Origin of the sequence: Streptomyces sp. 3N207, from assembly GCF_052246355.1 — a bacterium.
GTDB lineage: Bacteria > Actinomycetota > Actinomycetes > Streptomycetales > Streptomycetaceae > Streptomyces.
In genome coordinates this window covers 287,777-400,699 of sequence record NZ_JBQQBV010000003.1, presented here as the reverse complement: position 1 = coordinate 400,699, position 112,923 = coordinate 287,777, and the positions used below count along the sequence as shown (strand labels likewise).

Genomic DNA, 112,923 nt, shown 5'->3' with positions numbered 1-112,923 from the left:
GACCAAGCTGATCGAGCGCAACACCACGATTCCGACGAAGCGTTCGGAGACCTTCACCACGGCCGAGGACAACCAGTCCTCCGTGCAGATCCAGGTCTTCCAGGGCGAGCGGGAGATCGCGGCGTACAACAAGAAGCTGGGCATGTTCGAGCTGACGGGTCTGCCGCCGGCTCCGCGCAATGTGCCGCAGATCGAGGTCACCTTCGACATCGACGCCAACGGGATCATGCACGTCTCCGCCAAGGACCTGGGCACCGGCAAGGAACAGAAGATGCAGGTCACCGGCGGCTCCAGCCTGCCCAAGGACGACATCGAGCGCATGGTGCGCGAGGCGGAGCAGCACGCAGAGGAGGACGCGCGGCGCCGCGAGGCCGCCGAGACCCACAACCAGGCCGAGCAGCTCGCCTACCAGACCGAACGTCTGCTGGCCGACACCGCCGAGGGCACGGTGCCCGCCGAAACCCGCGCCGAGGTCGAAGCGGCGCTCGCCGACCTCAAGGCGCGGCTGGCCGAGACCCCCGACGATCCCGCCCGGGCCGCCGAACACACCGCGACCCTGCGCGAGGCGGTCGACCGTACGACAGCCGCGGCCCAGAAGATCGGCACAGCAATGTACGCGCAGGCCAGGGAGGGGCAGCAGGCCGGCACGGAGGGGGCACAGCCGACCGGCGAGGGCACGGAGCAGGGCGGCACCGCGCCGCCGGACGAGGACGTGGTCGACGCGGAGATCGTCGACGACGAGCAAGCCGACGGCTCCACCGGCCCTGGCACTCCCGGCGGTTCACCTGGGACCGGGGGCCGAGGGGACCGGGAAGGGGAGAGCTAGGTAGGCGGGGCCGCTCGTCAGTCCCCGAACCACCCCGCGGCATCCAGCCGGAACGGCGCCGGACCCACCACGGTCTCCAACGCGTCCTCGAGCTCCGTCAGCCGCTTCCGGCCCAACTGGTCGGCCCACCTGCCGCGGAGCTCCTCGAAGACCGCACCGGAGAGCACCAGCGCGTCCTGACCACGCGGAGTGAGCCGGACGAGCTTGCGCCGCGCGTCGGCGGGGTCGGCGACCCGTTCCGCGTAGCCCAGTGCGGCGAGCCGGTCGACGGTCTTGCCCGCCGCCTGCTTGGAGACGCCCAGCCGCCGCCCCAGCTCGCTCGCCGTCACCCCGTCCCGCCCGATGGCCTGCATCGCGAAGCCGTGTGCCGGGCGCAGCTCCGGATGGCCGTGGTCGGCCAGTTCCGTGTGCAGCTGGTCGATCAGCGAACGGAACCCGGCGAACAGCAGCAAAGGCAGCTCGAACCCCCACCTCTCGCGCTCAGCCATGACGACCCTCGACAAGTTCGACAACCTGGTTTACCTTATTTTCGACAACCACGTTGACCACTGTACGAGAGGGGCCGACTGTGCCCGGAACAACCTTTGCCGAACTCACCCCGCAGTCCGCCCCTGCCGCCTCCCGGCGCATCATGGAGGCCACCCGGCAGCGCCTCGGATTTCTCCCCTCGGCGACGGCCCGGCTTGCCGTCTCGCCGCACACTCTTGAGGCGTTCACCAGGATGAGCGCCGCCTTCGAGGCCACCAGCCTCGACGTGCTGGCACGCGAGACCGTCATCCTTGCTGTCGCGACCCGCAACGGATGCCATCTGTGCGTCGCCATGCACACCCGCAAGCTGCGTGCCCTCGAGGCCGACGAGGAGTTGATCGCAGCCCTGCGCGAGGCCCGTCCGCTTCCCGACGAACGCCTGGAGGCCGTCCGCGTCTTCACCACGGAAGTGCTCGACCGGGCGGGCGAGGTGAGCCCCGGGGCGCTCGACGCCTTCGCCGCCCACGGCTACACCCCGGAGCAGGCCCTCGAAGTCGTCCTCGGCATCGGTGCGTACACCCTCTCCACGCTGGCCAACAGGCTCACCGGTGCGCCTGTCGACGCCGAACTGGAGCCGTACGCCTGATGTTTCCGCGCCCCCCGGCTCAGCGTGCGAGCCGTCGCACAGGGAGCAGGCAGTGCGCCGATGTGGAGAGCACCTCTTCGCTCAGGAACTCCCGGAGTGCGTCCTGCTGGATCTCGTTGCCGAGGCGCACCTGCGGCCAGGGCTGCGTCGCGAGCAGGAAGTAGACGTGTCCGCGGTCATGCGCCGCGGCAACCCACTCGGGCGGTGTCGAGTACTGCACCGACATCTTCGGCATCGTCAGCGCCACTTGACCGCCCTCGACGAGCGCGGTCACCGGAAACTGCCGCCCGGCCGAGGTGGCGTCCAGGATGTCGCCGCCGACCGTCAGTCCCGTCGACTCGGCGAGCTGCCGCATTGCGGCGACAGTCTCCTCCCGGGTGCCGGCGCCGTCGCCGAGTGAGAAGACGAGCAGGAAGGCCATGTCCCGTCCGTCTCCGTATTCACCGGCCCAGCCGACCACGCTGAGGGTGCCGAGCTGCTGCTGAATGCCGCCCTGGGCGGCCTGGAGGGAGGTCATGGAGGGGCACCTTAGTCGCGCCGAGGGCCGTACCTGATACCAGAATCACCCTGAATGACCACGTTTGGTGCCCGAGCACGCCACCGAGGGTACGGTCGTTCAGCTGTGCGTGGTCCGTGGGCTGACGACTGTCGCTCACGAACTACTTGTGCAACCAGGAACCCCCGCCGGGCGCCGGGAGGTTGGCGCGTCACCCCGATCAGGCGACTACGATATGGAGCTGACTGGTCACAAAACGTTGCTCATGGTCCGAGCAACTCGTACTCGGTGGTGAACATGCTCAAGTCCGGAACCGCCCGTCACAAAGCACCTGCCCCACGCGTTTTCGCCCGGGCCGGGGTACTCGCCGCGGCCGTCGGCGCGGCCCTCGGTTCGGCCGTGCCGACCGCTGCGGCGGCCGAGCAGGGCGGCGCGGGGAAAACCGGCGGTGATTTCGCGATGGAGGGTCTGGTGCACGGACTCACGACGCCTGTCCGGGGGACGGTACGCGGCACCGGTGTAGCGCTCGGCAGCGCGTTGAAGGCGGTCAACGATCTCCAGCTCGATCCGCTGGCCAACACCGGTACGGATCCGCTGGACAATTCCGTCGGCACCAAGATCGCCGACTTCCCCCCGCTGAGCACCGCAGCCGTCACCGGCCCGCTCGCCCGCGGTGCCTCCCTCGGTGACCTCCCCCTCGTCGGCCCGCTGGCCACCAAGGCGACCGACACGCTGCGCGGCTGAGGGCGGGAGCACGAGCCGACGAGGCGCGAGCGCCACTCGTCGAAGCGGAAGACGCGACGAAGCGGAAGACGCCAAGAAGCGGAAGGCACGAAAAGGGGGAACACCCGAAGAACCGGAACACACGAAGAGGCCACCGGCTGAATGCCGGTGGCCTCTTCTGTGAAGTCCCCGCTTCGACCTGGGGTCCGGTTGCTCAGCGGTTGCGCTCGCCGTTGGCGGAGAGGGCCGCGATGTCGTCCAGGATGTGCGACAGCGGCTCGTCGCCCTTGGCCTGGGACGAGTTGTCCGAGCACTTCTGGGACTGGTAGGCGGACAGGATGTTGATGTCCTGAACGGTGATCGGAGCGACGGCGCCGATGAGCGAGCCGATGTTGATCTTCTCGAACGGCAGGGCGCAGATCCTGTTCAGGGAGCCCTGGATGAGCTGGTTCTGCGGGCTCAGGTTGCCGTAGGTGGCGGCGTTGCCTTCATTGTGGTCGGCGCCGTTGCCGTTCACCGTGGTGGTGCCGGTGTCGTTGCCGGTGGCCAGCGCCTGCGGGGCGGCCATCGCCGAGATACCGACGAGCGAAAGGGCCACCGTAGCGGTGGACAGGGCCTTCTTCATCATGGGTTCTACCGTTCTTCCTGGAATGGTGCGGAAGTCTGGGACGTCGGGTCTAACTGTCTTCCGCTTCCTGAGTTTTTCCTTTTCACCTGAATGGTGTGTACGCCGTGACCCGTAAATCCCCTATCGGCGCGCGGGCGTCACTCGGCCGGCGGAAGTCCGCCCAAGAGATTCTGATTGCCGATCAGCTTCCCGTTCTTCAAAGGACGCTTCACCGCATTCACCAAGGCATCGAACTGCGGACCGGCCACGCCCACCGGGGGAGAGGAGGAAAGCAGTTCACCGCTTCCGAGGGCATAGTCGAGACCGCCGTTCAGACTCGCGCGCGGACCGACAGGGGCTTCGCTCGCGAGGGCGGGCGGCGCGGCGCCCAGAGCCATCACCGATCCTGCGATGACGGCGGCGGTCTTCCTGTACTTCATAGGGTGCTTCTTCTCCCGGAAACTGTGCGATTTTCCGACGGCGCTTCCCGGTGACGGCTCGCGGCAGGCGGGAAACCGCGCCTTTTCGCCGTTTCGCCGCGCAGCGCCCGTCACGAGCGCATCGCGGAAAAGCGTGCGAAGGAGTTCCGCGTTGCGCGGGTGCCTTGAATGTCGGTCAGATATGGCGAGTACGGGTCAGCTCCGACGCGGGGTGGCGCGCCGGTAGAGCACCACGCCGCCGAGCAGCATGCCCGCACCGAGCGCCGCCGTGCCCCAGGCGCCGCCCGTACCGGACTGCGCCAGCGACTCGGAAGCCGCGACCTGGTGCTCGGCCGCTCGCGGAGCGCGCGGAGCGGCTTCGTGGGCCTGACGTTCGGGTGTCGCCGCCTTCCCGGCCTGCGGAGCCCGGTGCTCGACGGGCCGGTCCGCGGGCTTCTCGCTGCGGCTCTCCACCTGGTCGGCGGGCCTCCTCGGGCCGGCGGGCTGCTGCGGGGCGCGGGCGGGCGGGTGCTGCTCGGCCCTTTCCTGCGGCGGCTCCTCGGCCCGCTGCGGAGGCTTCTTCGGGCCCGGCCCCGGCGCCGGCGGCTGCTGGTGCGGAGGCGTCCTCCTGGCGTGCCCGGCGCCGCAGTTGTTGCCGAAGGACGGGTTCAGCGCGCCGACAACGTCGATGGTGTTCCCGCAGACGCTGGTCGGCACGTGCACCGGAGCCTTGACCACGTTGCCCGACCCGAAGCCGGGGGAGCCGGCGGCGCCACCACCGGCTCCCGCGTCGGCCTGTGCGTACCCGGCAGCGCCCGCGAGCGCGCCCGTCGTGGCGGCAGCCGTCAGGAGGCTCTTGCTCAAGACCTTTCGCATGGTCTCTTCCTGCTCTCAGTCTGGTGCGGAAGGCGCGGAATTCTCGCAATTCCATATCCGCGTCTCAGGAGACCGGACGGCTCCGGTGCGTGAGCTCCACGCCCCACGCACCGGAGCCGGTCCGAGCTGGTTCCCGCTCACGAGGGCGGGGGGTGTCAGTCGGCGACGCAGGTGTTGCCGAACGCCGGGTTGAGCAGGGCGATGATGTCCACGGTGTTGCCGCAGAGCTGGATCGGGATGTGCACCGGAACCTGGACGACGTTGCCCGAGATGACACCAGGGGAGTTGGCGGCGCCGCCCTGGGCACCCGAGTCTGCGAGGGCCGGAGCGGCGGCGGTGCCCAGGGCCATCAGCGTGCCTGCGGCGACGGTCGCGACCTTCGTGTACTTCACGTGGGAGTCCTTTCTCAAGCGGGTTTCCCTGGACCACGGATTTCGTATGTCCACGAGTGCTGGCTGATCGCCCGCAACTCCGCTGTCGCCATTCGTAACGATGTCGAGTTCCGTACGACACGAGTTATGCCGAATTACCTGCCTCGTCCCTCTGGTGGCGTAATGGATCGGGCCGGTTACGTCACTCGATGTGATGTCGGGGTAGCTGGGCAATCCGCCACTCGGGTGATGATCGTCAACCGCAACGGGAAAGCGTGATCGTCAACCGCGACAGGAAAGCGCGGAAGAGCCGTTTGCGAAACAGTCGAAGACACCCGGAACGGAAAGAGTGAAATCCTGGAGGAAATCGGGGAGTTGGAACAAGCGAAAGGCCCGGGGCGTAGCGCCCCGGGCCCCATGCCCGCGTTCCGCTCTGGCCGCAGCCGGAGTCTCCTCAGCGGTTTCGGGTGCCGTTTCCGGAGAGGAGAGGGATGTCCTGAAGAATGTGCGAGAGCGGCTCATCTCCCTTGACCTGGGAGGAGTTCTCGACACACTTCTGGGTCTGCGGGCTGGACAGGATGTTGATGTCCTGAACCGAGATCGGAATGAGCCCGATGAGCGAGCCCACATTGATCTTGTCCGGAATCGCGATGCAGGGCTTGTTCAACGAGCCCTGGATCAGCGCGAATTGGGGGCTCCAGTTCCCATAGGTGGCGGAGTTGCCGTACATCTGGGCCGCTCCGTTGCCGTTCACCGTGGTGGTGCCGTGGTCGTTGCCGATGGCCGCGGCCGGGGGAGCGGCCACGCCGACGACCGCTGTGGCAGCGGCGGCAGTGGCCAGCGCGTTCTTGATCATTCTTGTCCTCCTGACGTGGAGCTCGGACGCGGAGCGCACTGGACAACTGGGCCGCACGGGGTTGGTTGCGCATGTTCACCCGGACGACAACGCTCTCACCAGGGGTGATGTGATCCTCGGCTCATCGGCTCGGTCTCCTCGCTCGCCTCGCACGCGGCCCTGCGATGCGCCGCACCGGCTTCATACGGGCCCGCCCGTTCGGGCCATCCCTCCCTGCCGTTCCGGCCGGTGGGCGGTATGCCTGGAGGGATGGAAGAGCGACGTGCGGAAGCAGGGAGCGCGGCGGCAGGCGGGTCCCGGAAGGGAGTGCCGTCGTGAGTGGGACGGTTGTGGTGGGTGTCGACGGTTCGCCGTCGAGCCTGGAGGCGGTGGACGTCGCCGCCCGGGAGGCGAAGCTACGCGGCGGCTCGCTGCGCGTCGTGCACGCGTTCGTCTGGCCGATGATGAAGGTGCCGCTCGGCCCGTCCGCCATGGGGCCGCCCGAGGGCGGGCTGCGCAGCCTCGCGCACCGTACGGTCGAGGAGGCCGCCGCCCGCGCGAAGAGCGCCCAGCCGACCGTCGAGGTCACCCACGCGGTCATCCCGGGGGAGCCGCTCTCCGTCCTCACCATCGAGTCGCAGAGCGCCGATCTCGTGGTCGTCGGGACCCGCGGCCTCGGCGGCTTCACCGGCCTGCTCGTCGGCTCCGTCGCCGTCTACCTCACCGCACACGCCGAGTGCCCGGTGCTGGTCACCCGCGGCAGGAAGCATCCCACCGGCCCGGTGCTGCTCGGGGTGGACGGCTCCGAAGTGGGTGACGCGGCTGTCGGGTGGGCCTTCAAGGAGGCGTCGCTGCGCGGTGCCGAACTCGTCGCACTGCACAACTGGAACGCCTGGACGGGCCCGATCGCGGCGGGCCCGAGCATCCAGGTGCCCACGTACTACGACGTGGACCTCTACAGGGCGGAGGAAGAGCGCGTGTTGACGACGGCGATCGCAGGGTGGCGCGAGAAGTACCCGGACGTGAACGTGACGCCCCGGCTCGTCCAGGAGTACACCAGGCAGGCGCTCATCGCGGCCAGCGAGGAGTCCCAGCTGCTCGTCGTCGGCGCCCGTGGCCGGGGTGGGTTCACCGGGCTGCTGCTCGGGTCGGTCAGCCAGGCGGTGCTCCACCACGCGGACTGCCCGGTGGCGGTCGTACGGGCGGATCGCGGTCACCGGCACGGCCACGAGCACGGCCCCGAGCACCGGCACGGGCACCGCCCCTGGCATCGGCACGAGCACGGTGAAGGGGACGGTGAAGGGGACGGGCGTGCGGAGGGGTGACGCAGTGCCGCACTGGTGCGGTGACGCACTGCCGGAGTGATGACGAGATGCAGCCGGAAAGGCCGCTGGCCGAGGTCGAATTCTGCGCGGTCGAATTCTGCTCGACCTGCTGATCATTCGGGGGAGTTGAGGCATCCTGCCTGGACGTGGACCGGAAGGAAGGTCGGGGCCCCGAACACTGTTCGTCTCGCCCGGTGGCACCCGGCCGCGACCACCCTTCCGGCCTTGCACCCAGGAGCCCCCCACCATGAGTGCCTGCTGTCGCCCGCACTTCCGCCGCCCATCTCTCCGCGCTCGCCGCGTTTGGGCCGGCCGTGCCCGGATTGCCGTCGGCGTCGCGCTTGCGGTCGTGGCTGTCCTTGTCGCCGGTACGACGGCAGGCTGCGGCGGGCACGTACTGGGCAGCGGTGGCGTCGGTGGAGCCGGTGACGCTCGTGGTGCTCGCGACGGTGACGGACGTACGAGCACGCCGCCGGGCCCGCACGGTGCGGTGACCGTCGTCCAGGCGCGCCGCGTCCTCCACCGCTACGAGAAGATCGCCACCAGGGCCGACCGGACAAGGGACGCCGCCCTGCTCGCCAGGGTCGCGGCGGGCAATGTGCTGGAACGGTCCAAGGCGGGCTACGAGCAGTACGACGCCCTCCCACGGCACGATCGCGCCCCGTTCGCCCACCCCACCCGCTACCGGAAGCCCGAGTTCCATATCCCCGCGGGCGCCTCCTGGTTCATGGTGACCGCCACCCGCACCACGCCCTCCCCGCAGCGCACCGTGCTGGTCTTCGCCAGGGAACACCGAGCCGGCGCACGGCACGGGAAGCGCGTGACCCCCTGGCGTCTGCACGCCGCGCTCCCGCTCCAGGCCGGGCGGCTGCCCCGCGTCGCCACGAGTCGGGCGGGCCTCGCGACGGCGGTCAGCGCGGCCACCAGGAGCGGTGTGCTACGTCCGGACGACGTCCCCGGGACGTACGAGGATCTGTGGCAGACGGGCGGCACCGACGAGGCGGCGGCGCTCGCGCCCAACGCCGTGACGAAGGAGGCACGTTCCACCCACCGCCATCGCAACGACGCACTCGGCGCGGAGGGTGCCCGCAGACGTTTCGTACCGGCGCAGCCGCGCCACCGCGACAGCTACGCGCTTCGCACCGCCGACGGGGGAGTGCTGGCCGTCGTTCCGCTGGCGCACGAACAGCGGCTGCACGTCGCCCGCTCCGGCTTCCAGCTCACCCCGTCCGACGAAGAGGCCGTCTACGACCCCGCACCCCGCTCCACCGTCATCAGCACCTTCCACGGCCAGGCCCTCGCCCACCTGCCGCGCCAGGGGCGGCCGACGGTGCTCTCGGCGAAATACGCCCTGGTGGACTCGCGGTAAGAGCGCTCGCCCCTGTGGGCGGCAGCGGCAGTACGGCACCGGTCCGCGCAGCGGCGGTACGGCACCGGTCCGTGCACCCGCCCGCCCGCGCCCAGCACCGGGCTGCACCTCGCTTCCGCAGCCGCTAGCAGACGCGGTGCAGCCAGCCGTGTGGGTCCTTGGCACGGCCGTACTGGATGTCCAGTACATGCTCACGCAGCGCGACCGTCCTTCTGCCCGGTGAACCGTTACCGACGGTCACCTCGTAGCCCTCGCCGTCGGGGCCCACACCCTTGAACCCGGTGATCGGCGTGACCACAGCTGCCGTGCCCGCGGCGAACGTCTCGACGATGGTGCCGTCGGCGATCCCCGAGCGCAGCTCCTCAATGCTGACCGAGCGCTCCACCGGCGTCAGCCCGTGCTCGCCGGCCAGCGCCAGCAGGGTGTCGCGGGTGACGCCCGCCAGAATGGTGCCCAGCTCCGGCGTGACGAGGTGGCCGTCCGAGGTGACCAGGAGCAGGTTCATCGTGCCGGACTCCTCGACGTTGCCCTTGCCGGCACTGTCGAGGTACAGCACCTGGTCGCAGCCGTGCTCCGCGGCCTCGCGCTGCGCGGCCAGGCTCCCCGCGTAGTTGCCCCCGCACTTGGCCGCGCCCGTACCGCCCTCGGCCGCACGGGTGTACGTGCCACTCACCCACAGGGTGACCCCGGTGACCCCGGACTCGAAGTAGGGCCCCGCGGGGCTCGCGATCACGGCGTACTCGACCCGGGCGGCGGGCCGTACCCCGAGGAACGCCTCGGAAGCGAACATGAACGGCCGCAGATACAGGCTCTCCTCCCCGGCAGGCGCAGGAACCCACGGCTCGTCGACCTCCACCAGCGTGGCCACACCGGCGACGAAGTCCTCCTCCGGCAGCACGGGCAGCGCCAGCCGGCGCGCGGACCGTGCGAAGCGCCGGGCGTTGGCGTCCGGCCGGAACAGCCACACGCTGCCGTCCCCGTGCCGGTACGCCTTCAGGCCCTCGAAGATCTCCTGTGCGTAATGCAGCACCGCAGCGCTGGGATGCAGCTGGAACGGCTCCAGCGGCCCCACCTTGTGCCCCGCCCAGCCGCCGTCGGCCGTCCAGGTGGCCGAGGCCATGTGATCGGTGAAGTACCGCCCGAATCCCGGCGCCGCCAGGATCGCTGCCCGCTCCTCCGCGCCCACGGGCCGCCCACTCCGCACCACGGCGAACTCAGCGCTCACACCGACTCCTCCCGCCACCCGTCACCGCCACGACCGCCCGGGCATCGTAAGTCGCCGGACCCCACCAGGACACGGGTCGAGCGCGATACGGCGAGGCGGCCGGATACGCGGTCACGGGCGGTGGGGCCACGGGCACCCGGTCGTGACGGGCAGTCACCGGCAGCAGGAGCAGGAGCAGGAGCAGGAGCAGGGGCGGGGGCACGGGCGGGGCCGCGAGCGTCGAGCGCCCGGCCAGACACCCGTCCCCCTTCGTCCCGCGATGTCTCCCTACGTCAAGCAGTCGTACGCGTGCTCGGCCGTCCCGCTTCCCTCCCAGCGCACGGTGCCGGTGCCGTGCGCGGCGATCGTCACGCACTGAGGGTTCTGCCCGGAACTCAGCTCCACCGAGCCGCTGATCTCCACACCGCAGTCGTTGCGCAGCGAGGCCCAGCCCGGCCCCTGATCGGTCAGCTCGGCACAGGCCCCCAGAACATTCGGCGCAGCCGCGTCACGCTCGGCAGCGCCGGCACCATGAGCGGGTACGACAACCAATGCGGCGCCGGCCGCCAGCACTCCCAGAACACGCGGAAGTCGGAACACGAACGGTCCTCCCCGTCGGCGGTACGGAAAACAGGCGTCACCGCCCGACCCGCACCCCCGGACGTGCCCTGACCGACGGCCGAAGCCCACCGCGTAACGCTCCTACGGCTGGTCTCGACCACCTGAGCCAGATCCTGACCCACCTCTCACTCCACCGCAAGCCCACACCAAGTGCCCCTCCGCACACCAACCGGCCCCGCAGCAGCGCCAGTTGGCCTGCGGGGCCGGTCGCTCGTCAAGGGTCAGAGGTGGGCGGACCAGGGGGTCAGTAGTCCCACTGCTTCGTCATCTCCGCCGACCACTGCTTCGGGAAGCTCTGGTCGATACGGAAGGCCATGCCCAGCCCCTTGGCGAGCTGCACCTTGCGATCCAGGGTCTTCTCGTACGGGTGGTTGTTGTCGTCCCACCAGATCTCGTGCTGGGTGATGCACGAGCGGTCCTTGAAGGTGGCGTTGGAGCAGGGGGCCGGCGGTGACCACACCTGCCGGTGACGGAAGTTGATGGTCTTCCCGCCCTTCTCCTCCTGGATGGTGCCCTTGGCATCCAGGCAGTAGCCCTCGGCGGGAATGTTCCAGCGCACATAGTGCTGGCGGTCGCCCTCGGACGGGAGTGCCTTCATGTTCGTACAGTCGGCGTCACCGATCTTCTCCGAGGTGACGCGCTGCTCGTAGTAGGTGTGGCCCTTCTTCCCCCAGCCGTCCAGCAGCAGCCACTCCCCGTCCTTGGAGCGGCGGAACCGCTCCCGGTTCTCCGGCTCCTTCTGCTCCCAGTTGATCGTGTACTCCCCGGACGGCTCCGTACGCCAGGACCACTGCCCCGCAACAGAATCCCCCGACCCGAACTGCCCCGCCGAGCGCTGATCGAGCCGCGAGAACTCGTTGTACGTACCGACTGCCGCCGACCCGCCCTTGGTCGAGACCCCGGCCCCGGCCGAAGCGGCCTTGGTCTTGGCCTCGGCCTTGCCCGTTCCGCTGTCCTCGGCCCCCATCGCCGTGACGGTCCCCGCCGTGGCCAGGGCGCCTGCCGCCACCGCACCGAGCAGAATGCGTGAACGCTTGATCATTTCTCCCCCATCGGCCCGGGCCCGCCCCACCGCGCTCCCTCCACGCCGGGCGAACCTCAGCTCGTGCTCACGCCTTGGCACTCTAGGTCCCCGACATCGAGGGGCAACTCCCCCCACGTCATAACCCGGCAACAGCCCGTACCCGCTGGCTCCCGCCTCCCGCCTCCCGCCTGCCGCCTCCCGCCTGTCGTCTGCTGCCGCACGATCTGGAAGCCGGCCCGCTCGTACGCCCCCTCACGGCTGAGGTGGCCGTTCCGGTCGCGCCACCGTCCGCGGCCCGGCTGGGGACTTCGGGGCAACGTGCTCGTCCACGAACGGGAGGAACTGTTTGTCGGAGACCGACGGCTTGCCCTCCGGCCACCCGTTCCGAAGTAGAGGCACATGCTGATGTACGGCTAATCTCTGGCGGCAGTTGCGGACTTGGCCTGGTGGCTCGGGGCCTGTTGCGTTCATACGGGTCGCGTGAACCTGGCGGCCGTCGATGGCCGGTTGCGGGCTGGCGGTGAGCCGCAAGGCGGCACCGACAGTCGTCTCCGGGCTCGTCGGCAACGGTGCGTCTCCGCCTCAAGTTCATGTGCCTCGCCGTGGGCTCATACGGCCGACGCGGGGCGGCTTCGGGTCCCTCGTCAGGCTTCTGCCGGGACAGATGCCGGAGGACTTCATCAAGAGGTCGTCTTCGATTGGCGATCAGCGAAGTGCGTCGATAGTCAAGGAGACCTGCGTGCGCGGATTGGTCAGCCCGGGGACACTGCGCGCATGAGCTTCGACGCCCTCCAGACACCGCAGGAACGGGCTCTTGGTCATGTGGCCGGGCTGTCGTCCGGTCCGCCGCTGGATCCGATGCTGCGGGTGACCCTCAACTTCCATCCGGACTGTCTGACACACGGCAAACCGATCCTTGACTCCCTGGCTGAGTGCGGCGTTTATGTCTCACAGTTCGTCACCGGAACGAGCAACGGCGGCCTGACTGCCTACCCCGGCGGGGACCGGTGGCGGTGGGAGAGCCGGATCTTCAACGGCGCCTACGACAACGCCGCCGCCAGCGAGCGGCCCGTCTATGGGGCACTGAACTTCGGCCACAATCCGGTCGGCGCGGCGCCGCGCTTCGGTTCCTCCCACTTCCGGCTCACCGCCGGGGCGCTGGAGCGGACGACGTTCTGCTATCCGGACAGCTGCCTGGAGCCCTCAGACTTCGGTACCGCAGAGCGCATGGGGCTTATCGAGCTCGCCCTGGCCGACCATCGGGACGCCCTCGACGACTGCATCGAAGCGCAGGTGCACGGACCGGTCCGCCTCGATCGCGACGTCGAGGCCCTGGTCCTGGACCACTGCTACCGAGGCACGGCCGTCGAGGACGCTGCTGGCCGCCTTCCGTGCCCCGTGGAATGGCACCCTGGATTCCGACTTACGGTCGAGGAGCTCCGTCGGCATCCCGCCTATCGGGGCCAGGAGTTCATCGACCTAGGCGCACAGATCGCCGTCGGTGACGTGCTCAATCCGCGCCTCGTTGGAGACGCCGCCAATACCGGACGCTATGACCCGCAGGCGGTCAAGAAGGTATGGCACTACCTGGCGCGTTTCGGAGCGCCTTGGCAGGCGGCAGACAAGGCGGAGCACCGGGAGCAGGAGGAGGAGGCCGCGCCCGATGGCGTTCGCTGACCGCTTGGTGCCGGAGCGGCTGTGGGAGTTGTTCCGAGCCGTCAGGCCGACTGCCCCGACGCCGCCGCAAGGGGGCGGCCGTCGGCGCCTAGACGATCGAGCGATCCTTGCCGCGATCGTCTTCGTCGTCACCTGGGGATGCACCTGGCGGCAGCTGCCGCCGGTCTTCGGCGCCTCATGGCAGACCGTCCACCGACGGTTCACCGAGTGGAGCCAGGCCGGGGTGTGGGCCAAGCTGCACCGCCTGGTCATTGACGAACTCGGGTCCGGTGGCGAGTTGGACTGGACCCGCTGCGCGATCGACTCGGTGAATATGCGGGTCTTGAAAAGGGGGACCTGACAGCTCCGAATCCTGTCGACCGGGGCAAGTACGGCTCAAAGATCCACTTGTCACTGAGCGAACTGGTCTGCCCCTGTCCATCGGAATCTCGGGGGCGAACCTGCACGACAGCCAGGCCCTGATCCCTCTGGTGAAGGGCATCTACGGAGCCCCGGAGAAATCCGGGGCTCTCGTGTGTTCGCAGCGGGCTAGAAGTCGGCCCGCTCGTGGTCGTCAGTCCGGAGAACAGCCTCTTGGCCGTAGATGCGCTTGTACGCGCTGCGGATCTTCTCGATGTCGGCGTCGTGGTCGCGGGCCTCCGAGACGGGGTAGAGCACGCTGAGTTCGTACGACCCCTCGCGGCTGATGTGGCCGTTCTGGTCGCGCCACTGTCCGCGGCCCCGCTGGATGGTCAGTCCCGCGGGGAACTTCGGGGTCACATGCTTGTCCACGAACGCGAGGAATTGCTTGTCGGAGACGGGTGGCTTGCCGTCCGGCCGGCCGGTCCCGAAGTAGAGACGCGTGTTGATGTACGGCTTGCCCCTGGCGACAGTCGCGGACTCGGTCTGGTGGCTTGGTGTCTGCTTTCCGCCTAAAGCTGCGTATGCCTGCGGGGTTCCCGTGACGACCGCGAGAACGGCCGCCGAGGCGACGATGCGTGAGCGCGTCTTCCTGGTGAGCACGATGGCAACGGTCCCTTCGGTCTGCTCGGCAGTGGGCGGTGGAGCCTCTGTCGAGCAAGATCCTTCTGTGACCGCGCCGGTTTGTCAGCCGCTTTCAGGAACCGGCCCGGGATGAGTACTGCTACGTTCGCCGTTGGAGGTGCGGGGCCTGAGACTGCTGCTGACCTGCGAAAAGCCGCCCAAGATCATTAAGTCGTCATTAGGTGATCAGCGACATCGGCCTGCATCCGGCCGCATGAGGCTGCACAACGCAATAACGCCCCGCGCCAGCGAAAGGACTGGTCACAGGGCGTTTCGGCACTTGAATCAAAGTACCCCCGGCAGGATTCGAACCTGCGCACACGGCTCCGGAGGTCACGGAAGCGGCGAGCGGTGGACGGCCGCTGATCTGCGGGGGAGGGCTTCGTTGGAGCGGGGTGACCAAGATCATTACGCCATTACTACGTGAACGGCCTGCCGGGCTCGTGGCGGGGCCGGTAGCGTCGCTCTCATGGTCTCGGATGGTGGCGAGTCGGGTGCACGGGTAGCGGAGTTCACCGAGGAGAGCGCGGGTGCAGTCCTCCGGGAGGCGTGCGCCTCGGCCGGCCTCGACCTTGCGGGCGCGGAGCTACTGCGGCTCGGCTCCAACGCGGTATACCGGTTGTCGACGGCTCCGGTCATCGTCCGCATCGCGCGGGACACTGGCGCTCTGGAGGAGATGCAGCGGGCCGTCGGGGTCGCTCGCTGGCTGGAGACGGAGGACTTCCCGGCTACGCGGGTGCTGGGCGACGTGGAACAGCCGGTCGTAATCGGTGGTCGGGTCGTCACGTACTGGGTGAACCTTCAGGACGAAGTCGAGTACGCCCGGCTGGATGAGCTGGCGGACCTGCTGAAGTGGCTGCACTGGCTGGAAGAGCCGAAGTCGCTGGGGATGCCGTACTTCGACCCCTTTGCCAAGGTGTGGGGCTCGCTGCGCACACTGGACGGTGTCTCGGATGCAGACCGGACGTTCCTGGAGGAGCGGGCCGGAGAGCTGAACAAGGCGTACAGCCGCCTGGACTTCGTGCTTCCCTTCGGCTTGATCCACGGTGACGCGAGCATCGGCAACATCCTGCGCAGTCGCACGGGCCAAGCGGTGCTGATCGACCTCGATGGCTTCGCGCTCGCTCCCCGCGAATGGGACCTGGTGCAGACCGCGCTCTTCTACGAGCGGTTCGGCTGGCACACACGGACGGAGTATGAATCCTTCGTCCACCACTACGGATTCGATCTCATGAACTGGCCGGGATACCCGGCCTTGGCCGACGTACGCGAACTGATGATGACGCTGTGGCTCGGACAGCAGGCATCCGCAAAAGCTAAATCGGCAGAAGAGTTTTCGCGCCGAGTCGGCGATATTCGTCAAGGCGGGAGCCGTCGCAACTGGCAACCGTTCTAGAGTGTCGATGGATCTCATATGGGATAACTACGGGGAGATTGCAGAAAGTGGCAGCGTCAATCGCGTCCGAACTGCTAACCGATCACCAATCTGAGTTCACTGCCGCCCTCATAGGGGCTGTAGCGACATTGCTGGCCTCGTACCTCGCCTTTCGTCTCCAGTCTGCCAGAGAGCCTCGCAAGAGATTGGTCTGGAACGCGAAGACGCAGGGGGCTGGTATTGATATCGACTCGGATATTCGTCAAAGAATTCAACTACTCTATCGCGGCTCTCCGGTCGACGAGTTGACGCTGATCGAGTTTCATGTAGAGAACGCCGGGAATCAGGTAATTCGCGATCACCAGATCCGCTTCGAATTTCCCCCAACGGCGGCTCTGGTAGATGCTCACTGCTCACCGGAGCCTGACCGTGAACTCGGGGTTGAGCGACGCACAAGCCTGGAGCAGAGTAGAAGCGAAGTTATCTATGGGCTTGGTCAGCTTGAGAGTGGGCAAGGCGTTACTTTCAAGATCCTCGCCAGTGGGCAAGGCGGGGAACGTTGGCGCCCTATTTCCTATAGCCCCGAGGGCGGGGTTCAATTCATCGAAGGTTCCGTCATTAGAACTGCGAATGACAGTGAGCATGTCGTGCCATTCTGTTTCTCCGCGTTCCTGCTCATGGCGCTGGCGGGTCTAGGGGCTAGTGGGCTAGTGCGAAATCTCTCAGTGATGCCAAAGATCGCCATTGGCGTGATCGCTCTCATTGTCGTTGGTTTTGCTCTACGGCATCTTGCTCCCGCAGTAAGATTCGTGCGAGATGTAATGCTCAAATGGTACGAAACTCGAAGTGCTAACGAAATCACGGTTCAGGGCAGTGTTAGCGCGTTGAGTGTTGGAGATCATTCGTCTGCCACTCAGATGGGGGAGAGCGGATCACGGGGCGGCTGAGATTCCCCAGGGGGGGTAGCTGGCCGTTATCCAAACCTTTTACCAGATTCCTTCCATAGGCGGTGATTTGACGCCTCGGCGGTGAAGTCGCGTACACAAGAGGCGGACGCTAATTCCCCTGAAAGGGTCTTCCTAAACTCCGCTAGGTAGCTGACACATCGCGCTGACTTAAGCTGTTCGCCGAGATCCAGCGCATCCAACGCAACTCGGCATGCCTCCTCGGGATCTCCGGCCCGAAGGTGGGCGTCCGCAAGAACCATCGTCGCGAAGAAGTCGCTCCTCACATGGCTGCCGCTCATGGCGTTCTCGGCATGGGCCACGGCTCGGCGCGCGCTGTTCACGTCGCGGAAGCAGTGGGCGGCCTCGGCTGCCAGCTCGGCCTCGTCGAAGTAGGTGATCCACTCGGGCTCGTCGCTGCTGTTGCGGCTCTCCAGCGCCTTGGTGGCCTCGCTCAGCGCCAGCTCGCATGCGCGGATATCGCCCGTACGGGCAAGGGCGCGAGCCTCCATCGCGTGAAACTGGGCCATCAGGGTCGGTGTCGCCACGCCCGAGATGCCCATACGTGCGGCTCGGGCGAGTGTCGCGGCCTCGGTGAAGTTGCCCAGGAACGTGGCCTGATGGCTCATCGCGGACAGTATGCTCCCCGCCAACCGGCGGTCGTCGCCGTCCTGGGCGAGACGGAGCGCCTGGAGGAAGTACCGCTGAGCCAGGCCGTGGTGACACGCGTCGTACGACATCCAACCGGCCAGCAGCGTGGACTCCGCGACCGTGGAGAAGAGCGCACGGCCGACGGCTTCCGTGTACTGACCCGTGAGCAGGGGTGTCACATCCTGGCTGAGGTACTGGACCACAGACTGTCGCGCATGCTCGCCGCCGAACCGGTCGTCCATCTCGGCGAACATGTCACTGGTCGTCTTGATCATCGCTACGTCGGCCAGTCCCACCCGTGCGCTATCCGTCCGGACAGTGGAGGGGAACGACGGATCGGGCGCGACCAACCATCGCAAGGACGCTTCGCTCCACGCGTGCTGTGACGCCTCGGAGAGCAACAGTGGCTCGTATCCGTGCAAGTCAGCTCGCCACAACTGGCTGACGGTCTGAAACGCCTCCTCCGGGGTCGGGGGATAGCGCGTCTCCAGCAAGCGGGAGTCCTGGCCGGCGGCGGCACTCAGACCCAACTCGGCCGGAGCGATGTCCAGCGCCTCGCAGATGAGCGCCCCGTAGAACTCATCGGGCACGCTGTGCCCGTTCTCCCAGGTTGCGATGCGGCGTTTCACGCTGGCATCGGACGGGAGCGCCTTCCCGTGGCGCTTCGCGCACCGTCGCAGCTCGCTGACGAGCCTGAGCTGGCCCCAGCCGCGGGCCTTGCGAGCCGCGCGGAGAAGTTCCCCGAAGGGTCGGTTCGCTTCCGTTCTGATCGCCTCCCCCGCCCGTATGGCCACGTGCGCTGTCCTGCTCGCCCCTCCGATAATTTACGGAATGTAAGCCCATGCTGTCTGCCCGTAATTCGGAGGTTGGTGCGTTTGTCGGCAGGTGATCCGGGGTGACGCGGGACCGGAGGGCACGTCATCCCCCGTCACCTCTCGTCATCTGCCCAGCTCAGGGCTGTGCGACCCAAGGTGGTTCCAACGCGGCCAAACGGCTGGGGCTTGGACCAACTGAGGTGACTCGACGTGCAGATGATGACAAGAAGGGGAGTTCAGTGGATCTCCTGCGCATCCGATGACCCGGACGAGTGCCGGGAGTACTGGGCGGTTGCCCCTCGACGCCCCTGCGCGCTTCCGGCTGGGCGTTTCTTCGACGTCGTGGTGGTCGGGCAGCGGGTCGGGCTGGAGACGTTCGACCAACTCCAGCGCCACGGAATGCCGCTGGGACCCGTGATGGCGGACCGGGCATCCGAACAGGTCGGCTTCTTCGTCCCCACCTGGGCACGTGATCCGTTCGATCGAATGATCCGGCAGGAGTCGGCGGATGAAGCGCCTGAGTACCGCTACCTGGGCGAGGGCTCGGTAGTGGTCGTTCCCGGGCCGATGCCGCTGACGGGGGATCGCTACATCTGGCTGCGGGCTCCGATGCGTCGACCGGAGGCTTCCCCTTCGCGGATTGCGGCACTGGCCGCGATGTTTGTCGCCGCGTCGTCTGTGGTGGCTCGGGCTGACCGGTACGGCCGTGAGCAGTCGGCCGCCTCCGTGGTAGGTGAGGGCACCCATGCCGGCTGACCACGAACACAGCGGTGACAGCGCGAGCTGGTCCCCGCTCGACAGCGAGGAGTGGTACGCAGCGCGGGACGCGGTCGCTGGGCTCCGGGACGTACTGATCGCTGCCGGGATGGAACGCGACTTCCCGTACCTGCGTGCCGACCTGAACGCCTTCGGACACGGGCTGATCGAACTCGGCCGGATCTCGCCGGAGACGTCCGAGCGGCTGACGGAGCTGCTGCGGCGGGCGCTGGAGAGCACGTACGACGTGCCTGGCACGGGCACGAACGGCCGTCAGCAGCGGAACGACTGAGCAGAGCGGATGAGGTGGACGACGTGACGGACCCCAAGGGCGTGTGCGCGACCTGCGGATTGCCTCACTCCAGGTGTGGCCTACGTACGCGGCTGGGCGGAAGGCAAGCGCGCTGCTGACGGCCTCGCAGAGATGCTGCGCGCGGTCGGCCTGGATGTGGACCTGCCGGGGCTCAAGGCGGACGTGAACGTCTTCGGGTACGGTGTCGTCACCCTCGGCGCGGTACGCCCGGACGCGGCGCGGCTGCTGGCCGACTTGCTGACGACTGGGCTTACGGCGGAGATGGCGTGGCAGGAAGACGGCCAGCCGGGGCTCGGAGGCGCCGCAGACAGTTCAGCGGCATAGCACCGCTCGGCGAACAAGTCTGCCAAGCAGTACAGGTGGCTCGTCGTCGGCCGGGAACGGCGCCCCAGCGCCGCAGCCCGAGCCGAACGACGAGCCACCTACGTGTCGGCTGAGCTATGAGCTTGGGAATCACGGGTGATTGGGGGCAGTTGGAGCTCTGAGCTGGGCGGATGGCGGTTCGTCGCCTGGTGCTGGGCACTGGGGGGGGATGACCGGTGTTGACCGTGGTTCACCCGTCGATCTGGTGCGCATCTGGTGCGATGTGGTGCGCCACCGGCCATGGGCGGACCTTCTGTTTACAAGCTCTACCCAGGCCGGTCGTCTGCGGTCATTCAGGACGGACAACGGGCTGCGCCGTCCGACTGTGGGCGTTGGCGGTTGGTGTGGTTGCTGTGCTTCGCTGCTGTACAGCACCGAGTCGATGCTGACCGTCTTCATCGCCTCGCAGACGTAGAGGTGCGGGCCGGTGGCTCCACCTGTCCCCACGGTGAAGGGGGCGACGTGCCGTAGTGGGGCCATTCAGGGCCGCCCCAGTCCAGGCAGAGCACCGTGGCGTCATCTCTCGGGTCGTGCTCGCTGGCCCGCATTACGGATTGGGTGAGGGCGCGCGTCGCTTCGCGAGCATGCAAAGCGCCGGTTTCTTTGATGAGGCGGCGCAGCTCTCGATCTTGGCCGTGCGGTTCCATCATTCCGTCGGTGAGCAGGAAGAGGCGGTCGCCGGGGCGCAGATCGAGACTCTGGACGTGATATTCGGCGCGGGGTGCGATACCGAACGGCAGATCGACGCCCGGGGCGATCTCCTCGACTTGCCCGTCGCGAAGCAGCAGCGGCCAGACGTGGCCTGCGTTGATGAACTCGGTGCGCCCGGTCTCGAACGCGACCCACAGCAGTTGCCCCGTGACCATCGCCTGGGCGCCGTGTTCGGCCAGCGCATGGGTCACCTGAGCGGACTGGTCGAGAACCGCGCGGTGCTCGCGCACGGCGTGTTCGAGCACCGCCTTGTTAGCGGCTTCTGCCTGTGCTGCGAGTCCCGCACCCGCGCGGCGGGCGTTGCGCAGGGCACTGACGATGACCGTCGCCAGCAACGCTGCCCGCACGTCGTGACCCATGGCATCGGTCAGGGACATGTTGAGGCCGTGACCGTTGAGGGTGTAGTCGAAGGTGTCACCGCCGACATCGGTTGCCGGCTCCAGAGACCCGGCGATGATGAAAGGTCCGGCATCGCAGGTGAAGGACTCGGGCAGCAGGCGGTGCTGGATCTCCGCGGCCAGGGACAGTCGAGTGGTCCGTCTCCCCCACTCGTACAGATCGGTGAAGCGTCTGTCGGCGACCACGGCATACGCCAGCACGCGGGTGGCCTCGGTGATCCGTTCCAGCTTCTCCCGGTCGGGGGGAACAGGGAGGGACAATTCCAGGACCCCGATCGCGTCCCCCCGGTGGGTCACCGGCGCGACCACCCGGGAACTACGCCGCCCGGTGTCGTCTTCCGCATGCCCCTCCGTACTCACCCACAACTGCTGCGAGTGGATCACCCGCTCATAGGCCGTGCCGGACAGGGCAAGCGGCTCGGGTGCGACGGTGCCGCCCTGCTCTCTCGATCCCGTCAACCGGACCACGGCATTGCCCCCGCGATCGGTGATGAGGAACGAGACCTCCTCAGCGGCGAACTGCTCCTGCAGAACCGTTGCCAGGACCACGACAGACTTCACCGGTTGCGCAGACTGCACCGCCGCGAGCAGGTCACTCACCCAGCCCATGCTGTCCACCACGCGCTGCGCCCTTCTCTACGACGGCAAGGCGTCGGCCTGCCCATGTGCACCTGTCCGGCGCACGGCCCAGCAGGGCTAGGAACGCTTCCGCTCCTGACAAGGATGTACCGCTCCCGGCTCTTGCCGCCAAGCTGGATGACCTGTCGGAGTGAGTCGCGGCTGATAGGCCGTTGTCGCCCACGGTCGGTGGAGCCTCGATGCGCGTGTCAAGCCCACCAACGATCTTGCGGCGAGGCAGGCGCGAAGTGCCGCGCAAGATCGACAGACCGCAAATCGGAAACACAGCCCTGACGCTGCCTGTACGCCCGAGCGTGCGGGTAGCGAGTCCCCTCCTGTCCGGAGCAGGGGCGGATGGCCGGTTCGTAGCGCCTCTCGGTGGCGCCGACCAGCCCTTCTGGAAGTGATCCCGCAAATATGTCACCTGCGGGGCCTTCGCCGTACGGCTTCCTGATCTGCGCTGATCCCTCGGGCAGTTTCCATCGGCCGTCACCGTCGACCCCGTTGCACGGCCCGGGAACGGCCCGAGGACGACCGTCCCAGCCACGACCGTCAGGCCAAGGTCGCCGCCGAGCTGGCTGCTACCTCAAGCGGGGAAAGTCAGCCACGACGACGGGACAGACATCCGAGCATCCGCATGTGTATCCCCCAACCGGCCACCGGCATCAGCCACGTTTCCATGCTTCTGATCTTTGACCCGCAGACGCCTCCGCGCAGCCCCAGCCGACCACCTGGCGATGGCGGGACCGGCCCGCAGACCGCGACGAGATCTGGGCGCCGCGCCACGGACCTTCTCGGCGTACTTGGTCCGGGGGTACAGGGCCGGTCGACTTCTGTGCCTGGTCTGCGCCTGGTCGTGCGTGCTGGCGTCCGCTGGTCGGCTGAGTCGTGCGGGCCGACGCCACCTGGAGCCCTGGCGGGGCAAGCGGATCGCTGTTGTGGCTGCGCGCTGAGCGGTCCGGGGTCGGCGCGGAGCGGGGCGGAGACAGGAGCGGGCGGCGGCCACGGGCCGCCAGCGCGCGCGGCCCGCGTCAGCGGGCCGCCTTGAAGTCGTAGAGAAAGTTGTTACGCACGCGCCTGGTGAGCTGGCGGGCAGGCTATCGGGCTGACTGTCCAAGTCGCTGCTGTGGTGCGTTGCTTGAGGGTGAGCGTATGACGCTTGCCCTCTTCGAGTTCGCGGGTCGCTGCTGGCTGGCCGTGGTCGAGCCAGGCACGGGCCTCTCGGTAGGGCTCTTCGTCCAAGGAACGACGGGACGAGATGGTCACGCAGCTCATCCGGCTCGCCCAGCTCGGCCGTGCCACATGAAGCCGGGAAAGACGAGGAACCGCTTGCCTGCCTCGGACTTGGTCTCACCGGGAGCACGGTGACCGGTGCACAGCTCGGGCTCGGCGGTCCGAATCCAGACGCCGACGCGGTCGAGGTCCACATCCTGAGCGTTGTTGGCCCTAGCTTGAGTTTTCAGCTGTAGCCAGGTGAAGAATGATCCGAGGGCACGGCCGAAGACGGCCGACTGTTCTTCAACGAGCGGGGCGGCGTCATCGGCTCGTCGTCGTACTCCCGTACCTGGGAGGAAGCGCGCGCCCTGGCCCTTACCCCGGAACAGGTTGCCTCACCGCTCGCCGGTACGCCGTACGACCTGCGGCACGCGGCCCTGTCCTCCTGGCTGAACGCGGGAGTCGATCCGGCCGAGGTGGCGGAGCGCGCGGGCAACCGCGTGGACGTGTTGCTGACCCGCTACGCGAAGTGCCTCGACGGTCGGCAGCAAGTAGCCAACCAACGGATCGACGCCCTCTGGGACGACGGTTCCGACACCGAAGACGAGAGCGAGACCGACTGAGAACTGAGAGCTGAACGACTACAGTCAGGCCCCTGGGAGTCATCCCGGGGGCCTTCTCATGCAATGGCCCTGACCTGCGGAAACGGGACCGAATCCATCCCGCGAATACGCCGCGACCACCGACAAACAGCGGCTCGCAGCCGCATCCGGCTGCACACACGACAAACGCCCTGCACCAGCATCCAACCTGGTCACAGGGCGTTTCGGCACTTGAATCAAAGTACCCCCGGCAGGATTCGAACCTGCGCACACGGCTCCGGAGGCCGTTGCTCTATCCCCTGAGCTACGGGGGCGCGGCCGTTTGGGCGGCGACAGGTAGAACACTACCAGGTCACTGGGGGTGGGCAGGAACGGGTTTGGGGGGAGGGCGGGGTGTGGGGTGGAAATGGGCAAAACCCGGACGCAGGTGGAGGGGCGCGCCTACGCTTCTTGATGTGCCAGGTATGTCCGGCCGGGTGCTTGTTGTGGACGACAGCAGCGTCATCCGGCAGTTGATCAGGGTCAACCTCGAGCTTGAGGGCTTCGAGGTGGTGACCGCCGTCGACGGTGCCGAGTGCCTGGACGTGGTGCATCGCGTGCGGCCCGACGTCGTGACGCTCGATGCGGTGATGCCGCGTCTGGACGGGGTGCGTACGGCGGAGCGGCTGCGGGCCGATCCCCGTACGCGGCACCTGCCGCTCGCGCTCGTGAGTGCGTGCACCGAGCTGGAGGGCGGGGGTGTGGTCGGGGAGAGAGGCGTGGATGCGTTTCTCGGGAAACCGTTCGAGCCCGTTGACCTGGTGCGGATGGTGCGCCGTCTGATGCATGGGAGACCTGGAACGGCCGGCGCGGAGGGGGGTGGTCCCGTCGTCTCCGAGGTCGTCGAACCCTGAGCGCCTGAGGGGCTGAGACGGCTGAGAGGGGGAGGGCGAGAGTAGAGGGACGCGTAGAGAGGGACGCGTAGAGGGAGAGGGTAAGCCTTCGGGCATCTGCCCTGTGTTGTCGGCCCGCCGCAGTGTGTGACCAGCGCGGCCCTTCCAATTACGTCGCCGTCCCAGCTGCCGAAACCGGCTCGCGCAGACCCACCCTGCCTCCCATACGCTTGCTCTGTGACCCCCGCCCAGCTCTCGCGCACCATCAGGCACACGCTGCCCCGTGTGCTCTCGGACGATGGCGGCGGGGGCGCGGAGGAACGCTTGGCCGGTGTACGTGTCGTCGTGGAGTCCCCGCCGCGGCGGGGTGGCGGGGATTACGCGACGGGGGTCGCGTTCCAGGCCGCCGCGGCCTGCGGGCGTCCCGCACAGGAGGTCGCGGAGGAGCTGTGCGCGCGGCTGGTACGGGACGAGGACGCGGTGGCGGAGGCCGTCGTTGTCGCCGGAGGGTTCGTGAACGTCACGCTGGGGCCCGCCGGCCGGATAGCGCTGGTGCGCACCCTCGCGGAGAGCGGGAGCGGGACCGGCGCGGAGAGCAGCAGCAGCAGCGCGGAGAGCGGACCGACGGACGGGTCCGACAGCACCGTGCCCCCTCACCGGCCGACCGACATCCCGGCTCAGGACATCCCACGCTGGGCGGCGTCGACCGGCGAGGACCCGGCGGCGCTCGCGGTCCGTATCGAGCGCTCCAGTTCGCTCTTCCGGGTGCAGTACGCGCATGCGCGGGTCTGCTCGCTGCTGCGTAATGGCCGGCGGCTCGGGCTGCGGCCGGAGCCGGAGAGTGCCGTGCCGCTCTGCGCTGCCGGTGCCCGGTTGCTGGCTCTGCTCGCCGACCGGGAGCGGATCACCGCGCCCGGCGCGCTGGCCCGGCATCTGGATGCCGTCGCGGGGGCGTTCGCCGTATTCCATGACACATGTCCGCCGCTGCCCCGGGGCGAGGAAAAACCCGGGGCCGCCCATCGCGGCCGGCTGGCCCTCGCCGAGGCCACCGGAGCGGTGCTGGCAGGCGGCCTGTCCCAGCTCGGCGTCACCGCACCCGCACAGCTCTAGCGGCTGTGAACCCACAGACTCCGAAACTCAGCAACAGGGACACAGGGACACGATCATGAGCCGTTCCGCACACCCGGCAGGACCCCGGTACGCCGACGTTCTCCCCGAGGGCCACTACACGGCGCCCCCGGCGGACCTCAACTCGCTCGACCCGCGCGTGTGGTCGCAGACCGTCGAGCGCACGCAGGACGGAGCCGTCGCCGTCGGCGGGCTGGACGTACGGAAGATCGCCGAGGAGTTCGGTACTCCGGCGTATGTGCTGGACGAGACGGATTTCCGCGCCCGTTGCCGCGCATGGCGGGACGCCTTCGGTCGGGACGCCGATGTGTTCTACGCCGGGAAGGCGTTCCTCTCCCGTGCTGTCGTGCGCTGGCTGTACGAGGAGGGGCTGAACCTCGACGTGTGCTCCGGCGGCGAGCTGGCGACCGCGCTGGCCGCCGGGATGCCCGCCGAGCGGATCGCGCTGCACGGCAACAACAAGTCGAACGAGGAGATCCACCGGGCCGTCGAGGCGGGCGTGGGCCGGATCGTGCTGGACTCCTTCCAGGAGATCGCCCGGGTCGCGCACGCCGCGGAGCGGCTCGGGCGGCGCCAGCCGGTACAGATCCGGGTCACGGTCGGTGTCGAGGCGCACACGCACGAGTTCATCGCGACCGCGCACGAGGACCAGAAGTTCGGGCTGGCATTGGCCGACGGAGGGGCCGCCGAGGCCGTGCGCCGGGTGCTGAGGCTGGACAGCCTGGAGCTGATCGGCATCCACTCGCACATCGGCTCGCAGATCTTCGACATGGCCGGCTTCGAGGTCTCGGCCCGCCGCGTGGTGGGGCTGCTGACCCAGATCCGGGACGAGCACGGGATCGAGCTGCCCGAGATCGACCTGGGCGGGGGACTAGGGATCGCCTACACGCCCGAGGACGACCCCCGGGAGCCGCACGAGATCGCCAAGTCGCTGGGTGACATCGTCACGCGCGAGTGCGAGGTGGCGGGGCTGGCGGTGCCGCGGCTGTCGGTGGAGCCGGGGCGGGCCATCGTCGGGCCGACTGCGTTCACGCTCTACGAGGTCGGCACGCTCAAGGAGCTGGAGGGGCTGCGTACGTATGTGAGCGTGGACGGCGGGATGTCGGACAACATCCGCACGGCGCTGTACGACGCGGAGTACAGCGTGGCGCTGGTCTCCCGGGCCTCCGTCGCGGAGCCGATGCTCAGCCGGGTCGTCGGCAAGCACTGCGAGAGCGGTGACATCGTCGTACGGGACGCGTTCCTGCCCGCGGACCTGGCGCCCGGCGATCTGCTGGCCGTGCCCGCGACCGGCGCGTACTGCCGGTCGATGGCGAGCAACTACAACCACGCGCTGCGTCCGCCGGTCATCGCCGTGCGGGACGGGGAGGCGCGGACGATCCTGCGGCGCGAGACGGAGGAAGATCTCCTGCGACTCGATGTCGGTTAGCGAGATATAGATCCCACATACTGGACCAGGCGTGGAATCTCCGTTTCGGTAAGTGAGACTTGACGCGACGGAGCGCCGGGTCCGACGGGCCGGACGTCGGCTCGGAAGAGAAGAAGTCGAGAAAAAGAGGTCAGATGATGCGTACGCGTCCGCTGAAGGTGGCGCTGCTGGGCTGTGGGGTCGTCGGCTCAGAGGTGGCACGCATCATGACGACGCACGCGGAGGACCTCGCCCAGCGCATCGGTGCCCCGGTCGAGCTGGCCGGGGTCGCCGTACGCCGGCCCGACCGGGTCCGTGCGGGTATCGACCCCGCGCTGATCACCACCGACGCGGCGGCGCTCGCCGCGCGCGAGGACATCGACGTGGCTGTGGAGGTCATCGGCGGCCTGGAGCCTGCGCGGGCCCTGATCACCTCGGCGTTCGAGCACGGTTCCAGCGTCGTGACCGCGAACAAGGCACTGCTGGCCGAGGACGGCTCCACCCTCCACGAGTCCGCCGAGAAGTACGGCGTCGACCTCTTCTACGAGGCGGCGGTGGCCGCCGCCATCCCGCTGGTGCGGCCGCTGCGCGAGTCCCTGGCGGGCGACAAGGTCAACCGGGTGCTGGGCATCGTCAACGGCACCACCAACTTCATCCTCGACCGGATGGAGTCCACCGGCGCCGGCTACAGCGAGGCGCTGGACGAGGCCACCGCGCTCGGTTATGCCGAGGCCGACCCGACGGCGGACGTGGAGGGCTTCGACGCGGCGGCGAAGGCGGCCATCCTGGCGGGCATCGCCTTCCACACCCGCGTACGGCTGGACGACGTGCACCGCGAGGGCCTCGCCGATGTGACGGCGGCCGACATCGCCTCCGCGAAACGCATGGGGTGCACCGTCAAGCTGCTGGCCATCTGCGAGCGGGCCGAGGACGGCCGCTCGGTGACCGCCCGGGTGCACCCCGCGATGATCCCGCTCAGCCACCCGCTGGCCTCGGTGCGCGAGGCGTACAACGCGGTGTTCGTCGAGTCCGAGGCGGCCGGGCAGCTGATGTTCTACGGCCCCGGCGCCGGCGGCTCGCCCACCGCCTCCGCCGTGCTCGGCGACCTGGTGGCCGCCTGCCGCAACAAGCTCAGCGGCGGCAAGGGCCCGGGCGAGTCCGCGTACGCGCAGCTGCCCGTCTCGCCGATGGGCGAGGTGGTCACCCGCTACCACATCAGCCTGGACGTGGCCGACAAACCCGGCGTACTGGCCCAGGTGGCCACGGTCTTCGCCGAGCACGGCGTCTCCATCGACACGGTGCGGCAGAAGGGCAAGGAAGGCGCACACGACGGAGCCTGGCTCGTCGTCGTCACCCACCGGGCCCCGGACGCGGCGCTCAGCGCGACGGTCGAGGCCCTGCGCGGCCTCGACACGGTGCGCGGGGTGGCCAGCATCATGCGGGTCGAGGGGGAGTGAACGTGCCGAGCGCCGACCCCGGCGAGCGGCGCGCAGCGCGAGCAGTACGGCGCGATGGGCAGCGCCGGACAATGGTCAGTAAGGGAGCCAAGGAACAGTGACCGTCATGGAGCCTCCGATGTCACAGATGCGCGCCGCGGGGCGCCCGCAGTGGCGCGGCATCATCGAGGAGTACCGCGACCGCCTCCCGGTCGCCCCCGGGACCAGCCCCGTCACGCTTCGTGAAGGCGGCACTCCGCTGGTGCCCGCCCAGCAGCTCTCCGAGCTGACCGGCTGCGACGTCCACCTCAAGGTCGAGGGCGCCAACCCCACCGGCTCCTTCAAGGACCGCGGGATGACGATGGCCATCACCCGCGCCAAGGAGGAGGGGGCCCAGGCCGTCATCTGCGCCTCCACCGGCAACACCTCGGCGTCGGCCGCCGCGTACGCCGTACGGGCCGGGATGGTCTGCGCCGTGCTGGTGCCGCAGGGCAAGATCGCGCTGGGCAAGATGGGGCAGGCGCTGGTGCACGGCGCCAAGATCCTTCAGGTCGACGGCAACTTCGACGACTGCCTGGAGCTGGCCCGTGGGCTGTCGGACAAGTACCCGGTGGCGCTGGTCAATTCGGTCAACCCGGTGCGGATCGAGGGGCAGAAGACCGCAGCCTTCGAGATCGTCGACATGCTCGGGGACGCGCCCGACATCCACGTTCTCCCGGTGGGCAACGCGGGCAACATCACGGCCTACTGGAAGGGCTACCGCGAGTATCACGCGGACGGTCCGGCCACCCGCACGCCGCGGATGTGGGGTTACCAGGCGTCCGGTGCCGCGCCGATCGTGCGCGGCGAGGCCGTCAAGGAGCCGAGCACCATCGCCACCGCCATCCGGATCGGCAACCCGGCGTCCTGGACGCTGGCCGAGCAGGCGCGGGACGAGTCGGGCGGCTTCATCGACGCCGTGACAGACCGTCAGATCCTGCGTGCCTACCGGCTGTTGGCCGCGCAGGAGGGCGTCTTCGTCGAGCCGGCCTCGGCCGCGTCGGTTGCGGGCCTGATCCAGGCGACCGAGCAGGGCAAGGTCGAGTCGGGACAGCGCATCGTCTGCACCGTCACCGGCAACGGCCTCAAGGACCCGGACTGGGCCGTGGCGGGCGCGCCGCAGCCCATCGTCGTCCCCGTCGACGCGGACGCCGCCGCCGAGCGCCTCGGTCTGGCCTGAGCCGACTCACGGCCGGGCCGGGCCCGGCCGCAGAACCGACCGGCCCGGCTCCGGGCCCGCTCCGGGTCGGCTCCGCCATTGGTCCGACCTGGCTGGCCGCCACTGGTCTGAACCGGTTCCGCCCGAGCTGGTTTCCCCGGGCCCGTTCCCTGGGCAGATCCTCTGTGGGCTTCATCCGGGCCGATTCCGGTTCCGATTCCGGTTCCGGTTCCGGCTTCGATTCCGGTTCCGCTTCCGGGGGCGGCAACGGTTCGGCTCGGCGCGCTGTACGCTCGCGTACTGCGCGGAAGCACGGCGAGGCTCACGACACGCATCGTGCGCCTCCTGTGCGCCCTATGTCGCCAGTGAACCCACCTTCGATAGGCTGAGTTTCACCCCGACTCCCGTACGTCCCCACCGCGGGTGAGCGCGGAGCCGTGACCGGTCCGGCGCAGCCGCGGTCGAGGGGATGCTCCGCAAACCCAAACCAAGGAGAGTCATCGAGAGATGGCCGGTCCCGCGTTCCGCGCCGCCGCCGTCCGGGTGCGCGTCCCCGCCACCAGCGCCAACCTCGGCCCCGGCTTCGACGCCCTGGGCCTCGCCCTGGGGCTCTACGACGACGTGGTGGTCCGCGTCGCCGACTCCGGTCTGCACATCGACATCGCGGGCGAGGGCGCCGAGACCCTGCCCCGCGACGAGAACCACCTGCTCGTCCGCTCCCTGCGCACCACCTTCGACCTGCTGGGCGGGCAGCCGCGCGGCCTGGAGGTCGTATGTGCCAACCGGATTCCGCACGGCCGTGGTCTCGGTTCCTCCTCCGCAGCGATCTGCGCCGGTGTGATGGCGGCCCGCGCCGTGACCACCGGCGGTGAGGCCCGGCTGGACGACACCGCGCTGCTGGAGCTCGCCACCGAGATCGAGGGCCACCCCGACAACGTCGCCGCCTGCCTGCTCGGCGGCTTCACCCTGGCCTGGACCGACGGCGGAGCGGCCCGCGCCTTGCGGATGGAGCCCGCGGCATCCCTCGTCCCGGTGGTCTTCGTTCCGGCGAAACCCCTGCTCACACAGACCGCGCGAGGGCTGCTCCCGCGCACCGTGCCGCACGTGGACGCGGCGTTCAACGCGGGGCGCGCTGCGCTGCTCGTCGAGGCTCTGACGCGCCGCCCCGAGCTGCTGCTGGCCGCCACCGAGGACCGGCTGCACCAGGAGTACCGGGCCCCGGCCATGACGGAGAGCGCGGACCTGGTCGGCAGGCTGCGCGCCGAGGGCGTCCCCGCCGTCATCTCGGGGGCCGGACCGACGGTGCTGGCGCTGGCCGCGGACGAGGGCGAAGCCGACAAGGTCTCCCGGCTGGCGGGGGAGGGCTGGACGGCGAACCGGCTGGCCCCGGACCTGGCAGGAGCCAGCGTCCTGCCGCTCTCCGCATCTGCCCGGACCAGCGAAAACGCGGGAATCGAGGCCGGAGACGGAACCGGGAACGGAACCGGAATCGCACCGGGAGGCACGGACAGCGGACCCCGGTGACAGCGGGTTGCGGATCTTTGAGAGGGGGAATGTTTGTTGGATCCGGTAGTGTTAACCTCAAGTCTGCACTCGCAGTCACTTGGGCCCCGCGCAGGAAAGTGCGATGGTTCGAAGAGTGCGGTGCTTGTGTGTTCCCCTGGCAGCGCCAGCAGGGACCACCTCTTCTCCCAGGAGCCTCCCACACTGCTCGGCCTGTTGCCGGGTAGGGGCGAACACGCTCCGGAGCCGACGTGAAGGACATCCATGTCGAGGCTTCACGCCGAACCCACGTACTGATCTCCCCGCCGTACATCCAGGCGGGACCACCGCCCCGGCCAGGTCCGCGAACACAGGACCCCAGCCGGACAGCACAACCGGTCGCCGAGCCAGACAGGCCGACGTCCGCTCCAGGGAAGGACCCTTCGTGAGCGACACCACCGATCTGATGGGCGTGAACGCCGATACCGCAGCCGACGGTGCCGCGGCGCCCGCTACGGACGCATCCGCCACGCCTGCCTCCGGTGCCGCACCCAGGCGTCGGCGCTCCGGCACGGGGCTCGAGGGCATGGTTCTGGCCGAGCTCCAGCAGGTCGCCTCCAGCCTCGGCATCAGGGGCACCGCTCGGATGCGCAAGAGCCAGCTGATCGAGGTCATCAAGGAGCGCCAGGCGGGCGGCAGTTCGCAGCCCGCGTCCGCGACTTCGGGCAAGGGCGCCAAGGCAGCCGAGACCAAGGCAGCCGAGACCAAGCAGAGCAAGGCCCCCGACAGCAAGCAAGGCAAGGCCGCCGAGGACGCCAAGTCCGGCGGCGAGGGCGCCGAGGAGGCGAAGCCGAAGCGCCGCGCCACCTCCCGGGCCCGGACCGGCGAGTCCGAGGCCGCGCAGCCGGAGGCGCAGGGCAGCCAGCAGCAGATCGACATCCCCGGCCAGACCGAGGGTGACGCCAAGGCGGCCCAGGAGGGCGGCGGCCGTGCCCGCCGTACCAAGGCCGAGGCCGCAGCCGACACCGCCGAGGGCCGTACGGACGCCAAGTCCGGTGGCGACGGCGGCAAGCAGGCCGCGCAGGACGGCAAGTCCGAGCGCGCCGAGAAGGACGGCAAGGGCGGCGGCCCCTCCGGCGAGGGCAAGCAGCAGCAGGACCGTCCCTCGAAGCGCGAGCGCCAGCGCGACCGTGACCGCGACCGCGACCGCAGCCGTGGCAAGAGCGACGGCGGCGGTGGCGGCCAGCAGCAGAGCCAGGCCGGCGGCGGCGGTCGCCGGGACGAAGGCTTCGACGACGAGGGCGGCGGCCGTCGCGGGCGGCGTGGCCGCTACCGCGACCGCCGGGGCCGGCGCGGCGGCCGGGAGGACTTCGAGCCGCAGATCGCCGAGGACGACGTCCTGATCCCCGTCGCGGGCATCCTCGACATCCTCGACAACTACGCGTTCGTGCGCACCTCCGGCTACCTGCCGGGGCCGAACGACGTGTACGTCTCGCTGGCCCAGGTCCGCAAGAACGGCCTGCGCAAGGGAGACCACGTCACCGGCGCGGTGCGCCAGCCGCGGGAGGGCGAGCGGCGCGAGAAGTTCAACGCGCTGGTCCGCCTGGACTCGGTCAACGGCATGTCGCCCGACGACGGCAAGGGCCGTTCCGAGTTCAACAAGCTCACCCCGCTCTACCCGCAGGACCGACTGCGGCTGGAGACCGAGCCGAACCATCTGACCTCGCGGATCATCGACCTGGTCTCGCCGGTCGGCAAGGGGCAGCGCGGTCTGATCGTGGCCCCGCCGAAGGCGGGCAAGACCACGGTGCTCCAGTCGATCGCGAACTCGATCACGCGGAACAACCCCGAGTGCCACCTGATGGTCGTCCTCGTCGACGAGCGTCCGGAAGAGGTCACCGACATGCAGCGGTCGGTGAAGGGCGAGGTCATCTCCTCGACCTTCGACCGCCCTGCCGAGGACCACACCACCATCGCCGAGCTGGCCATCGAGCGGGCGAAGCGGCTGGTGGAGCTGGGGCACGACGTGGTGATCCTGCTGGACAACATCACCCGGCTCGCCCGCGCCTACAACCTGGCGGCGCCGGCCTCGGGCCGCATCCTCTCCGGTGGTGTCGACTCGACGGCGCTGTACCCGCCGAAGAAGTTCTTCGGTGCCGCGCGGAACATCGAGGACGGCGGCTCCCTGACGATCCTCGCCGCGGCGCTGGTGGAGACCGGCTCCCGGATGGAGGAGGTCATCTTCGAGGAGTTCAAGGGCACCGGCAACATGGAGCTCAAGCTCGACCGGAAGCTCGCCGAGAAGCGGATCTTCCCCGCGGTGGACGTGGACGCGTCCGGTACCCGTAAGGAAGAGATCCTCATGGCGAACGAGGAGCTCCAGATCGTCTGGAAGCTGCGGCGCGTGCTGCACGCCCTGGACCAGCAGCAGGCCATCGAGCTGCTGCTGGACAAGATGAAGCAGACGAAGTCCAACGCGGAGTTCCTGCTCCAGATCCAGAAGAACACCCCGACGCCCGGCAACGGGGACTGAGGCCCGCGGGCCCGGGCCTTCGCCCGGACGGATGACGCGAGGGCCGCTCCACCACACACGGTGGGGCGGCCCTCGCGGTCTGTTTTGGCTGCTGAGAGCTTGCCCACAACCCCTCCCCGCCGGTAACCGGTGTGGGCTCGGCAGGCGAGGGTACGTCGTCGCAGGTAAAACGGGAGCAGTGCCGCGTTGCGGCCCGGTCCGTGCGTCGCTGTCACGTAACGCGCTCCTGGCGCGTGCGGTGACCTGTTGTGCAACCCTTCGGGCGAGACACAGCGTCCCCACGGGACAACGTCTCCATCGGACGACGTCCAGGCGGGACAACGGCGCCACGAGGCAGGACTGAGGGAAGTGACCATGGCGGGCGACAGCTACGAGGGCGACACGGCGGCAGCACGCCGCTCCGGGGGCATAGGTGCCTCCGGCCGTCGTCGCAAGCCGCTCAGCGGACGCCGGCGTGCCGTGCGGGCCGCAGCCTGGACCGTCGCGGGGGCGGTCGTGCTCGGCGGGACAAGTCTCGGCTTCGTCTACTTCAAGCTGGACGGCAACATATCCGGCGTCGACATCAACGCGGCGCTGGGCACCGACCGTCCGCAGGACGTACCGAACGGCTCGATGGACATACTCGTGCTCGGCTCTGACAGCCGCGCCGGGGCGAACGCGAAGTTCGGCAAGAACGAGGGCGGCGCCCGCTCGGACACCGCGATGGTGCTGCACATCAACGAGAAGCACGACAAGGCCAGCGTCGTCTCGATCCCCCGGGACACCATCGTGCAGCGGCCGAGCTGCAAGGGCGACGGATCCGCGGCCGGCAAGACCGTTCCGGCCCAGCAGGCGATGTTCAACTCCGCCTACAAGGTCGGCGGCCCCGCATGCGCCGTCAAGACCGTGGAATCCCTCTCCGGGGTCCGGATGGACCACTACCTCGAGGTCGATTTCGCCGGCTTCCAGCGGCTGATCAACACCCTCGGTGGCGTCGAGATGACCACCCACAAGGCGATCAACGACAAGGACAGCCACCTGAACCTCAAGGCGGGCACCCACCGCCTGAACGGTGAGCAGTCCCTGGGCCTGGTCCGTACCCGGCACGGGGTGGGCGACGGCAGCGACCTGGGCCGTATCCAGCTCCAGCAGGCGTTCCTCAAGGCGCTCATCGACCAGGTAAACAGCGTCGGCGTCTTCAGCAGCCCCAAGAAGCTCTACGACCTCGCCGACACCGCGACCTCGGCGATCACCACCGACTCCGACCTGGACTCGGTCGGCAAGCTGACCGGCATGGCGAAGATGCTCAAGGGCATCAAGTCCGACGACATCCAGATGACGACGCTGCCGGTCCAGTACGACCCCCAGGACCCGAACCGCGTCGTGCAGATCGACTCCAAGACCGGGAAGGTCTGGTCCGCGATCAAGCACGACAAGCCGGTGCCGAAGTCCGCCACCAAGGGCTCGGCGGGGGACAAGACCGACATAGGCGGTGTGGTGCGCGACAAGGCCCAGGCGGCGCCCCGGGCGAGCGCCGAGAAGGCGACCGGTCGCTGACGGCGCCGGCAGGCGGTACGGGGCGGACACCGGCGGTGGGGAATACCGGGTGCATCCCCCCGGTTTTGGGGGGTGCGGGAACCAGTGGCAAACTGGACCGTCGGCCCCGGTTCACGGGAAACAACCCGTATCCCGACCCGGTGCCCTCCCGAACCTAGGAGTGACCTTGAAGCGCGACATCCACCCCGAGTACCGCGAGACCCAGGTGAGCTGCACCTGTGGCAACTCGTTCACCACGCGTAGCACCATGCCGGAAGGCATGATCCGCGCCGACATCTGCTCGGCCTGCCACCCGTTCTACACCGGCAAGCAGAAGATCCTCGACACCGGTGGCCGCGTGGCCCGCTTCGAGGCCCGCTTCGGCAAGAGCGCCGGCAGCGCCAAGAAGTAGCGACACCACAGCGCCGGTCCGCGGCTGCCCCCTTGCCGGGCAGCGCGGCCCGGCGCTCTTTTGGTGCTCAGCGCCCCGGTGCCCGCCCGCCCCTCCCGGCGGGGCGGCGCCCCCACTCATCAGTAAGGGATGGCCACGATGTTCGAGGCGGTCGAGGAACTCGTCGGCGAGCACGCCGACCTGGAGCGGCGGCTCGCCGATCCGGCGATCCATGCCGACCAGGCGGGTGCCCGCCGGCTCAACAAGCGCTACGCCGAACTCACCCCGATCATCACCGCCTACAGCGACTGGAAGCGGACCGGGGACGACATCGGCACCGCGCGGGAACTGGCCGCGGAGGACCCGGACTTCGCCGACGAGGTCAAGGAGCTGGAGCGGCGCCGCGAGGAGCTGACCGAGCGGCTGCGGCTGCTGCTGGTCCCGCGCGACCCCAGCGACGACAAGGACGTCATCCTGGAGATCAAGGCGGGCGAGGGCGGCGACGAGTCCGCACTGTTCGCCGGCGATCTGCTGCGGATGTATCTGCGCTACGCCGAGCGCAACGGCTGGAAGACCGAGCTGATCGAGTCCAACGAGTCCGATCTGGGCGGCTACAAGGACGTCCAGGTCGCGGTGAAGTCCAAGGGCTCGGCCGAGCCGGGACAGGGCGTGTGGGCGCGCCTGAAGTACGAGGGCGGAGTGCACCGCGTACAGCGGGTGCCCGCCACCGAGTCGCAGGGCCGTATCCACACCTCGGCCGCCGGTGTCCTGGTGCTGCCGGAGGCGGAGGACGTGGATGTGGAGATCAACCCGAACGATCTGCGTATCGACGTCTACCGCTCCTCCGGGCCCGGCGGACAGTCGGTGAACACCACCGACTCGGCTGTGCGCATCACCCACGAGCCGACCGGCATCGTCGTCTCCTGCCAGAACGAGAAGAGCCAGCTCCAGAACAAGGAGCAGGCCCTGCGCATCCTGCGTGCCCGGCTGCTGGCCGCGGCGCAGGAGGAGGCCGAGAAGGAGGCGTCGGACGCCCGCCGCAGCCAGGTCCGGACGGTCGACAGGTCGGAGCGGGTGCGCACCTACAACTTCCCGGAGAACCGCATCTCGGACCACCGCGTCGGCTTCAAGGCCTACAACCTGGACCAGGTGCTGGACGGCGAGCTCGACCCCGTGATCCAGGCGTGCGTGGACGCGGATTCCGCGGCCAAGCTGGCCGCCGCTCAGTGACACCCGGGAGGGGGACGGAGTGAACGTGCTGCTCGCCGAGGTGGCGCAGGCCACACAACGGCTGGCCGACGCCGGCGTGCCCTCGCCGCGCTTCGATGCCGAGGAGCTGGCCGCCTGGGTGCACGGCGTCGGACGGGGGGAGCTGCACCGCGTCGCCGACGCCGACTTCGACGCGCGCTACTGGGAGGCCGTGGCCCGCCGCGAGGCCCGCGAACCGCTTCAGCACATCACCGGGCGCGCCTTCTTCCGCTATCTGGAGCTGCACGTCGGAGCGGGGGTCTTCGTACCCCGGCCGGAGACCGAGTCCGTGGTCGGCTGGGCGATAGACGCGGTACGGGCCATGGATGTGGCCGAGCCGCTGATCGTGGACCTGTGCACCGGTTCCGGGGCCATCGCGCTGGCCCTCGCCCAGGAGGTGCCCCGCTCCCGGGTGCACGCCGTGGAGCTGGACGAGGCGGCCCTGGTGTGGGCGCGCAAGAACGTCGAGGGCTCCCGGGTGACGCTGCACCAGGGGGACGCGCGTACCGCGCTGGCCGAGCTCGACGGCCAGGTGGACCTCGTGATCTCCAATCCGCCCTACATTCCGCTCACCGAGTGGGAGCATGTGGCGCCGGAAGCCCGCGATCACGATCCGCAGATCGCGCTGTTCTCCGGCGAGGACGGCCTGGACGTCATCCGCGGCCTGGAGCGCACCGCCCACCGGCTGCTGCGTCCGGGCGGCGTCGTGGTCATCGAGCACGCCGACACCCAGGGCGGGCAGGTGCCCTGGATCTTCACCGAGGACCGTGGCTGGGCTGACGCCGCGGACCACCCCGACCTCAACAACCGGCCCCGTTTTGCCACCGCACGCAGGGAGGTGCCGTAATGGCACGGCGATACGACTGCTCCGACGCGACCGACCGGGCGACGGGTCTGCGCGAGGCCGCCTCGGCCGTCAGGCGCGGAGAACTCGTCGTGCTGCCGACGGACACCGTCTACGGTGTCGGCGCCGACGCCTTCAGCGCCGATGCGGTCGGTGATCTGCTGGAGGCCAAGGGCCGCGGGCGCGGTATGCCCTCGCCGGTGCTGGTGGGCTCGCCGAACACGCTGCACGGCCTGGTCACGGACTTCTCCGAGACAGCCTGGGAGCTGGTCGACGCCTTCTGGCCCGGAGCGCTCACTCTGGTGGCGCGGCACCAGCCGTCGCTGACCTGGGACCTGGGGGAGACGCACGGCACGGTGGCGGTCCGGATGCCGCTGCACCCGGTCGCCATCGAGCTGCTGAACGAGTTCGGCCCGATGGCCGTCTCCTCGGCGAACCTGACCGGGCACCCGGCGCCGATGGACTGTGACGCGGCCCAGGAGATGCTGGGCGAGTCGGTCGCCGTCTACCTGGACGGCGGGCCCACGCAGGACAACGTGCCCTCGTCCATCGTGGACGTCACCGGCTCGGTGCCCGTCCTGCTGCGCGCGGGTGCCATCGACGCCGACGAGCTCCGCAAGGTCGTACCGGGCCTGGAGGTGGCCCCGTAGTGACCGCCCCACCCGGGCGTGGGCCGGCCGAGACCGGCGGCATAAGCGGCGCCGACGGCGCGTTCCGTATCCTCCACGTCTCCACAGGCAACGTGTGCCGCTCGCCGATCACCGAGCGGCTCACCCGCCATGCCCTGGCCGAACGGCTCGGGGAGCGCCGCATGGGCGGCCTCGTGGTCGAGAGCGCGGGGACATGGGGCCACGAGGGCGCGCCCATGGAGGAGAACGCGGTGGCCGTGCTGCTCGAACACGGCGCGGACGCCTCGGGGTTCACCGGCCGGGAGCTGCTCGACGAGCATGTGATCCGCGCCGATCTGGTGCTGACGGCCACCCGCGACCACCGGGCCCAGGTCATCTCCATGGGCCACTCAGCAGGTCTGCGCACCTTCACGCTCAAGGAGTTCACCCGGCTGGTGCGGGCCATAGACCCCGCGACCCTGCCGGCCGCAGGCAGCCCTGAGGGCGTGGTGGAGCGCGCGCACGCACTGGTCCAGGCGGCGGCCGCCCTGCGCGGCTGGCTGCTGGCGCCCAGCCCGGAGGCGGACGAGATCTACGACCCGTACGGGGCGCCGATCCCGTACTTCCGCAGCGTCGGCGAGGAGATCAGCGGAGCACTGGACCCGGTGGTCACCGCCTTGACGGGTGTTCCCGCGCACACGTAGAAGCACCACCGAGAACCGGCAGGCAGGAGTGAGCGTGTCCTATGGTGTGGGCCTGAGCAGCCCGCGAGACTTTTGGGGAGCCCGTGCGTGAATATCTGCTGACGCTGTGCGTCACGGCTGCGGTCACCTATCTGCTGACCGGGCCGGTGCGGAAGTTCGCCATCGCGGCGGGCGCGATGCCGCCGGTGCGGGCGCGCGACGTGCACCGGGAGCCGACGCCGCGGCTCGGCGGCATCGCGATGTTCGGCGGGCTGTGCGCCGGGCTGCTGGTGGCCTCGCAACTGACCAACATCGGCGAGCTGTTCACCCTTTCCGACGAACCCCGCGCGCTGCTCTCGGGCGCCGGTCTGATCTGGCTGATCGGCGTGCTGGACGACAAGTGGGGCGTCGACGCGCTGGTGAAGCTGGGCGGCCAGATGATCGCCGCCGGTGTGATGGTGCTCCAGGGCCTGACGATCCTGTGGCTGCCGGTGCCGGGTGTGGGAAATGTCGCGCTCACCCCGTTCCAGGGCACGCTGCTGACCGTCGCGCTGGTGGTCATCACCATCAACGCGGTGAACTTCGTGGACGGGCTGGACGGCCTCGCGGCGGGCATGGTGTGCATCGCCGGGGTGGCGTTCTTCATGTACGCCTACCGCATCTGGTACGGCTACGGCATCGAGGCCGCGGCTCCGGCCACACTCTTCGCAGCCGTGCTGATGGGCATGTGCCTGGGCTTCCTGCCGCACAACATGCACCCGGCGCGGATCTTCATGGGCGACTCGGGCTCCATGCTGATCGGCCTCGTGCTGGCGGCGGGCGCGGTCTCCGTCACCGGCCAGGTCGACCCGGACGTGATGGTCGAGCACACCGGTTCGGTGAAGTCCGCTGTGCACACGATGGTGCCCCTGTACATGCCGCTCCTGCTGCCGCTGAGCATCATCGCGATCCCGGTCGCCGACCTTGTCATGGCGATCGTGCGGCGCACCTGGAACGGGCGCTCGCCGTTCGCGGCCGACCGGGGCCATCTGCACCACCGGCTGCTGGAGATCGGGCACTCGCACAGCCGCGCGGTGCTGATCATGTACTTCTGGGCCGCGTTGATCGCCTTCGGCGCCGTGGCCTTCTCGGTGCGTTCTTCCAGCCTGGCCATCGTGCTGGCGATCGTGCTGCTGAGCGCCGTGGGCCTGGTGGTGCTGCTGATGCCGCGCTACACCCCGCGGGTGCCTGCCTGGGCGCAGCGCGCACTGCCGCCGCGGTACCGGCGTTCCGGGGAAGAGCCGGCGGTCGCCGAGGTCACCCCGACTCCGCCGGGGCCCGGCGAGGACCCGGTTCCCGCGGCGGAGACGGCCGAAGAGCCGGAGCGCGAGCCCGTGATGGCCGGACTGAACGGTGCAACAGCCATCGGGGAGCGTCGGCAGTTCACCCGGCCGAAGAAGATCAACACCCATGACTGAGCGGCCCGGTAACCGGCAAAAGCCCAATACCAGACATAGCGGCTGCCGTCACCGGGAGACGCGTACTGTCACACCTGCGTGTGACAGGGGGCACACCAAGTAGGTAAAGACCTCATCAAATAGTTTGTGATACCGTTCACGAAACCCGGTGGCCAGCCGAAGTGCCGCACTCTCGCGGGCTCTTCTGCCAGGGGGTCAGTCCTCCACGCCGGGCTACGCTCGTCATCGACGACCCACGTTCCCCGATTTCCCCGGAGCCACCACATGCAGTCGAACGACGCACGCATGCTCCTGCACTGCGCCGTCCCGACCGCCGTAGCCGGTGTCGTGGCCGCAGTGATCAGCGCCGTATTCGCAGGAGGTAAGGGCGCAGTCGGAGCCGCGGCCGGAGCACTCGTCGTGATCCTTTTCATGGGTCTCGGCCTTTACGTCCTCCAGCGGACAGCGCGCTCCTTTCCGCACCTCTTTCAGGCGATGGGCCTGCTGCTGTACACGACACAGATTCTGTTGCTGTTCGTTGTGCTGGTGGTCTTCCGGGATACGACCCTTTTCGACACCAAGACCTTCGCGTTCACACTGCTCGGCGGCACCATCGTGTGGGTCGCGGCACAGGGCAGGGCGCACCTGAAGGCGAAGATCATGTACGTCGAACCCTCCTCCGGCTCCGGCGAGAAGGCCAGTGCCACGTAGGGGCGGGATAAGCGCTCGTTCGAGCAACTGCTATCGTCCGTTGCCAACTGCGGCGCAGCAGACGGGGTCGGCGGAGTTTCCTCCACTTCCGGATTCCACGGGACGGAACGGACACTCTCGCCTCCTGATCCGCCGCCGCCCCCGATTCGTAAGACCAAGACCAGTGCCGTTCCGTGGCCGCACGCCGCGCCGACACAACGAGGTAGCCGTTTTCATGCGCCATGCAGAAGGAGCCCGCGGTGAGTGCTGACCAGATGCTCGCCTTTGAGACCGACTGCCACCTTTTCAGTGGCTGCGGCTTCGAGGCTCCAGGGCTCCACTCGTTCGTCTTCGAGCCGATGTTCAGCATCGGCGGATTCGACTTCAACAAGCCGATCCTGCTCGCCCTCGTGGGCACGATCGCCATCGTGGGGTTCTTCTGGGCCGCCTTCAGCAAGCCCAAGGTCGTTCCCGGAAAACTCCAGATGATCGGTGAGGCCGGCTACGACTTCATCCGCCGAGGCGTGGTCTACGAGACGATCGGCAAGAAGGAAGGCGAGAAGTACGTCCCCATGGTGGTGGCGCTCTTCTTCTTCGTGTGGGTGATGAACCTGTGGTCGGTCATCCCGCTCGCACAGTTCCCGGTGACCTCGATCTTCTCGATCCCGCTCGGCCTGGCGCTGCTCGTCTACCTCATCTGGGTCCCGCTGACCTTCAAGCGGCACGGCTTCGTGGGCGCGTTCAAGAACTTCACGGGCTACGACCCCTCGCTCCCCGGTGCGGTTCGGCCGCTGGTCATGGTCATCGAGTTCTTCTCGAACCTGCTGGTGCGCCCCTTCACGCACGCCGTCCGGCTCTTCGCGAACATGTTCGCCGGGCACATGCTGCTGGTGCTCTTCACCATCGCGACCTGGTACATGCTCAACGGCATCGGGATCGCCTACTCGGCCGTCTCCTTCGTGATGACGATCGTGATGGTCGCCTTCGAGCTGTTCATCCAGGTCATCCAGGCGTACGTCTTCGTCCTTCTGACCTGCACCTACATCCAGGGCGCGCTCGTCGAGGAGCACTGAGCAAGCCCTTTACCGCTACCGCACAATCCCCCAGCTGTCCGGCGGCCAACCCCCGCCGGTCCGTACAGAGAAGGAAGTAACGGCATGTCCGCTGCTCTCGACATGGTCAACCTCGCCGCCGAAGGTGGCGTCACCGGCAACCTCGGTTCCGTCGGCTACGGCCTCGCGGCCATCGGCCCCGGCATCGGCGTCGGCATCGTTTTCGGTAACGGCACCCAGGCGCTGGCCCGCCAGCCCGAGGCCGCCGGTCTGATCCGCCAGAACCAGATCCTCGGCTTCGCCTTCTGTGAGGCGCTGGCCCTCATCGGCATCGTCATGGGCTTCATCTTCCGCTCCTGACGTACCGAGCGAACGAACCCATTTCCGACGGAAGGCACTGACGTGAACGCCCTGGTAAACATGGCGGAGACCGAGGTTCCGCAGAACCCGCTCATTCCGCCGATCCCAGAGCTGGTCATCGGCCTGATCGCATTCGCCATCGTCTTCTTCTTCCTCTGGAAGAAGCTCCTTCCGAGCATCAACAAGGTGCTGGAAGAGCGTCGTGAAGCCATTGAGGGCGGCATCGAGAAAGCTGATGAGCTCCAGCAGGAGGCCGCCGAGGTACTCCAGCAGTACAAGGAGCAGCTCGCCGAGGCCCGCCACGAGGCCGCCCGGCTGCGTGCCGAGGCACAGGAACAGGGCGCCGCGCTCATCGCCGAGATGCGCGCCGAGGGCCAGCGGCAGCGTGAGGAGATCATCGCCGCCGGCCACGCCCAGATCGAGGCCGATCGCAAGCAGGCCGCGCACACACTCCGCCAGGACGTGGGCAAGCTCGCCACCGACCTGGCCGGCAAGCTCGTCGGCGAGTCCCTCGATGACCACGCCCGGCAGAGCCGCGTCATCGACCGCTTCCTCGACGGGCTCGAAGAGGCTGCCGAGGCCGACGCCAGCGGAGCCGCCCGATGAACGGTGCGAGCCGCCAGGCGCTTGCCGCCGCGCGCGAGAGCCTGACCGCGCTGACCGACTCCACGTCGGTCGACGCGGCGAGCCTCGCCGACGAGCTCGCCGCCGTCACCGCGCTGCTGGAGCGCGAGGTCTCGCTGCGCCGGGTCCTCACCGACCCGGCGCAGGACGGCGAGGCCAAGGCATCGCTGGTGCAGCGGGTGCTCGGCGGTCAGCTCAGCGGCCCGGCCACCGACCTGGTCTCCGGCATGGTCCGCTCCCGCTGGTCCGCGCAGCGTGACCTGGTCGACGCCGTCGAGGTGCTGGCGGACCTCGCCGACCTGGTGGCGGCCGAGCGGGACGGCTCGCTGGACGACGTCGAGGACGAACTGTTCCGCTTCGGCCGGACCGCGGCCTCGACGCCGGACCTGCGCGCGGCGCTCGCCAGCCGTACGGCCGGGTCCGAGGCGAAGCGCGCCCTGGTGCACCAGCTGCTGGGGGGCCGGGTCAGGCCGGCCACCGAGCGTCTGGTGACCCGGCTGGTCACTCAGCCGCGAGGACGTAGCCTGGACAGTGGGCTCGAAGCACTGTCCCGGCTGGCTGCCGAGCGCCGTAACCGTTCGGTCGCCGTCGTGACCTCCGCGGTGCCGCTGAGCGACGAGCAGAAGCGCCGCCTGGGCGCGGCGCTGGCCAAGCTGTACGGCCGCAAGGTGCACCTGAACCTGGATGTGGACCCGGAGGTCCTCGGCGGGATCGCGGTGCGGGTGGGCGACGAGGTCATCAACGGCTCGATCGCCGACCGGCTGGACGAGGCCAAGCGGCGGATGGCGGGCTGAGGCAGTACCCGGCGCCGAGCGCCAACCAACTCAACAAGCACGAAAGCGGCCCGAGTTGGGCCGTACAAGGGAGTCGGGGGAATTCACACCCCCCGGAGCCCGAAGGAACTTACGGGCCCAACAAGGAGAGCAGGGAACCCAGATGGCGGAGCTCACGATCCGGCCGGATGAGATCCGGGACGCGCTGGAGACCTTTGTCCAGTCGTACACGCCGGACGCGGCCTCGCGCGAAGAGGTCGGTACGGTCAGCGCTGCCAGCGATGGCATCGCGAAGGTCGAGGGGCTGCCCTCGGCCATGGCGAACGAGCTGCTGAAGTTCGAGGACGGCACCCTCGGCCTCGCCCTCAACCTCGAGGAGCGCGAGATCGGTGCGGTCGTCCTCGGTGAGTTCAGCGGCATCGAAGAGGGCCAGTCGGTGCAGCGGACCGGCGAGGTCCTGTCGGTCGCGGTCGGCGACGGCTACCTCGGCCGTGTCGTCGACCCGCTGGGTGCCCCGATCGACGGTCTCGGCGAGATCGAGGCGGAGGGCCGCCGCGCCCTGGAGCTCCAGGCTCCCACGGTCATGCAGCGCAAGTCCGTGCACGAGCCCATGGAGACCGGCTACAAGGCCGTCGACACCATGACCCCGATCGGCCGCGGCCAGCGCCAGCTCGTCATCGGCGACCGCCAGACCGGCAAGACCGCGCTGTGCGTCGACACGATCATCAACCAGCGTGACAACTGGCGCTCGGGCGACCCGGACAAGCAGGTCCGCTGCATCTACGTCGCCATCGGCCAGAAGGGCTCCACCATCGCGTCCGTGCGTGGCGCGCTGGAAGAGGCCGGCGCGCTGGAGTACACGACGATCGTCGCGGCCCCGGCCTCCGACCCGGCCGGCTTCAAGTACATCGCCCCCTACACCGGCTCGGCCATCGGCCAGCACTGGATGTACCAGGGCAAGCACGTGCTGGTGGTCTTCGACGACCTGTCCAAGCAGGCCGACGCCTACCGTGCCGTCTCCCTGCTGCTGCGCCGCCCGCCGGGCCGTGAGGCGTACCCGGGCGACGTCTTCTACCTGCACTCCCGGCTGCTGGAGCGCTGCGCCAAGCTCTCCGACGACATGGGCAAGGGCTCGATGACCGGTCTGCCGATCGTCGAGACGAAGGCCAACGACGTCTCGGCGTTCATTCCGACCAACGTCATCTCCATCACCGACGGGCAGTGCTTCCTGGAGTCCGACCTGTTCAACGCGGGCCAGCGCCCGGCGCTGAACGTCGGTATCTCGGTCTCCCGTGTCGGTGGCTCGGCCCAGCACCGTGCCATCCGTCAGGTCACCGGTTCGCTCCGGGTCGACCTGGCGCAGTACCGCGAGCTGGAGGCGTTCGCCGCCTTCGGTTCCGACCTGGACGACGCCTCCAAGGGGGCGCTGGAGCGCGGTAAGCGCATGGTCGAGCTGCTCAAGCAGCCGCAGTACCAGCCGTTCGCCACCGAGGACCAGGTCGTCTCCATCTGGTCCGGCACCAACGGCAAGATGGACGATGTCCCGGTCGAGGACATCCGGCGCTTCGAGCGCGAGCTGCTGGACTACATGCACCGCGACGAGCAGGCCCTGATGACCGGCATCCGCGAGGGCGGCAAGATGTCGGACGACACGGTCCAGGCGCTGAGCGACGCGGTCGACAAGTTCAAGACGCAGTTCGAGACCTCGGACGGCAAGCTGCTGGGCGAGGGCTGAGCATGGGTGCCCAGCTCAGGGTCTACAAGAGGCGGATCAAGTCCGTCTCCGCGACCAAGAAGATCACCCGGGCGATGGAGATGATCGCCGCCTCGCGCATCATCAAGGCGCAGCGCAGGGTGGCCGCCTCCGAGCCGTACGCGAAGGAGCTGACCCGCGCGGTCACCGCCGTCGCGCAGGGCTCCGACGCCAGGCACCCGCTGCTGACCGAGGCGGAGCAGCCGAAGCGGGCCGCGGTGCTGCTCATCACGAGCGACCGCGGGCTGGCGGGCGGCTACAACTCCAACGCCATCAAGGCGGCCGAGGTGCTGAACGCACGGCTGGCCGCCGAGGGCAAGGAGATCGTCAGCTACATCGTCGGCTCCAAGGGTGTGGCCTACTACGGCTTCCGCAACCGTCCCGTCAAGGAGTCGTTCACCGGCTTCACCGACAACCCAACCTACGCCGACGCGAAGGCCGTGGCAGCGCCGCTGATCGAGGCGGTGCAGACGGAGACCGCCGAGGGCGGCGTGGACGAACTGCACATCGTCTACACCGAGTTCATCTCGATGATGACGCAGACCGCGGTGGACGCCCGGATGCTGCCGCTCGCCCTCGACGAGGGCGGTAAGGCTCTGGAGGCGGGCGGCGGCAAGGGAGTCCTGCCGCTGTACGACTTCGAGCCCTCGGCCGAGGACGTACTGGACGCGCTGCTGCCGCGGTACGTCGAGTCGCGCGTCTACAACGCCCTGCTCCAGGCGGCAGCCTCCAAGCACGCCGCCACCCGCCGGGCGATGAAGTCCGCGACCGACAACGCCGAAGACCTCATCAAGTCGCTGACGCGGCTTGCCAACGCGGCCCGCCAGGCCGACATCACCCAGGAAATCAGCGAGATCGTCGGTGGGGCGAGCGCGCTGGCTGACGCTAACGCGGGGAGTGACCGCTAACCATGACCACCACAGTTGAGACGGCCGCTGCGACGGGCCGCGTCGCCCGGGTCATCGGCCCGGTCGTCGACGTGGAGTTCCCCGTCGACGCCATGCCGGACATCTACCAGGCGCTGACGGTCGAGGTCCTCGACCCGGCCGAAGAGGGCAAGAAGAAGACGCTGACCCTGGAGGTCGCCCAGCACCTCGGCGAGGGGCTGGTCCGCGCCATCTCCATGCAGCCCACCGACGGCCTGGTCCGCCAGGCCCCGGTGACCGACACCGGCGCAGGCATCACCGTGCCCGTCGGTGACGTCACCAAGGGCCGGGTCTTCAACACCCTCGGCAAGATCCTGAACGAGCCGGAGGCCGAGTCCGAGGTGACCGAGCGGTGGTCCATCCACCGCAAGGCCCCCGCCTTCGACCAGCTCGAGTCCAAGACCGAGATGTTCGAGACCGGTCTGAAGGTCGTCGACCTGCTGACCCCGTACGTCAAGGGCGGCAAGATCGGCCTGTTCGGCGGCGCGGGCGTCGGCAAGACCGTTCTCATCCAGGAAATGATCATGCGTGTGGCCAAGCTGCACGAGGGCGTTTCCGTGTTCGCCGGCGTCGGCGAGCGCACGCGTGAGGGCAACGACCTCATCGCGGAGATGGAAGAGTCGGGCGTGCTCCCGCAGACCGCGCTGGTCTACGGCCAGATGGACGAGCCCCCGGGGACGCGTCTGAGGGTCGCGCTGGCCGGTCTGACCATGGCGGAGTACTTCCGCGATGTGCAGAAGCAGGACGTGCTGTTCTTCATCGACAACATCTTCCGCTTCACCCAGGCCGGTTCCGAGGTCTCCACCCTGCTGGGCCGGATGCCCTCCGCTGTGGGCTACCAGCCGAACCTGGCGGACGAGATGGGTGTGCTCCAGGAGCGCATCACCTCGACCCGCGGTCACTCCATCACCTCGATGCAGGCGATCTACGTGCCCGCGGACGACCTCACCGACCCGGCCCCGGCGACGACCTTCGCGCACCTGGACGCCACCACGGTGCTCTCGCGTCCGATCTCGGAGAAGGGCATCTACCCGGCGGTGGACCCGCTGGACTCCACCTCCCGGATCCTGGACCCGCGGTTCGTCTCGCAGGAGCACTACGACTGCGCCGAGCGCGTCAAGGGGATCCTGCAGAAGTACAAGGACCTCCAGGACATCATCTCCATCCTCGGCATCGACGAGCTGTCCGAGGAGGACAAGCTCACGGTGTCCCGTGCCCGCCGTATCGAGCGCTTCCTGTCGCAGAACACCCACGCGGCGAAGCAGTTCACCGGTCTCGACGGATCGGACGTGCCGCTGGACGAGTCGATCGCGGCCTTCAACGCGATCGCCGAAGGCGAGTACGACCACTTCCCCGAGCAGGCGTTCTTCATGTGCGGTGGCCTTGACGACCTCAAGGCCAAGGCGAAGGAGCTCGGCGTCTCCTGACACCGGGCCCCGTGGCGGGGGCAGGGTGCGAGTGCACGCGCCCCCGCCGCACCCCTTATCCTTTCCCCATCCCAGTCTGAGGAGCCACAGTGGCTGAGCTGCACGTCGAGTTGGTCGCCGCCGACCGCAAGGTCTGGTCCGGCGAGGCCAGCCTGGTCGTCGCGCGCACCTCCTCGGGTGATATCGGTGTCATGCCCGGCCACCAGCCGCTGCTCGGCGTGCTGGAGTCCGGCCCGGTCACCATCCGTACGACCGGCGAGAGCGGCAGCGGCACCGTCGTCGCCGCGGTGCACGGCGGGTTCATCTCCTTCGCCGACAACCAGCTCTCGCTGCTCGCCGAGATCGCGGAGCTGACCGACGAGATCGATGTCGAGCGGGCGGAGCGCGCGCTGGAGGAGGCAAAGTCCAAGGCCGACGAGGACGCCGAGAAGCGCGCCGACGTCCGGCTGCGAGCGGTGACAGCCGCACGCTGACGTTTGTCGCGTCACGCCTGGCGCACGACGACCCTCAGCCGCGGGTGGTCCCGGAATTATCCGGGTCCGTCCGCGGCTGAAGCCATACAGCAGGGTTTGAGAGACTTGCCCCGCGGCAGGTCCCGGAGAGAGCGAGGAGGTCGGTGAAGATGGTCCTCGCTCTGCTGCTGTGCGGCGTGGTCGTCCTGCTGGTGATGGCGGGGCTTTTCGCCTTCGGGGTACGCCGGCGGCTCATCCAGCGGTCAGGCGGAACGTTCGACTGCAATCTGCGCTGGGCGGTCACCGAGTCCGAGGCCACCGACCCCAAAGGGAAAGGCTGGGCGTACGGCATCGCCCGCTACAACGGTGACCGCATCGAATGGTTCCGTGTCTTCTCCTATGCCCCCAGGCCCCGCCGCCATCTGGTGCGCGGGGCCATTGACGTTCTGGAGCGGCGCTCCCCGCTCGGCGAGGAGGAGCAGGCGCTGCTCTCCGACGCCGTGGTGCTGGCGTGTGCGGTGGGCCCGGAACACACCCGCGTCGAGCTCGCCCTGAGCGAGGACGCCCTCACCGGCTTCCTCGCCTGGCTGGAGGCGGCACCACCCGGGCAGCGCGTCAACGTGGCCTAGCCGACGGGACCGCCGCGTCCCGGCGTGCGGTCGCCAGCCGGAGGGGGGATTACGGCGCGGTGATCCCCAACTCCTGGGCCAGTACGGCGGCCTGGGTGCGGCTGCGCAGGTCCAGTTTGGCGAGCAGCCGGCTGACGTGGGTCTTCACGGTGGCCTCCGCCATGGTGAGGCGGCGGGCGATGTCCGCGTTGGAGAGCCCCTCACCGAGGCACCCCAGCACCTCCCGCTCGCGCCGCGTCAGTGCGTCCAGCCCGGGCGGCGGGTCCCCGGCCGGGACCGGGCGTACGCCCGCGAACTCGGCGATCAGCCGCCGCGTCACGCCGGGCGCGATCATGCCCTCGCCGCGTGCGACGGTGCGTACCGCGTCCACCACCGCTGCCGCCTCGCTGTCCTTGAGCAGAAAGCCGGCGGCGCCCGCGCGGAGCGCACCGAAGACGTACTCGTCGTGATCGAACGTCGTCAGCACGAGCACGTCGGCGAGGCGTTCCGCGGTGATGCGGCGGGTGGCGGTGACCCCGTCCAGGCGGGGCATCTGGACGTCCATCAGCACCACGTCGGGGGCGAGTTCGCGGGCGAGCCGTACGGCCTCCTCGCCGTCGCCCGCCTCGCCGGCCACGGTGATGCCCGGGGCGTTGCGGAGGATGAGTACCAGCCCCGCGCGTACGGCCTGCTGATCCTCGGCGACCAGCACCCGGACGGTCCGGTCAGCTGTCACGGCTCTGTCTCCCTCGGCTCGGATCGGCACTCGGCACCGGTCGGCGCGGCGCACCCGTGCCGGCGATGACCGCGCTCGTCTCGTGCGGTGCGGGCAGCACCGCGTGAATCAGCCAGACCGGCTCGCCACCCGTACCGGTCGCAGGCCCCGCCGCCAGCTCGCCCTCCAGCAGCTCCACCCGCTCCCGCATCCCGACGAGGCCCGCGCCGGCGCCGGGCGCGCGCGGGGCACCGTCGTCGGCCGGAGCGCCGTCCAGCGGACTGCTGACGCGTATGCCGAGCGTGTCCGGGCGGGCGCCGTCCCGGTCGAGTTCCACGGTGACGTTACCGGGCCCCGCGTGCTTGAGCGCGTTGGTGACGGCCTCCTGGACGATGCGGTAGGCGGTCAACTCCACGGGGGTGGGCAGCGGTTCGCCCCGGGGCCGGTGGTCCGCCAGCGTGAATGTGCGACCGTCGCCGGCCATGGCCTGGGCGCGGGTCAGCAGAGCGTCGAGTCCGTCGAGGGAGGGTGTGGCCGCGGGTGCCTCGGAGCCACCTGTATTGCGCAGCAGCCCGATGAGGCGGCGCATCTCGGCCAGTCCCTGCACGCTGTTCTCCCGGATGACGCCCAGCGCTTCGCGGGTGGCCTTGCCGCTGTCTTCCGAGGCGGGGAAGGAGAGCGCGGCCGAGGAGTGGATGGCGATGGCCGAGAGGTGGTTGGCGACGACGTCGTGCAGCTCGCGCGCCATCCGGGCCCGCTCGGCGATGACTGCCTGGTTGCGGTCCAGCTCTGCGAGCCGCGCGGTCTGCTCGGCCCGCAGCCGCTCGGCTGCCGCCTTGTCGCGGTGGCTGCGGACTATCTCGCCCGTGGTGGTGGGGACGAGCAGCACACCGGCGCAGGCTGCGCCGAGCAGCAGCATCTCGGCCCGCTGGAACGCGATCAGCAGCCCGGCCGTGACGAGCACGGTGACCACCGCAGAGGCCCGCAGCACCACACGGGCCAGCCGCGCCGAGCCGTACAGCACGGAGGCGTAGAGCACGTCCGTGAACAGCACCAGCGTCGCCAGCAGCGAACCCATCGCGATATCGGCCGCCTCGGCGGCGATGCCCACCAGCAGGGCGTACGGCTGTCCGGAATGCCGCAGCAGCGCGGCCACACACATCACACCGAGCGGCACCAGCGCCGGCCAGCGCGAGCCGGAGGCCCACAGCGGATCGCTGCCGAGGTCGAGCCCCCACAGCAGCAACCCGCAGGCGAGTCCGGTGAGCGCGATCAGCACATCGTCCTGGTGCGGGCGCAGATGACGCAGCGTCCGGGGCGGTGTGGTGGCTGCGGCGGTCATGGCTCCATTCTGCGGGGGCGGCACGGTACGGGGGTCCACCGCCGGGGCGAGCGTCCGCGCAGCGCCACTGCATCTTTCGATGCAGTCCGCAGCGCCCTGAATCGTCACGGACGACGACGCGCCGGTCCGTCCCGGTACGCGAAGGTGGAAGGGCGCGTCCGGACGCCGCGTCCGCCAGGGGGAGGGCGGGGCGACCGGGAGCAGTTCGCCGTCATCCCCGCCGGGGACATACGCCAGGAGGGCGTTCATTCATGATCGTGACGCTGATCGTCGTCTGCGAGGTCGGCTTCTGGGTGCTGCTCGCAGTGGGCCTCGCGCTGCGCTACCTCGCGCGGATGCCCCGTACAAGCGCGGCGGTGCTGCTGTGCGAGCCGATGCTGGAGGTGGTGCTGCTGGTCGTCACCGCGATCGATCTGCGGAACGGTGCGGAGCCCGACTGGAAGCACGGACTGGCCGCCGTCTACATCGGCTTCACCGCGACCTACGGGCACTACATGGTCCAGTGGGCGGACGGCCATGCCGCGCACCTGCTCGGCAGAGGCCCGCGCCCGGCAAAGCCGCCTCGTTACGGGAGGGCGCGCACGGTGCACGAGTGGAAGATGGGGATCCGTTCCATTGGTGCCGCCGCCATCGCCACCGGGCTGCTCCAGGTCGCGATCTGGTACGTCGGCGGAGGCGAGCAGACCGAGTCGTTGCGCCAGTGGCAGGTCCGGATGGGCTTCGTGGTCGGGATCAGCCTGATCATCGCGCTGAGCTACACGATATGGCCCAAGCAGCCCAAGAACGGCGCGGATCCGTCGGCACCGGGACCGGAGGAGGAGCGCCCCGCGGTGCAGCGCGACCCGGTGGACACCGGTGCCCGGAAGTAACCGGCCGCCGGGGCACCAAGGCAACTGGCAGCCGGTGTCCGGAAAAAACCGGACGCCGAGCTGCCGTTGATCCTCGTACGCTCGCCGGATGGATGAACGCGCACTGCTGGCTCGCTCCGACGGACCCGTCACCCGCAGCAGACTGGTCCGGGAGCTGACCGCGCTGGGCTTGCGACCCGGTGACACCGTCATGTTCCACACCGCGCTCTCCGCCCTCGGCTATGTGCCAGGCGGCCCCCTCACCGTCATCGCGGCACTGCGCGAAGTGCTGGGGGAGAAGGGCACGTTGCTCGTCTACAGCGGCTGGAACGATGCGCCGCCGCAGGACTTCACCGACTGGCCCGCACCGTGGCAGGACGCCGTGCGGGCCGAACACCCCGCGTACGACCCCGAGCTGAGCGAGGGCACGCACGACAACGGCCGCCTTCCCGAGGCCCTGCGCCGCCAGCCCGGGGCCCTGCGCACCCGGCATCCCGACAGCTTCGCCGCGCTCGGCGCGCGGGCCGAGGCGCTGGTGCTGGACGTGCCCTGGGACGACCCGTACGGCGCGCGGGGACCGCTCGGCAGGCTCGTCGACGCCGGGGGCCGTGTGCTGCTGCTGGGCGCCCCGCTCGACACGCTCACGATCCTGCATCACGCCGAGGCGCTGGCCCAGGCGCCCGGCAAGCGTCATCTCACCTACGAGGTCCCGGTCCTGGACTCCGACGGCAGGCGCGTCTGGCAGCGCTACCGGGACATCGACACCGAGGACGAGGCGTTCGACTACGGGCAGGCCGTACCGGAGGGCGTCTGGCCGTTCACCGTCATCGCGCAGGAGGCACTGGCAGCCGGCATCGGCGTTCGTGGCCGGGTCGGGGCGGCTGAAAGTCATCTGTTCGAGGCGGCGGAGCTGGTGCGCTTCGGAGTGGAGTGGATCGAGCGGAACATCACCGCGTAAGGGGAGAGGAGGGCTCCGCTACGCGCCCGGGTCGCGGCCGGGGGCCTCTTTGGAGTCCGGCTGCTTGAGCGCCTTCAGGGTGGCGCGGGTGTCCTTCTTCATCCAGCCGGTCACGGCTGACTCGGACGGTGGCTCGAAATCCTCGTCGATGCCGCCGCCGAACCAGCTCCAGCTCATCTCGTACGTCATCCACCCGGCGCGCACCTCCAGCTTGAGGCTGCCCAGGCTGTCGCCGCGCTTCTCCTTGATCATGTACGCCTCGTCACCGAAGCCGTCGACGCGGGAGACCGAGTACTGGTACGTACCGGACTTCTGGTCCTTCCACGTCCGCTGCTCGGAGGCGAACTCGCCCGCGGGATCGGTCTTCTTGTGCCACTTCACGGTGGTGGACACATAGGTGGTCGGGGGCGTCTTCGACGTCTCGCCCTGCTCGACCATCGTGCGGCTGCAGTTGCTGACGTCGAGGCCCTTCTGCCGCGAGGAGTAGCCGTCGGGATCGTCCGAGGACGACTCCTTGATCTCGTACTCCTGCCGGAACGAGGCGAGCTTCGCCGTCTCGCACATGTCGTGGTGGAAGCGGTAGCCCTGGAAGTCGGCCTTGGCCGATTCGGAAGCGTCCTTGTCCAGCGCGCCGGTGGCCATCAGTGTCGCGGCCCAGGTGACGGACGCGATCACCACGCCGCCCAGCGCCCATAGCCAGCGCGGACCGCCGCCGCGCCCCGGCCCGCCCGGTGGCTGCCCGGGCGGACCGGGCGGCGGAGTCTGCGGCTGTGCGTACGGATTGAACTGATAAGCGGGCGTCGCGGTGGATGTGGGTTGCTGTGAATACGGCTGCTGCGGCTGCTGTGGCTGCGCCCCCGGTATGGACATGCGGGCACAGTACCCGCATGTTTTCGGTCAGTCTCCCCCCGCCCGGGACAGCCGGGCGGCGAACGTCTCGAGAACGGCACGGGTGCCCGCGGAGTCCGTATGGAGATGTCCCGCCATGCCCAGGGTGCGGGCGGCCGCGACGTTCTCCGGTACGTCGTCCACGAACAGCGAATCCTCGGCTGCCGCGCCCAGCAGTTGAAGCGTGTGCGTGTAGATACGAGGGTCGGGCTTGGCGTAGCCCACCTCGCAGGAGAGCACGGCCTCGTCGGCGACCGACAGCAACGGGGCGAGGTTGGGGCGGGCGTCCGGCCAGGCATTGCTGACGAACGCCGTACGCGCCCGGCCGCGCAACCCGGCCACGACATCGAGCAGCGCCTGGTCCCACACCGGGTTGCCCGCCAGATCCTCGCGCAGTTCGGCGACGCCGTCCTCGTCCAACGCAAGCCGTTCGCGGACGACGGACCACCATGCGGGGCCGCTCATCCGGCCGACGAGCACCTCAGTGTCGTTGCCCGCGTAGACCGCCGTGACGAAGTCCCGCTCCGTGATGCCCAGCCGCGCCGACCACTTGGCTGCGGCGGCCGGGAGTATGTCCTCGACCAGCACCCCGCCCAGGTCCATCAGCAGCGCGGGCCGGCGGTCCCGCCCCCGCGCCGCGATGCTCACCGCTCGCCCCCGGGCACCCACAGCACGTCGCCGACCGCCTTGTTGGCCGTACGGGCGAGGATGAACAGCAGGTCGGAGAGGCGGTTGAGGTAGGTCGCGGTCAGCGGATTCATCGTCTCGCCGTGCTCCTCCAGCGCCGCCCATGTGGAGCGCTCGGCCCGGCGCACCACGGTGCACGCCTGGTGCAGCAGCGCCGCGCCCGGTGTACCGCCCGGAAGGATGAAGGAGCGCAGCTTCTCCAGGCCCTCCAGGAAACGGTCGCAGTCGGCCTCCAGCTTGTCGATGTAGGACTGTTCCACTCGCAGCGGCGGGAACTCGGGGCTCTCCACGACCGGCGTCGAGAGGTCGGCCCCTACGTCGAACAGGTCGTTCTGCACCCGCAGCAGCACGGCGCGGATTTCCTCGTCCAGCTCGCCCATGGCCAGCGCCACCCCGATCGCGGCGTTCGCCTCGTTGGCGTCGGCGTACGCCGCGATACGGGAGTCGGTTTTGGCGGTGCGGCTCATGTCGCCGAGCGCGGTGGTGCCCTTGTCGCCGGTCCGGGTGTAGATCCGCGTGAGGTTAACCATGGGCTGAGGGTAACGGGGGCGCGCCCCGAAGGGGCGCGGGGAACTGCGCGCTCGGCCACGACGTACCCGCAGTCCGCAAGCCACCAGCAGGGGCAACGCGTTACGCGCTCACCTTGCGGAAGACCCGCGTGCCCAACCCCAACGACACCACGGCCAAGGCGGCAGCCACCGCAGCGCCGAGCAGGACGGAGCCATCCGCGTAGTTCCCGGTGAAGGCGTCGCGTACGGCGTCGACGATGTACCGGAAGGGCACCAAATGGGAGAGGGCGTCCAACCAGCCGGGCGCCAAACTCATCGGCAGCAGGATGCCGGACAGCAGCACGGCGGGCATGTTGAGAGAGCTGATGACAGGAGCGAACTCCTGCGGCGAGTTGACGCGCATGGCCAGCGTGTACGACAGCGAGGCGAGCGACGCGGCGAGCAGACCGACCAGGACGAAACCGATCAGCACTCCCGCCACCGGGGCGCGCAGCCCCATCGCGACGCCGACCAGCACGAGCAACAGCGACTGTGCGAACAGCTGGAGCGCGTCGCGCAGCAGGCGCCCCAGCAGCAGCGCAAGCCGACTGACGGGGGTCACCCGCACCCGCTCGACCACGCCGTTGGGTTTCTCCATCAGGATCGTGAACCCGGCGAAGGCGGAGGAGAACAGGGTGAGCTGGACGAGGAGCCCTGGCACCAGCGTCTGCCAGGAGTCACCGCCCCCGCCCAGGTGGAGGTCTTCGAGGAGAGGGCCGAAGAGGACGAGGAAAAGCAGCGGCTGAAGCGCCCCGAACAGCAGCCCGATCTTGGAGGACGCCGTCTGCCGGATGTAGCGCCCGGCGATGATGCCGGTGTCGGTCAACAGGTGGGACACAGGAAGGTTGTCCGTTCTCTCTGAGGTCGGTGAGGCGGTCAGACGGCGACGGGTGCCGGTTCCTCCTCGCGCCGGGTGCGGCGCCCGGTGATGGCGATGAAGGCGTCCTGGAGTCCGGCGTCGGCCGCACCCGCGTAGGTCTGCTTGAGCTCGGCCGAGGTGCCGTGCGCGACGACCCGGCCGTCGTCCACGATCACCAGCCGGTCGGCGAGTGCGTCGGCCTCGTCCAGATAGTGCGTGGTCAGGAAGACCGTCATGCCCCGCTCGTCGCGCAGCCGCTGGACCAGCTGCCACAGGTCGGCCCGGCTGCCGGGATCGAGGCCGGTCGTCGGCTCGTCGAGGAAGAGCAGCGCCGGACTGTGGGTGAGCGCCATGGCGATGTCCAGCCGCCGCCGCTGTCCCCCGGAGAGGGAGCCGCAGGGGCGGTCGAGCAGCGCCCTCAGATCGAGCTCCCGGGCCAGCTCCTCGGTGCGCTGGGCGGCACCGGACTTGCTGAGCCGGTAGAGCCTGCCCTGGGTCGTCAGCTCCTCGCGGACGCTCACGGTGGGGTCGACGCCGCCGGACTGTGCGACGTAGCCGATCCGCTCCCGTACGCCCCCAGGGTCCGCGACCAGATCGTGCCCGGCCACGGTCGCGGTGCCCGAGGTGGGGGGCAGCAGGGTCGTGAGCATCCGGAGCGTCGTTGTCTTGCCCGCTCCGTTGGGACCGAGGAAGCCAAGTATCTCGCCCTGCTCGACGGTCAGGTCGACGCCGCGTACGGCCTCGACGGTGCGGGATTTGGTGCGGAAGGTCCGGGTCAGCCCGGTGGTGTGGATGGCTGCTGGCATGGCCCCAGAAAAACAGAGTCACTTAAAATTTGCAACCACTCTAAAATTTGTCGGACCCCACCCTGGCCTACGATGGAGCCATGACCAGCACTGCCCCTCAGGAGGGCCGCAGGGAGCGGAAGAAGCGGGAGACCCGGCTGCGGATCTCCGACATCGCCACGGGTCTCTTCCTCGACCGCGGCTTCGACGCGGTCACCATCGCCGAGATCGCGGAGGCCGCCGATGTCTCGGTGAACACGGTCTACAACTATTTCCCGACCAAGGAGGACCTCTTCTTCGACCGCGCGGAGGAGGTGATCGACCGCCCCTCCCGCTTCGTACGGGAGCGGCTGCCGGGCCAGTCGGCGGCCGAGGCCGTGCTGGGCAGGCTGCGCGAGGAGATCGAGGACCGCAGCGTCTACGCCGGCGTGACGGAGGGCTACGACAAGTTCGTGCGCTGCATCAATGAGGCGCCCTCGCTGCTGGCCCGGATGATGCTCATGCAGTACGAGACCGCAGAACGGCTCACCGCGACGCTTGCCGAAGAGACCGGCGCGGAGCCCGACGACCCGATGCCCCAGCTGGTCGCCGGGGAACTGGTGCACATCAGCAACCAGCTCTTCCGGGGTGCGACCCGTGCCATTGGCGCGGGGATGTCACCCGAACGGACGGCGATCGACGCGCTCCGGAAGCTGAACACCTACGAGAAGCTCGTCTCGGAACGCTTCCTCAAGTACGCGGTGAAACCCGGCTGATGGTCCCGGCGCCCACATGCCGACCGGACGGTGTGACGTCCGCCATGTGAGACGTGATACGTGTCTCTTCGTCTCCCACGCCTTGCCGATAGACGCTAATGTCCGCCCAACGGACGGTCATTCACAAGGCGCTGAGGCACACCGCAGCAGCGGGCGCGCGGCCCGGCGCGACGAAGTGAGGGTGAAGAACGTGGCGAAGAGGCTCGCCGTCATCGGAGCCGGACTCATGGGCTCCGGAATCGCACAGGTCTCCGCTCAGGCGGGCTGGGACGTGACGCTCCGCGATGTGACGGACGAGGCGCTCGCCCGCGGCAGGGACGGCATCGAGGCGTCGTACGACAAGTTCGTCTCCAAGGGCAAGCTCGACGCTGCCGAAGCGGAGGCCGCTCTCGGCCGTATCACCACCACCACGGATCTGGACGCGGCGGCCGAGGCGGATATCGTCGTCGAGGCCGTCTTCGAGAAGATCGAGGTCAAGCGGGAGATCTTCGCCGCCCTCGACAAGTTGGCCGGCGACCGGACCGTTCTCGCCTCCAACACCTCCGCCATCCCCATCACCAAGATCGCGGCGGCCACCGGCCGGCCCGAGCGGGTCGTCGGCACGCACTTCTTCTCGCCGGTACCCATGATGGCCCTGTGCGAGCTGGTGCGGGGTCTGAAGACCAGCGACGAAACCCTCGCCATCGCACGGGAGTTCGCCGAATCGGTCGGCAAGACCTGCGTCGTCGTCAACCGGGACGTCGCGGGCTTCGTCACCACCCGCCTCATCTCGGCGCTCGTGGTGGAGGCCGCCAAGCTCTACGAGTCCGGCGTCGCCTCCGCCGAGGACATCGACACCGCCTGCCGGCTGGGCTTCGGTCATGCCATGGGCCCGCTCGCCACCGCCGACCTGACCGGCGTCGACATCCTGCTGCACGCCACCGAGAACATCCACACCGAATCCCAGGACGCCAAGTTTGCCCCGCCGGAGCTGATGCGGCGCATGGTCGACGCCGGTGACCTGGGCCGCAAGACCGGTCAGGGCTTCTACCCGCACTGAGCCGCTCCGCGGGGTGCCCGAACGTCCTGGCTGCGCAGACCGCTCTGTCCTCCCTCGGCCGAAGGCTGGGGGAAGGCTGGGGGAGGGTGAGCCGATCTCCGCGACGACCGCGTTCGGCTCCCTCGCAGGGGTGAAACTCGGTATCAGTCAGGACACGGACGGCAACTCCACCGTTGCGGTGCCTGTCATCTGTGGTGGGGGCACCGTGGGCCGCAACGGCACAACCGATGGGCCGTAACGGCCGTAAGAGAGCACGCCACAAGGAAGCACGCCAGGGACAGCACTCCGCGAATTTAGGAGCATATATGCACATCAGGGGCGACCACGCCGAGCTGGTCGTCGGAGGTCGTCTTGACGTCCGCAGCGCGGCGGACGCCCGTACGGTCCTGCACGCAGCCGTCGACTCGGGTGACGGCGACCTCGTGCTGGACCTCGCCGAGCTCGACTCGTGGGACGCCACGGGGCTCGGTGTCATCATGGGCGCCCACCGCCGCGCGGGACGGTGTGGCCGCAGACTCGTCCTGCGTGAGGTGCCTCCGCAGATGCAGCGCCTGCTGGTGGCCACCCGGCTGCACCGGATCCTCGCCATCGAGACCCCCGCGCCGGGCGGCTCACCGGCCGCCAGGTCCAGGTCCGGACAGTCCGGAATTCTGGCGAAGCCATGACAACTGGCCCGGTACCGTCACCGCGCGCCGCCGCTTCCTGGACAATGGAGGCCGCGCACCGGCCCGGCCCCTCCCGGTCAGCCGGCCGCGCCACCTGCTCTTGGGAGACATGACGATGGAACGGCACGGCAGCGACCGCAACGCTCACGGGGACGAGTACGCGCCCACCGGCGACGTGACCAGCAGCGAACCGGACAGCGCGACCGGCGGCGAACCGGCCCGGGCCGTCCGGCTGGTCGCCGATCAGTACCTGGTGACGGTCAACCCGGTAGACGGCAGCGAGATCGAACCCTGCCCGCCGGGGCAGCAGCGCGACACCCCGCCCAAGCTCGCCCCGCGGGACCGCCCCGTCCCGGAAACGGCCACCGCGGCGGCGGCGCTGCCGCCGGGCAGCCTGCTGGAGCGTGACGAGGAGCGCGAGCGGCTCTCCCGGCTGCTCTCCCGCGGTCGCTCGGTCCGGCTCACCGGACCCGCCGGATCAGGCCGCAGCGCCCTCCTCGACGCCGTCGCCGCCGACGTCGCCTCCCTCGCGCCCGACGGGGTGGTCCGCCTCAGCGGCTACCGCCGCACTCCGAGCGACCTGATGTACGACCTGTTCGCCACCGTGCACCGCGCCCCGCTGCACCGCCCCGGGAAGGCCGAGCTGGTCAGCGCGCTGAGCGGGATCGGCGCCGTCGTCCTCGTCGACGACCTGGAGTTCGGCGGCGCAGCCCTCGACGAGCTGCTGCAGGCCACGCCCGAGTGCGCCTTCCTGTTCACCGCCACCCCCGAGGTGACCGCGCCCGCCTCCCGCTCGCACGTGGAAGAGGTGTTCCTGCCAGGGCTGAGCCGCACCGCCTGCATAGAACTGCTGGAGCGTGCGGTCCACCGGCAGCTCATCGACGACGAGGCCGACTGGGCGGCCGACCTGTGGTTCGACTCGGAGGGGCTGCCGCTGCGCTTCGTCCAAGCCGGCGCGCTGCTGCGGCTGCAGGGCAGCGGCGGCGTCGTCCCCGGTCTGCCGGCCGATGTGGCACTGGCACCGCTGCTGGCCGCAGCGCTCCCCGAGGCCGGACGTGGCGCCCTGCGGCTGGCTCTCGCGCTCGACGGAGAGCTCCCGCACCCCGCCCACCTGCCCGCCCTCGTCGGCGACCCGCAGGCCGACGACAGCCTCGCCGAACTGCTGGCCTCCGGGCTGATCAGCCCGGCAGGCGGCCATTTCAAGCTCGCCGCAGGCGTCGCAGCCCAGCTCACCGACGCCGGTTACGCGGAGGGCGGCACCGCGTACGCCCTCGCCGCCGCACAGCACTACAGCTGGTGGGCCGGTGAGCCCTCGGTCGCCCCCGACAGCGTCGCGCTGGAGGCCGACGCGCTGCTCGCCGCCGTACGGGGCGCCCAGCGCGGCGGCAACTCCAGCGCCGCGGTGCTGCTGGCCCGTACGGCAGCGCCCGTGCTGGCGGCGGGGATGCGCTGGAGCGCCTGGGAGCGGGTGCTGCGCTGCGGCCAGGAGGCGGCACGGGCCTCGGGCGAGCTCGCCGAGGAAGCCTATTTCCACCACGAACTGGGCATTCTCGCGCTCTCCGCGGGCAACCCCGAGCGCGCCCGCTCCGAGCTGGAGACGGCGCTCGGACTGCGCGGCACCCTGGCCGAGCAGCGCGGCATGGTCGCGGGCCGCAGGGCGCTGGCGCTGGTGACCGACCGGCTCGCCGCGACCGGCACCCCGGGCCCGCCGCCCGGCCCGACTGCCCACCCGGCCCCGGGCGTCTCCGCACCGGAGCGGGACACCCCTGTCACCACGCCCATGGCGGCCTTCCCTGAACCGTCCGCCCATACGTTCACCGATACGCCGGCCCTGGGCGCCAGGGCCGTCGGCGCAGCGTCCACGGACGCCGATGCCGCCACCACATCCGTCATGTCGGCCGCCGCCGCACAGTCGCAGCCGGGGGAGACGCTGGTCTCGGCGACGGGCGGTGCGGGGGACCCGACCGGCTCCGCGTCGTCCGGCGCGGGCGGCGGCCGGCACGGCGCACCGCGCGGCTGGCGCGCCTTCACCAGCAGCAAGCGGAACATGGCGGTGGCCGGCGCGGGCGCGCTGCTCGCCGCGGTGGTCGGCACCGTCGTCACCCTCGGCTCCGCCACCGACGAAGGCCCCCCGGACTCCGTACGGCCGGACTCCTCCACCTCGCAGGACGACCAGGACAACGCCCCCGGCGACGAGTCGCCCGACGACGGCAGCCCGAGCAGGCAGCCGGAAGAGCAGCAGCCCGCAGCGGGCAAGCCGGCGCCCGGCGCGGACCTTCCGGCCCCCTCGCAGAACGCCGGGACACCCGCGGGCCGGCCGAGCTCCTCCCAGGGCTCCTCCAGCGCTCCCGACGACCCCAGCAGCCCGGAGAAGCCACCGTCCTCGCCGGACGACCCGCCCTCCTCGTCGCAACGTCCCCCGTCCTCCTCGCCGGACGATCCACCCTCGTCCCACGACCCGTCGCCCACGCCCAGCGACGACCCGACGTCGGAGGACCCCCCGAAGTCCCCCTCGGGCAGCACGGATACGAGCACGTCGACCGACCGCTCCCCGAGCGACGATCCGTCCTCGGCGTCGGCGGACCCGTCGGCGTCATAGCTCCGGAATCCGGTTCACGGGCTCAGCGGGCCCCGTCCTGCCTGTCGGCGGGACGGGGCCGTCGGCGTCAGAAGAGGCGGAGTTTGTCGTCCTCGATGCCGCGCAGTGCGTCGTAGTCGAGAGTGACGCAGTCGATGCCGCGGTCGGTGGCCAGGACGCGGGCCTGGGGCTTGATCTCCTGGGCCGCGAAGACGCCCTTGACCGGGGCGAGATGAGGGTCGCGGTTGAGGAGTTCCAGATAGCGGGTGAGCTGTTCGACGCCGTCGATCTCGCCGCGGCGCTTGATCTCGATGGCGACGGTCGTCCCGTCGCCGTCGCGGCACAGGATGTCGACGGGGCCGATCGCGGTGGGGAACTCGCGGCGGATCAGGGACCAGCCGTCGCCCAGCGTCTCCATGCGGTCGGCGAGGAGTTCCTGGAGGTGCGCTTCCACGCCATCCTTGATCAGCCCCGGGTCAGCGCCCAGTTCATGGGAGGAGTCGTGCAGTATCTCCTCCATCGTGATGATCAATTTCTCGCCTGTCTTGTTCTCCACCGTCCAGCGCCGGTCGTCTCCCTCTTTGAGAGTGCACGGAGGAGACATCCAGTTGAGGGGCTTGTACGCACGGTCGTCGGCATGGACGGACACCGATCCGTCGGCCTTGACCAGGATGAGTCTGGGCGCGGAGGGCAGGTGTGCGGTGAGCCTGCCGGCATAGTCCACGGAGCAGCGGGCGATGACGAGACGCATGGTCGGTCACGCTACTTGACCACCCGTGCAGTGCGCGATTCGCCCCCGGATGGGGTGTTCGACAGTGGCGCGAGTATTCCCATTCTCGTGCTCCTCTCACCCCGGTGGCCGTACGGTAAAGCTGGGCGTCGCCGTCCGAGGTGGGGGCCCCTCCCGGCCGGAGGCTGGGGGAGCGACTACACGGCGATTGCCCTTCACCCCCAAGAGACCCGGCTTCCCGGCCCGGGTCGCGAGAGGAGAAACCCATGTCGCTCGACGTCCCACCTGCGCTGTTGGAACAGGCAGAACGTGGCGAGGTGGATGAGGCGGCGTTCGTCGACTGCGTCCGTACCTCCCTCCCGTACGCCTGGGAGATGGTCAGTTCGCTCGTCGCGCAGTTGAAGGTGGACGGCGGGGAGTTCGCCGACAACCAGACACCGCCACAGGATGAGCAGCACCGAGGGCAATTGCTCCGTGCAATGGCCAGCGATGCGATCCGGGGTGCGCTGGAGCGCCACTTCGGCGTGCGGCTCGCGTTCCAGAACTGTCACCGGGTCGCCGTCTTCCCGCTGGATGCGTCGGCGGACGACCGGCTCGCGCGGTTCACTTCGATACGCGGGCAGCTCCTCAACCAGTCCCCGGAGTTGCGCGACTGTTGAGTACGTGCTGAGCGGGCCCGGAAGGTGGAGGGCCCGCGTCTGTTGCGGCAGTGGCGGTGGAGGAGCCACTGCCGCAATGCTTTTCACGCTCCGGTTGCGGGCCCGTCGGGTCGCAACCGGGTGCCGTCTGCGGCGTTTTTCGGCCTTTGCAGTGGAGCGCCCCGCAGTCCGGCCGCTGCCCGGCTCAGCCGAGCAGCGGCAGCACCTCGTCAGCCAGCCGGTGGACGTTCCGTACCGTGCCGTCCCGGTCTCCGCAGCCCTCGACCAGCAGCGCGAAACGGCCGATACCGGTGCGTTCGGCCGTCGCCGCGAGCCGGTCGGCGCACAGCCGGGGCGTTCCCACCGCGTGCAGCTCGCACAGCAGCTCCGTATAGCCGAGCGGATCCCGCATCGGGCGCGGCCGGCCGTCGACGGTCACATGCTGGCCCAGCCCTTCGCGCAGCCAGCCGGGCATGGCCTTGGTGAGCAGTTGCCGGGCCTCGTCACGGGAGTCGGCGACCTGCGCCACACCGGCCGACACATGCCGCGCGGCGACCGTCTCGACCGCGTCCGGAGTGTGCCCCGCCTCCAGCGCCGTACGCCGCCACAGGCGGGTCATATCGGCCTTGTCCTCGTCACCGCAGTGCATGCCCAGCAGCATGGGCAGCAGCCGCTCGGCCGCCAGCCGTACCGTCCCGGGAGAGGTGCAGGCCACGACCACGCCGGGGGCGGCCGCCGCCCCTCCGGAGAGGCTCTCGGTGTCCGGGCGCGGCACCACCGATACCTCGCGGAAGCGGTAGCGCTCGCCGTCCGCGCCCACCCTCGGCTCGCGCAGCCAGCGCAGCAGCAGGTCCAGCGCCTCCGGGAAACCTTCCTCGTACGCGCGCAGGCCGCCGCCGAAGACCTCCAGGTCCACCCAGGGCCCGCCGCGTCCGACGCCGAGCGTGAAGCGGCCCTCGGAGAGCAGATGCAGCAGCGCGGTCTGCTCGCCGAGGGCGACGGGATGCGCGTTGGGCAGCACGGTGACGGCGGTGCCGACGCCGATCCGCCGGGTACGCCCCAGCAGCAGCGCCGCGAGCGTCACCGCTGAGGGGCACACGCCGTACGACACGAAATGGTGCTCGGCGAGCCAGACATCAGCCAGCCCCGCCTCCTCCGCGGCCTCGGCCGTGCACACCGCACGGTCCAGCACCTCGTCCTGCCCCTGGCCCGGAAACTGTGCGCCCAGGACAAATGCTCCAACTCGCATTCCTCACCGCCCTCGTGACTGCCCGCGGCCTCCCGGCCCGGGCTGGGCGCTCCGGAAGATCGGACACCCCACCCAGCAATAACGGCACACGGGTGCCGAGGGCACGGGCTGACATGCCATTCATCAGATGAACGCCAATCTGCCCCTGCCTGTGGACAGCCGCGGACGGTCGCCACCCACCTGCGTACGCTTGACTGCACACGGCCGCCGCGCCGCACGCACCGTACGCCTCATGCGCGGACCATGCGGTGCCGCGAGCGGCCGTCAGCCGTCCATCGCCGTCGACCCCCGAGGTGCCCACGTGTCCCCGCGTCGTAACCGCTCCCGCAGCGGCGTCGTCAAGTCAGCCAAGGCCGCCCGCACCGGCTCCGGGGTGCGGCGCGGTGGCGAGGAACGGAGCGAGCGGGAGCGCTACGGCCTGGAGCGCACCGAGGACTGGCGGGGCGAGGAGTGGGCGGTCCGCCAGATAAGCGGGGGAGCGGCGGTCAAGCACTACCGCTGCCCCGGCTGCGACCAGGAGATCCCGCCCGGCGTCCCGCACGTCGTCGCCTGGCCGGTTCAGGGCGATGTGGCCGACCGCCGGCACTGGCACCGCGCCTGCTGGAACGCGCGGGACCGCCGGAGTGCCAGACTCCAGCGGTCCCGTAACGCGCCGCGCTATTGAGGCAACCCGCGTTGTCGAGCGGGCAGCCCCCGTATTCGGTTACACGTCTCGCTTGTTCAGCAGCGCGTAGGCCACTGCGAAGACGACCAGGGTGACGACCGCCAGGCCGCCGAGCAGCGGCCAGCCGGTGGCGTCCTGGTCCTCGCTCATGGGGATGCGGTAGAGGGAGGCCAGCCCGTTGAGCGGGGAGTACTCCATCAGCTTCTCGCGGATGTCCTGGAGGGCCTCGCCCGCCATGAACAGCGCCATCACCAGCGGCAGCAGCACGACGCCCATCATCGTGGTGATCGCGCCCGCCGAGTGCCGCAGCAGTGCGCCCACCGCCAGCGACAGCAGCCCCAGCAGCGCCACATACAGCCCCGCGCCGACCGTGGCACCCAGCCACTCGCCGCTGGAGGCGACCAGCTTCCCCCCTTCGAAGGACCCGCCGAAGTTGCTGTCGCCCACGTACGAGGGACGCGTCTGGTCGCTCAGCATCGCGGAGTTGATGAGCGCGGTGAGGGTGCAGGCCAGCGTCGTCATCACGAAGGCCAGTACGAAGAAGACCAGCGCCTTGGCCAGCAGCACCCGGCCGCGCTGCGGGCAGGCGGTGAGGGTGGTGCGGATCATTCCGGTGCCGTACTCGGAGGTGATGACGAGCACGCCGAGCGTGATCACGCAGATCTGGCCCAGCATCAGCCCGAACAAACCGCTGGAGAGCAGCGGCATCCCGGTGTAGGTCTCGCCGCTCAGCCCCATGGCCGTCAGCAGGCCGATGCCGACGACGAGCCCGAACATCACGCTCAAGGTCCAGACGGTGGAACGAACCGTGCGGATCTTCGTCCACTCCGCGACCAGCGCGTGACCCAGGTGGGTCCGCGCCATCGGGATGGGCGAGCTGTACGGGGCGACCCCCTGCGGCCACTCGGCCTGCGGAGCCGCCTGGGCCTCGTACTGCTGGGTGCTCATCAGGCGTCCTCGCCTTCGTTCTTGGCGGCGCTGCTTGCGTGGTCACCGGCGTTGCCGGGGATGCCCTTGGCCATTGGGTCGGCCGGAGGTGCGGGGTTGACGGAAGGTGGCGCCGGGGTGCCGGTGGCGTACGGGTTGGGGGCGCCCGCTCCACCCCCGGGGGCCTGTGGCGCCCGCATCTGGAGCGTGCCGCCCTCGGGGGCGCCCCGCAGCGGTACGGCGTCCTGCGGCGGCGGTACGGGGTCGAGCTGCGGCGTGCCGCCGTACAGGCCCCCCTGTGCCGGGGTGCCATGCGGGGGCGGCGGCATCTGCGGTGCGGCGGCCATCCCCGGTACAGCAGCCTGCTGCGGTGGCACCATCCCGGGTGCCGTGCCCGGTGCCGGCTGTTGCAGCCCCGCGCGCATGTCGGCCGTCGAGCGGTAGTCCACCGAGCCCTGGGTGAGCCGCATGTACGCCTCTTCCAGCGACGCCTGGTGCGGCGACAGCTCCCACAGCCGGACATCCGCGCCGTGCGCCAGGTCGCTGATGCGCGGCAGCGGCAGCCCGGTGACACGCAGCGCGCCGTCCTCCTCGGGCTGCGCCTGGCCGCCCGCCTCGTGCAGGGCCGTGACCAGCTTCTCGCGCTGTTCCGGCTCGCCGTCCGGGGTGCGTACCCGGGCGAACCCGATGGAGTTGCGCTCGATGAACTCCTGCACGGACATGTCGGCCATCAACTGTCCGCGCCCGATGACGATGAGATGGTCGGCGGTCTGCGCCATCTCGCTCATCAGATGGCTGGAGACGAAGACCGTACGGCCCTCGCTCGCCAGTCGCCGCATCAGGTTCCGGACCCACAGGATGCCCTCCGGGTCCAGTCCGTTGACCGGCTCGTCGAAGAGCAGCACCTGCGGGTCGCCGAGCAGCGCGGCCGCGATGCCGAGGCGCTGGCCCATGCCGAGCGAGAAGCCCTTGGAGCGCCTCTTGCCGACGTCCTGGAGCCCCACGACGCCGAGCACCTCATCGACCCTGCGGGCCGGGATGCCGGACAGCTGGGCGAGGGAGAGCAGATGGTTGCGTGCACTGCGGCCACCGTGCACGGCCTTCGCGTCGAGGAGCGCACCGACCTGGCGGGGTGCGTTGGGCAGCCCGCGGAAGGCGTGGCCGCCCACGGTGACCCGGCCGGACGTCGGTGTGTCCAGCCCCAGGATCATGCGCATCGTGGTCGATTTTCCGGAGCCGTTGGGCCCCAGGAACCCGGTCACGGCCCCCGGCCGCACCTGGAAGGACAGGTTGTACACGGCCGTCTTGACGCCGTAGCGCTTCGTCAGGCCGTACGCCTCGATCATCCTTTGCCCCTGGACGCAGGTCGGGGCTCACTCGCCCCCGGACATGGCCTAGGAGGTTACGGGGCCCGCAATTGGTTCCATGCAGCGGCCCCCCGGGGGCCGGGGGCGGGTCGGTCAGGCGTCGCGCTTCTTGAGGACCACGAAGCCCGCCACCAGTGCGGCGGCCGTCCAGGCCACCATGATCAGCAGTCCCTCCCACGGCCCGTACGGCCGGTCCAGCGTCTCCGGCACCACAGCCATCACCGTCGTGCCCGCCTGGTCGGGGAGGTACTGGCCGATCTTCTTGGTCGCCTCGACGTTGCCGAGGATGTTGGAGATGAGGAAGAAGAACGGCATCAGGATCGCGAACGCCAGCAGCGGGCTGCGCAGTACGAAGGTGATGCCGACGGCGAACATGGCGATCAGCGCCATGTAGAGGCCACCGCCGACCACGGCACGCAGCACTCCCCGGTCGCCGATGCCCACCCCGTGCGAGCCCAGCAGCGCCTGGCCGAGGAAGAACGCGCAGAAGCTGGTGATCATGCCGACGACCAGTACCAGCGCCCCCGCGATCAGCACCTTGCACCACAGGAACGTGCCCCGCTGCGGCACGGCGGCCAGCGAGTTGCGGATCATGCCGGTGCTGTACTCCGCCGAGACGATGAGCACCCCGAACGCGATCATCGCGAGCTGGCCGAGGCCCATCCCGGCGAAGCTGGTGTAGGTGGCGTCGAACGTCAGCCGGTCCTGGGCGGGCATGTCGCCGAAGGTGGACGCGGTCACCCCGCAGATCAACGCGCCGAGGCCGACGGAGACGACCAACGCCGTGGCGAGGGTCCAGACGGTGGAGCGGACGGAACGGACCTTCGTCCACTCCGACTTCAGTACCCGCGTGGTGTGGCTCATCCCCGGCGCCCCTTCTTCCAGTTCTCGCCCCACGCGGGAGGCGGCTGCACCCCTTGCGGCGGCGGGGCCGTGCCGCCCTGCGGCGGTGGCGCCGTGCCGCCCGGGACCTGTGGGGCACCGCCCTGCGGCAGCTGCGTACCGTCCGCGCCGGGCGCGTAGGCGTGGTACTCGACGCTCTGTGCCGTCAGCCGCATGAACGCCTCCTCCAACGAGGCCCGCTGGGTGCTCAGCTCGTGCAGCACCACCCGGTTCGCGGCGGCGAGCTCCCCGATCCGGGGTGCGTCCCCGCCGTCCACCTCCAGGGCGCCGTCCTGGCCGGTCGCCGGCCGCAGTCCGGCCCCGACGAGAATGTCCAGCAGCCGCTCCGGCTCGGGAGTGCGGACCCGCACGTGGGTACGGGAGTTCTCCGCGATGAACTGCGACATCGAGGTGTCCGCCAGCAGCTTGCCCTGACCGATGACGACCAGATGCTCGGCGGTCTGCGCCATCTCGCTCATCAGATGGCTGGAGACGAACACCGTCCGGCCCTCCCGGGCCAACTGCTGCATCAGGGTGCGGATCCAGTGGATGCCCTCCGGGTCGAGCCCGTTGACCGGCTCGTCGAACATCAGGATGCGCGGGTCGCCCAGCAGTGCGGCAGCGATACCCAGCCGCTGCCCCATGCCGAGGGAGAAACCCTTGGGCCGCTTGCGTGCCACATCGTGGAGGCCGACCATTTCCAGCACCTCGCCGACCCGGCGCTCGGGGATGCCGTTCGACTGCGCCATACACAGCAGATGGTCATGGGCTCTGCGCCCGCCGTGCACCCCCTTGGCCTCCAGGAGCGCACCGATGCTGTTGAGCGGTTCGCGCAGTTCGCCGTAGTGCTTGCCCTCGATACGAACGTCGCCCCTGGTCGGGGCGTCCAGGCCGAGCACCATCCGCATCGTCGTCGACTTGCCCGCGCCGTTCGGTCCCAGAAAGCCGGTGACCGTACCAGGACGTACGGTGAAGCTGAGACCGTCGACGGCGAGCTTGTCGCCGTACCGCTTGGTGAGGTCCCGCAGCTCGATCATTCTTCGACGCTAAAGGGCAGCCACTGCGCTCGCCACTTGTGCGCATTATCCGCACATCACCCGCACATGCGAAACGGGCCGCACCGTGCGGTGCGGCCCGCCGCATGTCCGGAGCGTCCCGCCGTTGCGGCGGGGAAAGACGGTGCGCCGGAACGCGCCGCGCGAAGCCTGGTAACAGCCCCGCGCAGGCGGGGTTCAGCGGGACTGCTGGGCCGGGACCGAGCGGCCCGCGGTCTCCTCGTCCGTGACCTCCTCACCGGGCTGCCCGGCCGCCGCCACAGCCGCGCCGGTGAGCGTGGCCAGCATCTCGCGCACGTTGGTGAGCTGCGCGTTGATGCTGTCGCGGCGGTTGGTGAGCGCGGCCAGCTCGCGCTCGGACTCGCTGCGCACCCGGTCGGCCTTCGCGTTGGCGTCGGCCACGATGTCCTCGGCCTGGCGCTGTGCGGTCTCGACGGTCTGCCGGGCGCGGCGCTCCGCGTCCGTGCGCAGCTTCTCGGCCTCCAGGCGCAGCTGCTCGGCGCGGTGCTCGATCTCGGCGAGCCGCTTCTCGGCCTTGGCCTGACGGGAGGCCAGGTCGCGCTCGGACTGCTCGCGGCGCTTGGCGAGGTTGGTCTCGAAGTCGGCGGCGGCCTGCGCGGCCTTGGCGCGGGTGTCCTCGAAGAGGGTGTCGGCCTCCTCGCGCTTGGACTGGGCGTCCTTCTCCGCCTCGCTGCGCAGCGAAGCGGCCTCGCTCTTCGCCTTGTCGACGATGCGCGAGCCCTCTTCCTCGGCCTTCGCCTTGCGCTCGGCGGCGAACGCCTCGGCGTCGTTACGCACCTGCTGGGCCGCACCCTCGGCCAGCTCCCGGTGCTGTTCGGCCGCGCGACGGGCCTCCTCGCGCAGGTCCTTGGCCTCCTCCTCCGCGAGGCGGAGGATCTTCTCGACCCGGGCGCCCAACCCGGCGTACGACGGCTCCGCGTCGTTGACCTGAGCCTGGGCGTTCTGCGTTTCGAGGTGCAGTTCCTCGATGCGCTTTTCCAGAGAGGTGATACGGGCCAGGGCGCTGTCACGGTCGGCGACGAGCTTTGTGATGCGGTCGTCCACCTGCCCGCGGTCGTAGCCACGCCGCACGAGCTCGAAGCCGAAGGGGGAGGAAGTGTCGCTCATGGGGTTCCTGTCGAGTCAGACGGGTTATCAGACGGGGGAGTGATAGAGGGAATCCTAGGGGCCGAAGCGGCGTGTCATCGAGCTTATGCGTGTTTGATCTGGAGAATGTGCCCTCATTCGGGTGGCTAACTCTCCGAACCCTTGCCACTCGAACGAGTTGTACCAGCGCCAACGCCCGCTGTCACACCACCGTTTGCCCCGGTGTCACGTCCGCCCTTTTTGCCGGATCCCGAACCGCGTCCCGACCCGCCGCCGGAACCGGCTCCGTTGCCCGGGCCCGAAGCGGAATCAGAACCGGAATCCGAGCCGGCCGCTGACGCGGCGCCCGGCGTTTCGAACGACTCCAGCGCCTCCAGCACATCTTGCACGCGGGAGATCTCCGCGTTGATGTCCTCCTGGCGGCGCATCAGCACATCCAGCTCGTGCTGCCCGGCCTCGACCGTACGCCGCGCCTCCTCGGTGGCCTCGTCCCGCGCCTGCTGCGCCTCCCGCAGCATGGCGGCCTTCTTCTGCTCGGCCTCCTTCAGCAGGCCCTCGGCCTTCTTGACGGCGGCGATCCGCACCTTGCCCGCCTCGGCGTCGGCGTCCGCCCGCAGCTCCTCCGCCTTCGCCCGTGCCTCGGCCAGCTGCTCCTCCGCGGCCTGTACGAGCTTGTCGCAGCGCTCGCCCGCCGACTGCATCGCCTCGGCCGCCTCCCGGCGGGCCCGCTCGTGCAGCTCCTCGACCTCCGCCTCGACGCGGGTACGCAGCTCCTCGGCGCGCCCGCGGATCGCGCTGGAGTCGCTGCGCGCCTCCTCCAGCATGGTGTCCGCGTCGGCGCGGGCCTTCTCGACCAGTTCCCGGCCCTCGGCCTGCCCCTCGGTCACCAGCCGCTCCGACTCGGCGCGAGCGGCACCGACCATGGAGTCCGCCTGCTCCTCTGCGGCGGCCTGCGTACGCAGCGCCTCCTCCTGGGCCTTGGCGAGGAGTTGGTCGGCCTGTTCGGCGGCCTCGCTGCGCTTTTTGGCGGCCTGCTCGCGTGCCTCGTCCAGCAGCCGCTGGGCCTCGGCGCGGGACTCCTCGCCGATCCGTTCGGCCTCGGCGCGGGTCTGGTCGCTGAACTGCTCGGCCTTCGCCCGCAGGTCGTTGCCGATCCGTTCGGCCTCGGTGCGGGTCTCCAGGCTGAACTGCTCGGCCGCAGCGCGGGTGTCCCGGTCGAACTGCTTGGCCCCGGCCCGGGTCTCACTGCTGAACTGCTCGGCCTCGGTGCGGGTGCGGTCGGCCTCCTCCTGGGCCTTGGCGAGGAGTTGGTCGGCCTGTTCGGCGGCCTCGCTGCGCTTTTTGGCGGCCTGCTCGCGTGCCTCGTCCAGCAGCCGGTCGGACTCGGCGCGGGCCTCGTCGCTGACCCGCTGCGCGTCGGCGCGGGTGCGTTCGGCCTCGGCCATCGCGTCCGAAACGGTCCGTTCCGCCAGCGACTTGGCGGCCTCGGTCTCCTCCTGGGCCTCGCGGCGCAGCGTCTGCGCCGCGAGCTCGGCGGCCGACCGCAGCCCGGCGATCTCCTCCTCGGCCTCCGCGCGCAGCCCGGCGACGGAGTCCCGTACCTGCTGGGCCGTCTCCTCGGCGGATGCCACCAGTTCGGCCGCGCGCCGCTCGGCCTCCTCGGTCAGCCGCTCGGCCTCCTCGTGGGCCTCGGCCACCCGCTTACGGGCCGCCGCCAGCAGCTCCTCGCTCTGCTCGCGGGCCTCCGTACGCTCCTGGTGGGCCTCCTCGCGGGCCGAGGTCAGCAGCTCCTCGGCCTCGCGCCGGCGGCGGGCCGCCTCCTCCTGGGCCGCGCTGAGCGCCTCGGCGGCCTCCGCGTTCGTCCGCTCGGCAGCCGCGTCCGCCTCGGCGCGCACCCGGTCGGCCGTCGCCTTGGCCTCCTCGCGCAGCCGCTCGGCCTCCGCCGCCGCCTCGCTGCGCAGCTGGACGGCGACCGACTCGCCCTCCGCACGGGCCTGGGAGGCGTCCGATGCGGCCTCCGTGCGCAGCCGTTCGGCCTCCTCCTCGGCCTGCTCGCGCAGCGTGCGTACCCGCTCCGCCGTCTCGGAGCGCAGCCGTTCGGCCTCGGTCCTCGCCTCGTCCCGCAGCCGCTCGGCCTCCGTGCGGGCCTCGGTCAGGCCGGCCTCGGCCTCCGCCAGCTTGGCCTCGGCCTCCTCGTGCAGCCGCGTCAGCTCCGCCGCGGTCTCGGCCTTGCGGTCGCGGGCCGCCTGCTCGGCCTCCTCGCGGGTGCGCCGAGCGGCCTCGTCCGCCTCGGTACGCGTCTGCTCGGCCTGCTCCTCGGCCTGCGAGCGCAGCTCCTCGGCCTCCGTACGGGCCCGCTCCAGCGCCTCCTCGGCCTGCTTGCGCAGCGTGGTGGCCCGCTCGATCGCCTCCGTACGGACGCGCTCGCTCTCCGTCGTCGCCTCGGTACGGGTCTCCTCGGCGTCGGCCTTCGCCTTGCCCAGCAGCTCCTCGGCCCGGTTGGCGGCCTCCTCGATCTGCTGGACGGCGTCGCGGCGGGCCTCGCCGCGGATCTTCTCGCCCTCTTCGACCGCCTCGGCCCGCAGCTGCTCGGCCTCGCCGCGCAGCCTGCGCGCCTCCTCCTGGAGCTCGACCGTCTTGGCCCGGTACTCCTTGGTGTCGTCCTTGGCGGCGCCCTTGAGCTGCTCGGCCACGTCATGCGCCTCGGCGCGCAGCCGGTCGGCCTCCTCCTCGGCCTCACTGCGCAGCCGCTCGGCCTCCTCCGAGGCCGACTTCGTGGTGGCCTTCGCCTCCTCGGAGGCGCGGTTGAGCACGTCCTCGGCGGTACGGGCCGCCTCCGCGAGCTGGTTCGCGGACTCCTCGGCCGTGGTGGTACGGGCCTTCTCCCGGGCCTCGGCGATCATCCGCTCGCCCTCGGCCCTGGCGTCCTCGCGCAGCTGCTCCGCCTCGGCCTTGATCGCCTCGGCGTCCTTGGTGGCCTGCCCCACCAGCCGCGCCACCTCGGCCTTGGCCGTACGGGTGCGCTGCTCGTTCTCCGACTCGGTGTCGGCGAGCCGCTTGCCCGCCTCCTCCTCGGCCTCCTGGAGCTTCTCGGTGGCCTTCTCGCGGGCCTCGCGCAGGGCCGCCTCGGCCTCCCGCATCCGCTCCTCGGCGCGGCGCACCAGATCGGCGGACTCACGCCTGCTGGTCTCCACCTCACTCGTGGTGGAGGTCCGCAGCTGCTCGGCGTGCTCGGTGGCTTCCTGCGCCTGTGTGGAGGCGGCGTTCAGCAGCCGCTCGGCGTCCGCGCGGGCCCGCCGCAGAATCGACTCGGCCTCGCTGCGGGCCTGCTCGGCCTCCGCGGTCAGCCGCTGCCTGGACTCCTCCGTCAGCCGCTGCGCCTCGGCCCGCGCCCGGGCCAGGGACTGCTCGGACTCCGCCCGGGTCTCCTCCATGAGCCGGCGGGCCTGCTGTTCGGTACGGGTCCGCAGCTGCTCGGCCCACGCCACGTTCTCGTTGACGTGGTTCTCCACCGTGGCGCGGCGCTCGGCCAGCTCCTGGTCGAGCTGCTGACGGCGGCGTACCGCCTCGGAGTGCAGCTCCGCCTCCAGCCGCGACTGCTGCTCGGCCTGCTCCTGGAGCAGCCGCTGTGTCTGGGCGCGGGCCTCGCGCAGCTCCCGTTCGGCGTCCGCCCGCATCTGGTCGGCCTGGAGCTGGGCGTTGCGGAGCAACTGCTCGGCCTGGTGGGAAAGGTTGTCGTACCCTGCCGGGCGCGTGGCGAGGGCGCGGCGCGCCTCGTGCAGCTTGGCGCGCAGCACTTCGACCTGGTAGCCGAGGTCGTCGGCATGCTCGACGGCCTTCTCCCGCTCCTTCTTCAGCCGCTCCATCTCGGCCTCGAACTGCGAGAGGTGATCGTCAGCCTCGTAGCGGTCGTAGCCCCGCACTGCGCGGTCCCATCCGTCCCCTGGTAGTCGTGGAGATGATCCGAGCCCTCTCCCCCGGACTTGATTAGACACGTCTCCCGGAAATGGTGTCAGATCATCGGCGGAACGTGGACCGAGCCCCCAGCCCGGAGATCTCCGTACGGGTGGGGAGGGCCCGCCCCGGCCGGATGCCCACTCTACCGGGCGTGGAAGCCGACGCCAGTGGTCCGTTGGTGCGGCTGTGACCGAAGGGACGCAGGCTCAGTGCGCGTCTTCCTCGCCGGGCGTTGCGGAGGTGACCAGTTCAGTGAGCACCCCGTGGCAGTCCTTCGGGTGCAAGAAGGTGATCCGGGAGTCCATGGTGCCCTTGCGGGGCTCGTCGTAGAGGACGCGGACGCCCTTGTCGCGGATGGCTTCGGAATCGCCGTCCACGTCCTCGGTGCCGAACGCGATGTGGTGGACGCCCTCGCCGTTCTTGGCCAGCCACTTGGCGACCGTGGAGTCCTCCCGGATGGGCTCCAGCAGCTGGAGGTAGGAGGCGCCGCCGTCGTCCGTGCCGTTGATCCGCAGCATGGCTTCGCGGACGCCCTGCTCCTGGTTGACCTCGGTGTGGAACACCTGGAAGCCGTAGGTGCGAGAGTAGAAATCGACGGTGGCCTCGAGGTCCCGGCAGGCGATTCCGATGTGGTCGATACGCGTCAGCATGCAGAACAGTGCAGCGCTCTGCGCGCGGTTACGCAACGTGCGCACGGTCACACTCACCGACGGGTGACCCGGGCTGGTACTGCTCAGTATCTTGAGCGGTAACCCTCGTTAACTTCCCCCCGGAAGGGAACCCCTCATGACTCCCACCTCCAGCAGCACCACATCCGTGATCGTCGCAGGCGCCCGAACGCCCATGGGGCGGCTGCTCGGCTCGCTGAAGTCCTTCTCCGGGGCGGACTTGGGCGGGTTCGCCATCAAGGCTGCACTGGAGCGGGCCGGTATCGGCGGGGACCAGGTCGAGTACGTGATCATGGGCCAGGTGCTTCAGGCCGGGGCAGGGCAGATCCCGGCGCGCCAGGCCGCGGTCAAGGCGGGCATCCCGATGAACGTTCCGGCACTGACCGTGAACAAGGTGTGTCTCTCCGGGCTCGACGCCATCGCGCTCGCCGACCAGCTGGTGCGCGCGGGCGAGTTCGACATCGTCGTCGCAGGCGGCCAGGAATCCATGACCAACGCCCCGCACCTGCTGCCCAAGTCCCGCGAGGGCTACAAGTACGGCGCTCTCGAAGTGCTCGACTCCATGGCGCACGACGGGCTCACCGACTCCTTCGAAGGCATCCCCATGGGTGCCTCCACCGAGAAGCACAACACCCGGCTGGGCATCCCGCGCGACGTGCAGGACGAGATCGCGGCCCGCTCCCACCAGCGCGCGGCGGCAGCCCAGCGCGACGGGCTCTTCCAGGCGGAGATCACTCCGGTGGAGATCCCGCAGCGCAAGGGGGATCCGGTGCTCTGCTCCGAGGACGAGGGCATCCGGGGTGACTCGACCGCCGAGTCGCTGGGCAAGTTGCGGCCTGCGTTCGCCAAGGACGGGACGATCACCGCCGGTTCGGCCTCGCAGATCTCCGACGGCGCCGCGGCGGTCGTCGTGATGAGCAAGGCGAAGGCCGAGGAGCTCGGGGTGGAATGGATCGCCGAGATCGGCGCCCACGGGAATGTCGCCGGACCCGACAACTCCCTTCAGTCGCAGCCCTCGAACGCCATTCAGCACGCGCTCAAGAAGGAGGGGCGCGCAGTCGAGGATCTTGATCTGATCGAGATCAACGAGGCGTTTGCCGCCGTGGCCCACCAGTCAATGAAGGACCTTGAAGTCGGCCCCGAAAAGGTGAATGTGAACGGCGGCGCCATTGCCCTGGGGCACCCCATCGGAATGTCCGGAGCCCGCATCGTTCTCCACCTCGCGCTGGAGCTGAAGCGGCGCGGGGGCGGTCTCGGCGCAGCCGCCCTGTGCGGAGGCGGCGGCCAGGGTGACGCCCTGATCATCCGCGTCCCGTAAGAGGGAACCGGACAGTCGGTCACAGCCCGGAACGGAGCGGTTTCAATGGTGGATGTCGCAGCGCTGGTGGCGGGGGCCCGGGAGGGAGCGCCGCGGGCGGTGGCGCGGCTGATCTCCCTCGTCGAGGGCGCATCGCCGCAGCTTCGCGAGGCCATGGCGGCCATAGCCCCGTACTGCGGCAACGCCTATGTGGTCGGCCTCACCGGCTCGCCCGGCGTCGGCAAGTCGACCACCACCTCGGCGCTGGTCAGTGCGTACCGCGCGCAGGGCAAGCGGGTCGGTGTGCTGGCCGTGGACCCCTCCTCGCCGTTCTCGGGCGGCGCGCTCCTCGGCGACCGGGTGCGGATGGGTGAGCACGCCTCCGATCCGGGGGTCTACATCCGATCGATGGCAACCCGCGGCCATCTGGGTGGCCTGGCCTGGGCCGCTCCGCAGGCGATCCGGGTGCTGGATGCCGCGGGGTGCGACGTGGTCCTGGTGGAGACGGTCGGCGTCGGACAGTCCGAGGTCGAGATCGCGGCGCAGGCCGACACCAGCGTGGTGCTGCTCGCACCCGGCATGGGGGACGGCATCCAGGCCGCGAAGGCCGGAATCCTGGAGATCGGCGACGTCTACGTCGTCAACAAGGCCGACCGGGACGGGGCCGACGCCACCGTCCGCGAGCTCAACCACATGCTCGGCCTCGGCGAGGCCCGGCAGCCGGGCGACTGGCGACCACCGGTGGTCAAGACGGTGGCCGCCCGGTCGGAGGGTGTGGACGAGATGGTCGCGGCGCTGGACAAGCACCACGGCTGGATGGAGGAGCGCGGGGTGCTCGCCGAGCGGCGCGCGGCACGTGCCGCGAAGGAGATCGAGACCATCGCGGTGACCGCGCTGCGCCGGCGCATCGGCGAGCTGCGGGGCGGCAAGCGGCTCGACGCGCTGGCCGCGCGCGTGGTGGGCGGGGCACTGGACCCGTACACGGCGGCCGACGAACTGGTCGAGGGCGTCACCGAGGGGTGACGCCCTGACCGGGACCTGACCGGGAGAGGAGACGGGGACGACCGCCTCAGTCGTCGTCGCCCTCGCTCTGCTCGCTCTCGTGGTGGAGGACCTTGCCGGAGGTCCCGTCGAGGACAAGCTCGTGCTCCTTGCCCCGCTTGTCGACCGCGTCGGCCTCCCACTTGCCCTTGTCCCGGCCGTCGTCGTCCAGGCTGAGGGAGGTGACGGCGCCCTTGGTCTCCTGGGCGGCCTTCTTGCCGGCCGCGTCCGCGTCCAGCTTGGCGGCGCGGACGACGGAGCGGTTGTCGTCCTTGCGGGCGTCCACCCGGTTCTTGACGACGTGGCCCTTGGTGGCGTCGATCTTCACGTCGTGCCACTTGTTGTCCTTGCCGAGGACATCGGCGTCCCACACCAGCTGGTTACCGTCGGTGTCCAGCTCCAGCTCGGTGATGCTGCCGGGAACCTCCTTGAGCACGGCGTGCGCCGCACGGCTGTGGGAGACCTTCGCGGAGCCGGTGTCCTCGGCCTTGTCGGCGCGGCCACCGTCCCGGCCGTCGCCGCGGTCGTCGCACGTGTCGTCGTTCTCGCCGTCGTCGTCGTGGTCGTCGTGCTCGGCCATGCGCACGTTCGAGTGCGACTGGGACGCGGCGGCCGTCTTGCCGTCCGTTCCGCTGTCCTGCCCGGCGACCCCGAACGCGGTCGCCGTACCCCCTCCGACCAGGGCGGCTGCGGCGACGGTGGCGATGATGACCTTGCGCTTCATGACGTTCGACTCCTCGGGTCGTTCGCTGCTCTCGCTTTCGATGACTCCACGGTGGCCGACTGTTGCTGAACGTAAGCTGAAGTTACCTGAAGCCCTCTTCAGCCGCGATTTGGCAAGGTAGCCCTGTGCGTCTGCTGATAGTGGAAGACGAGCGGCGACTGGCCCGGTCGCTCGCCAGGGGTCTGATGGCCGAGGGCTTCGCCGTGGACGTCGTGCACGACGGCGCGGAAGGACTGCATATGGCGGTCGAGAACGAATACGACTTGATCGTTCTCGACATCATGCTTCCGGGGATGAACGGATACCGCGTCTGCGGTGCGCTGCGCGCCGCCGGCGACGAGACACCCGTACTGATGCTGACCGCCAAGGACGGCGAGTACGACGAGGCCGAGGGGCTGGACACCGGCGCCGACGACTACCTCACCAAACCGTTCTCCTACGTCGTGCTCCTCGCCCGCGTCCGCGCACTGCTGCGCCGCCGTACGCGAGGCGCCAAGGCGTCGCTGCGGATCGGCGAGCTGACCGTCGACCCCGCCGCGCAGCGCGTCACGGTGGGCGAGCGGGAAGTGGAGCTGACCGCCAAGGAATTCGCCGTCCTCGAATATCTGGCCACCCGCGCCGGAGAGGTCGTGGCCAAGACGGAGATCCTCGAACATGTCTGGGACTTCGCCTACGAGGGCGACGTGAACATCGTCGAGGTCTATGTGAGCGCCCTGCGGCGGAAGCTGGGGTCCGGCTGGATCGGCACCGTGCGCGGGGCCGGGTACCGGCTCGGCGACGCCGCCGGGGGAGCGCGCCGTGCGTAGGGCGTCCGTACGGGTACGTGCCGCACTCGGCGCCACCCTCGTGGTGGCGCTCGCGCTGGTCGCCGCGGGCTTCTTCGTCGTGGCCACGCTCCGTGACGGGCTGGCCGACACGGCGCGGCTCAACGCGGAGAACGCCGCGCGTGGCACGGCGGCCCGGCTGGCCGACGTGTCCCGCACAGAGGTCAGGCAGCTGGACGGGCTCGACGGCGACGACCCCGCACAGGTCGTGGACGCGAACGGCAAGGTGCTCGGCGCAAGCGACCCGCTGCAGGGGCGCGGTCCGATGGCCGACTTCGCGCGCCCCGACCGGTCCGACGACGAGACCGGGACCGGGGAGGACCCGGAGGACTCCGACGGCGACGATGCCGACGACAGCGGCAGCGGCGGGGCCGAGGTCGACGCGGACAGCGAGAACAAGATCCTCACCTTCCCGGTGGACGACGACGGCGAGGTCACCTACGACAAGGAAGACATCGTCCGCTCCCAGGAGTTCGACGTCGCCGCCGTCCAGGGCCGCACCCGGGACGGCACACCCGTCACCGTCTACTCCGGAGCCTCCCTCGGCGCCCAGCAGGAGGCCGTCTCCACGGTGACCCGCTCCATGCTGTTCGGGCTCCCGGTGCTGCTGCTGGTCGTCGCGGGAGTGACCTGGCTGGTCACGCGGCGCGCCCTGCGGCCCGTCGAAGGCATCCGGCAGGAGATGAGCGCGATCACCGCCAGCACCGACCTCTCCCGCCGCGTCCCCGAGCCGGATGCGCGGGACGAGGTGGCGCGGCTGGCCCGTACGACGAACGAGACGCTCGCCGCGCTGGAGACGTCCGTGGAGCGGCAGCGGCGGTTCGTCGCCGACGCCTCGCACGAGTTGCGCAGCCCCATCGCCTCGCTGCGCACCCAGCTGGAGGTGGCAGCGGCCCACCCCGAACTGCTCGATCTGGACGAGGCGGTGGAGGACACCGTACGGCTCCAGACGCTGGCCGCCGATCTGTTGCTGCTGGCCCGGCTGGACGCGGGGGAGCGGCCCGCCGAGGGACGGGTGGCCCTGGACCAGCTGGTACGTGAGCACGTGGCGCAGCGGATGGCGGACCCGTATCCGGTGCGGGTGGAGGTGCTCGACGGGGGAGAAGTGCGGGGCTCGGCGGGTCAGTTGTCGCGGGTGCTGGCAAACCTGCTGGACAACGCCCAGCGGCACGCGCGTTCCGGGGTTTCCGTCGTCGTGCGGCGGGAGGGCGCCGAGCTCGCTCTCGCCGTTTCCGACGACGGGGAGGGGGTGCCCGAGGAGGAGCGGGAGCGCATCTTCGAGCGATTCGTCCGGCTGGATGCGGCGCGCTCCCGGGACGAGGGCGGAGCCGGGCTGGGCCTCGCCATCGCCCGCGACGTCGCGGAGCGGCACGGCGGCACGCTGCGGGTGGAGAGCCCCTCCCGGGGAGGGGCCACCTTCGTGCTGCGGCTGCCGCTCGCCGGCGACTAGGAGCCCCTACGCGCGGCCCCTCACACGCGGCCCCTCTCGGTGCGCAGCTTCTCCGCGAGGGGGCGCAGGATGCGCTCCAGGTGGGCGAGGTCCGACGGCGCGATGCCATCGATGAAATGACGCCGCACAGAGGCGACATGGTGCGGTGCCACCGTACGCATCGTGTCCCAGCCGTGCTCCGTCAGCACGGCGAACAGTCCCCGTTTGTCCGACTCGCAGGACTCGCGCCGTACCAGTCCGGCCTTCTCCATCCGGGTGATCTGGTGGGACAGCCGGCTCTTGGACTGGAGGGTGGCCGAGGCCAGGTCGGTCATCCGCATGCGGTGCTCCGGCGACTCCGAGAGGTTGACGAGTATCTCGTAGTCGTTGAGGGTCAGCCCGAAGGGTTGCAGGTCACGCTCAAGTTGGTAGCTGAGCAGCCTGCCGACGTCCAGATGGGTGCGCCATGCACGCTGCTCGTCCTCGGTGAGCCAACGGGTGCCGTCGTCGGTGTCCATAGCGTGAGACTCTACCGAGCTTCGCACACGCGTGCTTACACGGTGTGGCGTCAAGATGCCGCAGCGTTGTCAACCAAGGCGGAGGCACGGGCCGCGGAGGGCGCGCCGCCGCCCTGCGGCAGGGGTCTCAGAGACCGAACCTGCGTTGCAGGCTGCCGAGCTGGCCCGGCAACTGCGGAGCCCGCTGGCCGCCCTGGCCGCCGCCCGGCACCCCCGCCTGCTGCGGAACGGCGCCCGTCTCGCGCTCCGCCATCAGCATCTCGGACGACTGGATCAGTACGGTGCCCGTGCCGACGAACTCGAACTGGTGCTCCTCGCCGGAGGCTCCGCCCAGCCCCGTCATGGCGCGGAGGCCGCCCATGAACCCCTTGAGGTACTGATGGTCGTAGTGGTGACAGGGCGAGGGGCAGTCCGCCCAGCCGACCAGCGCCTGCGGGTCGACCCGCACCGGCGGCTCCACGAAGTGGACCTCCCCGTTGGAGGCCGCCACGAAGGAGCCCGTACCGATCAGGGTGAGGAAGCCGGGGATGATCGACTGCTTCAGCGAGAGCGAGGGTTCGAAGGCGAGCAGATTGCCGGACCGCACGGTCAGGTTGCCGTCCTGAAGGTCGTAGGAGTTGACGTTGAAGGCCCGGTCGGCCAGCAGCAGCTTGCCCCGCCCCTGGGCGACGACCCAGTCGGAGGCGTGCAGCGGCGAGTGGAAACTGCTCGCCACGAGCCGGTCCAGCGGGCCGTGTCCGATGCCGTGGAAGTCGATCTGCCCGTAGTAGGCGATCATCTTCCCTTTCTGGAGGAACCACTGGCCGTCCAGGTCGACGGAGAAGGCGTACGGATTGACGTTGTCGTTCGCGGGCAGCGTCGCCGCTTCGTACACCTGATAGCCCTGCGGGACGGCTCCCGGCGGCTGGGACATCACAGCTTCTCCTCACTGGCCTGCACGAACACGGCCCCGTTGCCGGACAGTTCCAGCTGGAACGCCTCGCCCGAGCCCCGGCCCACCATGTCGCGCCAGCCCAGCGCGGAGGACAGTTTGTTGCGTACGTCGCCGAAGTGCGCGACGTACGCCTGGGGGTCGACGTGGACGGGGCGGCCTGGGGTGATGGGGAGCTGGATGATGCCGCCGTGTGCCATCACGGCCGCCGAGCCCTTGCCGGACAGCGTGGTGGTGAACAGGCCCTGCCCGGAGACCTGGCCGCGCACCATGCCCATCACCCCGCCGTCCCTGCCGAGGAAGAGGGTGCCCTGCTGGAGAGTGCCGTCGAAGGCGAGGAGCCGGTCGGCCTCCACGCACAGGGTGTCCCCGTCGAGGTCGATCACCTGGATGTGGTGGCCGCCGTGGCCGAACATCACGGTACCGTCGCCCTCCACTGTCATCAGCGGAGTGGCCTCGCCTGCGACGCGGCGGCCGATCATCGACATCACACCGCCCTGGCCGCCCTGCATGTTGGGCGTGAACGTCACCTCGCCCTTGTAGCCGACCATCGCGCCGCGCTGGCTGAACATCCGTTGGCCCGGCACCACCCGCGCCTCGACGAGCTTGCCGGACAGTTCCCGGAACGGCATCAGACGTCCCCTCCCAGCGTGTTGCGCTCGCTCGGCTGTACGTAGACCACGCCCTGGCCCTCGAAGCGGATCTGGAACGCCTCGCCGGAGCCCTCGCCCATCAGCGTGCGGAAGTTCACCCCGGACTGGAAGCTCTGCCGCAGGTCGCCCTGGTGCGCGACATAGGCGCCCGGGTCGACCTGGAGCGGCGTCTGCGGTGTGACCCGCAGCAGCACCGCGGGGCCGTCCGACATCAGCGCCGCCTGCCCTGTGCCCTCGACGGATGTGGTGAACAGGCCGTTGCCCTGGGAGGCGCCGCGCAGCCCGGTGAAGCTGGTGCCGGTGCGCAGGCCACCGTCCGTGCACAGCAGATTGCTCGCCTCGACGTGCAGCTTCTCGCCGTTCAGCCGGACGAGGCTGATGTCGCTGGCCCGGTCGGCGAAGTAGCAGGTGCCCTGCCCCTTCACCTCCATGACCGTCAGCTGCTCGCCGGTGAGCCGGCGCGTGACCATGCCGCGCATGCCCTCGCCGCCGCCGCTCATCTTCTTGAACGCCATCTCGCCGTCATAGGCGACCATCGAGCCGTTCTTCGCCTTCACTGCGTCGCCGCCACCGCCGAGCGTGACGGCCAGCACTCTGCTGCCTTCGAGCCGGAACTGAGCCACGCGTCGAACCTACCCTGCGGGCCGCGATCGATTGCAGGGCTGCCACAATGGGAGAAGCTTGTGCATCCCTTCACAAATCTGAGGACCTGCCGTGGCCATACTGGAAACTCCTAGCGGGCTGCCGCCCAAGGCGGTCTCAGCGCTGCGTCGCCTGCGTCTGAGCTCCGTTCCCGAAGCGGTCTCCTGGCTCATCCTGATCGTCTGCTCGCTGGCGAAGAACTTCACGGAGGCGAGCTGGGGGCCGGGCTCCGTGAAGGTGATGGGACCCGTCCACGGCTTCCTGTTCATCCTCTACGTGATCTTCTGGCTCGACGCCTGGAACCGGAACAAGTGGGAGAAGGGCCGCGCCGCCCTCTACTTCGCGCTCTCGATCGTGCCGTCCGGCGGCTTCTTCGCGGAACGGATGCTGCGCCGGGAAGAGGAGGCCGGCGTGATCGCGGCGCGGGCCCGCAAGGAGCAGACGGGCACGGTGAGCAGCAGCGGCGGAAGCGCGGTCAAGTCGTGATCGTCGCCTTCTCGGTCACCCCGCTCGGCGTCGGCGAGGACGTGGGGGAGTACGTCGCCGACGCCGTGCGCGTGGTCCGCGAGTCGGGCCTGCCGCACCGCACCGACGCCATGTTCACCTCGCTGGAGGGCGAGTGGGACGCGTGCATGGACGTCGTACGGCGGGCCGTCGCCGCGGTCGAGGCGCGGGCGCCCCGGGTCTCGCTCGTCCTCAAGGCCGACATCCGTCCCGGCGTGACCGACGGCCTCACCTCGAAGGTCGCCACGGTCGACCGGTACCTCGGCGAGGGCTGAGCGCCCGGAGGGTGAGACGGCTTCAATCCGTACCTGACCGGCCGGTAGGGTCTTAGGGTGCCCAAGCCGCTCAGTCTGTCGTTCGACCCGATCGCCCGTGCCGATGAGCACTGGAAGCAGCGATGGGGCTCGGTGCCGTCCATGGCCGCGATCACCTCGATCATGCGCGCCCACCAGATTCTGCTGTCCGAGGTCGACGCGGTGGTCAAGCCGTACGGGCTGACGTTCGCGCGGTACGAGGCGCTGGTGCTGCTCACCTTCTCGCAGAAGGGCGAGCTGCCGATGTCGAAGATCGGCGAGCGGCTGATGGTGCACCCCACATCGGTGACCAACACCGTCGACCGGCTCCAGGCGGCAGGCTTCGTGGAGAAGCGGCCCAACCCCAACGACGGCCGCGGCACGCTGGCGGCGATCACCGACAAGGGCCGCGAGGTGTGCGACGCGGCCACCGAGGACCTGATGGCCATGGACTTCGGGCTCGGCGCCTACGACACCGAGCAGCTCGGCGAGATCTTCGCCCTGCTGCGCCCGCTGCGGGTGGCGGCAGGGGACTTTCCGGAGGGGCCCGCGCACTGACCGTGGCGAGGACCGCGGAGGGCGCGGCCGGTGCTGCGGTGCCAGGGTGGTGAAAGTTCGCATCAATGCGACAGTTACGCTCGTTTCCATGAAACGAAGCGTGCTGACCCGCTACCGCGTCATGGCGTATGTCACCGCCGTGCTCCTCGTCCTGCTGACGCTCGGCATGATCGGCAAGTATGTGCTGAGCATGGACGGCGCCGAGGGCTTCACCAGCGTGGTCGGTATCGCGCACGGCTGGCTCTACATCCTGTATCTGATCTTCGCCTTCGATCTCGGCCAGAAGGCGAAGTGGCCGCTCGGCAAGCAGATCTGGGTGCTGCTGGCGGGGACGGTCCCGACAGCGGCGTTCTTCGTCGAGCGCAAGGTCACCCGCGAGGTCGCGCCGCTGGTCAAGGACGAGACGGCCGCCCCGGTCGGCGCCTGATCACGGCTTCCTGGGTCACACCGGGCCGTCGGTCATCGACTTTTACTTGGACGTCCTAGTAAATTCGGTGTCATGGATGCTGACGCCATCGCAAAAGGCCGCCGCCGCTGGCAGGAGCGCTACGACTCCGCGCGCAAGCGGGACGCGGACTTCACCACGCTCAGCGGCGACCCCGTTGAGCCGGTTTACGGGCCCCGGGAAGGCGACACCGTAACGGGGTTCGAGCGCATCGGGTGGCCCGGGGAGTTCCCCTTCACCCGCGGTCTCTATCCGACCGGCTACCGGGGCAGGACCTGGACCATCCGCCAGTTCGCCGGGTTCGGCAACGCCGAGCAGACGAACGAGCGGTACAAGATGATCCTGGAGGCCGGCGGCGGCGGGCTGTCCGTCGCCTTCGACATGCCGACGCTCATGGGGCGTGACTCGGACGACCCGCGCTCGCTGGGCGAGGTCGGCCACTGCGGCGTCGCCATCGACTCCGCGGCCGACGTGGAGGTGCTCTTCCAGGACATCCCGCTCGGCGATGTCACCACCTCCATGACGATCTCCGGCCCGGCCGTACCCGTCTTCTGTATGTATCTGGTCGCCGCCGAGCGGCAGGGAGTGGACCCGGCCGTCCTCAACGGCACGCTTCAGACGGACATCTTCAAGGAGTACATCGCGCAGAAGGAGTGGCTCTTCCCGCCCGAGCCCCATCTGCGGCTCATCGGCGACCTGATGGAGCACTGCGCGCACGGCATCCCCGCGTACAAGCCGCTGTCGGTCTCCGGCTATCACATCCGCGAGGCCGGGGCGACCGCGGCGCAGGAGCTCGCCTACACGCTGGCCGACGGCTTCGGCTACGTCGAACTGGGGCTCAGCCGGGGCCTGGACGTCAACACCTTCGCACCCGGCCTGTCCTTCTTCTTCGATGCACACCTGGACTTCTTCGAGGAGATCGCCAAGTTCCGTGCGGCGCGCCGGATCTGGGCCCGCTGGCTGCGCGACGTGTACGGCGCCACCAGCGAGAAGGCGCAGTGGCTGCGCTTCCACACCCAGACCGCGGGCGTCTCGCTCACCGCGCAGCAGCCTTACAACAACGTCGTCCGCACCGCCATAGAGGCGCTTTCCGCGGTGCTGGGCGGCACCAACTCGCTGCACACCAACGCACTGGACGAGACGCTTGCGCTCCCCAGCGAACAGGCCGCCGAGATTGCGCTGCGCACCCAGCAGGTGCTGATGGAGGAGACCGGCGTCACCAATGTCGCCGACCCGCTGGGCGGCTCCTGGTACGTCGAGGCGCTGACCGACCGTATCGAGGCGGACGCGGAGAAGATCTTCGAGCAGATAAAGGAACGCGGCCGGCGCGCGGTGCCCGACGGCCGGCACCCCATCGGCCCGATCACCTCCGGCATTCTGCGCGGTATCGAGGACGGCTGGTTCACCGGCGAGATCGCCGAGTCGGCCTTCCGTTATCAGCAGGCGCTGGAGAAGAACGACAAGAAGGTCGTGGGCGTCAACTGCCACACCGGGTCGGTCACCGGCGACCTGGAGATCCTGCGGGTCAGCCACGAGGTGGAGCGCGAGCAGGTGCGGGCCCTCGCCGGCCGGCGGACCGCGCGGGACGACGCCGCCGTACGGCAGAAGCTCGCCGCGCTGGTCGAGGCCGCGCGGGGCGAGGGCAACATGATCGAGCCCATGCTGGAGGCGGTGCGGGCCGAGGCCACGCTGGGGGAGATCTGCGGAGCCCTGCGGGACGAGTGGGGCACCTACACCGAGCCGCCGGTGTTCTGACCCTCGCACCCTCCCGGGCCCGACCCGGGAGGGATCGAGGGCCCGGGACCGTGCCGGCTCAGTCCGGGTTCACCGAAGTCGTGCGGTAGCGGCTGCGGAACTCCGCCAGCAGTGCGTCGGTCACCTCGGCGCCCGCGGCCACAGCCTGGTGCACCTCGCGGAAGTAGCCCTCGTACCCCGCGGGTGTGTAGAGGCACAGCGCGCGTACTGTGCGGCTGCCCGCGTTGCGGAAGCCGTGCGGAGTGCCGCGCACGGCCGCCAGCAGCGCACCAGGACCCGCGGTCACCTCGCCCTCGCCGTTGTGGAGGGTCAGCTCGCCCTCCAGGACGTAGAAGTACTCGTCATGTCCGTGGTGGACATGCGGACGGGCACCGACGATGCCCGGAGCGAGGGTGAACTCCTCGAAGGCGAAGCGGCCTTCGGTGTGCTCGGCGGTCAGCCGGAAGAAGTGCTCGACGCCCGCCACATCGATCAGCTCCCCCTCTTCGGGGCCACGGAACAGCGGAGGCGCAGGCGGCTTCTGTGAGTCCTGTGGTGTCATCGCCGCATTCTGGCAGAGCAGGGCAGCTGCTCATCCGGGTTTTTCCGGGAAGCGGACGCGGAAGAGGGCCCCCCGCCTCGGGGCGCTCGGCAGTCGGGCAGGCACCGTCAGATCGTTCACCAGCGCCGGCACTTCGCGGAGCGGGACATGGCGCCCCGTACCGGGCTGGTCGGCGGGGACGGGCTGCCGCCCGCGCACTTCGACGTCCGTCGGCTCCCCGGCTTCCGTCAGCCCTCCGGCTGCTGACTCCGGCCCGGCGGAGCGGACGAGGCGGCGCCCAGCCCCTCCAGCAGCAGTGTCGCGAACTGCCGGGCCCAGGCTTCGTCGACGGGGCAGTCGCTCACCAGCGACCGGTGCACCACCGCGCCCGCGATCACATCGAAGATGAGGTCGACCACCCGGGCGGTCTCCGCCGGGTCGGGCGGGTCGGGAGGGAGCTCTCCGCGCTGCTGCGCCCGGGCCCGTCCGTCCAGCACCAGCCGCTTCTGGCGGTCCACGATCGCCTCGCCGATCCGTGCCCGCAGCGCCTCGTCGGTGGTGGACTCGGCGAGCACGGCCATCAGCGCGGTCTTGGTCTCGGGCCGGCGCAGCAGGGCGGCGAAGGAGAGCACGACGCCCTCCACGTCGGCCCGCAGGCAGCCCCGGTCGGGCAGTTCCAGTTCGTCGAAGAGGACGGCGACCGCATCGACGACCAGTTCGCTCTTGGCGGCCCAGCGCCGGTAGAGGGTCGTCTTGGCGACCCCGGCACGGAGGGCGATCTCGCCCATCGTCAGCCTGCTCCAGCCGACCTCGACCAGCGCGGCTCGGGTCGCGGTGAGGATCGCCAGGTCGGCCGCGGCACTGCGCGGGCGGCCACGGCGTTGGGGCGACGGGGGGTCGGGGGCGGCCATGCGCAGACCTTACCGGCCGGTACGGATCGCACAGTGAGGTGGATCACCGCCTGCCGCGGCGAGAACACCTTGCGGGGGCCTGGGCCGCTCAAGTTACGCTACGACCCGTAGCGGAATGACTCCCGCGACAATCACACGCCGGGTGGGGACCTGGCGACCACTGCACACACGGCCGCGGCAAGGGGGGAGACTGGTCTCATGCAGCCACGCAACATGTCCATGAGCGGAGTGGTCGACCTCGCCGCGGTGAAGGCGGCCGGTGAGGCCAAGCAGAAGGCGGAGCAGGAGCGCTCCCGGGCCGCCGAGGGGAACGGTGCCCCCGGACCGGCCGGTCTGGTGATCGACGTCAGTGAGGCCGACTTCGAGACGGAGGTGCTCCAGCGCTCCGCAGAGGTGCCGGTCGTCATCGACTTCTGGGCGGAGTGGTGCGAGCCGTGCAAGCAGCTCTCACCGGTGCTGGAGCGGCTCACCCAGGAGTACGCGGGCCGGCTGCTGCTGGCCAAGATCGACGTCGACCAGAACCAGATGCTGATGCAGCAGTTCGGCGTCCAGGGCATCCCGGCGGTCTTCGCCGTGGTGGCCGGGCAGGCGCTGCCGCTGTTCCAAGGTGCGGCGCCCGAGCAGCAGATCCGCGCCACGCTGGACCAGCTCGTCCAGGTCGCCGAGCAGCGCTTCGGCATCACCGGTCTGCAGGGCGTCCCGCAGGAAGAGGTCGGTGAGCAGCCCGCCGAGCCGCAGGTGCCGGAGGACCCGGTGCTGGCCGCGGCCCAGCAGGCACTCGACACAGGCGATCTGCCCGGCGCGATCCAGGCGTACCGCAACAAGCTGTCGGACGATCCGGCGAACGTGGAGGCGAAGGTCGGTCTGGCGATGGCCGAACTTCTCTCCCGGGTACAGGACATGGACGCTCGGCAGGTCCGCAAGGACGCTGCCGACCGGCCGTCCGATGTGGCCGCGCAGCTGCAGGTCGCGGACCTGGACATGGCGGGGGGCCACGTCGAGGACGCCTTCGGGCGGCTGGTGGACACGGTGCGGCGCACGGCGGGTGAGGACCGGGACGCGGCGCGGGTGCGGCTCCTGGAGCTTTTCGAGGTGATCGGGCCGGAGGACCCACGCGTGGTCACCGCGCGTGCAGCACTCGCTCGCGCGCTGTTCTGACCTGCTCGTACCGACGGTCACGCACCGCGTCACCACTCATTGATTTAGCGACAACGGCGGCCGCGCTTTACCAAAACTTGGTAATCGCGGCCGCCGTTACTTACGGTTACGAAAACTCCCGGAAAACTCCCGGCATGCCCGGTTGTTGCTCCTTGGCGCCCCGCCCTCTCCGCCACCCTCCGTCGCTGTCCGATACCCCCCGGCGGCCCTGAGGTTATCCAGCCGTTACTCGTAAGTAACGAACCCCCTTGTGCGGCGGGCTCAGATGCACCACGATCGGCCACGCTCGGTCCATCGCCCCGTAGCCCGGCATCCATTCGGCGCTCGCGACGGACGATGGGTCCCCGCCGAGCGGACCGGCACCGCAACACCCGCACCACAACTCCCCCTCACCCGCCGGTCCTCAGGACAGGGGGGTCCCTGCTCCACGGCAGGGCCTGTCCTTACACAAAGCAAGGTTGCGCGAGAGCGTGGCCCGTGGTTGTCGCTCGGGGGTGATCGCCGGTGGCTCGGACGTGACGTGCAGGACGGAACGTACGACATCGGCGCTCTCCGTTCCGAGGACGTAGCTCGTCTCCCTACCCAGCCTGGTGCCGGGAGGTACCCCCACGGCAGGAGCGGCCCGCTGAGCACAGGCGGCACGGCTCTCCGAGCCGGAGATGTACGTCCGAGAAGGAGGAAAGTCATGGAGTCCCTGGCTCGTGGCGGGACCAGATGGAAGCGGTTCGCCGTCGTCATGGTGCCGAGCGTGGCCGCTACGGCAGCGATCGGCGTCGCCCTCTCGCAGGGTGCGCTGGCGGCGTCGTTCAGCGTCTCCGGCCAGCAGTTCAAGGTCACAGCGGATGAGCTGGACGGCACCGGCTTCGTCCAGTACGGCGCGCTCGACAGCACCCAGAAGGGCAAGAAGGCCGTTGCCGTCGTCGGCATGAACTCGGCGAAGATACGCAATCTTTGCCAGTCCGTCGTCGTGCCGGTTCCGGTCTTCGGCGATGTGTCGATGAAGCTCAGCGCCGGCGGTGCGGGCGGCCCGCGTGTCGAGGCCAAGAAGCTCTACATCGACGCCGACGACCTGCACACCAACGCGACGTTCAAGAACATCGACATCGGCGTCAGCGTGGACAAGACCACCAAGGGTCCTGGTCCGAGCAAGGGCGACGCCTATGCCAAGGGTTCTTTCGCCCAGCAGGCGGAGAGCGTCCACTTCACCGACGTCAAGCAGCGCGCGTGGGCCACCACCGCCGGCACCTTCAAGCTCAGCGGCCTGCACATGGCCGTCAAGAAGGGCAAGTCCGAGTGCTACTGACGTGACCTTTCCACGGGCGCGGAGGGCGAGGGCGACCGCTCCGTCCGCCCTCCGCACCCGTGGGGTCCGCTGCACACCAGCAAGTTCTGTGCCAGTTCCGAGGAGCCCCGTACCCATGAGCGCCGACACGCGACAGAGTCTGACGATCGGATTCGGCCAGAAGAGGCAGTCCTTCCGGCACTGGCGCGGCCAGCGCCCGTTCTGGGGCGGGATGCTGACGCTGCTGGCGGGCATCCCGATCATGTACGTCCCTTACCAGAACCTCACCCTGGGGTCCTTGACCATCCGGATGTCGACGACGGCGGGCGCGGGCTCGCTGATCATCGGCGTGCTGCTGGTCGTCCTCGGGCTGACGATGTGGTTCCAGCCCCAGTCGCGGGTGTTCGCAGGCGTAGCCGCAATCCTGCTCGCGCTGGTCTCCCTTGTCGTGTCCAACATCGGCGCCTTCCTGATCGGCTTCCTGCTCGGACTGATCGGCGGAGCGCTGGGCGTCTCCTGGGCTCCGGGCAAGCCGGGCAAGGCGGAGCCCGCCGAGAGCGCCGCACAGGCGGAGTTCACGGAAGAGGACGCGACGAGCCCGGCCGCCCCGGAGGAGGGCTCCCGGGACAACACAGCAGTCTCTGGAGCGTCCCCCGCCGACGGGGTCGACGCATATGACGGGAACGGGAGGCACCGTGCCGGGTGACGAGGTCCACGAGGGGGAGGGCGTGCGCGACGATGCCGCGCCCGGCGCCCGGGGAAGAACCGGGCCCCGGCACGCGGCCCCCAGGAAACCGCTGCTGACCCGGTTCCACCTGCCCGCGGGGAAGGCGATAGCCCTGGCGGCGATGCCGTCGGCCGTCCTGATGGGCGTGGGGCTCACCCCGCAGCTCGCCAACGCCAAGCCGCTGCCGAAGAACCCGTTCAAGGGTGACTCCTGCGTCTCCGTCTCGGAGCAGAAGGAGACCGAGAAGGAGAAGCAGGAGCGCAAGGAGCGGGCCGAGAAGCTCAAGGAGGACCTCGCCCGCGCGCAGGCCAAGCGCGAGAAGGCGGCCAAGGAGGCCGCCGAGAAGGCCAAGGAAAAGGCCAAGGAAGGCGCGGACGGAGCCAAGGAGAAGGCCGACGGCGGCTCGGGCGGCGACGAGCCGGCCAAGCCTTCCGAGAAGCCCTCCGGCGACGCCCCCGACACCACGGACCCCAGCCCGTCGCCGACGCCGTCCACCGGCTCCGGCGACAGCCCCTCGTCCGGCTCGCAGGACGGGGAGAACCCTTGGTACGACCCGCTGGGAGTGGGCAAGAAGCTCGACGGTGTCCTCAGCCCCGACAAGGACAACAGCGAGCCTTCCGACGAGCCCTCCTCGCCCAGCCCCACACCCAGCCCCTCGACGGGCTCCGGCTCCGACGCGGGGGACAGTGACAAGTCCCCCGCGCCGGACAGCGGTTCGGACAGCGACAGCCGTAAGAGCGGCAGCGGCGACGGGTCGAAGGCCGGCAAGTCCGGCTCGGACTCGTCCTCGGACGCGAAGTCGGACCCGAAGAAGAAGGACAGCAAGGGCGACAAGGACGGCAAGGACGGCAAGGATTCCGACAGCGCCGGTGTCGACAAGAAGGACGGCACCACACGCGACTACGACCCGGCCAAGGACGCGGGCAAGCCGTTCCCGTGCCCCGAGAAGACGCACGTCCAGGGCAAGGACGAGCAGACCCCGGCCCAGGTCCCCAACGACCCCTGGTACCTGGAGGCGTCCTCCCTCACCCTCAAGGGTCTCGACTACGAGGGCGTCGTCAACATCCGCACGCCCAACGGCAAGACCAAGCAGGCCCTCAAGTTCACCGCCGACGCGGTGGACATCGGAGACCTGCACCAGCTGGTGAAGGACCGCGGTCTCACCTACCACGTGGAGGCGGCCAAGGGGTCGACGTCCACCATCCGTGGTGGCAAGGTGACCATGTACACCGAGGAGCTGAAGGGGAATCTGTTCGGACTGATCCCGATCACCTTCACCCCCGAGACGCCGCCACCGCTCAATGTGCCGTACGCCTACTTCACCGATGTGTCGGTGAAACAGGCCGGGCAGTTCGGAGGCACCCTCACGGTGCCGGGGCTGCACCAGCACATCAGCAAGTAGCCCCGCAAGTAACCCCCTCACGAAAAGACCCGCACCCTTCGAGGGTGCGGGCCTTTTCGTCTTACCGGGCTCGGAGTGAGCTCGGACCGGGTCAGGCTGTGCCCAGGTGGTGGACGCGGACCATGTTGGTGGTGCCGGGGACACCGGGCGGGGAGCCCGCCGTGATCAGCATGGTGTCGCCCACCTCGAACCGCTGGAGCCGCAGCAGCTCGGCGTCGACGAGCTCGACCATCTCGTCGGTGTGGTCCACGTGCTTGACCACGAACGTCTCCACACCCCAGCTCAGCGCCAGCTCATGGGCGGTGGACGCCTCCGTGGTGAAGGCGAGGATGGGCTGGCCGACCCGGTAGCGGGACAGCCGCCGGGCGGTGTCACCGGACTTGGTGAAGGCGACGAGGGCCTTGCCGTCGAGGAAGTCGGCCATCTCGCAGGCCGCGCGGGCGACCGAACCGCCCTGCGTGCGCGGCTTCTTGCCGGGCACCAGCGGCTGGAGGCCACGGCTGAGCAGCTCCTGCTCCGCTGCCTCCACGATCTTCGACATCGTCTTCACGGTCTCGACGGGGTACTGGCCGACCGAGGACTCCGCCGAGAGCATCACCGCGTCCGCGCCGTCCAGCACCGCGTTGGCGACGTCGCTGGCCTCCGCGCGGGTGGGCCGCGAGTTGGTGATCATCGACTCCATCATCTGGGTCGCCACGATCACCGGTTTGGCGTTGCGGCGGCACAGCTCGATGAGCCGCTTCTGCACCATCGGGACCTGCTCCAGCGGATACTCGACCGCCAGGTCACCGCGGGCCACCATCACGCCGTCGAAGGCGAGCACGACCTCTTCCATGTTGGAGACGGCCTGCGGCTTCTCGACCTTGGCGATGACCGGCACCCGACGGCCGACCTCGTCCATCACCCGGTGCACATCGCGCACGTCGGAGGCGTTGCGCACGAAGGAGAGGGCGATCATGTCTGCGCCCATCTGCAGCGCGAACTTCAGGTCCTCGACGTCCTTCTCGGACAGCGCCGGGACGTTCACCGCCGCGCCGGGCAGGTTGATGCCCTTGTGGTCGGAGATGACGCCGCCCTCGATGACGATGGTGCGCACCCGGGGGCCCTCGACCTCGACGACCTGCAGCGCGACATTGCCGTCGTTGATCAGCACCGGGTCGCCCTTGGAGACGTCGCCCGGCAGCCCCTTGTAGGTGGTGCCGCAGATGGTCTTGTCGCCCGCCACGTCCTCGGTCGTGATGGTGAACTCCTCACCACGGACCAGCTCGACGGGGCCCTCGGCGAAGGTCTCCAGCCGGATCTTGGGACCCTGGAGGTCGGCGAGCACACCGACGGGGCGGCATGTCTCGTCGGCGGCCTTGCGGACGCGGTGGTACCGCTCCTCGTGCTCGGCGTGGGAGCCGTGGCTCATGTTGAAGCGGGCCACATTCATACCCGCCTCGATCAGCGTCTTGAGCTGTTCGTAGGAGTCGACGGCGGGGCCCAGGGTGCAGACGATTTTGGAACGGCGCATGGTGGCGATCCTATCGTTTTGTTTAGGTACTGAACGATTCGGGGGCGGCTCCCCCAGGAGTAAGGGCCGCTCAACTCGGGGCGACCAGCGCGTATGTCTGCTCAGCGATCTCCAGTTCCTCGTCGGTCGGTACGACGGCCACCTTCACCCCCGCGTACTCGGGCGAGATCAGCCGGGCCTCCTTCCCGCCCGCCGCGTTGCGGTCGCCGTCCACGGCCAGGCCCAGCTCCTCCAGGCCCGCGACGGCGGCCTCGCGCACGGGCGCCGCGTTCTCCCCGACGCCGGCGGTGAAGACCACGGCATCGACCCTGCCCAGTACTGCGTAGTAGGCACCGATGTACTTCTTCAACCGGTGGATGTAGATGTCGAAGGCCAGTGTGGCCGCCGCGTCGCCCGCCTCGATCCGGCGGCGGATCTCCCGCATGTCGTTGGCGCCGCACAGTCCCAGCAGACCGCTGCGCTTGTTCAGCAGCTCATCCACCTCGTCCACATCCATCCCGGCGACCCGGCCCAGATGGAAGACCACCGCCGGGTCGATGTCACCGGAGCGGGTGCCCATCACCAGGCCCTCCAAGGGGGTCAGCCCCATGGAGGTGTCCTCGCACCGCCCGCCGCGCACGGCGGAGGCCGAGGCGCCGTTGCCCAGATGCAGCACGATCAGATTGACCTCCGCTGGGTCCTTGCCCAGCAGCTCGGCCGCCTTGCGTGAGACGTAGGCGTGCGAGGTGCCGTGGAAGCCGTAGCGGCGTACCCGGTGCGCGTCCGCGGTCTCCGCGTCGATGGCGTAGCGGGCCGCGTGCTCCGGCATCGTGGAGTGGAACGCGGTGTCGAAGACGGCGACCTGCGGCAGGTCGGGCCGCAGCCGCTGCGCCGTACGGATACCGGTGATGTTCGCCGGGTTGTGCAGCGGTGCCACCGGGACCAGGCGCTCGATCTCCTTGAGTACGGCGTCGTCCACGACCGTCGGCTCGGTGAGCTTCAGCCCGCCGTGCACCACCCGGTGGCCGATCGCGGCGAGATCGGGGGAGTCCAGGCCGAGCCCGTCGGCGGCCAGCTCGTCCGCGATGGCCTTCAGCGCCGCGTCATGGTCGGCCAGCCGGCCCTCGCGTGTGCGCGGTTCGCCGCCGGTGGCCAGCGGCTGGTGGGAAACGGCCGAGGTCTCCTCGCCGATCCGCTCGGCGAGCCCCGCGGCCAGCCGGTTGCGGTCGGCCATGTCGATCAGCTGGTACTTGACCGACGACGAGCCGGAGTTGAGGACGAGGATCCGGGTGGGAGTCACGGCGGGGGCTTTCTTTACGGGGGTTCGGGAACGGGCTTCGGGAACGGGGTTCAGGTGCCGGAGGGGCCGGGCGCAGACTCGCGCTGCGCCTGGACGGCCGTGATCGCGACGGTGTTGACGATGTCCTGCACCAAGGCGCCACGGCTCAGGTCGTTGACGGGTTTGCGCAGGCCCTGGAGCACGGGGCCGACGGCGACAGCGCCGGCCGAGCGCTGCACGGCCTTGTAGGTGTTGTTGCCGGTGTTCAGGTCGGGGAAGATCAGCACGGTCGCCTGCCCCGCCACCCGGGAGCCGGGCAGCTTGGTGGCGGCGACCGAGGGCTCCACGGCCGCGTCGTACTGGATCGGTCCCTCCGTCAGCAGGTCGGGGCGGCGCTCCCGGACCAGTTCGGTGGCCTGCCGCACCTTGTCCACGTCGGCGCCGGAGCCCGAGGTGCCCGTCGAGTACGACAGCATCGCGATCCGCGGCTCCACGCCGAACTGTGCCGCGGTGGTGGCCGACTGGATCGCGATGTCGGCGAGCTGTTCGGCGTCCGGGTCGGGTACCACGGCGCAATCTCCGTACACGAGCACCCGGTCGGCCAGGCACATGAAGAAGACGGAGGAGACGATCGAGGCGTCCGGCTTTGTGCGGATGATCTCGAAGGCGGGGCGGACCGTGGCCGCGGTCGAGTGCACCGCGCCGGAGACCATGCCGTCGGCCAGGCCCTCGTGGACCATCATCGTGCCGAAGTACGAGACGTCGGAGACCACGTCGTGGGCCAGCTCGTAGGTGACGCCCTTGTGGGCACGCAGCTTGGCGTACGACTCGGCGAAGCGCTCCCGCAGCGGAGAGGTCAGCGGGTCGACGATGCGCGCGGTGGCACCGCCGGCGCCCGTGGGGGCCTCCGCGGGAACCTCGTCCTCGCCCGGCAGATCGAGGCCGATGCTCAGCTCGGCGGCGCGCTTACGGATCGCCACCGGATCGCCCAGCAGCGTCAAGTCGCAGATGTTGCGGCGCAGTAGCACCTCGGCGGCGCGCAGTACCCGCTCCTCGGTCCCCTCCGGGAGCACGATGCGGCGCCGTGCCGCACGCGAGCGCTCCACCAGCTCGTGCTCGAACATCATCGGCGTGACCCGCTCGCTGCGCTGCACCGACAGCCGCTCGGACAGCTGGGCGGTGTCCACATGCGTCTCGAACAGCCCCAGCGCGATCTCCGCCTTGCGCGGGGTGGCGGCCGTCAGCTTGCCCTCCAACGACAGCAGCGCGTCCGCGGTCGGCATCGAGCCCTCCGGTACGACGAGCACCGGCGTGCCCGGCGCCAGCCGGGAGGCCAGCGCCAGGGTCTGGTCGCCGGGGTGCTCGTCCAAGGTGAGCAGGACACCGGCGATGGCGGGGGCGCCCGCGGAGTGGGCGGCCAGCGCGCCGATGATCAGGTCCGAGCGGTCGCCGGGCGTGACCACCAGACAGCCCTCGGTCAGTGCGGGCAGAAAGACGGGCAGATGGGCGCCGCCGAAGACCAGGTTGCGGACATCGCGGGAGAGCCCGGCATGGTCGCCGAGCAGCACCTTCGCGCCCGTCGTCTCCTTGACCTGGGCCACCGTCGGCGCGGCCAGCGCGGGCTCCTCCGGCAGCACGAACACCGGCTCCGGCAGCCGCTCGGCCAGTGCCCGCACCGCCTCCGCTGCCTCGGGGTCCGCCACCCGGTTGGCGATCATCGCGATCAGGTCGGCGCCCAGCGAGGCGTAGGCGTGGTGGGCGTTGCGCACCTCGGCGACCACTGCCTCCGGGGACTGTTCGCGGGCCGCGACGACGGGCAGCACGGCGGCGCCGAACTCGTTCGCGAGCCGCGCGTTGAGGGCCAGCTCGGCGGGCAGTCCGGTGTCGGCGAAGTCGGTGCCGAGGACGAGGACGGCCTCGTACGCGTCGGAAGCCTGGTGGTAGCGGTCCACCAGGCGGGAGATCAGCTCGTCCGTGCCCCGCTCGGCCTGGAGCGCCGCTGCGTCCTCGTAGCTCATGCCGAAGACGGAGGACGCGGGCTGGCTGAGCCGGTAACGGCTGCGCAGCAGGTCGTACAGCTCGTCGGGCTGGTCGTGCACCAGGGGCCGGAACACCCCCACGCGGTCCACCTGACGGGTCAGAAGCTCCATGACCCCCAGCTCGACGACCTGACGGCCGTCGCTGCGTCCGATGCCGGTCACGTACACGCTGCGCGTCACGCGCTGTCTCCTCCGAGTCGCGGGCTGCCATGCGTTCTGGTCGGTCGAGATCGCTTGGGGGGATTTCTTGAGCGGTTTCGCCTAGAAAGCACCCGTGAAGATGCGGCTATACCCTTGACAATACCTGCGCTTCTGGCTAGGCCGCTCGCCAGGCGGGTGACCGGCGGACCCTGGGCTGACAACGTGAATGAAGCGTGAGTGAGGCGTGAGCGAGACCGGCAGCGGGCCGGAGCAAGGACCGGAGCAGGGACAGGAGCAGGACCGGAGCAGTCCGGGAGCAGGGCCGGAGCGAGGGGTCCGGATGCTGGGCGGGGCCCATGCCCTGGCCTTCAAGACGTGAAACAATCGCACCGGCTCACACGGACCAGCGGCACCCCGGACAGTGAGGTCCGACCGTGCCCCAAGCGGCCCGTCCCCAGGCGGGCATCTACGGAGCAGGAGAAGCGAACCCCATGCGCATCGGAGTCCTCACCGCAGGCGGAGACTGTCCCGGTCTCAACGCCGTGATCCGATCCGTCGTGCACCGCGCCGTGCACGACCGCGGCGACGAGGTCATCGGCTTCGAAGACGGATTCAAGGGGCTGCTCGAGGGCCGCTACCGCCCCCTGGACATAAATTCGGTCAGCGGCATCCTCGCCCGCGGCGGCACCATCCTCGGCTCGGCCCGGCTGGAGCGGGACCGGCTGCGTGAGGCGTGCAACAACTCCGAGGAGCTGATCGCCAGCCTCGGCCTCGACGCCCTCATCCCCATCGGCGGCGAGGGCACGCTGACCGCCGCGCGGATGCTCGCCGAGATCGGGCTGCCGGTCGTCGGCGTACCCAAGACCATCGACAACGACATCTCCGCCACCGACCGCACCTTCGGCTTCGACACCGCGGTGGGCGTCGCCACCGAAGCCATGGACCGGCTCAAGACCACCGCCGAGTCCCACCAGCGCGTCATGGTCGTGGAGGTCATGGGCCGGCACGCAGGGTGGATCGCCCTGGAGGCGGGCATGGCGGCCGGTGCGCACGCCATCTGCATCCCCGAGCGCAACTTCGAGGTCGACGACCTGGTCAAGATGGTCGAGGAGCGGTTCGCCCGCGACAAGAAGTTCGCCATCATCTGCATCGCCGAGGGTGCCCACCCGGCCGAGGGCTCCATGCCGTACGAGAAGGGCATGATCGACCAGTACGGCCACGAGCGCTTCGCCGGTATCGGCAACCGGCTCGCGGTCGAGCTGGAGCACCGGCTCGGCAAGGAGGCCCGTCCCGTCATCCTCGGCCACATCCAGCGCGGCGGCACCCCCACGGCCTACGACCGGGTACTCGCCACCCGCTTCGGCTGGCACGCCGTCGAGGCCGCCCACCGGGGCGACTTCGGCCATATGACCGCCTTGCGGGGTACCGAGATCGTCATGGCGCCGCTGGCCGACGCGGTCTCCGAGCTCAAGCGTGTGCCGCAGGACCGGATGGACGAGACGGAAGCGGTGTTCTGAGCTTCTGGGGACGGGGTGCGCCTGGCTGCCGTCCGCAGGCTGCGGGTGGTCCCCCAAGCTCTTCGAGCAGGGAGGTACCCCCAGGTTGCTCGCAGTTCCCCGCGCCCCTTACGGGGCGCAGCCCCAGGCCGGGCAAGCGTCAGCCGCGGAGGGCGATCGTCCCGACGATCAGCAGACAGAGGATGGTGAACGCGATCAGGCCGCGGTGTTCGCGCCCGGTGGGCAGGTTGCGAAGCTGGGAGCTGAGCGCTGTCCACTCGCTGTCGCGCCAGACGCGCCGTGCCGTCGAATCCGGGGGCTCCGGCCGGGAGTCGGGGCGGGGCACCGGAAGAGCGGGGCGGCGGTAGGCGGTGCGAGGGCCGGACGGGGCGGGTCGGGAGTCCGGGACCGGCGGCTCCTCCGCGGCGGGCCGCGCGTCCTCGGGCGCCGTCCCGGCAGCCTCCCTCACGAGTGACAGCGCCTCGGCCGCGTTCGCGGGGCGGTCCGCGGGGTCCCGGGCCATCAGGGCGAGGACCAACCGGTCGGCGGAGGGCGGCAGTCGGGGGCGGGCGCGGCTCGGCCGCAGCGGGGTGTCGTGCAGATGGTTGAACATGACGCCGGCCGCCGAGCCGGTGTAGGGCGGGCGGCCGACGAGCAGTTCGTACAGGACACAGCCGAGTGCGTACAGGTCGGTGCGCCCGTCCACGGGCTCCTGCCGGAACTGTTCGGGGGCCATGTACAGGACGCTGCCGAAGGGCATCCCGCCGGTCGTCGTCAGCCGGGGGTCGGTGGAGCGGGCCTCGATGAACTTGGCGATGCCGAAGTCCACGACCTTCGCGCGGCTGTCGCCCTGCTCGCTCCCGGCCCGCTCGACCATGATGTTGCCCGGCTTGATGTCGCGGTGGACGACGCCCGCCGTGTGTGCCGTCTCCAGTGCGCGGCACACATCGGCGGTCCAGCGCAGTGCGTCGCCGAGCGGGACGCGGCCGGTGTCGCGGAGCACCTCGTGCAGTGAGCTGCCGTGCACCAGGGCCATGACGAGAAAGGGCGTGCCGTCATCGGTGCCGTGGTCGTGTACGGCCACGATGTGCGGACTCTCCAGGGCCGCTGCCGCGCGGGCCTCCCGTTGGAAGCGGCCCAGCAGTTCCTCGCGGTCGGTGTCCTCGGCCGCGCCGCGCTGCGGCACGAGGACCTTGACGGCGACCTCGCGGTGCAGCCGGAGGTCGCGGGCCCGCCAAACCTCTCCCATCCCGCCCGCGCCGAGGAGTCCTAGCAGTTCGTACCGGTCGTTCAGCCGACGCCCTCGCATGCCCTCATGCTAGGTTCACCCCTCCGCCTGGCCGGGGGCCGGGCTCTTGGCGAAGGCGAGCACCGCCAGTGCGCAGACGGCGAGCGCGCCGCCCACCAGCAGCACCGTACGCAGCGGGGCGGCATCCACCACCCGGCCGCCGACGAAGGCGCCCAGTGCGATGGCGGCGTTGAAGACGGAGGCGAACAGGGCACCGGCCGGTTCGCGTTCGGAGGGCGCCGCGGCCATCACCCACGCCTGGCTGCTGACCGAGACCCCGCCGTAGGCCAGCCCCCACAGCAGCAGCACCGCCACGGCGGGCCCGGTGGCCGAACCGGCCGCCGCCAGCAGCACCGTCGTCACGGCGATGCCCCCTCCCAGCGTCAGCAGCGTGCCCCGCAGGCTGCGGGCTACGCGGGCGCCCGCGGCGAAGTTGCCGACGATGCCCGTCACGCCGTAGGCCAGCAGCAGCACCCCGATCAGCGCGGGCGCGACCCCCGAGATCTGCTCCAGCACCGGCCGCACATAGGTGTAGGCGGCGAAGTGACCGGTCACCAGGAGGACGAGGAAGACGAAACCGGTGCGCAGCCGGGCGTTGCTCAGCAGCCGCAGCAGGGTCCTGGGGTGCACCGGTCGCTCGGCGGGCAGTGCGGGCAGCAGCAGCGCGAGGGCCAGCGCCACTGCTGCCGAGAGCCCCGCAGCGGCACCGAAAGCAGCCCGCCAGCCTGCCACTTCGCCCAGCATGGTGCCCGCGGGCACGGCCAGCACGCTGGCGATGCCGATACCGCCGAAGACGGCCGCCAGCGCGGTGCTCTGCGAGCGCTGCGGCACCAGCCGCACCGGGAGGCTGGCCGCCAGCGCCCACACGCCGCCCAGCGCGACGCCCACCAGTACGCGGGCGATCAGCAGCACGGTGAGGGAGGGCGCGACGGCCGACAGCGCGTTCGCGGCGGCCAGCAGCAGCGCCAGCCCGGCCAGCGAGGCGCGGCGGTCGAGCTTGCCCGCGGCCAGCGGGGCGAGTGGTGCGGCGAGGGCCGCGACGACACCGGTGAGGGTGACGGTCAGCCCCGCGGAGCCCTCCGAGATGTGCAGGCTGTCGCTGACGGGGGTGAGCAGCCCGACGGGCAGCATCTCCGCCGCGGTGACCGCGAACGTGGCGGCGGTGAGCGAGGCGACGCCGAGCCAGGCCCGCAGCGGCGTGCGTTCCCGCCCCTCGGAGCGGGCGGAAGTGAGGGTGTCTGTCATGCCCTCCAGCCTTCGCGGGCGCCGGTCCGGGAACAACGGCGGACTTCTCATCCTTCAATGAGCAGGGCTCATCGATGCGGCAGGCCGAACAGAAGGAGACCGAGTGGACAGCGGCACCCGAATCCGTTCGCTGGAGATGAGAGAGCTGGAGTGCTTTCTCGTCCTCGCCGAAGAGCTGCACTTCGGGCGCGCCGGTGAACGGCTGTACGTGTCGCAGAGCAGGGTCAGCCAGCTGCTGCGCTCCCTGGAGACCCGGATCGGGGCGCGGCTGGTGGAGCGCACCAGCCGCCGGGTGGCGCTGACCCCGCTCGGCTCCCGCTTCCTCGGACAGCTGCGGCCCGCCTACGGGCTGCTGGGCGATGCCGTGGACGAGGCGCGCGCGGCGGCGCGGTGCGTCGCCGGGCGGCTGCGGCTCGGGTTCCTGGGCAGCGCCAACCACCGGATGACGGCGGCGCTCGGTCTCTTCCACGCCCGCCACCCCCAGGTGGAGACGGACATCGTGGAGATCACCATGGCGGACCCGTTCGGACCGCTGCGGCGCGGCGAGGTGGACGCGGCTGTCGTGCTGCTGCCCGTCGCCGAGGCCGATCTGGTGGTGGGCCCCGGCTTCGAGGAGCAGCCCTGGACGCTGGCCGTCTCCGTGCACCATCCGCTCGCCCGGCGCGGCACGCTGGACGCCGAGGACCTCGCCGACTGCCCCCTCATCGCCGCCGCGCCGCCCGCCCCCGGCTACTGGCGTGACCACCAGGCACCGCCCCGTACACCGGGAGGCCGCACGGTTGCGCGCGGTCCGGCCGTGGCCACGCTCCAGGAGGGGCTGGCCAACGCCGCAGCGGGACGCGGGGGCATGCTGCTGTGCCGCCCCACCGCCGAGGCGCACGCGCGCGCGGACATCGTTTTCGTCCCGGTCGGGGGGCTGCCGCTGTCCGAGCTGGCGTTGGTGACGGTACGCGGCAGCCACAGCGCACTGCTGCGTGCCTTCGCAAAGACCGTGGTCGACTCGGCTCACCCCTTGACGGCTGCGCCCAGCGCGAAGCCGCCGCCCAGCCGGCGGGCGATGAGCACGTACAGCAGGATCACAGGCGTCGAGTAGAGGATGGAGAAGGCGGCCAACTGGCCGTAGACGACGGCTCCGTAGTTGCCGAAGAACGTGAAGACACTGACCGAGGCGGGCAGCTGCTCGGGGCTCAGCAGCAGCATGAACGGCACGAAGAAGTTGCCCCACATCATCACGAAGCTGTAGATCGCCACCACCGAGAGACCAGGACCCATCAGCGGCAGTACGACCCGCAGCAGCGACTGCCGCCACGAGGCACCGTCCGTCCAGGCCGCCTCCTCCAGTACCAGCGGTACGCCGTCCATGAAGTTCTTCATCAGCCAGACCGCGAAGGGAAGTTGGGAGGCGGCCAGGAACAGCGCGGTGCCGTACACCGTGTCGATCAGGTTGATCTGTACGAACAGCCCGTACACCGGCACCATGACGGCCGTGACCGGCAGACAGGTGGAGAACAGGATGGCCAGCAGATACGGGCGGCTGAACCGGGACCGGAAGCGCGAGAGCGGATAGGCCGCAAGCGCCGCGCACACCACTGTGAGCGCCGTCGCGCCACCGCACAGCACGAGGCTGTTGCGCATCGGGGTGAAGGTGATCTCGTCGGTCAGCACCGCCGAGAAGTTGTCCAGCGTGGGGGAGTCCGGTGACCGCACCCGCAGTGTGGCCTCCGCGTCCAGGGAGGCGAGAACGAGCCAGGCGAGCGGCGTGACGAACGCAGCCGCGACCACCAGCAGCCCGACATCCGCCGCGAGCCGCCTGCGCGTACGCGTGCTCAACTTCACTGAATCGCAACCTCCTTCGAATCCCTGCGGCGCTCCGCCCGCGACCTGCGGCCTTGTGGGTTCGGCACCGGGGGCACGAACTGCCCCTCGGCCGGGAACAGTTGGATATTGCGGGGTCCGTGTGTCCTGGGTTGAGGATGCGAGTACCGTGCTGTCACCCGTCGTACGTGCATCTCGTGCGATGCGGTCCTACCGGAAGGAAAACGATGACAGCACTGCGCCTCAGATGGCAGCGGTCGGTCGCCATCGCGGCGACCGGTGCCGCGGCGTTCGTCGGCACTGCGATAGCGGCCGCCCCCGCCCAGGCACACACCCCCCAGTGGTCGGTGACCTGCAACTCGGTCTCGATCGATCTGACGAACTACGCGGAGAACGGCAACAAGGTCACCGTCAAGGCCGGCGACAAGACGCTGATCAGCGACACCTTCGGCAAGAGCTACCACAAGAAGGTGGATCTCCCCGAGCACAGCAAGCCGCTGGATGTCACGGCTCAGGTCGTGGCCTCGGACGGTGACAAGTACAACTGGGGCCCGGAGACCAAGCAGTCCCCGGTCTGCGACAAGCCCACCCCCACGCCGACTCCCACGCCCAGCGAGTCGGAGTCCACCCCGCCCTCGCCCAGCCCTTCGCAGAGCGCCAGCGAGAAGCCTGAGCCGAGCGCGCCCGAGACCAGCACCAGCACTCCGGCCTCCAAGCCGCAGGGCGGCGGCGACGACCTGGCCGAGACCGGCTCCTCCAGCAACACCCCGATGATCGCCGGCATCGCGGCCGCCGTGGTCGTCCTCGGTGGGGGCCTGGTGGCCTTCGCGCGCAAGCGCCGCTCGTCGCAGAGCTGACCTTGGCGCTGACCGCGCCGGGGCTGTCCCCCGTGCAGCCCCGTACCGTCCAGTCGGTCGACTGACGGACAGCACGTACCACCGCCCGGCGGCCCGCCCCACCCGGCCGCCGGGCACCCCTGCCGCCGACGTCACACCGGGTACAGCGAGCGGCGTCATGCCGGGCCCGCCGAGCCGCGTCATGCAGCCACCTCGTCGCGCATCAGCCGCAGATACACGGTGGAGAACAGCGCGCCGACGACGAGCAGCAGCAGCGCCACCGCCGTCCCGTAGCCGATGAGCGACTTGGTGAACGCCTGGTCGTACATGAAGACCGGCAGCGTCTCGCTCCGGTGTGCCGGACCGCCCTTGGTCATCGCCCAGATCAGCCCGAAGACCGACAGTGTCTGGAGGGTGTTCAGCATCAGATTGGTGCCGATGGAGCGGCGGATCATCGGCAGCGTGATGTACCACAGCCGCTGCCGGCCGCTCGCCCCGTCCACCTCGGCCGACTCGGTGACCTCCTGCGGGATCTCGGCGAGCGCCGCCGAGTAGACGAGCATCGAGAACGCGGTGCCGCGCCATACGTTGGCGAAGGAGACCGCCAGGATCGGCAGTGTCACCAGCCAGTTCTGGGTGGGCAGTTGGAGCCAGTGCAGAACGGCGTTGAGCTGGCCCTCCCGGTGGAAGAACGTGTACAGCAGGAATCCCGCCACGATCTCCGGCAGCACCCAGGCGCTGATCACCACCGCACCGGTGACCGTCCGCACGGCCTTGGAGGCCCGCCGCATCAGGGCGGCGAGCGCCAGGCCCAGGGTGTTCTGGCCCAGGATCGAGGAGATGAGGGTGAAGACGAGCGTGAGGACGACCGCGTTGCGGAAGTGCGCGTCCCCGAAGGCGCGGGTGAAGTTGTCCAGTCCAACGAACGACGCCGACTCCTGCCCGGTCAGCTGCATGTCGGTGAAGGCCAGCACGACGCAGTAGCCGATGGGCCCGGCAAGGAACAGCAGCAGCACGGTCGTGGCAGGCGCCAGCGGCAGCCAGCGCAGCACACCCCTGCCGCGTGTGCCGGGGCTCCGTTTGCCACCTGTGGCGGGACGCCGCGCGGGCCCGGCCTGGACGGCGGTCATTTGGCGACGGTCGCGCCGTCGGTGATGCCGTCCAGCTGCTCGTCGTACGCCTTCGCTGCGGCCCGCGGCGAGGAGTCACCGGTCGCCACGGACTCTGTGGCCTCCGCGATGGCAGCCGAAACCTGCGGGTAGACCGGCAGCGCGGGGCGGTAGTGGGTGTGCTGCACGCGCTCGGTGAAGAACTTTATGCCCGGCATGGACTTCTGGTAGCGCGGGTCGTTGGCCACGTCCTGCCGTACCGCGACCTGGGAGCCGCGGATGCACCACTCGACGGCGTTCTGTTTCGTCTGCATGGTGCGGATCATCTTCCAGGCCAGGTCCGGGTTGTCGGAGTGCCGGGGGATCGACCAGGTCCAGCCGCCGGACATGCTCACCTCGCCGGGTGTCTCGCCGTGCTGGGTGGGCATCGGCGCGAGCCCCATCGTCTCCTTCCACTCCGGCCACGGCTTGCCGCCCGTCTTGATCCAGTTCTGGCTCAGCCATGAACCGTCCAGCGCGATGGCCAGCTTGCCCTCGGGGAGCAGTTGGGTGACGACATCGGTGGTGACGTTCGGATCGACCACCTGGTCCTCGTCGGGGCCGAGCTTTTCGCTGTGGACGGTGTCGAGGAACTTCAGGCTCTCCCGGAAACCTTGGCCTCCCTTGACCCACTTCTTGGCCTTCGGGTCGTACAGCGGGTCCTTGCCGGTGCCGTACAGCAGCATCTCGAAGCCCTGCATGGCCGTTGCCTCGCCCGCGCCCTTGCCCGCGAAGACGTTGAGCGGGATGACGCCGGGCACCTTCTTCTTGAGGGTGCGGGCTGCCTTCAGTACGTCGTTCCACGTCTTGGGTCGCCAGTCCTGCGGCAACCCGGCCTTTTTGAACAGCTTCTTGTTGAACCACAGGCCCCGGGTGTCGGTGCCGTCCGGTATGCCGTAGGTCTGTCCGTCGGCAGCACCGGCAGCGCGCTTGGCGGCGGGCTCGAACTGGTTCCAGTCGTCCCAGTCGGCCAGGTAGTTGTCCAGAGGGCGCAGATAGCCGCTCTTGATGTCGGAGTTGATCAGGAAGGTGTCCTCGTACACCAGATCCGGCGCCGTCTTCGGCGAGCGCATCATCTGCTGGATCTTGGTGTAGTAGTCCTGCTGCGTCGCCTGGACGGGCACCAGGTCGACCTTCTTGCCGGGATAGCGCTTCTCGAACTTCTTGGCGACGAGCTTGAGGTAGTCGCTGCGGAAAGTGATCTTGTTGTCGGTCTCCTGGTAAAAAGCGATACGCACGGTGTTCTTGTCCCCGGTGCCGCCACCGCCGCATGCGGTGAGCGTGCCGGCGGCCAGGAGCGTGGCGAGAGCGAGGATCTGCGGAGCGGTGGGACGCACGGGCATGCCTCCTCGGACCAGGTGGGTCCCCCGTACGGTGGCTCCGGCGCCCTGCCGGGGTCAATATCCATGACAGGGCGACCAGTTGGACATTGCGGCTGAGCCCGCCGATATTGCCGCCGGAAAAGGCGGAACCCACAACCACAACGCTCGGCTACGACCGCCACACGTAGTGGTGCTCGGGGCGGCCCACCTGCCCGTAGCGCTGCCGGCGGTCCGCACGTCCGACGGTGACGAGGTGTTCGAGATAGCGGCGTGCGGTGATCCGGTTCACGCCGAGTGCCGAGGCCGCCTCGCTCGCGGTCAGCCCGGCGCCGGCCGCGTCCCGCAGCTGAGCTGTCACCCGGGCGAGCGTCGGCCCGCTCAGCCCCTTCGGCAGCGTCGAGGCGGAGGGCGCGGCCCGCAGCACCGACAGGGTCCGGTCCACCTCGTCCTGGCTCACCGCCTCGTCGTGGGCCTCGGCCGTGGCCCGGAAGTCCGCGTACCGCAGCAGCCGGTCGCTGAGCGTACGGAACGTGAACGGCTTCAGCACATGCTGGACGACGCCGAGCGAGACGCCCTCGCGGATCATCGTCAGATCCCGCGCCGAGGTCACCGCGAACACGTCCTCCGTATGGCCCGCGGCGCGCAGGGAGCGCAGCAGGTCCAGGCCGTTGCCGTCGGGCAGATAGAGGTCGAGCAGAATCAGATCGACGCCGCCCGCCGTCCCCGCCGCCTCGTCCTCCAGGACGCGGAGCGCCTCCGCGCGGGAGTGTGCCGTCGCCGCCACCTCGAAGCCCGGTACCCGGCTGACGTAGAGGGCGTGCGCATCGGCCGCCACGGGGTCGTCTTCGACGACGAGGACGCGAAGCGTCATCGCAGCACCTCCCCGGAGCGTGCCTCCTGGTGCAGCGGCAGCCGTACCTCGAACTCGGCGCCTCCGCCGGGGAGATCGCGGGCTTCGACCTCGCCACCGTGCCGGTCGGCGGTCTGCCGTACGAGGGCGAGGCCGATGCCGTGTCCCTGGCCCGGCTTCGTGGTCCAGTTCCGCTCGAAGAGGCGGGCACCGGCGCCGGGTGGGAGGCCGGGGCCGTTGTCCGTCACGCGGAGGACGAGTTGGCCGGGGGCGGGCGCGTAGGTGCGCCGAACGGTGACGGTGACCTGCCCGGCGGGGGAGACGGCTTCGACCGCGTTGTCGATCAGGTTGCCCAGCACTGTCACCAGGTCCCGGCCCGGCAGCCCGGCCATGTCATCGACGGCCGAGTCGGGGCTGAGGGTCAGCTCGACGCCGCGTTCCTTCGCCTGGGCGGCTTTCCCCAGCAGCAGCGCTGCGAGCACCGGCTCCCGTACGGCGCTCACCACCTGGTCGGTGAGTGCCTGGGCCAGCTCCAGCTCTTCCGTCGCGAACCGCACGGCTTCCGCCACCCGGCCCAGTTCGATGAGGGAGACGACGGTGTGCAGCCGGTTCGCGGCTTCGTGGGCCTGGGACCGCAGCGCCTCGGCGAAGCCGCGTACCGAGTCGAGTTCTCCTGCCAGGGCGCGCAGTTCGGTGTGGTCGCGCAGGGTCACCACCATGCCGTGCTGCTCCTCCCCGTCGTCCACGGGCGCGGTGTTGACGACGACGACCCGCTCGCCGGTCAGATGCACCTCGTCCACCCGCGACTCGGTGCCCGACAGCGCCTCGGTCAGGTCCGGCGGCAGACCGAGGTCGGCGACGCGGCGACCCACCAGCGGCTCCTTCCCGTCCCGCCCGAGCAGCAGTCGCGCACCGTCGTTGACCAGCGAGACCCGGCCCTGCCCGTCGAGCAGCAGCAGTCCCTCGCGGACCGCGTGCAGCGTCGCCTGGTGGTACTCGTACAGGCTGCTGAGCTCGGCTGCGTTCATACCGTGCGTATGGCGGCGGAGCCGCGCGTTGATCACGTACGTACCGACGGCGCCCAGGGCCAGCGCCCCGCCCGCGACGGCCAGTATCGCGGTGAGTTGGCCGCTGACCTGCCGGCCGATGGCGTCGACGTCGATACCCGCGCTGACCAGGCCGATGATCCGGCCCCGCCCGTCCGGCCCGCCGTTGCCCGCCTCCCGTACGGGCGTCACCACGCGCACCGAGGGCCCCAGCGTGCCGGTGTAGGTCTCGTCGAAGGTGCGGCCCTTCAGCGCCGGCCCGATGTGGCCGACGAACCGCTTGCCGATCTTGTCGGGATCGGGGTGTGTCCACCGCCTGCCGTCCGTGTCCATGATCGTCACAAAGGTGACGCCGGTGTCGCGGCGCACCCGCTCCGCGTACGGCTGGAGCCGCTTGCTGGGGTCGTCGGAGCGGATGGCCTCCCGCACGGACGGAGAATCAGCCACCGCCTGCGTGGTGGCCCGGGCACGGTGTGTTGCCGCGTCCCTGGCCTGTGACTTTCCGGAAACGTACGCGAACAGCGCGCACCCGGCGACCACCACGGCAACCAGCACCACCTGCATGGCGAAAAGCTGGCCCGCCAGGCTGCGCGGGCGGGACCGCACAGGTGAGCGGGGGTGGGGGACGCGCATTCTCTCAGTCTGCCGTGGCTTGTTTCGTGCACGTAATGCACGTAAGGGTGACCCACGTCGCACCGTGTTGCATAGTCGCCGGGACTCAGCACGATCCGGATTCGCAATCGAGCGTCCACCAGGGCGTTGCCGCGGAGACATCGTGAAGTGACCCATGGACGAGGAGCCGACGACGTGTCGAAGAAGACACCGCAGCAGGCCGCAGCGGGCGCTGCGCCGGACGCACCACGGGCGAAGCGGGACCGTACCCACTACCTCTACATCGCAGTGATCGGCGCGGTGGTGCTGGGGGTGATCCTGGGACTGACGGCGCCGGGAGTGGCCGTCGAGCTCAAGCCGCTCGGCGAGGGATTCGTCAACCTGATCAAGATGATGATCTCCCCGATCATCTTCTGCACGATCGTGCTGGGCATCGGCTCGGTGCGCAAAGCCGCCAAGGTCGGCGCCGTCGGCGGGCTGGCGCTCGGCTACTTCCTGGCGATGTCGCTGGTCGCGCTGGCGATCGGGCTGGTCGTCGGCAACATCCTGGACCCGGGTCAGGGACTGCACCTGACCGACGCCGCACGGGAGGCGGGCGCCTCCCAGGCCGGGGAGAGCAAGAGCACCACCGAATTCCTGCTCGGCATCATCCCCACCACCATGGTCTCCGCCTTCACCCAGGAACAGGTGCTCCAGACACTGCTGATCGCCCTGCTGGTCGGCTTCGCGCTGCAGGCCATGGGCAAGGCCGGGGAGCCGGTGCTGCGCGGTATCGGGCACATCCAGAAGCTGGTCTTCCGGGTGCTCGCGATGGTGATGTGGGCAGCGCCGGTCGGTGCCTTCGGCGCGATGGCGGCCGTGGTCGGCGAGACCGGCGTGGACGCGCTGAAGTCGCTCGCCATCATCATGATCGGCTTCTACACCACCTGTTTCCTGTTCGTCTTCGTGGTGCTCGGGCTGATCCTGCGGGTGTTCACCGGAATCAACCTCTTCAAATTGCTGAAGTACCTCGGCCGGGAGTTCCTGCTGATCCTCTCCACCTCCTCGTCCGAGTCGGCACTGCCGCGGCTGATCGCGAAGATGGAGCACCTGGGCATCAGCAGGCCCGTCGTCGGCATCACCGTGCCGACCGGTTACTCCTTCAACCTCGACGGCACGATGATCTACCTGACGATGGCCTCGATCTTCGTCGCCGAGGCCATGGGCAACCCGCTCAGCATCGGCCAGCAGATCTCGCTGCTCCTCTTCATGCTCGTCGCCTCCAAGGGCGCTGCCGGAGTCACCGGCGCCGGAATGGCCACGCTCGCCGGCGGCCTCCAGTCCCACCGCCCGGAGCTGGTGGACGGCGTCGGCCTGATCGTCGGCATCGACCGCTTCATGAGCGAGGCCCGCGCCCTGACCAACTTCGCCGGCAACGCGGTGGCCACGGTGCTGATCGGCACCTGGACCAAGGAGATCGACAAGGGGCGGGTCCGCGAAGTCCTCAGCGGCGATCTCCCGTTCGACGAGCAGACGCTGTCCACCGAGTACGGGCCGGCCCCGGCCCACGACCCCGTCCCCGAGAACGCCATGACCGAGGTCCCGCCCCAGCCGGCCGCCAAGGTCTGACCTGGGCTCGAAAGGGGGCCGCCGCCGCTGGCGGCGGCCCCCTTCGTTCGTGCTGGGGGAGGAACACGGCACCCCCTCAGCCACGGCACCCCTCAGCCACGGCGCTCGGCGTCAGGCCGGAGCCACACCGTGGCGAGCGGAGGCAGCACCGGTGTGACCGAGGCGGGCAGCGCATGGGCGGCGTGCCCCTCCCCGGGCAGCGGATCCGCATTGCCGACACCGCTGCCGCCGTAGCACGCCGCATCGGTGTTGAGGACCTCGCGCCAGCCCTCCCACCGGTCCGGGACGCCCAGGCGGTAGCCCTCGCGGACGACGGGGGAGAAGTTGCTGACCGACAGCAGCGGGCTCCCGTCGGCGGCGAACCGCAGGAAGGCGAGGACGTTGTCCTCCGCGGCGTCGGCCAGCACCCATGCGAACCCCGCGGGCTCGGTGTCCAGCTCCCACAGGGCAGGCGTCGCCAGGTACTCCGTGTTCAGCGCGCGCACCAGGTCCCGCACCCCGCGGTGGTCCGGCTCGGCGGGGTACGAGGGGTCCAGCAGCCACCAGTCGGGACCGTGGCCCTCGGACCATTCGGCGCCCTGGGCGAACTCCTGTCCCATGAAGAGGAGCTGCTTGCCGGGGTGGGCCCACATGAAGGCCAGATAGGCGCGGTGGTTGGCGCGCTGCTGCCACCAGTCGCCCGGCATCTTCCCCACCAGCGATCGCTTGCCGTGCACCACCTCGTCGTGCGAGATCGGCAGGACATAGTTCTCCGCGTAGGCATACACCATCGAGAACGTCATCTCGCTGTGGTGGTACTTGCGGTGCACCGGCTCCCTGGACATGTACTCCAGCGAATCGTGCATCCAGCCCATGTTCCATTGGAAGCCGAAGCCGAGTCCGCCGAAGCCGCCCTCGCCGATGTGGTGGGTCGCGCGGGTCACCCCCGGCCACGCGGTGGACTCCTCGGCCACCGTGATCACCCCGGGGCAGCGCCGGTGGACCGTGGCGTTCATCTCCTGGAGGAAGGCCACCGCTTCCAGGTTCTCCCGGCCCCCGTACACATTGGGCGTCCACTGCCCCTCGCCGCGCGAGTAGTCCAGGTAGAGCATCGAGGCGACCGCGTCCACCCGCAGCCCGTCGATGTGGAACTCCTCGCACCAGTACACGGCGTTCGCCACCAGGAAGTTGCGTACCTCGCGCCGCCCCAGGTCGAACTCCAGCGTCCCCCAGTCCGGATGCTCGGCCCGCGCCGGATCGGGGTGCTCGTACAGCGGTGTCCCGTCGAACGCGGCCAGGGCCCACTCGTCCTTGGGGAAGTGCGCCGGCACCCAGTCCATCAGCACACCGATACCGGCCCGGTGCAGCGCGTCGACCAGATACCGGAAGTCGTCGGGGGTGCCCAGCCGGGCCGTCGGCGCATAGAACCCCGTCACCTGGTAGCCCCACGAGCCGCCGAACGGGTGCTCGGCCGGCGGCATCAGCTCGACATGGGTGAAGCCCAGGTCCTGCACATACGTGGGCAGTTGCTCGGCCAGCTCCCGGTAGCCCAGCCCCGGCCGCCAGGAGGGCAGATGCACCTCGTACACCGACAACGGCTCCCGGTGTGGCGCGGAGCCGGTCCGCGCGGCCAGCCACCTGGCGTCCTGCCAGTCGTACGCCGAAGCCTCCACCACCGACGCGGTGGCCGGCGGGCACTCGGTGCGCCGTGCCATCGGGTCGGCCCGCAGCGTGTGCGAGCCGTCGGGCCGCGCGATGTCGAACTTGTAGAGCGCCCCCTCACCGACGCCCGGCAGAAACAGCTCCCACACACCGGACGAACCCAGCGACCGCATCGGCGCGGCGGTCGGGTCCCAGTGGTTGAAGTCCCCGGCGACCCGTACGCCCTGCGCGTTGGGCGCCCACACGGTGAACCGGGTGCCGTCCACCCCGTCGACGGTCATCGGGTGCGCCCCCAGCGCCCGCCACAGCTCCTCGTGCCGCCCCTCCCCGATCAGATGCAGATCCAGCTCCCCGAGCGTGGGCAGGAACCGGTACGGGTCGGCCGTGGTGACCTGGTCCTCGCCCGGCTCCGCGCCGTACCGGATCACGAACTCGTACGCGGGTACGGCATCCGGCGCCAGCGGCAGCACCCCGCCGAACAGCCCGTCCCCCTCGCCGAGCAGTTCGGCCCGCAGCCCCTTGGCGACCACGGTGACGGCCTTCGCATACGGCCGCAGCGTACGGATCGTGACCCCACCGGGCAGCGGGTGGGCGCCGAGCAGTGCGTGCGGGTCGTGGTGCGTACCGGCCAGCAGCCGGGTCCGCTCATGGCCGGTCAGCGGAGCGGGGGCCGCAGCCCTGCGGGGTGGGGGCGGGGGCTTTCGGGGCACGTGTTTCCTCCAGACGGGGCGGCGGCGAAGGATCGTTCATGCGGTTGGCGCTGACGGCGGAGCCGCCAGTCGCCGGATCGCGGACAGCGGGACCCCCAGCCACGAGGGGCGG

General features: G+C 69.9%; 109 protein-coding genes, 1 tRNA gene and 2 pseudogenes (2 of these 112 only partly in view). 62 read left to right on the top strand and 50 right to left on the bottom strand.

The genetic code is table 11. From position 1 onward, the window contains the following. Positions 1-826, top strand: partial view of a molecular chaperone DnaK gene (gene dnaK / locus ACTWP9_RS07325; RefSeq protein WP_443245154.1) — the 3' end only. It extends 1,151 nt beyond the left edge of the window; the window shows 826 of its 1,977 coding nt (coding positions 1,152-1,977); its start codon lies beyond the left edge, outside the window; its stop codon occupies positions 824-826. Positions 827-843: 17 nt separating this feature from the next. Here dnaK and ACTWP9_RS07320 read toward each other — a convergent pair whose 3' ends face one another. After that, entirely contained in the window at positions 844-1,314 is a 471-nt protein-coding gene (locus ACTWP9_RS07320; RefSeq protein WP_443245153.1) for a MarR family winged helix-turn-helix transcriptional regulator, read from the bottom strand. Positions 1,315-1,394: 80 nt separating this feature from the next. On the opposite strand from ACTWP9_RS07320, the gene ACTWP9_RS07315 reads away from it, so the two are divergent. Then, a complete protein-coding gene (locus ACTWP9_RS07315; RefSeq protein WP_443245152.1) occupies positions 1,395-1,940 on the top strand; it encodes a carboxymuconolactone decarboxylase family protein in 546 nt (181 codons plus the stop codon). Between the two features lie 19 nt (positions 1,941-1,959). On the opposite strand, the gene ACTWP9_RS07310 is transcribed toward ACTWP9_RS07315, so the two are convergent. Beyond that, entirely contained in the window at positions 1,960-2,457 is a 498-nt protein-coding gene (locus tag ACTWP9_RS07310) for a DUF5949 family protein (RefSeq protein ID WP_443245151.1), read from the bottom strand. Positions 2,458-2,733: 276 nt separating this feature from the next. Between ACTWP9_RS07310 and ACTWP9_RS07305 the strand changes: the two genes are divergently transcribed. Next, positions 2,734-3,180, top strand: a complete 447-nt coding sequence (locus tag ACTWP9_RS07305) for a hypothetical protein (RefSeq protein WP_443245150.1) — start codon at positions 2,734-2,736, stop codon at positions 3,178-3,180. Between the two features lie 193 nt (positions 3,181-3,373). Here ACTWP9_RS07305 and ACTWP9_RS07300 read toward each other — a convergent pair whose 3' ends face one another. The 5 genes from ACTWP9_RS07300 to ACTWP9_RS07280 all read right to left on the bottom strand — a co-directional run bounded on the left by ACTWP9_RS07300 (position 3,374) and on the right by ACTWP9_RS07280 (position 6,288). Beyond that, a complete protein-coding gene (locus tag ACTWP9_RS07300) occupies positions 3,374-3,784 on the bottom strand; it encodes a rodlin (RefSeq protein ID WP_443245265.1) in 411 nt (136 codons plus the stop codon). A gap of 140 nt (positions 3,785-3,924) precedes the next feature. Next, complete coding sequence (locus tag ACTWP9_RS07295) at positions 3,925-4,206, bottom strand: hypothetical protein (protein WP_443245149.1); 282 nt, start codon at positions 4,204-4,206, stop codon at positions 3,925-3,927. A 195-nt stretch (positions 4,207-4,401) separates the two neighbouring features. Beyond that, the gene (locus ACTWP9_RS07290) at positions 4,402-5,061 is read right to left on the bottom strand and encodes a chaplin (RefSeq protein ID WP_443245148.1); all 660 of its coding nucleotides are present in this window, start codon (positions 5,059-5,061) and stop codon (positions 4,402-4,404) included. A 155-nt stretch (positions 5,062-5,216) separates the two neighbouring features. Beyond that, on the bottom strand, positions 5,217-5,453 hold the full coding sequence (locus tag ACTWP9_RS07285) for a chaplin (RefSeq protein WP_443245147.1): 237 nt from the start codon (positions 5,451-5,453) through the stop codon (positions 5,217-5,219). A 433-nt stretch (positions 5,454-5,886) separates the two neighbouring features. After that, a complete protein-coding gene (locus ACTWP9_RS07280; RefSeq protein ID WP_443245146.1) occupies positions 5,887-6,288 on the bottom strand; it encodes a rodlin in 402 nt (133 codons plus the stop codon). 314 nt (positions 6,289-6,602) lie between these two features. On the opposite strand from ACTWP9_RS07280, the gene ACTWP9_RS07275 reads away from it, so the two are divergent. Both ACTWP9_RS07275 and ACTWP9_RS07270 read left to right on the top strand, forming a co-directional pair. Then, on the top strand, positions 6,603-7,592 hold the full coding sequence (locus ACTWP9_RS07275) for a universal stress protein (RefSeq protein ID WP_443245145.1): 990 nt from the start codon (positions 6,603-6,605) through the stop codon (positions 7,590-7,592). Between the two features lie 349 nt (positions 7,593-7,941). Continuing rightward, on the top strand, positions 7,942-8,961 hold the full coding sequence (locus ACTWP9_RS07270) for a hypothetical protein (protein ID WP_443245144.1): 1,020 nt from the start codon (positions 7,942-7,944) through the stop codon (positions 8,959-8,961). 124 nt (positions 8,962-9,085) lie between these two features. Here ACTWP9_RS07270 and ACTWP9_RS07265 read toward each other — a convergent pair whose 3' ends face one another. From ACTWP9_RS07265 to ACTWP9_RS07255, 3 genes are all read right to left on the bottom strand, one after another. After that, on the bottom strand, positions 9,086-10,186 hold the full coding sequence (locus ACTWP9_RS07265) for a branched-chain amino acid aminotransferase (protein WP_443245143.1): 1,101 nt from the start codon (positions 10,184-10,186) through the stop codon (positions 9,086-9,088). A 267-nt stretch (positions 10,187-10,453) separates the two neighbouring features. Next, positions 10,454-10,765: a hypothetical protein gene (locus ACTWP9_RS07260; RefSeq protein ID WP_443245142.1), complete on the bottom strand. Its 312-nt coding sequence runs from the start codon at positions 10,763-10,765 to the stop codon at positions 10,454-10,456. Between the two features lie 265 nt (positions 10,766-11,030). Next, positions 11,031-11,828, bottom strand: a complete 798-nt coding sequence (locus ACTWP9_RS07255; RefSeq protein ID WP_443245141.1) for a hypothetical protein — start codon at positions 11,826-11,828, stop codon at positions 11,031-11,033. Between the two features lie 756 nt (positions 11,829-12,584). Here ACTWP9_RS07255 and ACTWP9_RS07250 point away from each other — a divergent pair. Together ACTWP9_RS07250 and ACTWP9_RS07245 are read left to right on the top strand one after the other, a co-directional pair. After that, positions 12,585-13,487: a DUF3626 domain-containing protein gene (locus ACTWP9_RS07250; protein ID WP_443245140.1), complete on the top strand. Its 903-nt coding sequence runs from the start codon at positions 12,585-12,587 to the stop codon at positions 13,485-13,487. Further along, a pseudogene (locus ACTWP9_RS07245) lies at positions 13,474-13,970 on the top strand (IS5 family transposase); the annotation flags it as partial. The gene ACTWP9_RS07250 and the pseudogene ACTWP9_RS07245, both read left to right, overlap by 14 nt. 45 nt (positions 13,971-14,015) lie before the next feature. Here the strand turns inward: ACTWP9_RS07245 and ACTWP9_RS07240 are convergent. Beyond that, entirely contained in the window at positions 14,016-14,489 is a 474-nt protein-coding gene (locus tag ACTWP9_RS07240; protein ID WP_443245139.1) for a DUF3574 domain-containing protein, read from the bottom strand. Between the two features lie 490 nt (positions 14,490-14,979). On the opposite strand from ACTWP9_RS07240, the gene ACTWP9_RS07235 reads away from it, so the two are divergent. Together ACTWP9_RS07235 and ACTWP9_RS07230 are read left to right on the top strand one after the other, a co-directional pair. Then, positions 14,980-15,906 (top strand): phosphotransferase family protein, encoded by a 927-nt coding sequence (locus tag ACTWP9_RS07235; RefSeq protein ID WP_443245138.1) that lies wholly within the window; start codon positions 14,980-14,982, stop codon positions 15,904-15,906. A 47-nt stretch (positions 15,907-15,953) separates the two neighbouring features. Continuing rightward, positions 15,954-16,832, top strand: a complete 879-nt coding sequence (locus ACTWP9_RS07230; RefSeq protein ID WP_443245137.1) for a hypothetical protein — start codon at positions 15,954-15,956, stop codon at positions 16,830-16,832. A gap of 26 nt (positions 16,833-16,858) precedes the next feature. On the opposite strand, the gene ACTWP9_RS07225 is transcribed toward ACTWP9_RS07230, so the two are convergent. Then, positions 16,859-18,109 carry a hypothetical protein gene (locus ACTWP9_RS07225; protein WP_443245264.1) on the bottom strand — a complete coding sequence of 417 codons (1,251 nt, stop codon included), beginning with the start codon at positions 18,107-18,109 and terminating at the stop codon, positions 16,859-16,861. 402 nt (positions 18,110-18,511) lie between these two features. Between ACTWP9_RS07225 and ACTWP9_RS07220 the strand changes: the two genes are divergently transcribed. From ACTWP9_RS07220 to ACTWP9_RS07210, 3 genes are all read left to right on the top strand, one after another. Continuing rightward, positions 18,512-19,051, top strand: a complete 540-nt coding sequence (locus ACTWP9_RS07220) for a bifunctional DNA primase/polymerase (RefSeq protein WP_443245263.1) — start codon at positions 18,512-18,514, stop codon at positions 19,049-19,051. Then, positions 19,041-19,343, top strand: a complete 303-nt coding sequence (locus ACTWP9_RS07215) for a hypothetical protein (RefSeq protein WP_443245136.1) — start codon at positions 19,041-19,043, stop codon at positions 19,341-19,343. Before ACTWP9_RS07220 ends, ACTWP9_RS07215 begins: the two co-directional genes overlap by 11 nt. Before the next feature lie 75 nt (positions 19,344-19,418). After that, positions 19,419-19,688 (top strand): hypothetical protein, encoded by a 270-nt coding sequence (locus ACTWP9_RS07210; protein WP_443245135.1) that lies wholly within the window; start codon positions 19,419-19,421, stop codon positions 19,686-19,688. A 434-nt stretch (positions 19,689-20,122) separates the two neighbouring features. Here ACTWP9_RS07210 and ACTWP9_RS07205 read toward each other — a convergent pair whose 3' ends face one another. Beyond that, entirely contained in the window at positions 20,123-21,457 is a 1,335-nt protein-coding gene (locus ACTWP9_RS07205; protein ID WP_443245134.1) for a PP2C family protein-serine/threonine phosphatase, read from the bottom strand. A 1,268-nt stretch (positions 21,458-22,725) separates the two neighbouring features. After that, a complete protein-coding gene (locus ACTWP9_RS07200; protein WP_443245133.1) occupies positions 22,726-22,881 on the bottom strand; it encodes a hypothetical protein in 156 nt (51 codons plus the stop codon). A gap of 63 nt (positions 22,882-22,944) precedes the next feature. On the opposite strand from ACTWP9_RS07200, the pseudogene ACTWP9_RS07195 reads away from it, so the two are divergent. Further along, a pseudogene (locus ACTWP9_RS07195) lies at positions 22,945-23,292 on the top strand (tyrosine-type recombinase/integrase); the annotation flags it as partial. A gap of 221 nt (positions 23,293-23,513) precedes the next feature. Here ACTWP9_RS07195 and ACTWP9_RS07190 read toward each other — a convergent pair. After that, positions 23,514-23,585 (bottom strand) — tRNA-Arg (locus tag ACTWP9_RS07190). 150 nt (positions 23,586-23,735) lie between these two features. Between ACTWP9_RS07190 and ACTWP9_RS07185 the strand changes: the two genes are divergently transcribed. The 24 genes from ACTWP9_RS07185 (at position 23,736) to ACTWP9_RS07070 (ending at position 48,739) form a co-directional block, all read left to right on the top strand. After that, positions 23,736-24,164: a response regulator gene (locus ACTWP9_RS07185; protein ID WP_443245262.1), complete on the top strand. Its 429-nt coding sequence runs from the start codon at positions 23,736-23,738 to the stop codon at positions 24,162-24,164. 216 nt (positions 24,165-24,380) lie between these two features. Beyond that, complete coding sequence (locus tag ACTWP9_RS07180; RefSeq protein WP_443245132.1) at positions 24,381-25,253, top strand: DALR anticodon-binding domain-containing protein; 873 nt, start codon at positions 24,381-24,383, stop codon at positions 25,251-25,253. A 55-nt stretch (positions 25,254-25,308) separates the two neighbouring features. Further along, positions 25,309-26,700 carry a diaminopimelate decarboxylase gene (gene lysA / locus ACTWP9_RS07175; RefSeq protein WP_443245131.1) on the top strand — a complete coding sequence of 464 codons (1,392 nt, stop codon included), beginning with the start codon at positions 25,309-25,311 and terminating at the stop codon, positions 26,698-26,700. A gap of 137 nt (positions 26,701-26,837) precedes the next feature. Further along, positions 26,838-28,136: a homoserine dehydrogenase gene (locus tag ACTWP9_RS07170; protein WP_443245261.1), complete on the top strand. Its 1,299-nt coding sequence runs from the start codon at positions 26,838-26,840 to the stop codon at positions 28,134-28,136. Positions 28,137-28,263: 127 nt separating this feature from the next. Beyond that, a complete protein-coding gene (gene thrC / locus ACTWP9_RS07165) occupies positions 28,264-29,334 on the top strand; it encodes a threonine synthase (RefSeq protein WP_443245260.1) in 1,071 nt (356 codons plus the stop codon). Between the two features lie 486 nt (positions 29,335-29,820). Continuing rightward, the gene (gene thrB, locus ACTWP9_RS07160; RefSeq protein ID WP_443245130.1) at positions 29,821-30,837 is read left to right on the top strand and encodes a homoserine kinase; all 1,017 of its coding nucleotides are present in this window, start codon (positions 29,821-29,823) and stop codon (positions 30,835-30,837) included. A 403-nt stretch (positions 30,838-31,240) separates the two neighbouring features. Beyond that, positions 31,241-33,328, top strand: coding sequence for a transcription termination factor Rho (rho, locus tag ACTWP9_RS07155; RefSeq protein ID WP_443245129.1), 2,088 nt, complete (start codon positions 31,241-31,243; stop codon positions 33,326-33,328). A 354-nt stretch (positions 33,329-33,682) separates the two neighbouring features. Further along, positions 33,683-34,864, top strand: a complete 1,182-nt coding sequence (locus tag ACTWP9_RS07150) for an LCP family protein (protein ID WP_443245128.1) — start codon at positions 33,683-33,685, stop codon at positions 34,862-34,864. 166 nt (positions 34,865-35,030) lie between these two features. Beyond that, positions 35,031-35,255 carry a 50S ribosomal protein L31 gene (gene rpmE / locus ACTWP9_RS07145; protein WP_443245127.1) on the top strand — a complete coding sequence of 75 codons (225 nt, stop codon included), beginning with the start codon at positions 35,031-35,033 and terminating at the stop codon, positions 35,253-35,255. 138 nt (positions 35,256-35,393) lie between these two features. Beyond that, positions 35,394-36,464, top strand: coding sequence for a peptide chain release factor 1 (gene prfA / locus ACTWP9_RS07140; RefSeq protein WP_443245259.1), 1,071 nt, complete (start codon positions 35,394-35,396; stop codon positions 36,462-36,464). A 19-nt stretch (positions 36,465-36,483) separates the two neighbouring features. After that, positions 36,484-37,329 carry a peptide chain release factor N(5)-glutamine methyltransferase gene (prmC, locus tag ACTWP9_RS07135; RefSeq protein ID WP_443245126.1) on the top strand — a complete coding sequence of 282 codons (846 nt, stop codon included), beginning with the start codon at positions 36,484-36,486 and terminating at the stop codon, positions 37,327-37,329. Beyond that, the gene (locus ACTWP9_RS07130) at positions 37,329-37,976 is read left to right on the top strand and encodes an L-threonylcarbamoyladenylate synthase (RefSeq protein ID WP_433099491.1); all 648 of its coding nucleotides are present in this window, start codon (positions 37,329-37,331) and stop codon (positions 37,974-37,976) included. The genes prmC and ACTWP9_RS07130 overlap by 1 nt, the downstream gene beginning before the upstream one ends. After that, on the top strand, positions 37,976-38,638 hold the full coding sequence (locus tag ACTWP9_RS07125; protein ID WP_443245125.1) for an arsenate reductase/protein-tyrosine-phosphatase family protein: 663 nt from the start codon (positions 37,976-37,978) through the stop codon (positions 38,636-38,638). The genes ACTWP9_RS07130 and ACTWP9_RS07125 overlap by 1 nt, the downstream gene beginning before the upstream one ends. A gap of 83 nt (positions 38,639-38,721) precedes the next feature. Continuing rightward, positions 38,722-40,074, top strand: a complete 1,353-nt coding sequence (locus tag ACTWP9_RS07120; RefSeq protein ID WP_443245124.1) for an MraY family glycosyltransferase — start codon at positions 38,722-38,724, stop codon at positions 40,072-40,074. A gap of 264 nt (positions 40,075-40,338) precedes the next feature. Continuing rightward, entirely contained in the window at positions 40,339-40,764 is a 426-nt protein-coding gene (locus tag ACTWP9_RS07115) for a hypothetical protein (protein WP_443245123.1), read from the top strand. A 221-nt stretch (positions 40,765-40,985) separates the two neighbouring features. Further along, positions 40,986-41,816: a F0F1 ATP synthase subunit A gene (atpB, locus tag ACTWP9_RS07110; protein ID WP_443245122.1), complete on the top strand. Its 831-nt coding sequence runs from the start codon at positions 40,986-40,988 to the stop codon at positions 41,814-41,816. A gap of 84 nt (positions 41,817-41,900) precedes the next feature. Next, a complete protein-coding gene (atpE, locus tag ACTWP9_RS07105; RefSeq protein WP_443245121.1) occupies positions 41,901-42,155 on the top strand; it encodes an ATP synthase F0 subunit C in 255 nt (84 codons plus the stop codon). 60 nt (positions 42,156-42,215) lie between these two features. Beyond that, positions 42,216-42,761, top strand: a complete 546-nt coding sequence (locus ACTWP9_RS07100; protein ID WP_443245258.1) for a F0F1 ATP synthase subunit B — start codon at positions 42,216-42,218, stop codon at positions 42,759-42,761. Next, entirely contained in the window at positions 42,758-43,573 is an 816-nt protein-coding gene (locus ACTWP9_RS07095; protein WP_443245120.1) for a F0F1 ATP synthase subunit delta, read from the top strand. The genes ACTWP9_RS07100 and ACTWP9_RS07095 overlap by 4 nt, the downstream gene beginning before the upstream one ends. Positions 43,574-43,715: 142 nt before the next feature. Then, complete coding sequence (atpA, locus tag ACTWP9_RS07090; RefSeq protein WP_443245119.1) at positions 43,716-45,287, top strand: F0F1 ATP synthase subunit alpha; 1,572 nt, start codon at positions 43,716-43,718, stop codon at positions 45,285-45,287. A 2-nt stretch (positions 45,288-45,289) separates the two neighbouring features. Next, positions 45,290-46,213: a F0F1 ATP synthase subunit gamma gene (locus tag ACTWP9_RS07085; RefSeq protein WP_443245118.1), complete on the top strand. Its 924-nt coding sequence runs from the start codon at positions 45,290-45,292 to the stop codon at positions 46,211-46,213. 2 nt (positions 46,214-46,215) lie between these two features. Further along, complete coding sequence (gene atpD / locus ACTWP9_RS07080) at positions 46,216-47,658, top strand: F0F1 ATP synthase subunit beta (RefSeq protein WP_443245117.1); 1,443 nt, start codon at positions 46,216-46,218, stop codon at positions 47,656-47,658. An 89-nt stretch (positions 47,659-47,747) separates the two neighbouring features. Beyond that, the gene (locus ACTWP9_RS07075) at positions 47,748-48,131 is read left to right on the top strand and encodes a F0F1 ATP synthase subunit epsilon (RefSeq protein ID WP_443245116.1); all 384 of its coding nucleotides are present in this window, start codon (positions 47,748-47,750) and stop codon (positions 48,129-48,131) included. A 149-nt stretch (positions 48,132-48,280) separates the two neighbouring features. Then, positions 48,281-48,739, top strand: a complete 459-nt coding sequence (locus ACTWP9_RS07070; RefSeq protein ID WP_443245115.1) for a DUF2550 domain-containing protein — start codon at positions 48,281-48,283, stop codon at positions 48,737-48,739. 49 nt (positions 48,740-48,788) lie between these two features. Here ACTWP9_RS07070 and ACTWP9_RS07065 read toward each other — a convergent pair whose 3' ends face one another. Further along, complete coding sequence (locus ACTWP9_RS07065) at positions 48,789-49,454, bottom strand: response regulator (protein ID WP_443245114.1); 666 nt, start codon at positions 49,452-49,454, stop codon at positions 48,789-48,791. After that, positions 49,444-50,775 (bottom strand): sensor histidine kinase, encoded by a 1,332-nt coding sequence (locus ACTWP9_RS07060; RefSeq protein ID WP_443245113.1) that lies wholly within the window; start codon positions 50,773-50,775, stop codon positions 49,444-49,446. The genes ACTWP9_RS07065 and ACTWP9_RS07060 overlap by 11 nt, the downstream gene beginning before the upstream one ends. A gap of 251 nt (positions 50,776-51,026) precedes the next feature. Between ACTWP9_RS07060 and ACTWP9_RS07055 the strand changes: the two genes are divergently transcribed. Then, a complete protein-coding gene (locus tag ACTWP9_RS07055; protein WP_443245112.1) occupies positions 51,027-51,644 on the top strand; it encodes a hypothetical protein in 618 nt (205 codons plus the stop codon). Between the two features lie 88 nt (positions 51,645-51,732). Then, entirely contained in the window at positions 51,733-52,581 is an 849-nt protein-coding gene (gene aac(3), locus ACTWP9_RS07050; protein WP_443245111.1) for an aminoglycoside 3-N-acetyltransferase, read from the top strand. A gap of 18 nt (positions 52,582-52,599) precedes the next feature. Here the strand turns inward: aac(3) and ACTWP9_RS07045 are convergent, their stop codons facing one another. From ACTWP9_RS07045 to ACTWP9_RS07025, 5 genes are all read right to left on the bottom strand, one after another. Continuing rightward, on the bottom strand, positions 52,600-53,451 hold the full coding sequence (locus ACTWP9_RS07045) for a hypothetical protein (RefSeq protein WP_443245110.1): 852 nt from the start codon (positions 53,449-53,451) through the stop codon (positions 52,600-52,602). A gap of 27 nt (positions 53,452-53,478) precedes the next feature. Next, positions 53,479-54,117: an HAD family hydrolase gene (locus tag ACTWP9_RS07040; protein ID WP_443245109.1), complete on the bottom strand. Its 639-nt coding sequence runs from the start codon at positions 54,115-54,117 to the stop codon at positions 53,479-53,481. Further along, positions 54,114-54,686 (bottom strand): cob(I)yrinic acid a,c-diamide adenosyltransferase, encoded by a 573-nt coding sequence (locus ACTWP9_RS07035; protein ID WP_443245108.1) that lies wholly within the window; start codon positions 54,684-54,686, stop codon positions 54,114-54,116. Before ACTWP9_RS07035 ends, ACTWP9_RS07040 begins: the two co-directional genes overlap by 4 nt. A 100-nt stretch (positions 54,687-54,786) precedes the next feature. After that, the gene (locus tag ACTWP9_RS07030; RefSeq protein ID WP_443245107.1) at positions 54,787-55,542 is read right to left on the bottom strand and encodes an ABC transporter permease; all 756 of its coding nucleotides are present in this window, start codon (positions 55,540-55,542) and stop codon (positions 54,787-54,789) included. 38 nt (positions 55,543-55,580) lie between these two features. After that, the gene (locus ACTWP9_RS07025) at positions 55,581-56,369 is read right to left on the bottom strand and encodes an ABC transporter ATP-binding protein (protein ID WP_443245106.1); all 789 of its coding nucleotides are present in this window, start codon (positions 56,367-56,369) and stop codon (positions 55,581-55,583) included. A gap of 80 nt (positions 56,370-56,449) precedes the next feature. Between ACTWP9_RS07025 and ACTWP9_RS07020 the strand changes: the two genes are divergently transcribed. The 4 genes from ACTWP9_RS07020 to ACTWP9_RS07005 all read left to right on the top strand — a co-directional run bounded on the left by ACTWP9_RS07020 (position 56,450) and on the right by ACTWP9_RS07005 (position 61,406). After that, entirely contained in the window at positions 56,450-57,103 is a 654-nt protein-coding gene (locus ACTWP9_RS07020; RefSeq protein WP_443245105.1) for a TetR/AcrR family transcriptional regulator, read from the top strand. 190 nt (positions 57,104-57,293) lie between these two features. Then, on the top strand, positions 57,294-58,142 hold the full coding sequence (locus ACTWP9_RS07015) for a 3-hydroxyacyl-CoA dehydrogenase family protein (RefSeq protein WP_443245104.1): 849 nt from the start codon (positions 57,294-57,296) through the stop codon (positions 58,140-58,142). A 305-nt stretch (positions 58,143-58,447) separates the two neighbouring features. Continuing rightward, entirely contained in the window at positions 58,448-58,807 is a 360-nt protein-coding gene (locus ACTWP9_RS07010; protein WP_443245103.1) for an STAS domain-containing protein, read from the top strand. Positions 58,808-58,916: 109 nt separating this feature from the next. Beyond that, on the top strand, positions 58,917-61,406 hold the full coding sequence (locus ACTWP9_RS07005; RefSeq protein ID WP_443245102.1) for an ATP-binding protein: 2,490 nt from the start codon (positions 58,917-58,919) through the stop codon (positions 61,404-61,406). 67 nt (positions 61,407-61,473) lie between these two features. Here ACTWP9_RS07005 and nucS read toward each other — a convergent pair whose 3' ends face one another. After that, positions 61,474-62,136: an endonuclease NucS gene (gene nucS / locus ACTWP9_RS07000; protein ID WP_443245101.1), complete on the bottom strand. Its 663-nt coding sequence runs from the start codon at positions 62,134-62,136 to the stop codon at positions 61,474-61,476. Between the two features lie 245 nt (positions 62,137-62,381). Here nucS and ACTWP9_RS06995 point away from each other — a divergent pair, with 245 nt between their 5' ends. Continuing rightward, positions 62,382-62,774, top strand: a complete 393-nt coding sequence (locus ACTWP9_RS06995; protein WP_443245100.1) for an SCO5389 family protein — start codon at positions 62,382-62,384, stop codon at positions 62,772-62,774. A gap of 184 nt (positions 62,775-62,958) precedes the next feature. On the opposite strand, the gene ACTWP9_RS06990 is transcribed toward ACTWP9_RS06995, so the two are convergent. Then, positions 62,959-64,002: an LLM class flavin-dependent oxidoreductase gene (locus ACTWP9_RS06990; RefSeq protein WP_443245099.1), complete on the bottom strand. Its 1,044-nt coding sequence runs from the start codon at positions 64,000-64,002 to the stop codon at positions 62,959-62,961. A 301-nt stretch (positions 64,003-64,303) separates the two neighbouring features. On the opposite strand from ACTWP9_RS06990, the gene ACTWP9_RS06985 reads away from it, so the two are divergent. Further along, positions 64,304-64,666 carry an ATP/GTP-binding protein gene (locus ACTWP9_RS06985; protein ID WP_443245098.1) on the top strand — a complete coding sequence of 121 codons (363 nt, stop codon included), beginning with the start codon at positions 64,304-64,306 and terminating at the stop codon, positions 64,664-64,666. 39 nt (positions 64,667-64,705) lie between these two features. Here ACTWP9_RS06985 and ACTWP9_RS06980 read toward each other — a convergent pair whose 3' ends face one another. The 7 genes from ACTWP9_RS06980 to mce form a co-directional block, all read right to left on the bottom strand. After that, the gene (locus ACTWP9_RS06980; protein ID WP_443245097.1) at positions 64,706-65,614 is read right to left on the bottom strand and encodes an ABC transporter permease subunit; all 909 of its coding nucleotides are present in this window, start codon (positions 65,612-65,614) and stop codon (positions 64,706-64,708) included. Further along, positions 65,614-66,939 carry an ATP-binding cassette domain-containing protein gene (locus ACTWP9_RS06975; protein WP_443245096.1) on the bottom strand — a complete coding sequence of 442 codons (1,326 nt, stop codon included), beginning with the start codon at positions 66,937-66,939 and terminating at the stop codon, positions 65,614-65,616. The genes ACTWP9_RS06980 and ACTWP9_RS06975 overlap by 1 nt, the downstream gene beginning before the upstream one ends. Positions 66,940-67,053: 114 nt before the next feature. Further along, the gene (locus ACTWP9_RS06970; RefSeq protein WP_443245095.1) at positions 67,054-67,824 is read right to left on the bottom strand and encodes an ABC transporter permease subunit; all 771 of its coding nucleotides are present in this window, start codon (positions 67,822-67,824) and stop codon (positions 67,054-67,056) included. Then, positions 67,821-68,879, bottom strand: a complete 1,059-nt coding sequence (locus tag ACTWP9_RS06965) for an ABC transporter ATP-binding protein (RefSeq protein ID WP_443245094.1) — start codon at positions 68,877-68,879, stop codon at positions 67,821-67,823. The genes ACTWP9_RS06970 and ACTWP9_RS06965 overlap by 4 nt, the downstream gene beginning before the upstream one ends. Before the next feature lie 195 nt (positions 68,880-69,074). Continuing rightward, positions 69,075-70,025 carry a cellulose-binding protein gene (locus tag ACTWP9_RS06960; protein ID WP_443245093.1) on the bottom strand — a complete coding sequence of 317 codons (951 nt, stop codon included), beginning with the start codon at positions 70,023-70,025 and terminating at the stop codon, positions 69,075-69,077. 125 nt (positions 70,026-70,150) lie between these two features. After that, positions 70,151-73,927, bottom strand: coding sequence for a polarized growth protein Scy (gene scy, locus ACTWP9_RS06955; RefSeq protein WP_443245092.1), 3,777 nt, complete (start codon positions 73,925-73,927; stop codon positions 70,151-70,153). Positions 73,928-74,167: 240 nt separating this feature from the next. Further along, positions 74,168-74,611 (bottom strand): methylmalonyl-CoA epimerase, encoded by a 444-nt coding sequence (gene mce, locus ACTWP9_RS06950; protein WP_443245091.1) that lies wholly within the window; start codon positions 74,609-74,611, stop codon positions 74,168-74,170. Positions 74,612-74,747: 136 nt separating this feature from the next. Between mce and ACTWP9_RS06945 the strand changes: the two genes are divergently transcribed. Together ACTWP9_RS06945 and meaB are read left to right on the top strand one after the other, a co-directional pair. Continuing rightward, a complete protein-coding gene (locus ACTWP9_RS06945; protein ID WP_443245090.1) occupies positions 74,748-75,947 on the top strand; it encodes an acetyl-CoA C-acetyltransferase in 1,200 nt (399 codons plus the stop codon). Between the two features lie 45 nt (positions 75,948-75,992). Beyond that, on the top strand, positions 75,993-76,949 hold the full coding sequence (gene meaB / locus ACTWP9_RS06940; protein ID WP_443245089.1) for a methylmalonyl Co-A mutase-associated GTPase MeaB: 957 nt from the start codon (positions 75,993-75,995) through the stop codon (positions 76,947-76,949). Between the two features lie 46 nt (positions 76,950-76,995). Here meaB and ACTWP9_RS06935 read toward each other — a convergent pair whose 3' ends face one another. Continuing rightward, the gene (locus ACTWP9_RS06935; RefSeq protein ID WP_443245088.1) at positions 76,996-77,691 is read right to left on the bottom strand and encodes a PepSY domain-containing protein; all 696 of its coding nucleotides are present in this window, start codon (positions 77,689-77,691) and stop codon (positions 76,996-76,998) included. A gap of 125 nt (positions 77,692-77,816) precedes the next feature. Here ACTWP9_RS06935 and ACTWP9_RS06930 point away from each other — a divergent pair, with 125 nt between their 5' ends. After that, positions 77,817-78,497 carry a response regulator transcription factor gene (locus ACTWP9_RS06930; RefSeq protein WP_443245087.1) on the top strand — a complete coding sequence of 227 codons (681 nt, stop codon included), beginning with the start codon at positions 77,817-77,819 and terminating at the stop codon, positions 78,495-78,497. Then, positions 78,490-79,965, top strand: coding sequence for an ATP-binding protein (locus ACTWP9_RS06925; protein ID WP_443245086.1), 1,476 nt, complete (start codon positions 78,490-78,492; stop codon positions 79,963-79,965). Before ACTWP9_RS06930 ends, ACTWP9_RS06925 begins: the two co-directional genes overlap by 8 nt. Before the next feature lie 20 nt (positions 79,966-79,985). Here the strand turns inward: ACTWP9_RS06925 and ACTWP9_RS06920 are convergent, their stop codons facing one another. The 4 genes from ACTWP9_RS06920 to ACTWP9_RS06905 form a co-directional block, all read right to left on the bottom strand. Then, entirely contained in the window at positions 79,986-80,462 is a 477-nt protein-coding gene (locus tag ACTWP9_RS06920; RefSeq protein ID WP_443245085.1) for a MarR family winged helix-turn-helix transcriptional regulator, read from the bottom strand. 127 nt (positions 80,463-80,589) lie between these two features. Next, positions 80,590-81,375: an AIM24 family protein gene (locus tag ACTWP9_RS06915; RefSeq protein ID WP_443245084.1), complete on the bottom strand. Its 786-nt coding sequence runs from the start codon at positions 81,373-81,375 to the stop codon at positions 80,590-80,592. After that, on the bottom strand, positions 81,375-82,025 hold the full coding sequence (locus ACTWP9_RS06910) for an AIM24 family protein (protein WP_443245083.1): 651 nt from the start codon (positions 82,023-82,025) through the stop codon (positions 81,375-81,377). Before ACTWP9_RS06910 ends, ACTWP9_RS06915 begins: the two co-directional genes overlap by 1 nt. Further along, a complete protein-coding gene (locus tag ACTWP9_RS06905; protein WP_443245082.1) occupies positions 82,025-82,669 on the bottom strand; it encodes an AIM24 family protein in 645 nt (214 codons plus the stop codon). The genes ACTWP9_RS06910 and ACTWP9_RS06905 overlap by 1 nt, the downstream gene beginning before the upstream one ends. A gap of 91 nt (positions 82,670-82,760) precedes the next feature. On the opposite strand from ACTWP9_RS06905, the gene ACTWP9_RS06900 reads away from it, so the two are divergent. The 5 genes from ACTWP9_RS06900 (at position 82,761) to ACTWP9_RS06880 (ending at position 86,243) form a co-directional block, all read left to right on the top strand. Further along, the gene (locus tag ACTWP9_RS06900; protein WP_443245081.1) at positions 82,761-83,174 is read left to right on the top strand and encodes a DUF3817 domain-containing protein; all 414 of its coding nucleotides are present in this window, start codon (positions 82,761-82,763) and stop codon (positions 83,172-83,174) included. Then, positions 83,171-83,467, top strand: a complete 297-nt coding sequence (locus tag ACTWP9_RS06895; protein ID WP_433099400.1) for an MTH1187 family thiamine-binding protein — start codon at positions 83,171-83,173, stop codon at positions 83,465-83,467. The genes ACTWP9_RS06900 and ACTWP9_RS06895 overlap by 4 nt, the downstream gene beginning before the upstream one ends. A 57-nt stretch (positions 83,468-83,524) precedes the next feature. Further along, positions 83,525-84,043: a MarR family winged helix-turn-helix transcriptional regulator gene (locus ACTWP9_RS06890; RefSeq protein WP_443245080.1), complete on the top strand. Its 519-nt coding sequence runs from the start codon at positions 83,525-83,527 to the stop codon at positions 84,041-84,043. A gap of 88 nt (positions 84,044-84,131) precedes the next feature. Further along, positions 84,132-84,470: a DUF3817 domain-containing protein gene (locus ACTWP9_RS06885; protein ID WP_443245079.1), complete on the top strand. Its 339-nt coding sequence runs from the start codon at positions 84,132-84,134 to the stop codon at positions 84,468-84,470. Positions 84,471-84,542: 72 nt separating this feature from the next. After that, entirely contained in the window at positions 84,543-86,243 is a 1,701-nt protein-coding gene (locus tag ACTWP9_RS06880) for an acyl-CoA mutase large subunit family protein (RefSeq protein WP_443245078.1), read from the top strand. A 58-nt stretch (positions 86,244-86,301) separates the two neighbouring features. On the opposite strand, the gene ACTWP9_RS06875 is transcribed toward ACTWP9_RS06880, so the two are convergent. Next, positions 86,302-86,784 carry a cupin domain-containing protein gene (locus ACTWP9_RS06875; protein WP_443245077.1) on the bottom strand — a complete coding sequence of 161 codons (483 nt, stop codon included), beginning with the start codon at positions 86,782-86,784 and terminating at the stop codon, positions 86,302-86,304. Positions 86,785-87,011: 227 nt separating this feature from the next. After that, entirely contained in the window at positions 87,012-87,674 is a 663-nt protein-coding gene (locus ACTWP9_RS06870) for a TetR/AcrR family transcriptional regulator (RefSeq protein ID WP_443245076.1), read from the bottom strand. A 198-nt stretch (positions 87,675-87,872) separates the two neighbouring features. Here ACTWP9_RS06870 and ACTWP9_RS06865 point away from each other — a divergent pair, with 198 nt between their 5' ends. The 4 genes from ACTWP9_RS06865 (at position 87,873) to ACTWP9_RS06850 (ending at position 92,243) form a co-directional block, all read left to right on the top strand. After that, positions 87,873-88,832 carry a tetratricopeptide repeat protein gene (locus ACTWP9_RS06865; RefSeq protein WP_443245075.1) on the top strand — a complete coding sequence of 320 codons (960 nt, stop codon included), beginning with the start codon at positions 87,873-87,875 and terminating at the stop codon, positions 88,830-88,832. A 685-nt stretch (positions 88,833-89,517) separates the two neighbouring features. Then, entirely contained in the window at positions 89,518-90,135 is a 618-nt protein-coding gene (locus ACTWP9_RS06860; RefSeq protein WP_443245074.1) for a DUF6230 family protein, read from the top strand. Between the two features lie 115 nt (positions 90,136-90,250). Then, positions 90,251-90,820: a DUF6114 domain-containing protein gene (locus ACTWP9_RS06855; RefSeq protein ID WP_443245073.1), complete on the top strand. Its 570-nt coding sequence runs from the start codon at positions 90,251-90,253 to the stop codon at positions 90,818-90,820. Further along, the gene (locus ACTWP9_RS06850; RefSeq protein WP_443245072.1) at positions 90,789-92,243 is read left to right on the top strand and encodes a hypothetical protein; all 1,455 of its coding nucleotides are present in this window, start codon (positions 90,789-90,791) and stop codon (positions 92,241-92,243) included. The genes ACTWP9_RS06855 and ACTWP9_RS06850 overlap by 32 nt, the downstream gene beginning before the upstream one ends. Positions 92,244-92,334: 91 nt before the next feature. On the opposite strand, the gene pyk is transcribed toward ACTWP9_RS06850, so the two are convergent. From pyk to pta, 3 genes are all read right to left on the bottom strand, one after another. Further along, a complete protein-coding gene (gene pyk, locus ACTWP9_RS06845; protein ID WP_443245071.1) occupies positions 92,335-93,756 on the bottom strand; it encodes a pyruvate kinase in 1,422 nt (473 codons plus the stop codon). Between the two features lie 70 nt (positions 93,757-93,826). Further along, positions 93,827-95,035, bottom strand: coding sequence for an acetate kinase (locus ACTWP9_RS06840; protein WP_443245070.1), 1,209 nt, complete (start codon positions 95,033-95,035; stop codon positions 93,827-93,829). Positions 95,036-95,085: 50 nt separating this feature from the next. Beyond that, the gene (gene pta, locus ACTWP9_RS06835; protein WP_443245069.1) at positions 95,086-97,233 is read right to left on the bottom strand and encodes a phosphate acetyltransferase; all 2,148 of its coding nucleotides are present in this window, start codon (positions 97,231-97,233) and stop codon (positions 95,086-95,088) included. 452 nt (positions 97,234-97,685) lie between these two features. Between pta and ACTWP9_RS06830 the strand changes: the two genes are divergently transcribed. Beyond that, complete coding sequence (locus tag ACTWP9_RS06830) at positions 97,686-98,711, top strand: 6-phosphofructokinase (RefSeq protein WP_443245068.1); 1,026 nt, start codon at positions 97,686-97,688, stop codon at positions 98,709-98,711. A gap of 139 nt (positions 98,712-98,850) precedes the next feature. On the opposite strand, the gene ACTWP9_RS06825 is transcribed toward ACTWP9_RS06830, so the two are convergent. Further along, entirely contained in the window at positions 98,851-99,999 is a 1,149-nt protein-coding gene (locus tag ACTWP9_RS06825) for a protein kinase domain-containing protein (protein ID WP_443245067.1), read from the bottom strand. A 15-nt stretch (positions 100,000-100,014) separates the two neighbouring features. After that, a complete protein-coding gene (locus ACTWP9_RS06820) occupies positions 100,015-101,223 on the bottom strand; it encodes an MFS transporter (protein WP_443245066.1) in 1,209 nt (402 codons plus the stop codon). 136 nt (positions 101,224-101,359) lie between these two features. On the opposite strand from ACTWP9_RS06820, the gene ACTWP9_RS06815 reads away from it, so the two are divergent. Continuing rightward, complete coding sequence (locus ACTWP9_RS06815; protein ID WP_443245257.1) at positions 101,360-102,316, top strand: LysR family transcriptional regulator; 957 nt, start codon at positions 101,360-101,362, stop codon at positions 102,314-102,316. Here ACTWP9_RS06815 and ACTWP9_RS06810 read toward each other — a convergent pair. Beyond that, complete coding sequence (locus ACTWP9_RS06810; RefSeq protein ID WP_443245256.1) at positions 102,229-103,053, bottom strand: carbohydrate ABC transporter permease; 825 nt, start codon at positions 103,051-103,053, stop codon at positions 102,229-102,231. The two genes, ACTWP9_RS06815 and ACTWP9_RS06810, sit on opposite strands and share 88 nt — an antisense overlap. Before the next feature lie 212 nt (positions 103,054-103,265). On the opposite strand from ACTWP9_RS06810, the gene ACTWP9_RS06805 reads away from it, so the two are divergent. After that, positions 103,266-103,895: an LAETG motif-containing sortase-dependent surface protein gene (locus ACTWP9_RS06805; RefSeq protein WP_443245065.1), complete on the top strand. Its 630-nt coding sequence runs from the start codon at positions 103,266-103,268 to the stop codon at positions 103,893-103,895. A 179-nt stretch (positions 103,896-104,074) separates the two neighbouring features. Here ACTWP9_RS06805 and ACTWP9_RS06800 read toward each other — a convergent pair whose 3' ends face one another. The 4 genes from ACTWP9_RS06800 to ACTWP9_RS06785 form a co-directional block, all read right to left on the bottom strand. Then, complete coding sequence (locus ACTWP9_RS06800; protein WP_443245064.1) at positions 104,075-105,004, bottom strand: carbohydrate ABC transporter permease; 930 nt, start codon at positions 105,002-105,004, stop codon at positions 104,075-104,077. Next, the gene (locus ACTWP9_RS06795; protein WP_443245063.1) at positions 105,001-106,359 is read right to left on the bottom strand and encodes an ABC transporter substrate-binding protein; all 1,359 of its coding nucleotides are present in this window, start codon (positions 106,357-106,359) and stop codon (positions 105,001-105,003) included. Before ACTWP9_RS06795 ends, ACTWP9_RS06800 begins: the two co-directional genes overlap by 4 nt. Positions 106,360-106,513: 154 nt before the next feature. Then, the gene (locus ACTWP9_RS06790; RefSeq protein WP_443245062.1) at positions 106,514-107,215 is read right to left on the bottom strand and encodes a response regulator; all 702 of its coding nucleotides are present in this window, start codon (positions 107,213-107,215) and stop codon (positions 106,514-106,516) included. Then, positions 107,212-108,873, bottom strand: coding sequence for an ATP-binding protein (locus ACTWP9_RS06785; protein WP_443245061.1), 1,662 nt, complete (start codon positions 108,871-108,873; stop codon positions 107,212-107,214). The genes ACTWP9_RS06790 and ACTWP9_RS06785 overlap by 4 nt, the downstream gene beginning before the upstream one ends. 174 nt (positions 108,874-109,047) lie before the next feature. Here ACTWP9_RS06785 and ACTWP9_RS06780 point away from each other — a divergent pair, with 174 nt between their 5' ends. Beyond that, entirely contained in the window at positions 109,048-110,460 is a 1,413-nt protein-coding gene (locus tag ACTWP9_RS06780; protein ID WP_443245060.1) for a cation:dicarboxylate symporter family transporter, read from the top strand. A 92-nt stretch (positions 110,461-110,552) separates the two neighbouring features. On the opposite strand, the gene glgB is transcribed toward ACTWP9_RS06780, so the two are convergent. After that, entirely contained in the window at positions 110,553-112,811 is a 2,259-nt protein-coding gene (glgB, locus tag ACTWP9_RS06775; RefSeq protein ID WP_443245059.1) for a 1,4-alpha-glucan branching enzyme, read from the bottom strand. A gap of 36 nt (positions 112,812-112,847) precedes the next feature. Beyond that, positions 112,848-112,923: the 3' portion of a maltokinase N-terminal cap-like domain-containing protein gene (locus ACTWP9_RS06770; RefSeq protein ID WP_443245058.1), read on the bottom strand. 1,331 nt of this gene lie beyond the right edge of the window; only the last 76 of its 1,407 coding nucleotides appear in the window; its start codon lies off the right edge, out of view — the gene reads right to left on this strand; the stop codon is at positions 112,848-112,850.

Coding starts and splice junctions, on each gene's coding strand:
- ACTWP9_RS07320 (WP_443245153.1), bottom strand. CDS start 1,314: ATGGCTGAGCGCGAGAGGTGGGGGTTCGAGCTGCCTTTGCTGCTGTTC.
- ACTWP9_RS07310 (WP_443245151.1), bottom strand. CDS start 2,457: ATGACCTCCCTCCAGGCCGCCCAGGGCGGCATTCAGCAGCAGCTCGGC.
- ACTWP9_RS07305 (WP_443245150.1), top strand. CDS start 2,734: ATGCTCAAGTCCGGAACCGCCCGTCACAAAGCACCTGCCCCACGCGTT.
- ACTWP9_RS07300 (WP_443245265.1), bottom strand. CDS start 3,784: ATGAAGAAGGCCCTGTCCACCGCTACGGTGGCCCTTTCGCTCGTCGGT.
- ACTWP9_RS07295 (WP_443245149.1), bottom strand. CDS start 4,206: ATGAAGTACAGGAAGACCGCCGCCGTCATCGCAGGATCGGTGATGGCT.
- ACTWP9_RS07290 (WP_443245148.1), bottom strand. CDS start 5,061: ATGCGAAAGGTCTTGAGCAAGAGCCTCCTGACGGCTGCCGCCACGACG.
- ACTWP9_RS07280 (WP_443245146.1), bottom strand. CDS start 6,288: ATGATCAAGAACGCGCTGGCCACTGCCGCCGCTGCCACAGCGGTCGTC.
- ACTWP9_RS07255 (WP_443245141.1), bottom strand. CDS start 11,828: ATGATCAAGCGTTCACGCATTCTGCTCGGTGCGGTGGCGGCAGGCGCC.
- ACTWP9_RS07250 (WP_443245140.1), top strand. CDS start 12,585: ATGAGCTTCGACGCCCTCCAGACACCGCAGGAACGGGCTCTTGGTCAT.
- ACTWP9_RS07235 (WP_443245138.1), top strand. CDS start 14,980: ATGGTCTCGGATGGTGGCGAGTCGGGTGCACGGGTAGCGGAGTTCACC.
- ACTWP9_RS07220 (WP_443245263.1), top strand. CDS start 18,512: ATGATGACAAGAAGGGGAGTTCAGTGGATCTCCTGCGCATCCGATGAC.
- ACTWP9_RS07215 (WP_443245136.1), top strand. CDS start 19,041: ATGCCGGCTGACCACGAACACAGCGGTGACAGCGCGAGCTGGTCCCCG.
- ACTWP9_RS07185 (WP_443245262.1), top strand. CDS start 23,736: ATGTCCGGCCGGGTGCTTGTTGTGGACGACAGCAGCGTCATCCGGCAG.
- lysA (WP_443245131.1), top strand. CDS start 25,309: ATGAGCCGTTCCGCACACCCGGCAGGACCCCGGTACGCCGACGTTCTC.
- ACTWP9_RS07170 (WP_443245261.1), top strand. CDS start 26,838: ATGCGTACGCGTCCGCTGAAGGTGGCGCTGCTGGGCTGTGGGGTCGTC.
- thrC (WP_443245260.1), top strand. CDS start 28,264: ATGCGCGCCGCGGGGCGCCCGCAGTGGCGCGGCATCATCGAGGAGTAC.
- thrB (WP_443245130.1), top strand. CDS start 29,821: ATGGCCGGTCCCGCGTTCCGCGCCGCCGCCGTCCGGGTGCGCGTCCCC.
- ACTWP9_RS07150 (WP_443245128.1), top strand. CDS start 33,683: ATGGCGGGCGACAGCTACGAGGGCGACACGGCGGCAGCACGCCGCTCC.
- prfA (WP_443245259.1), top strand. CDS start 35,394: ATGTTCGAGGCGGTCGAGGAACTCGTCGGCGAGCACGCCGACCTGGAG.
- ACTWP9_RS07130 (WP_433099491.1), top strand. CDS start 37,329: ATGGCACGGCGATACGACTGCTCCGACGCGACCGACCGGGCGACGGGT.
- ACTWP9_RS07115 (WP_443245123.1), top strand. CDS start 40,339: ATGCAGTCGAACGACGCACGCATGCTCCTGCACTGCGCCGTCCCGACC.
- atpB (WP_443245122.1), top strand. CDS start 40,986: ATGCAGAAGGAGCCCGCGGTGAGTGCTGACCAGATGCTCGCCTTTGAG.
- atpE (WP_443245121.1), top strand. CDS start 41,901: ATGTCCGCTGCTCTCGACATGGTCAACCTCGCCGCCGAAGGTGGCGTC.
- ACTWP9_RS07100 (WP_443245258.1), top strand. CDS start 42,216: ATGGCGGAGACCGAGGTTCCGCAGAACCCGCTCATTCCGCCGATCCCA.
- ACTWP9_RS07095 (WP_443245120.1), top strand. CDS start 42,758: ATGAACGGTGCGAGCCGCCAGGCGCTTGCCGCCGCGCGCGAGAGCCTG.
- atpA (WP_443245119.1), top strand. CDS start 43,716: ATGGCGGAGCTCACGATCCGGCCGGATGAGATCCGGGACGCGCTGGAG.
- ACTWP9_RS07085 (WP_443245118.1), top strand. CDS start 45,290: ATGGGTGCCCAGCTCAGGGTCTACAAGAGGCGGATCAAGTCCGTCTCC.
- atpD (WP_443245117.1), top strand. CDS start 46,216: ATGACCACCACAGTTGAGACGGCCGCTGCGACGGGCCGCGTCGCCCGG.
- ACTWP9_RS07070 (WP_443245115.1), top strand. CDS start 48,281: ATGGTCCTCGCTCTGCTGCTGTGCGGCGTGGTCGTCCTGCTGGTGATG.
- ACTWP9_RS07060 (WP_443245113.1), bottom strand. CDS start 50,775: ATGACCGCCGCAGCCACCACACCGCCCCGGACGCTGCGTCATCTGCGC.
- ACTWP9_RS07055 (WP_443245112.1), top strand. CDS start 51,027: ATGATCGTGACGCTGATCGTCGTCTGCGAGGTCGGCTTCTGGGTGCTG.
- ACTWP9_RS07045 (WP_443245110.1), bottom strand. CDS start 53,451: ATGTCCATACCGGGGGCGCAGCCACAGCAGCCGCAGCAGCCGTATTCA.
- ACTWP9_RS07035 (WP_443245108.1), bottom strand. CDS start 54,686: ATGGTTAACCTCACGCGGATCTACACCCGGACCGGCGACAAGGGCACC.
- ACTWP9_RS07025 (WP_443245106.1), bottom strand. CDS start 56,369: ATGCCAGCAGCCATCCACACCACCGGGCTGACCCGGACCTTCCGCACC.
- ACTWP9_RS07020 (WP_443245105.1), top strand. CDS start 56,450: ATGACCAGCACTGCCCCTCAGGAGGGCCGCAGGGAGCGGAAGAAGCGG.
- ACTWP9_RS07010 (WP_443245103.1), top strand. CDS start 58,448: ATGCACATCAGGGGCGACCACGCCGAGCTGGTCGTCGGAGGTCGTCTT.
- ACTWP9_RS07005 (WP_443245102.1), top strand. CDS start 58,917: ATGACGATGGAACGGCACGGCAGCGACCGCAACGCTCACGGGGACGAG.
- nucS (WP_443245101.1), bottom strand. CDS start 62,136: ATGCGTCTCGTCATCGCCCGCTGCTCCGTGGACTATGCCGGCAGGCTC.
- ACTWP9_RS06995 (WP_443245100.1), top strand. CDS start 62,382: ATGTCGCTCGACGTCCCACCTGCGCTGTTGGAACAGGCAGAACGTGGC.
- ACTWP9_RS06990 (WP_443245099.1), bottom strand. CDS start 64,002: ATGCGAGTTGGAGCATTTGTCCTGGGCGCACAGTTTCCGGGCCAGGGG.
- ACTWP9_RS06980 (WP_443245097.1), bottom strand. CDS start 65,614: ATGAGCACCCAGCAGTACGAGGCCCAGGCGGCTCCGCAGGCCGAGTGG.
- ACTWP9_RS06975 (WP_443245096.1), bottom strand. CDS start 66,939: ATGATCGAGGCGTACGGCCTGACGAAGCGCTACGGCGTCAAGACGGCC.
- ACTWP9_RS06970 (WP_443245095.1), bottom strand. CDS start 67,824: ATGAGCCACACCACGCGGGTACTGAAGTCGGAGTGGACGAAGGTCCGT.
- ACTWP9_RS06965 (WP_443245094.1), bottom strand. CDS start 68,879: ATGATCGAGCTGCGGGACCTCACCAAGCGGTACGGCGACAAGCTCGCC.
- ACTWP9_RS06960 (WP_443245093.1), bottom strand. CDS start 70,025: ATGAGCGACACTTCCTCCCCCTTCGGCTTCGAGCTCGTGCGGCGTGGC.
- mce (WP_443245091.1), bottom strand. CDS start 74,611: ATGCTGACGCGTATCGACCACATCGGAATCGCCTGCCGGGACCTCGAG.
- ACTWP9_RS06945 (WP_443245090.1), top strand. CDS start 74,748: ATGACTCCCACCTCCAGCAGCACCACATCCGTGATCGTCGCAGGCGCC.
- meaB (WP_443245089.1), top strand. CDS start 75,993: ATGGTGGATGTCGCAGCGCTGGTGGCGGGGGCCCGGGAGGGAGCGCCG.
- ACTWP9_RS06935 (WP_443245088.1), bottom strand. CDS start 77,691: ATGAAGCGCAAGGTCATCATCGCCACCGTCGCCGCAGCCGCCCTGGTC.
- ACTWP9_RS06920 (WP_443245085.1), bottom strand. CDS start 80,462: ATGGACACCGACGACGGCACCCGTTGGCTCACCGAGGACGAGCAGCGT.
- ACTWP9_RS06915 (WP_443245084.1), bottom strand. CDS start 81,375: ATGTCCCAGCCGCCGGGAGCCGTCCCGCAGGGCTATCAGGTGTACGAA.
- ACTWP9_RS06910 (WP_443245083.1), bottom strand. CDS start 82,025: ATGCCGTTCCGGGAACTGTCCGGCAAGCTCGTCGAGGCGCGGGTGGTG.
- ACTWP9_RS06885 (WP_443245079.1), top strand. CDS start 84,132: ATGAAACGAAGCGTGCTGACCCGCTACCGCGTCATGGCGTATGTCACC.
- ACTWP9_RS06880 (WP_443245078.1), top strand. CDS start 84,543: ATGGATGCTGACGCCATCGCAAAAGGCCGCCGCCGCTGGCAGGAGCGC.
- ACTWP9_RS06875 (WP_443245077.1), bottom strand. CDS start 86,784: ATGACACCACAGGACTCACAGAAGCCGCCTGCGCCTCCGCTGTTCCGT.
- ACTWP9_RS06870 (WP_443245076.1), bottom strand. CDS start 87,674: ATGGCCGCCCCCGACCCCCCGTCGCCCCAACGCCGTGGCCGCCCGCGC.
- ACTWP9_RS06865 (WP_443245075.1), top strand. CDS start 87,873: ATGCAGCCACGCAACATGTCCATGAGCGGAGTGGTCGACCTCGCCGCG.
- ACTWP9_RS06860 (WP_443245074.1), top strand. CDS start 89,518: ATGGAGTCCCTGGCTCGTGGCGGGACCAGATGGAAGCGGTTCGCCGTC.
- ACTWP9_RS06855 (WP_443245073.1), top strand. CDS start 90,251: ATGAGCGCCGACACGCGACAGAGTCTGACGATCGGATTCGGCCAGAAG.
- ACTWP9_RS06850 (WP_443245072.1), top strand. CDS start 90,789: ATGACGGGAACGGGAGGCACCGTGCCGGGTGACGAGGTCCACGAGGGG.
- pyk (WP_443245071.1), bottom strand. CDS start 93,756: ATGCGCCGTTCCAAAATCGTCTGCACCCTGGGCCCCGCCGTCGACTCC.
- ACTWP9_RS06830 (WP_443245068.1), top strand. CDS start 97,686: ATGCGCATCGGAGTCCTCACCGCAGGCGGAGACTGTCCCGGTCTCAAC.
- ACTWP9_RS06825 (WP_443245067.1), bottom strand. CDS start 99,999: ATGCGAGGGCGTCGGCTGAACGACCGGTACGAACTGCTAGGACTCCTC.
- ACTWP9_RS06820 (WP_443245066.1), bottom strand. CDS start 101,223: ATGACAGACACCCTCACTTCCGCCCGCTCCGAGGGGCGGGAACGCACG.
- ACTWP9_RS06815 (WP_443245257.1), top strand. CDS start 101,360: ATGAGAGAGCTGGAGTGCTTTCTCGTCCTCGCCGAAGAGCTGCACTTC.
- ACTWP9_RS06805 (WP_443245065.1), top strand. CDS start 103,266: ATGACAGCACTGCGCCTCAGATGGCAGCGGTCGGTCGCCATCGCGGCG.
- ACTWP9_RS06800 (WP_443245064.1), bottom strand. CDS start 105,004: ATGACCGCCGTCCAGGCCGGGCCCGCGCGGCGTCCCGCCACAGGTGGC.
- ACTWP9_RS06790 (WP_443245062.1), bottom strand. CDS start 107,215: ATGACGCTTCGCGTCCTCGTCGTCGAAGACGACCCCGTGGCGGCCGAT.
- ACTWP9_RS06785 (WP_443245061.1), bottom strand. CDS start 108,873: ATGCGCGTCCCCCACCCCCGCTCACCTGTGCGGTCCCGCCCGCGCAGC.